Raw genomic sequence first — 115,343 nt, 5'->3', positions numbered from 1 at the left:
GTTCTCCTTGCGGGCGAAGCCGTGGCCTTCGTTTTCGGCGCGCAGGTACCAGACCATCGATCCGTTACCGCGTGCCTTGGCGACGATCTGCTCGGCCTCGGTGTACGGCACGCGCGGATCATTCTTGCCCTGCACTACCAGCAGCGGTTTCTTGATCTTGTGCGCGTTGGTCAGCGGCGAAATGCTGTGCAGAAACTCGCGCATCTTCGGATCGCGCTCGTCGCCGTACTCGACGCGACGGAGATCACGGCGATAGCTCTCGGTGGTTTCGAGAAAGGTAACGAAGTGCGAGATACCCACCGAGTCGATCGCGCCAGCGATGCGGTCCGGGTAGTTGGTGGAGACCGCAAGCGTCATGTAGCCACCATAGCTGCCCCCGGTCACCAGCACGCGGCTGGCGTCGAGATCCGGCTGGGTGGCGATCCAGTCGAGCAGCGCGCCGATGTCCTTGACCGAGTCCTCACGCTTGTAACCGTTGTCGAGATCGAGGAAGGTTTTGCCGAAACCCGACGAACCGCGGACATTGGGCTGGATCACGGTGATGCCGAGCTGGTCGACGAAGTAGTTCCAGCGACCGGAGAATCCGATGCGCGCCTGTGCCTCCGGGCCGCCGTGGATGTTGATCACCACTGGGCGCTTGCCGCTGAAGCGAGCTGGCGCGCGGTTGATCAGGCCGGAGATTTCGAGTCCGTCAAAGCTCTTCCAGGTGATGACTTCCTGCGACTTGAAAGCGCTGGTGTCCATCGCACTGACCGCTTTCGTCCACTGCGTCAGCTTGCCGGTGGCGGGGTGCAACACGTAGACGTCGCCTGGCGAGCGCGCGCTCACCATGTTGAGCACGATCTCATGCGATTTGCGGCGGGTGCTGACCGAGCTGACGGTGCCGTCGGGGATGCCCTTGACTTCAATCGGCTTCAAAGTTTTGCCGTCGAAGGCACGCAGTTCGTGCTTGCCGCGTACATTGAGCCGGGTGTAGATGACGGGTGAATCTTCGTCCTCATCGTCATCTTCCGACGCGCCATCAACATCGTACGGCACGCCTTTGGTCAGCGAACGCACAGCCTTGCTCTGCAAGTCGTAAAGCATCAGTTCACGGAATTCGCCATCACGGTCGCTGACGAAGAAGATGCCCTTGCCATCGCGACTGAAACGCCCCCCCAGATGGCTGGCGCGCGTCTTGTCATCGGCCGGCAGCAGGCGGGTACGCTGCCAGTTCTGCACATCCAGCAGCCACAGCTCGCTTTCGTTGGCCGAGACGTAGCGCGTCAGCGCGAGCTGATTGCCCGCTCGGTTGAAACTGCCACCGAACCAGCCAGTGCCGGGCAACTCGGCGATCACCCGCGCTTTCTCCGGATGCAAGGGGTCGAGCAGGCGGTAGACCGTGCTGATGTTCTTGCGCTGCTCGGCGTTGAGATTGCGGTCAAGTGGCACCGAGGCAAGCAGCAGCTCGCCGGTCGATTTGCCATTGACCCGGCGCCACGGGCCGCGCGCGTGGCGGAAGTTGCTGTCGGTCAGTTGTACCGACGATTGCCCTGCTGCATCCTGACGGAAGAGCTGGAACGCTTCGGAGCCACCCTTGCTCGCTTCGAAGACGATGTACTTGCCCTCGCCGGGCTCGATGGTGGCGCCGCTGACCGGATCGGGATGTCTGGTGATTGCTTCCAGCTCACCCATTGGCGACTTCAGCCAGTACAGTTGATTGGTGCTGCTGCCGGCGGCCCGATGGAACACCATCATCTCGGCTTTCTTCGGGTGCCAGCCAACGTAACGGTGGCCGCGAAACTCGGTGTATTGCGCGACGCTATCGGCGATTGACTTCGGAATCGGCGGGATACCCTCAAGGTGCAGATTGGCGTTGGGCGCGACCACGGCTGGATCCGCCGTGGCGTTGCTCGCAATATTGGCAGGCGTTGCGGGTGCTTGCGCGAGCACGGACAGCGAGAGTGCGGCCGCAGCGGCAGCGAGCGTGCTGCGGCGAAGGAACAGTGTCATGAACGGATTCTCCGTAACGGCAAGGGATCAATTATTCAGAGCCGGAGGCAAGGCGGCAAGCGGGTATGCGATGAAATGCGACTGCTTCAGACCGGCGCCGGACGAAGTCGCGACGTTGCGCCCGTGGCAAGGTCAAACGATGCGGGGCTCCGGCTGCAGCAGCACGCCAAACTTGTCGGCGACGTCGAACTGGATGGCTTGCGCCAGCCCCCACAATTGCGCACCGGTTGCGCCGCCGCGGTTGACCAATACCAGCGCATGGCGTTCCGACACGGCAGCGGGCGAATCGGTCGTGATGCCGCGCCCCTTCCAGCCGGCCTGCTCGATCAGCCAGCCTGCCGCCAGCTTGACCTGCTCTCCGGTCGCATCGGCCGGATATTGTGGCAACGCCGGGTAGCGTTCGCCCAGGGCCGCCGCTTGTGCGGCTGGCACGACTGGATTCTTGAAGAAGCTGCCGGCATTGCCCTGCACCGCCGGGTCCGGCAGTTTGCGTGATCGTATGGCAACGACAGCGCGCGCCACATCCATCGCCGTCGGTGCCGTCACTCCGATTGCCTGCAGCTCGGCTTTGACTTCGCCGTAATCGACGTGGGCGACAAAACGCCGCGACAGGCGAAAGCGCACGCGGGTGATGGCAAAGCGGTCGCGATGATCTTCGTCCGCCGCATGCTGGCCTGCCGGCGGACGTTTGAACACACTGTCACGATAGCTGAACTGGCAGTCGGCGCGGCGAAACTCTCTGGGCTCTCCGGTCGCTGTGTCGATCGCCATCACGCTGTCGCAGGTGGCCGCCATTTCGACGCCATAAGCGCCGATGTTCTGCACCGGCGCGGCGCCGACGAAACCGGGGATCAGCGACAGGTTTTCGAGGCCGGACAGCCCCTGCGCCAGGGTCCACTGCACGAATGCGTGCCAGCGCTCACCTGCCATCGCCTCCACCAGCACCGTGTTGCCTTCGTCGAAGATGACGCGCTTGCCAAGCAGGGCAAGCTGCAGCACGGGTGCTTCGATGTCATGGGTAAGCAGCAGGTTACTGCCGCCGCCGAGCAGGAAGGGTGGTGTTGCCTGCCCCGCAGCGCTGCACCAGCGCATCAGGTCCTGTTCGCTCGAAACAACGGCGAACTGCCGCGCCAGCGCGGCGACGCCGAACGTGTTGAACGAGTTGAGCGGAAAGTCCCGGAGAAAATGCATCAGGGCTTGAGCCCCGGCGGAATGCCATTGGGGAACGCCTTGGCGAGCCTGGCGTTGATTTCCTCGATACGATGCGGCGGGCTTGGATGCGAGCTCTGGAATTCCGGCGTGCGTGAGCCGCCGGAGGCCTTTTCGAGAATCTGCATCACGCGGATCATGGCACGCGGGTCATAGCCGGCCTCGCTCATCAGGCGCAGGCCAAGGGCATCGGCTTCGATCTCGTCGCTGCGGCCGTAACTGAGCATGGTCATCTGGCTGACCGTTTGCGCAATCTGCGTCGCGCTCATCGAGCCCGATCCCATCGCAAACGCGCCAGTGAGCCCTTGCGCCAACTGATCCTTGGCGATGTGCTCGGCGCTATGCCGCGCCAGTACGTGCCCGACTTCATGGCCGAGAACGCCGGCAAGCTGACCCTCAGTCTCCAGCCGCGACAGCAGCGCCATGGTGATGAACACCTGGCCGCCGGGCAGCGCGAAGGCGTTGACGGTGCGCGGATCAGCCAGCGTGTGAAACTTGAACGGATAGCCCGATTTGGCAGCAACCGACTGCGCGACCACCTTCGCACCGACCTGCGACACCAGCGCCCGCGCCCGCGCATCCTGCGTAATGCCGCCCATCTGCGCCGCCATCTGCGGGGCCGACTGCAGGCCCATGGCGACCTCATCCTTCTGGCTCATGCCACCGATGTGCTGCTTCTCGCCGGTGATCGGATTGATCGACGACGAGCCGAAGTACGACAGCAGCGAGAAGGCCGCGACGATGGCGGCAATGACGAGCTGAACCTTGTTCACGGACGATCCTCCCGGTTTTGCCTGCTGCTAGTCGCGGTAGATCGAGCGGCGATCACGTTCCAGCGATTCGTAAATGCCACCGCACAAGGCACCAAACAGCACATGCATGCCCACCATGAACCAGCTCCGGTAGTAGTAGAACTCGGCGAAAAAACGGCTCATCGTGTAAGTGTTGATGGCGTAGAGCGCCAGGCCGAACAGCGCACCGCCAATCACCCCCACCCAGAAACCCCAGCGATGCAGCGTGAATGAAATGATGAAGGCAAACACGAGCCCGAGCAGCAGATGTACAGCCACACCAACGGCCAATGCCTCCGAATTGTTGACCAGCTCGCGGTCCAGCGCGTCTCGCCCAAGGGCCACGGTGGCCAGCAGGCGCGGCAGCCCCATCGCGTTGTCATGCAGAAACTGCAGCACGCCCATGCCGACAGCCAGACTGATGATCGCGGCGAGCAACCCCGCAATTGTGGCGGCGCGTTTGTCCATGCGGCGTGGGTTCCTTTCGTTGCGAGAAATGGCGGTGGTGCGGGCGGGCGTGCCCGGCCGGCCGCACCGATTGTAAGCTCGCTGCGCGCCCCCAGACTAAGGGAACACAACGGCGACAAATAGATCATGAACCTCGGGAGTTTGTTGATGGGACTGTTCGGAAAATCCACTGCCATGGTGAACGCGGCCTCCGCGCTGCCCGGCCGCAACACAACGATGCCGGTGCCGGCAACTCACTACGAGAACGGTCATCGCATCGTGCCGCCGTTTCCGGACGGCATGCAACTCGCGCAGTTTGCGATGGGTTGCTTCTGGGGCGCCGAGCGGGCGTTTTGGGGGCTGCCGGGTGTGTATTCCACGGCGGTGGGTTATGCCGGCGGCTACACGCCGAACCCGACCTATCAAGAGGTTTGCAGCGGGCAAACCGGGCACACCGAGATGGTGCTGGTGGTCTATGACCCCGCACAGGTCAGCTACGGCGAATTGCTGAAGACTTTCTGGGAGGCGCACGACCCGACTCAGGGCATGCGGCAGGGCAACGACATCGGCAGCCAGTACCGCTCGGCGATTTACTGTTACAGCGGCGAACAACGCGCCCAGGCCGACGCCACGCGCGAGCAGTTCCAGGTGGCGCTGGCAAAGCGCGGATACGGCGCAATCACCACCGAAATCCGCGGCGGCAAGCCCGGTGACGAGACGCCACCCTTCTACTACGCCGAGGAATACCACCAGCAATATCTGGCGAAAAACCCGGGCGGGTACTGCGGCCTGGCCGGGACCGGCGCGAGCTGTGCGCTGCCGACCGGTGTGACAGCGGGAAGTTGACGGCTGCAGAGCAGTGGCGCCGGCCGAGTTGACGCCGTCCCGCTGCATTGGCTTTTTTCGTTAAGCCTCAACCGATCAGGGCTGGCAGCAATAAAGAACGCAAAGTCGATAGTTGCTCGTTTTCGCCTGAAAGCCCAGATCGGACGCCATTTCAAGCAAAAGCTGATCAAAAAAATGAACTGCCGGCAACGCCGCGGCGAGGCGCGTCACCGGTCAGTGTTTGTCGCTGCGGGCGATTGCCAGCAGGCGATCAACCTCAGCGTGGTGATGGGTCAGGTTGAACTGATGGCGGCGACGAACCAGGTACATCATGCCGGCGACCAGCAGGCCGAATAGCGTGATCGCCGTGTAGGCCGACAGGCCCAGCGCGGTCATCCCGGCGTAAAACCCGCCAAACGCCAGAATCGCCGTCTGCTCATTGAAGTTCTGCACCGCGATTGAGCGCCCAGCCCCCATCAGCATGTGGCCACGATGCTGTAACAGCGCGTTCATCGGCACCACCAGATAGCCACCCAGCGCGCCAAGCAGGATCAGGAACGGCACCGCTACCCAGAGGTGATTGATGAACACCATCAGGATCACCACGAGGCCCATGCCAATGCCCAGCGGAATGACGTTGGTGGCGCGGTCGAGTGTCATCTTCACTGACGCGTACACCGCGCCGACTGCAGTGCCAATGGCCACGACGCCCTGCAGCGCCGACGCCTGGCTGGTGCTGTAGGCCATCGCGGCTGCCGCCCAGGCCAGCACGATGTACTTGAGGTTGGCGCCGGCGCCCCAGAACAGCGTGGTCGTTGCCAGCGAGATTTGGCCCAGCTTGTCGCGCCACAGGCGGGCGTTGCAGGTCCAGAACTCGGGCAGCAAATGACGCAGGTCGGGCATCGGCTGCATGGCCACGCCGGTGTGCGGAATGCGCATGTTGAACACCGCCGCAATCACGTAGACAAAGATCAGGCAGGCCAGCGCCGCCTCCGGTGCCGTCGCGATGTCGAATTCGATGAACGGCACGTCGATATCGAGCAGCCAGTCGCCGACCCGATTGCCCACCAGCGCGCCGCCAAGCACCACGCCCAGAATGATCGACGCGATGGTCAGGCCCTCAATCCAGCCGTTGGCCTTGACCAGTTGTGATGGCGGCAGCAATTCGGTCAGGATGCCGTATTTCGCTGGCGAGTACGCCGCAGCACCAAGACCAACGATGGCGTACGACATCAGCGGATGGGTGCCAAACAGCATCAGCAGGCAGCCAACCACCTTGATGGCGTTCGACACCAGCATCACTTTGCCCTTCGGAAAGCGGTCGGCAAAGGCGCCAACAAACGGTGCCAGCACCACGTAGAACAGCGCGAACAGCGGCACCAGCGCCGCGCGCTGCCACTCCGGTGCACCGTCATAACGGAGCAGTTCGACAGCGGCAACAAATAGCGCGTTATCGGCCAGCGAGCTGAAAAACTGCGCCGCCATGATCGTGTAAAAACCGCGCTGCATGCGCTACCGGACTCCTTCAATTCCGTCCGCCGCGTCAACCGGAACGGCACCTCCCGCCGCCCGGCGCGTCAAGTTTCAACACTTGATCTGGATCGCCGCAAACTCCGGCGCGGAGAGTAGCATAGGACACCTGTTTGTTTGATGAAGCCGGCACAGCGAGCGACCACTCACTGCGCGCCAGCGAACCAGGACCGAATCCCGCATGCCACGCCCGATCGTCGCCACCATCGACCGCGCCGCCCTCAGTCACAACCTCGATGTCGCGCGATCGCTGACAACAGGCGCCCGTACCTGGGCGGTGGTGAAGGCGGACGCTTATGGACACGGCGTGCTCACTGCCGCAAGCGCCTTTGCCGACGCCGACGGTCTGGCGCTGATTGAAATCGAAAACGCCATCCGGCTACGCGAAAGCGGCTGGAAGAAGCCGATCCTTTTGCTCGAAGGCTGCTTTTCCTCCCTCGACTGGCATGCTGCCGGCGAGCATCGACTGAGTGTCGTTATTCATAGCGACGAGCAACTGAGCGAATTCGAAGCGACACCGCTCGCGCGCAAGCTTGACGTCTTCCTGAAATTCAATACCGGCATGAACCGGCTGGGCTTTCGCATTGAGCGGGCGCGCGACGTTGCCGCCCGCGCCGAACAATACGAAGGCACCGGCGAGATCACGCTGATGACCCACTTCGCCTGCGCGGACGAGCCAGACGGTCATCTGGACGCCTTGGCCCGCTTCAACGCGGCGACCGCGGATCTGCGGTACGCCCGCTCGCTGGCCAACTCCGCCGCCTGCTTCGACTTCGGTCGCGTCGGCGCGGGCGGCAGCGCCGGCACCGCGCAGCAGGATTGGGTCCGGCCCGGCATCATGCTCTACGGCGCCACGCCGTTCAGCCACGCCAGTCGTAGCGCGATGTCGCTGCAACTCAAGGCAGCGATGACGGTGACCACCGAGGTGATTGCCATCCAGTCGCTCCAGCCTGGCGAGCGAGTCGGCTACGGTGCCGCCTACACCGCGAAGCGCAACGAACGGATCGCGGTCATCGCGTGTGGCTACGCCGACGGCTACCCGCGCCAAGCGCCCAGTGGCACACCGGTGTTGGTGGACGGCCAGCGCGCGCCCATCGCCGGTCGGGTGTCGATGGACAAGATCACGGTGGACGTCACCGACGTGCCGCTGGCCCGCGTCGGCAGCCAGGTGCAACTTTGGGGCGACCGCCTGGCGGTGGACGAAGTTGCCAACGCCGCCGGGACCATCGGCTACGAACTGCTGACTGCGATCGCCGCCCGGGTGCCGCGACGGATTGTTTGACGCGGCGCAAGCCCGCGTCAGAGCGGCAATTCAGGATTGTCAACGCCCGCTACAATCCATGCGTTTAAGCGGCGCACTGTAGCTGGCGGTGTTTTGCTGCGATTTCGCTTTCCCAGCTGATTAACCGTCAACCCGGATCGCTAGCACCGGGCTCACACGAGAGGACCATTCGTATCATGAAGAAGATCTTTGCTCTGCTCGCAGGCTTTCTGCTCGCAGGCGCTGCGTTCGCCGCAGTTAACATCAACACGGCCACCAAGGACGAGCTGGACAAGATCCCCGGCGTCGGCCCGGTTCGCGCTCAGGCGATCGTTGACTATCGCACCAAGAACGGCCCGTTCAAGTCGGCTGACGACCTGAAAAAGGTGGACGGCATCGGCGACAAGAATTTCCTCGACATGAAGGACAAGATCGCCACGTCCGGCCCGACCAAGATCGATTGGGACACCGGCGCCAAGAAAGAAGCTCCGAAAGCTGACGCAGGCAAGAAAGAAGATCCGAAAGCTGCCGCTGGCGCCAAGGAAGCCCCGAAAGCCGATGCCGGCAAGAAAGATGCTCCGAAAGCTGACGCCAAGGCCGCCGCTCCTGCAGCAGCCGCTCCGGCCGCCGCCAAGGAAGCTCCCAAGGCAGACGCCAAGAAGGAAGAGCCGAAGAAAGACGCCGCCAAGCCGATGAGCAAGGAAGAAAAAGCCGCAGCTGACAAAGCGAAGAAAGAAGCCGACAAGAAAGCCAAGGCCGAAGAAAAGGCCAAGAAAGAAGCCGACAAGAAGGCCAAAGCTGAAGAAGCCAAGAAGAAGAAAGAAGAAGCTGCCAAGGCAAAGAAGGAAGCTGAAGCCAAGAAAAAGGCTGATGCTGCCAAGGCAAAAGAAGCCCCGGCCAAGGATGCCAAGAAAGATGCACCGAAAGCCGACGCTCCGAAGGCTGAAGCCAAAAAAGACGAGCCGAAGAAGTAATCCTTCGCTCTTGCTAAAAAACCCCGCTGCGGCGGGGTTTTTCTTTGGCGCGGGATAATCCATGAAACCGAGGACGAAAGACGAATGACGAGTGACGAATCGCATCGCCACCGTCAGCCATGCGTCTTTGATCCTTGATCTTCGTCACTCGTCATCCGTCATTCGTCATTCGTCATGCACCAGCCCTACCCCACCATCGACACCACCATCGGCAACACGCCGCTCGTCCGCCTGCAACGGCTGCCAAAGCTGTTCGGCGTTCCGGATAGCACGGTGATCCTTGGCAAGCTGGAGGGCAACAACCCCGCCGGCAGCGTGAAGGACCGACCGGCGTATTCGATGATCGTGCAGGCAGAGAAGCGCGGCACCATCAAGCCCGGCGACACGCTGATTGAGGCGACGTCCGGCAACACCGGCATCGCGCTCGCGATGGTCGCGGCGATGCGCGGCTACAAGATGGTGCTGATCATGCCGGAGAATCAGTCACTGGAGCGACGTCAGGCGATGAAGGCCTATGGCGCCGAGCTGATCCTGGTGTCGAAAGAGAAAGGCATCGAAGGTGCCCGTGATCTCGCCGTTGAAATGCAGCAGCAGGGCAAGGGACTGGTGCTGGACCAGTTCGCCAACCCCGACAACCCGCTGGCTCACTACACCGGCACCGGCCCCGAGATTTGGCAGCAGACGGCAGGTCGTATCACGCACTTCGTGAGTGCGATGGGCACCACCGGCACCATCACCGGTATCTCGAATTACCTGAAAGAGCAGAACGAGAATATCGTGATCGTCGGCGCGCAGCCGACCGATGGCTCCAGCATTGCTGGCATCCGCAAATGGCCTGAGGCGTACCGCCCGGCGATCTTCAAGCAGGCGCGCGTGGATCGCGTCGAGGAGGTGTCGCAGGCTGACGCCGAGGAAATGGCACGCCGCATGGCGGTGGAAGAAGGCATCTTTTGCGGCATCAGCGCCGCAGGCGCGCTGGCGATCACGCTGCGACTGGCGAAGGGCGTGGAGAACGCAACCTTTGTTTTCATTGTGTGTGATCGCGGTGACCGTTACCTGTCTACGGGCGTGTTTCCGGGTTAGGCGCAACCCCTCCGCCGCTTCGCGGCACCTCCCCTACTTCGCAGGGGAGGCTCTCTGGCAAGCCGCTCCTACAATGCTCGTATGCTCCCAACGCTAGTCTTCGACATCGAATCCATTCCGGATATCAACGGAATACGTCGTCTGCATGACCTGCCCACCAGCCTGAGCGATGACGAGGTCGGGCTCTGGGCGTTCGCGCAGCAGCGGCAGAAAAACGGCAGCGAGTTTCTGCCGCATCACCTGCAGCGCGTCTGCGCCATCTCCTGCGTGATGCGCGAGGGCTCCGACAAGATCGCTGTTTGGACGCTGGGTGAGGCAAGCGACGATGAACCCACCATCATCCAGAAATTCTTTGAGCTGATTGAACGCAAGACGCCACAACTGGTGAGCTGGAACGGCGGTGGCTTCGATCTGCCGGTGCTGATGCAGCGCGGTCTGATCACCGGCGTCACCGCGTCGCGCTTTCTGGAAACTGGCGCCAACGACCGCGCGTTCAATTTCGATCACTACCTGAACCGCTACAAGGAGCGCCATCTCGACCTGATGGACTTCCTCGCCATGTATCAGGCGCGCGCCAACGCACCGCTCGACACGATGGCCAAGCTCTGTGGCTTCCCCGGCAAGCTCGGCATGGACGGTAGCCAGGTGTGGCCGGCATATCAGCGTGGCGAGATCGCGGAAATTCGCGCCTATTGCGAGACCGACGCGGCCAATACCTACCTGCTGTTCCTGCGCTTCCTCGCCATGCGCGGCGAGCTGACGCGCGATGAATACGACGCCGAGCTGAAGCTGCTGCGCGACAAGCTCGGCACCACACCCGGCGATCACTGGCAGGAATATCTCGCTGCGTGGCCGACGACGTGAGCACTGGAACCATCGATTGGCTCACGCCCGCCACACGCATGCCGTGGCCAGTACAGGTGCCGTTCCGCATGCGTCCAAATCTGGAAAAACTGGATGCGGCATCGCCTGCGCTTCTGATTCGTGACGAACTGTTCGACGTGTATCAACGCGAACGTGCCAAGGTCATCGCGGCACATGGCGATCGCGCAGCAGTGGGTGACGCGAACGAAGACGTACTCGAAGCGATTAGGGGATTGGCCCCCTCCCCCCCGGTGGGGGAGGGTCGGGGAGAGGGGGACGGCGGCGTCCCAGTAACGGTGACTCCAGCTCACCGCACCCCCTCTCCCCCAGCCCCTCTCCCACGAGGGGAGAGGGGAACAGACGCGGCGCTCTCGCTGCAGGAAGACTTCGTCATCCTAAAGGCGACCGACGGCAGCCTGCGCACCGAATTCCTCTCCGTCTGCTTCCCCTCCCGCTGGGACCCGCGCGAGAAGCTGAGTCTCGATTTCATGGCGATTCACCAGCCGGTGGCGGACAACGCGATGCTGCAGGCCGCCGGGCCGAACCTGATGGCGATGGCCTTCATGAAGCAGCCAATGCTGCGCCACGTCTGGCTGATCGTGCCGAATCCGGCCCTTGACCAGCACCCCGAGAACAACGCGGCGTGGTGGCGCGAAGCGCTTGCTGATCCTGCCCCATTGCTGCCGCGGCTGTACTTCCGCATCGAACGGCAGACAACGTGGCCGCTGCCGCAGTTCGAACGTGCCGTGTTCTTCATCCGCCTGCTGATGAGCCCGCTGCTCCACGTGCTGCGGGCCGCACCGGGCCGTGCGGCAGAGCTTGCCGCCTCACTGCGCTCGATGACGCCGGCTATCGTTGCCTATCGGGGTATGACCGACGCGCTGCCTCGAGTGCTGGCGGAACTGGACCAACTCGCATGAATCCTTATCAATGCATGTCTCCCCTGCGCGGCAGGGGAGATGTCGGCGCAGCTGACAGAGGGGTCATTTGCGTTGGCTTGGCACGTTACCCCTCCGGCGCTGCGCGCCACCTCCCCTGCTTTGCAGGAGAGGCTTTCGAACATGCGGCGCCATCCGCCACGGATTGCTGCCATGCGTGACACCAAAGCACCCACCGCCCCCCACCGGGCCCGCAAGCGCTTCGGGCAAAACTTTCTGGTGGATCGCCACTACATCCTGCGCATTGTCGATGCCATCGACCCGCGCCCCGAGCAGCGCATCGTCGAGATCGGGCCCGGTCAGGCGGCGCTGACGCGTGAACTGCTGGCCGCGATGGATGCACACTGCGCCACGGGACAAGCGGCGAGCCTTGACGTGGTGGAAATAGACCGCGACCTCGTCGCCCGCCTCACCGCCGAATTCCCGAGGGACCGTTTGCGCGTACACGAGGCTGATGCGCTCGAATTCGATTTCGCAACGCTGGCAGCGGACGCGAAGCTGCGTGTGGTGGGTAACCTGCCGTACAACATCTCCACACCCATCCTGTTTCGCCTTTGCGAGTTTGAGGATCGCATCAGCGACATGACATTCATGCTGCAGAAGGAAGTGGTGGACCGCATGGCGGCGAGCGAAGGCAGCGGCGAGCGCGGACGGCTGTCGGTGATGCTGCAATACCGCTATCGCGTGGAAAAGTGCTTCGACGTGCCACCCGGCGCATTCCGCCCGATTCCGGCGGTGGATTCGTCGATCGTTCGCCTCACGCCGCTCGGCAGTAAGAGGCTACGACCGAACAACGAAACCCGCTTCGCGCAGATCGTCACCGCCGCCTTCACCCAACGACGCAAGATGATCCGCAAGAGTCTCGCCGCGTGGGTCAGTGCCGACGCGTGGACTGCCATCGGTATCGAACCAACGGCCCGCGCAGAGGATTTATCGACCGCCGAGTTCGTTGCGATCAGTGACTGGCGTGAAGGGTCGTCGCCCTGAGCAGCGCAGCGCGTCAAGGTATTTGTTCATCGAACCAACGTTTTGGAGCGCGCCTGCGGCGGACTGGTGCAGGACTCCTGACGCGCTTCGCCTCTCCGGAACACCGCGTGGCACCCTACGACTCTAGGAGGTCATCACTGTTACTAGCACCGCAGCCAGCGCAACAAGCGAAAGAACGCCCCCCAAGAACCAAGCTAGATCACGCCGAACCTGGCCAGAAGTGAAGGTGCTTGAAGCCAGCGAACCAAACACGCCGCACCACAAGGCAATCGTCGCGACACGGTAGTCCGTGGCACTGAGAAAGCGAACTTCTTCGGCGCTTACGGGAAGCCTTGTCGCCCCAGCATCGGTGGCAAGCGATCGTGCCCACGAATACACCACTAGGCAGAAAAGCGCTGTCGCAACCGCTGTGCAAAGTGCGATGGATATTCGCAGTGCGGCACCTGTGTTGGTGGCGCGCGTGTTGCAAATTATCACCACAGAAACTACAGCGACCACGCTGTGTGCGGCGAATGAACTAACGCCCATCAGTGAAGAGAAAACAAGCCCCTCTCGAAACTGCTCCGTTCGGAAAAATAGCCAAGTAGCGAAGACTAGTGAAACAACCAGGCCTGGAAGCAGGCCCTTCAGTAGGGCAAGTTTCACCGCCTCTCCCTCACCGCCTGCGCCACCGTCGCCGCATCCACATACTCCAGCTCGCTGCCAATCGGAATACCGCGCGCCAGCCGCGACACCTTGACGCCCTGGCCTTCGAGCAGTTCGGTGATGACGTGCGCGGTGACTTCGCCTTCGTTGGTGAAGTTGGTGGCGAGGATGACTTCCTTGACCGTGCCGTCGGTGGCGCGGTTGACCAGCTTTTCGAGATGAATCTGGCCGGGGCCGACGCCATCGAGCGGCGATAGGCGGCCGAGCAGCACGAAGTAGAGCCCGCTGAAGGCGCCGCTCTGCTCCAGCGTGATCTGGTCGGCTGGGGTTTCGACGACGCACAGCAGCGAGGCGTCGCGCCGTGACGAGGCGCAGACCGCGCACACCGGCGTTTCCGACAGCGTGTTGCAGCGCTCGCAATGGCCCAGCTTGTCGAGCGCGCCTTCCAGCGCTTTCGCTAGCCTCAGCGCGGCGTCGCGCTTGTGCTGCACCAGCTCAAATGCAATGCGCTGTGCCGCCCGCGGGCCGATACCGGGCAAGGCTTTCAGCGCGTCGATGAGCGCCTTGAACGAAACAGGAGCACTCATGCGCGCTCCGCGCGCAGGACGACGGGCGCGCCGCGCCCTAGGACGGCGCGCGCTTCGCTTGCTAGGACGTCGGCCTTCGGCCTAGGACGCCAAGGTTTGCCGCTAGCCCCGTCAGTTGCGGAGGGATTGGTCACGAAAGTTGGACCGCTGGCTGTTTGACTTGGATGGCCGAAAAACCGACCGCATGTCGCCCCGTGCTCGCGTCTTAGGCCAAGCGAAGCGTTGGCCGTCGTCCTAGCAAGCGAAGCGCGCGACGTCCTGGCGAGCATGGCGAGCGTCGTCCTGCCGTCTAGAACGGCAACTTCATGCCCGGCGGCAGCCCCATGCCACCGGCGAGCGAGCCCATCTTCTCCGAGGAAACTTGTTCAATCTTTTTCGCGGCATCATTGATGGCGGCGGTGATCAGATCTTCGAGCATTTCCTTGTCATCCATCACGCCGGCATCAATCTGCACACGCTTGCAGTCGTGCTTGCCGGTCATGGTGATCTTGACCATGCCAGCACCAGCCTGGCCCTCAACTTCCATGCGCTGGATTTCTTCCTGCGCCTTTTTCAGGTTTTCCTGCATGCGCTGCGCCTGCTGCATGAGGCCAGCCATTCCACCTTTACCTAGCATTTGTTTCTCCGAAAAAAGGACGAGTTAGCAATGACGAGTGACGAAAGGTGCATCTGAAATGCGATGACGCCACCTCTGCTTTTCGTCACTCGTCACTCGTCATGACTCAGTAGCCTGAATGCTACCCGCGCGCACGCGGCCGCCGCCTTCGCTGAGCAGCACCTGCACCGCCGGGTCCGCCATGAAGGCGGCCTCGGCGGCGGCCTGCTTTTCGTCACGCACACGGTTGTCACGCACCGCGACCGATTCGCCGACGTTGTCCGTCAATTCGATTTCGATCTTCACGGCGCGGCCGAAATACTCGCTGAGCGTGCCAGCGAGGCGCTCCTTCTGCGTCGCCAGAGGCCGCTTGTCCTGTGGCAATGCGAGCTTGAACAGGCCCTTGTCCCAGCTCGCCAGCACGCTGTGCCGCGCCAGCTCGCGCGCCATCGCAGCAAGTGGCAGCAGGCTCACCAGCTTGAGCCAGTCACCGTCGAAGTCGCGCCGAGGCGCGGCGTCGCTGCCCGACGGGATGGGAGAGCCTGTCGACGTCACTTGAGCGGAAGCCTGGGTTGCGTCGACGGTGCGCGTTACTCCCTCCCCGCCGGTGGGGGAGGGTTGGGGAGAGGGGGACGGCGCCGAGGCGTGCGACGCTGGATAAGGCGAAGCACCAGCCCCCTCTCCCGCAACCCCTCTCCCACGAGGGGCGAGGGGAGTTTCGGTCCGTGCAACATTTGCCGGCGTCGCCTCGCGCACGGGCTCCGCACCATTCGACGGCGCAAACGCCAGCAAGCGCAAGAACGTCATCATCAGCGCCGTCTGCTCGTCGGGTGCAAGGCGCAGATCGTCGCGACCGTGCAGCGCGATCTGGTAGTAGAGCTGCACTTCTTCCGCGCTCAAAGCTTGCGAAAGGCGCTGAATTTGCGCGGCATCCGGGTCAGCCGCATCCACGCTCGCCTGTACCGGTTGCGCGAGGGCGATGCGCTGCAACGCACGGGCGAGCTGGGCCAGCGCGTCGTCCGCTGCGAGCCCGTGCTCGAAGCAGCGCTCGACCTCGGCGTTTAGCGCCGCCGCGTCGCGCGCAACGACGGCATCCAGCACACGCCACACAAAATCGCGATCCACGTTGCCGAGCATCTGGCGCACCTGCTGCTCGTCTACCTTGCCGTGCCCGAACGCAATGGCCTGGTCTGTGATTGAGAGCGCATCGCGCATTGAGCCCTGCGCTGCCTCACCGATCAGGCGCAAAGCGGGCGCGTCAAACGGCACCTGCTCAGCCGAGAGCACCTTGTGCAACTGCTCCGCCACACGTTCGGGCGGGAACTGCTTCAGCGCGAACTGCAGACAGCGCGACAGCACCGTCACCGGGATCTTCTGTGGGTCCGTCGTCGCCAGTACAAACTTGACGTGCTCCGGCGGCTCTTCCAGCGTCTTCAGCATTGAGTTGAAGGCGCTCTTGGACAGCATGTGCACCTCGTCAATCAGGTACACCTTGTAGCGGCCGGCCGTGGGCGCATAACGCGCGTTGTCGATGATCTCGCGCATGTTGTCGACGCCGGTGTTCGACGCAGCATCAAGCTCGATGAGATCGGGAAAGCGTCCGGCATCGATGTCCTGGCAAGTCTGGCAGACGCCACAAGGCGTCGCAGTAACGCCAGTTTCGCAATTCAGAGTTTTCGCAAGGATCCGCGCGATGGTCGTCTTGCCCACGCCGCGCGTGCCGGTGAGCAGATACGCCTGATGCAGCCGCCCGGTTTCCAGTGCATGCGACAGCGCGCGCACCACGTGCTCCTGCCCCATCAACTCGGAGAAATTGCGCGGGCGATATTTGCGGGCTAGGGCGAGAGAGGCGGACACTTGGCTACTGGCTCCAAACGTGCGGGGAGAGCTGATCGAACCAAATGTCAGCGTTCGCAGACGGGATGGAGTGCAAGGCGAATTTTTGGCGGGACACGAGACATATCTGACGCGATAGGCGAGTGGCCCGCCAAAAATTCAACGCCGCAATCCGCCCGTATGCGGACGCCGGAGAAAGAGGTGGTGAGCCGTTCCCCCGGCACTGCCTACACCGCTGTGGCTGCTTCCTTCCGGACCTGACCAGATTCACGGCTTGAACATGCGGGGCGACCCACCACCTCCAATTATAGTTGCCCGGAGATTTTGCAAGCCGCACGTACCGATTGCCAGCCCCTATACTCGCGGGCCACGCGTCGAGTGCGCAACGGGAAGTTCGTACACGAGACATGTCCTTTTTCCGCATCATTCTGGCCGTCCTGGCTGCTGCTGCTGCGCTGGTGCTGCCGTTCAAGCTGGTGAACTGGGCCGAGACGCGGCCGCTGAGCGGCAGCCTGCGCACGCCAGCCGACCCCAATGCCCTGCGCGCTGGTGTGATGGTGCATCCAACGATCTATTACGTTGACCCGAATGGCGAGGCTGCCGGGCTCGAATACGACCTGATCAGTGCATTTGCACAAACGCAACACCGCTCGATTGCGCTGAAGACCTACCCCACGCCCGACGCAGCACGGCTGGCGCTCATGCGCGGCGAGATTGACGTGGTAACGATGGGAGTTTCGGCCGATGGCATGAGCGCCACCGAGGTCGCGACCAGGGCGCGCTACCAGGAGAGCGGTTGGGTGCTGCTCAATTCGCCGCAGAAGTTCACCCCCAAGTCGTTTGCCGAACTGCTGCCAAAACGCGTGGTGGTCAGCTCGCGGATTTTTTCGCACCCGCAGATGGCGGAAATCCGTCGCCGCAACGCTGGCATCACCTTTGTCGAAGACGAGCGCCACGACGACGAGGCCCTGATCGCGGCCGTTGGTGATGATGACGTGCAGTACGCCATCGTCGAGGAGGACACCTTCAACGCGAGCCGGCATTTCCACTACGATGCGCAACGCGCATTCACTGTTCAGCCGGCGCTATCGCGCGTCTGGCTGTTTGCACACAAGGACATGAAGCTGCGCGACGAGGCCGAGGCATTTCTCACACGCATCACGCGTGACGGGCAAATTGCGCGGGTGCTTGACCGCTACTTTGGATTCCCGCAACGGGTGTCGCCGATGGACATCGACATCTTCAGCGAACGGGTGAACTCGGTGTTGCCACGCTATCGCATGTGGTTCCAGCAGGCGCAGGAGACGTATGGCATCGAATGGCGGTTACTGGCTGCGGTGTCGTATCAGGAATCACACTGGAACGCGGATGCAACGTCGCCCACCGGTGTCCGTGGCATCATGCAGTTCACCGAGGACACCGCGAAGCGCTACAACGTTGACCGGCTCGACCCGCGATCATCAATTCTCGGTGGTGCCCGCTATCTCTCGGAACTCAAGCGCGACGGCCTTGCTGCGCGCATCCAGGAGCCGGACAAAACCTGGCTGGCGCTGGCGGCCTACAACATCGGCCTCGGTCACATCGAAAACGCCCGTATCCTGACCCAGCGCGCAAAGAAGAACCCGGACATGTGGCCCGACGTGCGCCGCCACCTGCCGATGCTTGCCAAGCCCGATGTCGCCGCCCAGTTCAAGCTGGGCCCCTGCCGCTGCAACATGCCGGTCGACTACGTGGAATCCGTGCGTGCTTATTACGACGTACTGCTGCGGTTGGAACCACCTTATCAGCCCAAGTTGCGGGCCGGATAAAAGACAGAACAATAGCTGTAGCCACCTGTTGAGTTCACTACATGCCAAACTGCCATCGGGCGAGCACATCATGTCGCGTCAATCCAACGTGACTGTGAATCAACAACAGTTCGGTGGCAGTCCAGCTTATCGGTTCAACTGACTCCGGGCGCACCAGCCGGTCGTCATACAGAACAGTCATGTGCGGTACAAATTGGTCTTGCAGCAGCGCGCCAAGGAAGTGCTCACGTATCGCGTCGCGCAAAATTGTCTGCCTGAAACCGATCAATTCCACCGTTCCGCGTACACCTGACAACACCAGCGGCCGGTCAACAGGTTTGCTAGCAAAGCTCAATGCCGTGTCAAGAGAAATTACGAATGGCCGTGCCTGTATTGCATCGCCGGCGCGTTTCGCAAGTTCGATCAGCCCTGCAGGTAGGGTCTTGCCTTCGTAAAACGTGCACAAGGTCAAGTGGAGCCGGTCGGTGCGGTACACCCTGCCTCGCAGTCCATGCCGCTCCCTCAGCGACAGTGCTGTCGCTATCGACGACTCCGCGGCTCGTTCATCCGGTCGAATGGCGTAGAACAGCCGATTCTTTCGCGGGACTACCGTCTGACCTATGCCGTCGTCACCGCCAGTGCCTGGAATTGATATCTGCATACGCCCGCCAACCCGGATAGTGATGGACTCGAAGAGAATCCAATAACTGTATTTTTATACAGTAATCAGCCGGGCGTCAATACGCAATCCAGACTCGTCGCTACTCCCACTCGATGATGTCTTTTGCCTTGAAACTCCCATGAACACTAGCTTAGTCAGTCTGGTCCATTGAGCTTTGCCGTCGCTTCTAACGTGAGAAAACGAGCGCTTTTCTAGTGTGGGGATCGAGCCGCTTTGACGGGCCGCTACTCCTGCAGTTCTATCTTCAAATTTCGATAGAGGCATTCTGCGTCGATTTGACGGGCTCGATGAGACGATGCTTGATGGCGCACTCTGCAGCCCAAGCTTGCAAGACGCGCTGCACTTCCGAGACGTTCGCGCAGCCAAAATTCGCCGTCTATCGGTAGTAGCTCGCCTCGCCGAATCCGTGCTTGCGGCGCAGTTCCTTACCGCCAGCTCCACGTCCGCTTCCGCGTAAGCCCAGTGATTTGCTCATCCTTGCAGGGCTTCTAGTTCATTGTCCGTTCCCCTTCTCTCTGGTGAATCGGACTCTAGTTCAGCTCGTTGCCAACTTTCGGGGGTAGCGCAGAGTCGATGAATCCCTGCTGGTGTGAGCCACGGCAAAATCGCCCATGGCGACGCGCAGCATGTGTAGCCAGTAACTTCGACTGGCAAGAGTCGTCCCGCATCGTCACGCTGCGTCGGTCCGGCTATTTCTTGATCGTGATCTTCCCGTCTTTGATCAGAATCTTCTCGCCGCCCTTAAGTACAACGTCCCCGCCGTTGGTTTTGACAGTGCATGGTGCCGAGCCTTGAATCGATGATGCCGACGTAGTGCCTCCTCTGAATGTGACACCACTGGTCTTTGAGCCGCTGCACACGGCGTCCCACTTGTACTCTTTTGAGTCTTTGTTTTCGTAGTCAACCGTGATTGCCGCCGATGCAGAACAACACACCAGAACGGCGCCGGAAAAAGCAAAAAGCCTATGCATACTCAAACCTCCAGAAATTCAAGAATTCATTCCGCCGAATTGAAGGCCGCCGCACGCATTGACCGGCGGCGCCGCGATTGCAGCAGAAATTGATCATAGGCTGAGGCCGCTCCGCATTCACCCGGCCAGAGGTACAGGTTCACCCAACTGACCGTCACTCCCACTCAATCGTCGCCGGAGGCTTACCGGAAATGTCGTAGACGACGCGATTGAATCCGCGCACTTCGTTGATGATGCGATTCGACACTTTTGCCAGCAGCGAGTGCGGTAACTCGGCCCAGTGTGCGGTCATGAAGTCGGTGGTCTGCACGGCGCGCAGCGCGACGACGTTCTCGTAGGTGCGGCCATCACCCATCACGCCGACGCTCTTGACCGGCAGAAAAACTGCGAAGGCCTGCGCCGTGAGATCGTACCAACTGGTGCCGTCAGCATCCTTCGCAGCACGCAGCTCCTCGATGAAGATGGCATCGGCGCGGCGCAGCAAGTCGGCCGCCGGTCTTGTCACCTCACCGAGAATTCTCACGCCGAGGCCGGGACCAGGGAACGGGTGGCGGTAGACCATCTCGCGCGGCAAGCCCAACGCAACGCCAAGCTCACGCACTTCGTCCTTGAACAGTTCGCGCAGCGGTTCGAGCAGTTTGAGATTGAGCGTTTCCGGCAGGCCACCGACGTTGTGGTGTGACTTGATGGTGTGCGCCTTCTTGGTTTTGGCGCCCGCGCTCTCGATCACGTCGGGGTAGATCGTGCCCTGTGCCAGCCACTTGGCGGCGGGCAGCTTCTTCGCCTCTGCCTGGAAGACCTCGACAAACTCCCGGCCAATGATCTTGCGCTTTTGTTCGGGGTCGGCAACCCCCTTGAGATCACCCAGGAATTTCTCGCTGGCATCGACGGCGATTACCTTGACGCCGAGGTTGCGCGCGAACATATCCATCACCATCTGGCCTTCGTTGAGACGAAGCAGGCCGTGGTCAACGAACACGCAGGTGAGTTGCGGGCCAATCGCGCGGTGAATGAGCGCAGCCGCAACGCTGGAATCGACGCCGCCTGAAAGGCCAAGAATGACCTCCTCATTGCCCACCTGTTCGCGGATGCGTGCGACGGCAGTTTCGATGTAGTTAGGCATCGTCCACGTCGGCTTGGCCTTGCAGATGTCGAGGACAAAGCGTCGCAGCATGGCGGTACCCTGCTTCGTATGCGTCACCTCGGGATGGAATTGCACCGCATAGAAGCCGCGTTCCTCGTCGGCCATGCCGGCAATCGGGCAGCTTGGCGTTGACGCCATCAGCTTGAATCCCGGCGGCATTTCAGTCACTTTGTCGCCGTGACTCATCCACACGTGCAGCATGCCGTGGCCCTCCGGCGTGCGCGTGTCCTCAATGCCGTCAAACAATTTGGTGTGGCCACGTGCGCGAACTTCGGCATGACCGAATTCACGATGATCGCTGGCCTCGACGCTGCCGCCCAGCTGTACCGTCATCGTGAACATGCCGTAGCAGATGCCAAGCACCGGAACGCCTTGCTTGAACACGGCGGCGGGCGCGCGCAGATCGTGCGCCTCGTAGGTACTGGCGTGACTGCCCGACAGGATGATGCCCTCGGGGTTGTATTCACGAATGAATTCGTCGGATACGTCGTTCGGATGCAGCTCGCAGTACACGCCCATTTCACGAACGCGTCGAGCGATGAGCTGGGTAACCTGGGAGCCAAAATCGAGAATGAGAATGCCGCGTGCCATGGATTTAGGGAGAACGTTGGTAAGTCGGTCGACGATTTGCTAGGCTGAAAATGCGAAGGGGCCGCAGGGCCCCTTCAACGCACGTTACTGCTTTTTCGCGGGCGGTTGTCCTGCCCCGGCCGCTGGCGCCGCAGCCGGCGGCGCCTTGGGCGGCTCCGGAAGCTTCAAGCCCTCTTTCTTCAGGGCGGCATCAATGCGCTGCTCGACGTCAGCGGACAGCGAGTCCGCCCACTTCATCGCAGTTTGAAACGTCTCAGCGTTAACTTTCGCCTGACTGCCCAGCATCTTCTTGCCGAGTGGACTCTGGTAGAACTTGACCAGATCAGCCACTTCAGTAGCGCTGAAGGCGTTGTGATAAACGATCGTCACCTGATCGACAAGACCGCCAGCAGCATCAGCCTTGGCATTCAGTGCCGAGACGAACGCGTCGCGGGCAATGGTGAAGCCCTTATCGGGGAACTTCGGGTCCAGTTGCCGTACGCCGGGGACCCAGCTTTGAATCGTGTTGTTGGCGATTTGCTCGGGAATGGCCTTCACGCCGGTCAGTTCGAGCAGTGTCTTGATTTGCGCGCGCTTGGTTGCGGTCAACTCGTCAGCGTGCGCGCCCGAATTGGCGAGCACGAGCGCAGATACGGCGAGGAGGGAAGCCAGGAATTTCATGTTTCTACTTTAGTCGGCGTGGTAGTTGGGTGCTTCTTTGGTGATCTGCACGTCATGGACGTGCGACTCACGGATGCCAGCACCGGTGATTTGTACGAACTCTGCGCGAGCATGAAGTTCCGCAAGCGTCGCACAGCCGCAATAACCCATGCCTGAACGGATGCCACCCTCGAGCTGGTGAACAACGGACGCGACGGGGCCTTTGTACGGAACGCGCCCTTCGATGCCTTCCGGGACCAGCTTTTCGGCGGCGTTCTCGGTGTCCTGGAAGTAACGGTCCTTGGAGCCTGCCTGCATGGCGCCCAGCGAACCCATGCCGCGATACGACTTGTAGGAGCGCCCCTGGTAGAGGACGACTTCGCCGGGCGCCTCCTCGGTGCCCGCGAACAAGCCACCGAGCATGACGCAATCGGCGCCGGCTGCCAGTGCCTTGACAATGTCGCCCGAATAGCGGATCCCGCCGTCAGCAATGATGCCGACGCCTGAAGAGTGGATCGCGTTGGCCACGAAATCCACGGCGGTAATCTGCGGCACACCGACGCCCGCGACCATGCGTGTTGTGCAGATCGAACCCGGTCCGATACCCACTTTCACCGCATCAGCGCCGGCGTCAACCAGCGCCTTGGCGGCCTCGGCGCTGGCGATGTTGCCGCCGATCACCTGTGCCTGCGGGTAGTTGCGTTTGACCCAGTTGACGCGATCAAGCACGCCTCGCGAATGACCGTGTGCCGTATCGACCACAACGAAGTCAGCGCCCGCCCCCAACAGAAGTTCCACACGCTCTTCGGTACCTTCACCAACGCCAACCGCCGCACCAACTCGCAGTCTGCCCTGTTCGTCCTTACAGGCGTTGGGATGCTCGGTCGATTTCTGGATGTCCTTCACCGTAATCAGACCACGCAGCTCGAATGCCTCATTGACCACCAGCACACGCTCAAGACGGTGCTTGTGCATCAGTGCTTTTGCCTCTTCGATGCTGGCGCCTTCCCTGACGGTGACCAGCCGCTCGGCCGGCGTCATGATGGCAGTCACTGGTTGATCTAGATTGGCTTCGAAGCGCAGATCGCGGTTGGTGACGATGCCGATAAGGCGCTTGCCCTGAAGCACCGGCACACCCGATATCTTATTGTCGACGGTGATGCCCAGTACATCGCGAACTGATGCATCGGGGCCAACAGTAATGGGATCTTTCAATACGCCCGACTCGAAGCGCTTGACGCGCGCCACCTCACGTGCCTGATCCTTTGCCGGCAGATTCTTGTGGATGACCCCGACGCCACCCGCCTGCGCCATCGCGATGGCGAGGCGTGACTCGGTAACGGTATCCATCGGCGCCGACAACAATGGCAGACGCAGACGCACCTGCCGGGTCAGCCGGGTGCCGAGGTCAACGTCGCGGGGGAGGATTTCGGAGTAACCGGGGACGAGCAGTACGTCGTCGAAGGTGAGGGCTTTGGCGCGAATGCGCATTTGAAATTCCCAAAAACCGTATTCTACTCAGCTACTTCGGCAGCCCCGGAAGCAGCCATACTACTTCTGGTCGCCGGCTTTTTCCGGTTTGGCGTCCTTGTCGGCTTTGTCGGCCACAGCGCCTTTCTTTACTTCAACCTTGATGCGATCTTTCAGCGCCCCAAGGTACGCGGTTGACAGGTCACCACCAACCTGGGACGCCAGACGCTGGCTCAGTGCTTTCAGCTTGTCTGGCGTCGGCGCCTCGGGTTCGACAACCTTCAGCACTTTCACTACCGTGTAACCGCCAGCGTCATTGGTGCCACCCACCACAGCGCCGCCTTTGGCGAGGTCAGCGGCGAAAATTTGCTTGGCAAGCGCAGCGTTGACGCTAGGCAGCGGCGCCTGGCGTACGAGCTTTTGCGCGGCACCGAACGTGAGCCCGGCATCCTTGCCGGCGGCGAGGGCAACGACTTTCTCAGCTCCCGCTTTGGCAGCGAGCTCCGTGGCGAGCTTGCGCTGCAGTTGCTGGGCGATTTGCGCCTTCACGTCATCGAACGGCCGTACTGCCGACGGTTTATAGTCAACCACGCGCGCGGAAATCAGGCTGTTGTTGCCGAGATCGATGGCTTCCGAGTTCTTCTTGGCTGCGACGTTGGCCGGCGCAAACACGGTTTGCACAAACTTCTGGTTGCCTGCGGCGATCGCCTGCACTTGCGCGCGCGTCAGCCAGTCTGTCTTTTTCACCTCAAGCTTGAGCTCCTCCGCCAGTTTGGTATAGCTGTCGCCTTGCTCATAAACGCGGTTCTGGAACTTTTCAGCGTTTTCGGCGAAGAGCTTCGACGCCTTCTGCTGCTTGATTTCGCCTTCGAGTTGCGCGCGAACTTCATCGAGAGGGCGCGTCCGCTCCGGCTTGACTTCGACGAGGCGAATAATGTGGAAGCCGAAATCAGACTCGATCGGACCGCGGACTTCGCCCGCTTTCATGGCAAACACGGCCTCTTCGAAAGGCTTCACCATCTGGCCACGGCCAAAAAATCCCAGATCACCGCCCTGCGCAGCAGAACCCGGGTCCTTCGACTTCTGCTTCGCCAACTCGGCGAATTTCTCCGCGGAGGTAGCGGCCTGCTTCGTCAATGCCTCGGCTTCCGCGCGTACCGCGTCTTTCGCGGCGGCCTTTGGCTGGCCCTTTTCGTCCTTGTCGACGCTCAGCAGGATATGGCTTGCACGCCGCTCTTCGGGCGCTGAAAACTCCTTGATTCGCTTTTCATATTCCGCCTTCAACTCATCGGCCGAGACCGTAGCCACACTCTGAAAAGCGGCCTGGTTCAGCTGGAGGTACTCAATCTTGACTTGTTCCGGCGCCCGATAGGAGTCCGGGCTTTTGTCATACTCGGCCTTGATCAGAGCGTCATCAACCTTGGCCTGCGCGATGAAGGCGGCGGGCTCCAGCGTCGCCACCTGGATTTCGCGTCCCTGCTCTGTGAGCTTTTGATAGAGCGCAGCCTGGGCGGCGCTAGAGAAGTTGGTGCGCGTCAGTACGTCCTGTAGCGGCTGCTGCGCCAAATCACCACGGAGGCGTGATTCGTAGCTCAAACGGGTGAAGCCGTTCGCACGCAGCAATTCGTCGTAGCGCGCTTCAGAGAATTTGCCCCCGTCCTGAAAATCAGGCACTTCGAGAATGGTCTTGCGCAGCTGCGCGTCGGGCGCGGTCAGTTTGAGGTCCTGACCAACCACTTGCAGCAGGCGCTGGTTCACTACGCCATCGAGCACCTGTTGACGCACTTCCGGGTTATCGAACATGGCCGGATCAAAGCTCTTGCCCAGCACCCGGCGCATCTGATCCTGTTGCGCACGCAGCGCGTTCTCGAACTCCTGCGGCGAGACACCCTGGCCACCAACCGTAGCGACATCCTTGTCGCTGCCGATATTGCGCACGTAGCTGTCGACACCAACAAAGGCGAACGGCAACACCAGCAATGCCAGGACAAACTGGACGAGGCGTTTGTTTTTGTGAACGAAATCAAACATGGGCTTCTTCGAAAAAACGCTGTCCGTCGTGAGCGGGCAGCTGGCCTGGAACGATCCGCAACGGGCGACTGCAGTTGCTGACTGACATTGAAGGCACCTGTCAATCTCGGTGCAGATACAAAAAAGGCGAACTTCCGTTCGCCTTTTTCATGTCATCTGGTTGGCGGAGTGGACGGGGCTCGAACCCGCGACCCCCGGCGTGACAGGCCGGTATTCTAACCAACTGAACTACCACTCCGCTGTGATCGCCCGGCACTTGCATACCGCTTGATCTGGTGGGTGCTGAGGGGATCGAACCCCCGACATTCGCCTTGTAAGGGCGACGCTCTACCAGCTGAGCTAAGCACCCGAACCCGACACTTTTTTATCAGTACCGAGTGAGGGTCGCCGGAATTTCACAATTTCTTGTTTCGATCCAGCGAAGCCTGCTAGTTTATCGCATCTTTCAAAGCTTTGCCAGCGCGGAACTTCGGAACCTTGGCTGCCTTGATCTTGATGGCAGCGCCTGTGCGGGGATTGCGCCCGGTGCGAGCCGTACGCTTGCCAACGTAAAAGCTGCCGAAGCCGACGAGCGTCACGACGTCGCCTTTCTTCAGCGCCACCGAGATTGCCTTGATCGCTCCGTCAAGTGCACGCGTTGCGGCGGCCTTCGACACGTCTGCGCTCTTGGCGATGCTCTCGATGAGTTCTGCTTTATTCATCTTTGTTGTCCCCTTTCACCATTGGTTTGGACTTGAACAATATTCCGCTTCAACTGCCGTCGGTGCAGCGTGTGTGAAGCGAGGTTTGAAAAACGTAGGGCGCGAGTCTACTACGAAACGCGCGCGATGCGCCGCTGCACGGCGCTTTCATCGACTTGCATCAATGCTTTACAACTGTTTCTGCCTGCACTGCCGGTTCCGCGGACGAGGGCGCAACGACTGCGGCAACATCATCCGACAGCGGCACTGGCGAGCGCTCCAGCGCAACGCTCAGGACCTCGTCGATCCATTTGACAGGCCGAATTTCCAGGACATTCTTGACTCCGTCCGGAATGTCAGCGAGGTCCTTGACGTTTTGCTCGGGAATCAGAACTGTCGTCAGGCCGCCGCGCTGGGCGGCGAGCAACTTTTCTTTCAGCCCACCAATCGGCAATACCTCTCCGCGCAGCGTAATTTCACCGGTCATGCCAACTGTCGCCTTTACCGGGATGCCAGTTAGCGTCGAAACGATGGCGGTGGTGATCGCAATACCGGCGCTCGGCCCGTCTTTCGGCACCGCGCCTTCCGGGAAGTGCAGATGCAGATCATGCTTTTCGTAGAAGTCGGGCTTGATGCCAAGTTTGCGTGCTCGGGCGCGCACCACGGAAACAGCCGCTGCCACGGATTCCTGCATGACGTCGCCAAGTTTGCCGGTGTGACGCACGCCGCCTTTACCAGGTAATGCCACCGCCTCAACGGTCAGCAGGTCGCCGCCAACTTCGGTCCATGCCAAGCCATTGACCTGGCCGACCTGATTGATCTTCTCGGCGATCCCGAACGTGAATTTGCGTACGCCCAGATAATCGGAGAGGTTCTCCGCGGTAATGGCCGAAGAGGCCTGCGTCTTGTCGGTCAGGATGCGCTTGATCGTCTTGCGGCACAGCTTGGAAATTTCACGTTCGAGCGAACGCACGCCAGCTTCTCGAGTGTAGTAACGGACGATGTCGCGGATGGCGTCTTCACGCACGTCAATTTCACCGTCCTTGACACCATTGTTTTTGATTTGTTTCGGCAGCAGATATTTCTGCGCAATGTTGACCTTTTCGTCCTCGGTGTATCCGGACAGCCTGATGATTTCCATCCGGTCAAGCAATGGGGCTGGCAGATTGAAGCTGTTGGCGGTTGCCACAAACATGACGTCGGACAGATCAAAGTCCACTTCGACATAGTGATCGGCGAACGTGTGATTTTGCTCGGGATCAAGTACTTCGAGCAACGCCGACGCCGGATCGCCGCGGAAGTCCTGACCCATCTTGTCGATCTCGTCGAGCAGGAACAACGGGTTGCGCACTCCAACCTTCGACAGATTGGTCAACACCTTGCCCGGCAGCGAGCCAATATAGGTGCGACGGTGCCCGCGGATTTCAGATTCGTCGCGCACGCCGCCCAATGACATACGTACGAATTTCCGGTTCGTAGCTCTGGCGATCGATTGACCAAGCGATGTCTTGCCCACGCCGGGCGGCCCCACAAGGCACAGAATCGGCGCCTTAACCTTGTCCACACGTTGGTGCACTGCGAGGTATTCAGTAATGCGCTCTTTGACCTTTTCGAGTCCGTAGTGATCGGCCTCCAGTACGTCAATCGCCTTGCGCAAGTCTTTGGAGACCTTGCTCTTCTTTTTCCAGGGCAAGCCGGTCAGCACATCGAGGTAGTTGCGGACCACCGTTGCCTCAGCTGACATCGGCGACATCATCTTGAGCTTCTTGAGCTCGGCCTCGGCCTTCTCCATGGCCTCTTTGGACATGCCCGCTGCCTTGATCTTTTTCGAGAGCTCTTCGATCTCGGCCTGATCTTCGCCTTCGCCCAGTTCTTTCTGGATCGCTTTTACCTGCTCGTTGAGGTAATACTCGCGCTGGCTCTTTTCCATCTGACGCTTGACGCGACCGCGGATGCGCTTTTCAACCTGCAGGATGTCGATTTCCGCCTCGATCAATCCCATCAGATGCTCGATGCGTTTGGCAACCGATGGTAACTCCAGCACTTCCTGCTTTTGTTCAAGCTTGAGAGGCAAATGGGCCGCGATTGAATCCGCCAGGCGGCCGCCGTCGTCGATACCGGCCATCGAGGTCAAGATTTCGGCCGGAATTTTCTTGTTCAGTTTGACAAACTGGTCGAAATTCGCAAGCAGCGCACGGCGCAACGCTTCCACTTCGGCCGTTCCGTCCTCGGTGGAACCCACAGCACGGGCTTCTCCGGAGAAGAATTCGCCGTTGTTGGTCAACGCGGTCAGCAGCGCGCGATGCAGCCCTTCTACCAGCACCTTGACAGTGCCGTCCGGCAGTTTGAGCATCTGCAGTACCGTCGCCACGCAACCGGTTTCATAGAGATCCTCGGGCGTGGGGTCGTCCTTGGCCGCCGATTTTTGCGCGACCAGCAGAATGTGCTTGCCACTTTCCATCGCGACTTCAAGTGCCTTGATGGACTTCGGACGCCCGACGAACAGCGGAATCACCATGTGCGGGAATACCACCACGTCGCGCAGCGGCAGCAGCGGATAGCTCAGCGTTTCGTCGCTATCGTGTAGTTCAAGGTTCGATTCAGACATGGCGAACTTTCATAACTTCGCGCAAACCGCGCGGGCCGAAGAGGCCATATGGTTGCCGCTCAGGCAACCTTGCTTGGTTCGCTGTAAATCAGTAAGGGGCGTGCAGTATTCTCGACCGTCGATTCGTCAATCACCACACGTTCGAGGTTTTTGAGCGACGGCAAGTCGTACATGATGTCAAGTAGCAGCGATTCAACTATGGATCGCAAGCCACGCGCGCCAGTGCGTCGCTTGATCGCACGCCGGGCGATCGCTGCCAGCGCACTGTCGCGGACTTCCAGCTCGACGTTTTCGAGGCGGAACATCTTCTGGTACTGCTTGACCAGCGCATTCTTGGGACGAACCAGGATGTCGATGAGTGCCGATTCACTCAACTCATCCAGCGTCGCCACCACTGGCAGTCGCCCGACAAGCTCAGGAATCAATCCAAAGCGGATCAGGTCATCGGGTTCGGTGTCACGCAACAAAGTACTGATTGTGCTGCGATCATCCGGTGAGACAACTTCAGCGCCAAAGCCGATTCCCGTTTTCACTGATCGTTGGCGAATGATGCGGTCAAGCCCTTCAAACGCACCGCCTACGATAAACAGGATGTTCGCGGTGTTGACAGTGACAAATTCCTGGTTGGGGTGTTTGCGCCCGCCCTGTGGCGGCACTGACGCGTTGGTACCTTCGATCAGCTTGAGCAATGCCTGCTGCACGCCTTCGCCTGATACGTCACGGGTGATCGACGGGTTCTCGCCCTTGCGCGAAATCTTGTCAATTTCGTCGATGTAGACAATGCCACGCTGCGCCCGCTCCACATCGTACTCGCAGGTCTGGAGGAGCTTCTGGATGATGTTCTCGACGTCTTCGCCGACATAGCCAGCTTCGGTCAAGGTGGTGGCGTCGGCGATGACGAACGGAACGTCAAGCAGCCGCGCCAGCGTTTGCGCCAACAGGGTCTTGCCGGATCCAGTCGGCCCTACCAGCAGGATGTTGCTCTTGGCCAGCTCAACATCGTTGTCCTTGAGGTTGGCGTCGATCCGCTTGAAATGGTTGTAGACCGCGACAGAGAGTATCTTTTTTGCGTGCTCCTGCCCGATCACGTACTGGTCGAGTTTGTCGCGGATTTCGTGCGGCGTCGGGAGTCGCTTGGTGCCACCCTTGTCTGCGGTTTCGGCCTGGACTTCTTCCTTGATGATGTCGTTGCAGAGGTCGATACACTCGTCGCAAATGAACACCGAAGGGCCAGCAATCAGTTTGCGCACCTCATGCTGACTCTTGCCGCAAAACGAACAGTAGAGAAGCTTGTCGTTCGAAGATTTTTCGGCCATAAAACTAGTTGATCAGGCAGGACGCCACATGCGTTTCTGGCAGTGTAGCGCTTTGCCGAAACAAGCGCAGGCACACGCATAGACGGAACAAAATGCCGGCCCAGTGGGGCAAAAAAGTGTTGTACCGAGGTCGTCTGGCGCCGCGCAAGCGGTTGCCGTTCAAAACGACATCAAGGCTACCGGTACTGCGGCCGGCTTGGTCAGACTGCTTCGCCTCGGCTTTCGAGTACGCGGTCAACCATGCCGAATTTCAGCGCTTCGTCGGCAGTCATGAAGTTGTCGCGGTCGGACGCACGGTCAACTTCCTGAAGATCCTGGCCCGTGAACTCAGCCATGTGTTTGTTGTAGCGCTGCTTCAGGCGAACGATGTAATTGGCATGTCGCTCAATGTCAGAGACCTGACCGGAGAAACCACCCGAAGGCTGGTGGATCATGACGGTGGAATTGGGTAGGGCAAATCGCTTGCCCTTGGTTCCCGCTGCCAGCAGGAAGGCCCCCATCGACGCCGCCATGCCGATGCATAGCGTACTGACATCAGGCTTGATGAAACGCATCGTGTCGAAAATTGCCATGCCCGCTGACACCGATCCACCGGGCGAATTGATGTAGAAGCTGATGTCCTTCTCGGGGTTTTCTGACTCGAGAAACAACAATTGCGCCACGATCAGATTGGCGGTCTCGTCGGTCACCGGACCGACCAGAAAGATCACCCGTTCCTTGAGCAGTCGCGAGTAGATGTCGAATGCACGTTCGCCCCGGCCACTCTGCTCGATGACCATCGGCACCAAGCCAAGTCCCTGCGGGGCCACGGAGGCGGTCGCAAACGGATCAACGGCACCGATGCTCGCGAGGTGGGCAGATGGTGGATTCCACAGATTCATGAGGTATTCCTGTTGGCGGAGCGTGCCGGGAGAATTCCCGGCCCTCAACCAATGATTGCGACCAAGCGAAAGATTTCAATACTGCGCCAATTTGGTCGGCGCCGCAATCGAATCCACCAATCAGGCGGCCTGGCCGATCAGCTCGGCGAACGGCACCACTTTCTCGCTGACTTTGGCCTTGGTGAGCACGAAGTCAACCACGTTCTGTTCGAGAGCAACCGCTTCAAACTCCGACAAGCGGCGCTCGTCCTGGTAATACCAGGCAACAACCTGCTCCGGCTTTTCGTAGCTTTGCGCCTGCTCGTTCAGCAAGGCACGCACCTGTTGCGGTGTTGCCTGCAGGTTGTTGGCGCGCACCAGCTCACCGACAATCAGGCCCATCGCAACGCGATCGGTAGCTGCGGGCTCAAATGTTGATGGCGACAATTGCGCGTCAGCTTCCTTGCCGCCACGCGACTTCATTTCCTCAATGGCGGCCTGGACCATGCGGTCAGCCTCCGCTGCTACCAGTGCCTTGGGAATTTCGAGCGTCGCCTGAGTGCGCAGGCCCCGGAAAACCTGGTCGCGCACGCTTTGAAATACACGGCGCTTGCGTTCAAGTTCAAGATTGCCGCGGACCTCTGCTTTCAATGCATCGACGCTGCCACCGGAAACGCCGAATGCTTTGGCAAACTCTGAGTCAACCTCGGGCAGCACCGGCGCTGAAACTTCCTTGGCGGTAAGTACGAACTTCGCGGTCTTGCCCGCGACATCCTTGCCGAAATAGTCGGCAGGAAACGTCAGCTCAAATGTCTTCGTTTCGCCTTTGGTCAAACCGTGGGCCGCAGTTTCGAATTCGGGCAACATGCGACGTTCGCCAAGGACCATGGCGAAGTCTTTGGCAGAGCCGCCCTGAAAAGCAACGCCGTCGATCTCACCGGCGAAATCAACAATCACGCGATCGCCGTCAACGCTCGCGCCATCCTTCGGCTCGTAACGGACACGCTGCTTGCGCAAAGTCTCGATGGTGCGATTGACGTCTTCGTCAGAAACCTCGACGATGGGACGCTCAATGGCAAGCGCACCGAGGTCAGCAAACTGGACTTCCGGGAACACCTCAAAGGTCGCGGTGAACTGGAAGTTCGCTGCGTCGGCTGCGTCCGCCTTCGGTTCAATGCGCGGATAACCGGCAACACGAAGCTGGTTCTGCTCGACCACTGCGCCGAAATTCTTGTTGACCTCGTCGGACAACACCTCAGAGCGCACTTGCGGCCCGTACGTAGACGCAACCATCTTCACCGGCACCTTGCCCGGACGGAAGCCGGACATCTTGACCGTACGCGCCAGGCGCTTGATGCGGGACTCGGTTTCCGACTCGATAGCGGCTACCGGAATGCTCATCGTGAAGCGACGCTCAAGCGTGCTCAGTTGCTCGATCTGCGTGGACATGCTTTTCTTTCCATCCGAACGCCGTGCCTGCGTTCGCTCAAAGTTTTCTCAAAACATCTGGTGGCTGCACGCTGCGCGCAGTCAACGGCAAATTGCCGCCACTGCGCCCGCGCTGGCGGGCAGCCGAAGCCATCATGGTGGTGCGAATGGAGGGACTCGAACCCACACACCTTGCGGCGCTGGAACCTAAATCCAGTGCGTCTACCAATTCCGCCACATTCGCTTAACCTTCTATTATAGCTACCCCTAACTGCGGCCCTGGCCGTATTCCTGTCGCCATGGCGGTCGATCAGCACTACGAAAATTTTCCGGTTGCGTCGGTGTTGCTGCCCCGGTCAATTCGACCCCATGTCGTCGCCATCTACCGCTTTGCCCGGCATGCCGATGACGTCGCTGACGAGGGCAATGCCGCGGCTGAGGAACGTCTGGAGGCGCTGGCAAGCCTTGATCGTGAAGTACGCGCCATGTTCGCGGGAACACCGGCGTCAGAACTGTCGCTGCCAACCGTACGTGCGCTGCACGGGTTACGGATCGCTTACCCGCAGATGACGGCCGAGCCGTTCACCGACCTGCTTTCTGCCTTTGCCCAGGACGTGGTTAAAAAACGGTACGACGACTTTCCGCAGTTGCTGGACTACTGTCGACGCTCTGCCAACCCGGTCGGACGGCTGATGCTGGCACTGATACAGGTAGGCGACCCGCAGGCGCTACGCGCCAGTGATCAGATTTGCAGCGCACTGCAACTCATCAACTTCTGGCAGGATGCAGCCGTTGACGCATCGCGGGGACGAGTCTATGTACCGCAGGAAGACTTTCGCGCGCTCGGGCAAACAGACGCGAGCTTCCCGCAGTATCCGGCGCATCGTGCGCTAGTGCAGCGGCAGTGTGAACGAACTCTGGCAATGATGACGGAGGGCACGACGCTGCTGCGTTTTCTCTCCGGGCGATTCCGGATTGAAATAGCCATGACCATTGCCGGAGGACTGCGAATCCTGGAAAAGATCGCCGCCAACGACTACGATGTGACACGGCGCCCGGTGTTGCGCTGGTACGATTTGCCCCGCCTCATCATCATCGCGTGGACGGCCTGGCGCAGGTCGCGACGCCAACAGCCGGCCAGCCACTCATGACTCCCGACGAGTATTGCCAGGACAAAGCAGCACAGTCTGGCTCCAGCTTCTATTACGCCTTCCGGCTGCTACCTGCTGACCGGCGACGCGCCATCACCGCCTTCTATGCTTTTTGCCGCGAGGTCGACAACATAGTCGATGAAGTGAGCGATGTGGACGTCGCACTGAGCAAACTCGCATACTGGCGACGCGAAATCGACAACCTTTACGCCGGACAGCCGCAACATCCGGTGACGCAAGCGCTGTCGCCGCACATCGCTCCACTGCACCTGCCACAGACGGCCTTGCATACCGTGGTAGACGGCATGCAGCAGGATATCGACAAATCCCGTTATCTGAATTTCGACGAGCTCGCTTCATATTGCTACAAGGCGGCGGGCGTGGTGGGCGAGGTGAGCGCCCGCATCTTCGGCATTGCCCGGACCAACAATCCGGCCACACTCGAATACGCTCGCACGCTGGGCGAAGCGCTACAACTCACCAATATCATTCGCGATGTCGGAGAGGACGCGCGGCGCAATCGCATCTACCTGCCGCAGGAAGATCTGGATCGGTTTGGGGTGTCATCGTCGTCGCTGCTGCGTGGCCAGCCGAGCGGTGATTTTCAGGCGCTCATGCGTTTCCAATTCGAACGGGCAGCAGGAACTTATGAGCGGGCCTATGCATTGCTCCCGGCAGAAGATCGCCGGGCGCAACGGCCGGGCCTGGCGATGGCAGCAATCTATCGCGCCCTGCTCGACGAAATTCGGCATGATGGCTTTCGGGTGCTCGAACATCGTGTCGCGCTGACGCCCGTGCGGAAGCTCTGGATCGCGTGGAAGACCTACCGTTTCGCATGATGCGCATAGCAGTCGTCGGGGCTGGTTGGGCCGGCTGCGTGGCAGCCCTGACCCTTGCGCGGCGCGGCCATGCACTGACAGTCTTTGAGGCGGCGCGAATAGCCGGTGGTCGCGCGAGACGGGTGGAACACAACGGTCGCACATTCGACAACGGACAACACCTGTTGCTTGGCGCTTACCAGCGTACGCTCGCCGTCATCGCGAGCCTGCATGGTCGCGATGACGAGTCGGCGTTGCAGCGACTGCCGCTACTGCTGCAGACCGCGCCACGCCTTCGCCACGAAATTCTGGTGCGTGCGCCGGCGCTGCCGGCGCCGCTGCACTTGCTCGTTGCCCTGGCCTGCGCGCGGGGTCTGACGATTTCCGAACGCGCGGCGACGTTGCGTTGGGCTGGACTCGTTCTTCGCGGCAAATCGCCAGTGGACGAGTCATGGACCGTTGCAGAGCTGATAGCAGCACAGCCCGCCGCCCCACGCGACCTGCTGTGGTCCCCGCTGTGTGTGGCAGCGCTCAATACGCCAGCCGAGAACGCGTCGGCCACCGTGTTCGTGGAAGTACTGCGAAGATCATTCAATGGCAGCACGGAGAACAGCAGCCTCGTGGTCCCGCGCGCTGATCTGACTGAACTGCTGCCAGCACCGGCGTTACGTGAAGTAGCGACGCTTGGCGGTGAGCTGTGTCTCGGCGCGCCAGTGGAGAGCGTCTCCCGCGCCGGGCTGGCCGGGGCGAGTGTCCGGGTCGCGGGCGTCGAGCGACGGTTCGACGCCGCAATCATCGCCACCGGGCCGCAACATGTCGCTCGGCTGCTGCCTTGGGACACATCGGGGCTCGCGACAAACCTGGCATCGCTCCGTTACGAACCGATCAGCACCCTGCATTTCGAATTTGCGTATGTGTTTCCGGGCGTTGATCCGGCGGTTCCCATGCTGATGCTCGATGGCGATCCGGGGCAATGGCTGTTCTGGCATCAACTGCCCAATGGTCATCAGCGGGCCAGCGTCGTCATCAGCGCCCATCATCGAGAGGAGCCGGAAGCGGCCATCGCAGCGGCAACGCTCGCGCAACTGCAACGCAGCTACCAATTGCCGGCACCGATCTGGCAGCGCCTGATTACCGAGAAGCGTGCCACTTACGCCTGTACCCCAGTGCAGCGGCGCCTGTTGCAGGCGCTACCCGCGCAAATCGGCTGCATTTACTTCGCCGGGGACTGGTGCGTTCCCGAGCTGCCGGCCACCCTGGAGTCTGCCGTTCTGTCAGGAGAGCGGGCTGCGGCCAGATTACAAGGAGACTTCGATGCCTGAGGAAAATTTCGTCGCAGCCCCGCGTGCTACGCGCCACGTCTTTGCCTACGGTTCGCTGATGTACCCTGCGGTGTGGTCGCGGGTCGTGCGTGGCCAATATCGTTCGCAACCCGCCACCGTCAAAGGCTTCCGGCGCGTCTGCGTGGATGGGCACGAACATCCGGCGCTGGTCGTCGCACCACTCGCGGCACCGCTCACCGGCGTGATTTACTTTGATGTTGGCAGCGACGATCTTGCGCGCCTCGATCACTTTGAGACCAGCAACTATGCTCGCGTTCTCATCGCGGCCACTGTCAATGGCGATGCGATCGCAGCGGAGGCCTATCTGGCCCTCAATGTCGAGGCCCTGATTGACCGCGACTGGGATGTCGCGCACTTTGAACAGACGGGGCTATCACGCTTCCTTGCCGGCTACGCGACTGACAACGCACCGCCCGCTTAGGCACCACCCGCGACGGCGTGCTGTCTCATTCGAATGGCACGATCACGGCAACCCGGCGATTGCGGGCACGCCCCTCGGGAGTGTCATTGCTGGCGAGCGGGCGATCAAAGCCGAAGCCGCGGCGTTCAAGATTTTCCGGCGCAAAACCGTTATTCGCCATTGCTGTGGCGACAGCCTCCGCCCGGCGACTGGACAGCCCGCGATTCATGTCAGCGCTGCCAACATTGTCGGTGTGACCGAACAGTCGCAACCGGGTGATGCTCAGTGCGTGCAGATCCTTTGCCAACTGCGCAAGCCTGGTTCTGGCACTGTCGTTGAGCACATCGCTCCCGGTATCGAACAGCAGCGGCCCGGGCAGATTGAGCACGTAGCCATCCTCAGTCCGCTCAAAGCCGAGCGCCGCCAGACGGGCTTCTCTCGGCGGAGGCACCGAAGTTGGCGAAGCAGTGCTCGCACAACCGGCCAGAACAGCAACCAGCAATAGCGTCACCAGTACCCGAACAGCGTTGTGAGCTCCAGCAGTGTAGGAACTGATCATGATTTTCCCGTCTGTGATTTGCGCCCGCTTGCGGTCAGGCTGACAACATTGGAGGGCAGTCGCAGCGCCGCTGGATTGCGCGGCACGTTAGTCGCACAGCCGACCCGTATCGAGTCGTCACTGGGCAAGGCCTTGGCCCGGTACATCGCGAGGTCCGCAGCATGTACCAGCGTCTGCACATCCTCGCCATGATCGGGAAACACGGCTACACCGATGCTGGCCCGGACGGGATTTGACCATCGATCTTCCGGCAGTGCGATGCCCAGCCACACCGTCAGGCGCTCGCCGAGTCGGACGGCATCGTCTACGCTCGTGATATTGGGCGAAATGACTACGAATTCGTCGCCCGCGAGCCGGGCGAGGAAGTCGGTGCCGCGCAGTGCCCGGCGAATGCGGGCTGCCGTCGCACGCAACGCGGCATCGCCAACCGCGTGACCGTATTGATCATTGATCGCCTTGAGATGATCAAGGTCGATAAACAGCACCGCCAGCGGCCGCCCCGTTGCATTGGCCTGATCGATCGCCTCATGCAATCGCGACTCGAACAGCGGCCGGTTCGGCAGTCCGGTCAGCGAGTCCGAGAACGCCATCGTTTCCAGATGCGCGTTGGAGGCCTTCAGCTCGTACTGCTTGCGCTTGAGTTCGCGATTTTGTTCGGCCACCTGCGAAACCAGGCGCTCGAAACTGCCAGTCAGCCGGTTCACCTCGTGCGCCCCACTCTGCGGCATCGGGGCCACAGTAGCCAGGTTGCGCAATTTGCTGACCTCCTCTGCCCACGCCGTCAGCTCGGCAACTGGCCGCAACATCGCGCGGCTCAGACTCTGGGCAACGATTACGCCAGCAGGCGCAGTGATTCCAAGCACAATGCCAAGTGTCATCAGCGCTCGACTGACGGCAGCCTGCAGGGCATTCTGATTCGGATTCACCACCAGCGTCGCCAGCAGCGGTCCGGCGCCGCCGGCGGCATCGTCGCGCAAGGGATATTGCACCGGCGAAGCATCAATCACGCTGGTGACAAGCCGCGATACTTCAACGAGCGTTGACGGAAAGCTTGATTCGCCGGGGGCGACCACTTGAGCGACCAGTTTGCCGTTGCGGTCAAACACGGCAACCGAATCGTGTCCGGGACCAGTATCGAAGACGCGCAGCGAATCGGCGATCACGTCGTAGCCACCGAAGCGCACGGCAGCGGTGATGGTGCTGGAGGCAACATTGGCCTGAGTCAGGGCGGACAGACGACTGTGCTCGATCTGGGCACGCAGGAACAGGGTTGCCAGCGTCAGACCGGCCAGCGCCAGCATCGCCAGCAAGGTCAGTACCGTGATCAGCGTCGCGCGACGGGCCAGCGAGTAGCGGCTGAAGAATTCCCGCAAAGTCATCGCGATTCTCCGGTGCCGGGCGCTGCTTTGGGCTTCTGACTGAGGCGCAACGCAGCAGCCGCGATGTTCAGATTAGTGCGTTGCAAGGCTTCAAGATTGATCTCAAAACGCCAATCGGTACCGACCCGATAAGCGCCGACTACGCCACCGTCAGCGGTGAAGTCGGCAAAGTTGCTGAGCGTCAATATTGGCTGATCAGCCGCAACCGCCAGCCAGTCGCGCGGCGCCGGACGTACGTCGGCATTGAGCCAGAGCACCATGCAACCGGGGATTTGTGCCGGCGTGGCGATTTGACGCCACTGCACCGGGAGCCCGCGAATGGACACGTTCTGATCGGTCACGAGCGCGTTGGTCGTCATCGCACCGCCGTGCGCATAACAAACCGTCAACTGCTTGCGCGTCGGAGAGGCTGGCCAGGATGTGTAGCGCGACAGGTTAAGGATCAGGTCGGAGACATCACCACTGCCATCGGCAGCGTGTACGGTACCGCTGGCCAGTGCGCAGAACGCCGCCGCCGCAGTCAGGCTGGCTTTGGCGAAAGGCACAGTCACCATGCGCGTCATACCGCCGCCGTCGCGCAGCATCGCCGACCAAAACGACAAAGGCGACCCTAAGGCCGCCCAGCGTAGGCCTGACCCGTCGGTCGGGTCAGGGCGTATCGGAAGCAGCCTTGGAAGAAGCCGCCGCAGGCGATGTTGCATCCGCCTTACCCCCGCTGTCTGCGCCATCGGTGGACACTGCAGTGCCTGCCGATGAGTCACCTCCACCACTTCCAGGCGTGTTGTATGTCTTTATTGCACGCACCGGACGGCCGGCCATGATGTCGGCAATCTGGTCGGCGTCGATGGTTTCATATTCCATCAGCGCCGCCGTCATGGCCTCAACCTTGTCGGCATTGTCTTTGAGGATCTTCGTCGACACTGCGTACTGCTCATCAATGATGCGACGGATCTCGAGATCGACCTTCTGCAGCGTCTCTTCCGAAACGTTGCGCGTCTGGGTGACGCTGCGGCCGAGAAAAACCTCGCCTTCGTTTTCGGCATAGACCATCGGGCCGAGCAGGTCGCTCATGCCGTAGCGGGTCACCATGTCACGCGCGATCTTGGTCGCGCGTTCGAAGTCGTTCGAGGCGCCGGTGGAGATGTTCTTCACGAACAGATCCTCGGCGATGCGGCCGCCGAACAGCACCGAGATCTCGGTCAGCATCTGGTCCTTGTACAGCGAGATGCGGTCACGCTCCGGCAACTGCCAAGTGACGCCGAGTGCGCGGCCACGCGGGATGATGGTGACCTTGTGCACCGGGTCGGCCTTGGGCAGGCTGGCCGCGACGATCGCATGGCCCGATTCGTGGTACGCCGTGGCGCGCTTCTCGTCCTCGGTCAGCACCATCGACTTGCGCTCGGCGCCCATGTAGATCTTGTCCTTGGCGCGCTCGAAGTCTTCCATGTCGACGAGACGCTTGTTGGCGCGCGCCGCGAACAGTGCCGCCTCGTTCACGAGGTTGGCAATGTCGGCACCCGAGAAGCCCGGGCAGCCACGTGCGATCACGTGTGCCTTGACGTCGGCGGCGATCGGCACCTTGCGCATATGGACTTGCAGGATCTGCTCGCGGCCACGGATGTCGGGCAGCGGCACCACAACCTGGCGGTCGAAGCGGCCCGGACGCATCAGCGCCGGGTCGAGCACGTCCGGACGGTTGGTCGCGGCGATCACGATCACGCCCTGCGAGCCCTCGAAACCATCCATTTCGACGAGCATCTGATTCAGCGTCTGCTCGCGTTCGTCGTTGCCGCCGCCGAGACCGGCGCCGCGCTGACGGCCGACCGCGTCGATTTCGTCGATGAAGATGATGCAGGGCGCGTTCTTCTTGGCCTGCTCAAACATGTCGCGGACGCGGGCCGCGCCAACGCCGACAAACATTTCAACGAAGTCGGAGCCCGAGATCGAGAAGAAGGGTACCTTGGCTTCGCCCGCAATCGCCTTGGCGAGCAGCGTTTTGCCGGTACCCGGCGAACCGACCATCAGCACACCGCGCGGAATGCGTCCGCCGAGCTTCTGGAACTTGCTCGGGTCTTTCAGGAAGTCGACGATCTCGGTCACCTCTTCCTTGGCCTCGTCGCAACCGGCGACGTCGGCGAAGGTGATCGAATTGTTGGTCTCATCAAGCATGCGCGCACGGCTCTTGCCAAAGCTGAAGGCACCGCCTTTGCCGCCGCCCTGCATCTGGCGCATCATGAAAATCCAGGCGCCGATCAAAAGCAGGATCGGACCGAACGAGAACAGGATGGAGGTCAGGATCGATTGCTGCTCCTCCGGCTTGCCGGAGAACTTGACGTTGTTCTTGAGCAGGTCGTTGATCAGGTCCTTGTCGTAGCCACCGGGGATGTAGGTGACTTTTTTGCCGTCGGAAGTGCGGTATTCGACGTTGCGGCCCTCAATGCTCGCCTCGGAAATCTTGCCGCCGCGCAGCTCCTCGATGAACTGCGAATACGCCACGGCGTCGCTCTTGCGGCTCGATTTGTCAAATTGCTGTACGACAGTCAGCACGACGAGACCGATGACGACCCAGATACCAATGTTTTTGAGCATGTTGTTCACGCGACACTCCGGTGACGGCCAAGCCCGCAACAGGCGGGGAGAGCGGCAGCCACACTTACCTACGATTTTAAGGGCGGGGCCGGTTTTTCAAGAGTGGCGCCGAAACGATCGGGCAAACCTTTGACTTGTGTCGTCAAATGCCGACAAAGTGCCTGATTCAGCGCGATCCACCATCGGCGCACGGCAACCAACAACCGATCACGGCTTCCGGGCGTGAAAAACGCAGGGACGGGTACGCTTCGACCCGTCTGGCGCAGACCGATGCCCACCCGCTACGGCTCAACATCTTTCTTCGTAAAGCGCCATTCAACGAGGGCTCAGCACGTCAATAGGCAGATTATCGACTTTGCATGGAATCTGGATACAGGCCCTATGCATAGGTCGTTTCAGCGAAAAGATGCTGCAGCGTATGCGTGCGCTCACCACTACCGCAAGCCACTGGCCAAAAGGTATATCTCTGCACTGCGATCACGGGATGCGTCGGGTTTTCGGCTGACCACCGTCTTGAATTGCTGTTTGAGCTGCTGGAAAAATTCCTGATAGCCCGGCCCCTGATACGCCTTGGTCAAGAACTTGCCGTCGGGCTTCAGATGGGCCAGGGCGAACTCGGCCGCCAATTCGCACAGGTAGATTGCACGCGGCGAATCAATTGCAGTCACGCCAGTCATGTTCGGCAGCATGTCGCTCATGACCAGATCCACTTTGGCTCCGCCCAGCGCTGCCTCCACCTGCCGCAATATCTGCTCATCGCTGAAGTCGCCCTGAATGAACTCGACGTGGTTCATGCCCTGCATTTCCAGCAAGTCGATGGCCACAATTTTGCCGCTGGCGCCTACCTTCCTCGCCGCTACCTGACACCAGCTGCCAGGCGCCGAGCCGAGGTCGACAATCACGCCACCAGTACGCAGCAGGCGATCTTTCTGGTCCAGCTCAATCAGCTTGTACGCGGCACGCGAACGATAACCTTCCTGCTTCGCGCGCTGCACGTACGGGTCGTTGACGTGCTCGACCAGCCAGTCCTTGTTTGACTTGTGACGTTTGCCTGCAGGATTGAGCATGAGGGACCGGGAGCGATAGGGCCAAAGCGGGTGCCAAGCCCCGAATTATCGGTCTTCGAGCAACTGCCCCATGCGCAGGTGGGGTTTGCCGCGAGATAATTGCAGCCAATTCCGCCGAACAAGAAATACGAAAGCTCACATGGCCCCCACCTCCAGTCTGTCCTCCAGCGCCCGCCGCGCCCTGCGCGCGGCTGCGCACCATCTCGACCCGGTGGTGATGATTGGCCAGCACGGCCTCACCCCCGCCGTGCTGCATGAGATCGACCTCGCACTCACCGCGCATGCGCTGATCAAGGTGCGCGTACAGTCAGACGAGCGCGAGACGCGCGAGGCCTTCCTTGCCGAGATTTGCCAGAAAATGGGCTGCGAAAGCGTGCAGCATCTGGGCAAACTGCTGGTGTTGTGGCGCAACGCGGGTGACAGCGGTAATGACGATGTCGCCGCCGGTCAGGACGCTGTTGCAGTCAAGGCTTCGTCTGGTCGCGGTCCACGCAGCAAGCTGCCACGCCAGGCGGCGGCCTCGGCCCCGCCATCGCGCGCGCCCCGCAGCGCTGGCCCGCGTGACACCGACGAAGGCCGCAGTGGCCGCGAAGGCAATGCAACTGGAGAGCGCCGTCGCTTCGGCGACCCGGTCCCGCCACCGCCGCGTCGCGAAGGCTGGGCGCCGAAAAACCGGCGCAGCGCGGCCCGCTTCGGCGGCGACGATGGCGCGGATGGCGGCAGCAATGCCGGCTACAGTCGCCGCCGTGACGCTGGTGAGGGTTTCGATGCACCGAGAGGACGAGCGCCTGCTGGCAGCGGTCGCGGCGCACCGCGCGGTGAATTTGCAGCACCGCCGCGTGGTCGCACGGGTGGCGCCAGTGGCGCCGGCGGCTCGGGGTATGGCCGCAGCGGCACCGGTGCCACTACCGGCAGTCGCTGGGGTGAACGCCGCGACTTCGACGATCGTGGCACCAGCGGTGGTCGATCACGAACGGGGGGTGATGGCGGCGGTTTCGCTGGCGATACCGGCGGCGGGCGGCGCCCGCCTTCCTCGCGGCAAGGTGGTGACAGTTGGGGCAACCGCGACGGCTTTTCCGGCAAACCGCGAGGCTTCGCGCCGCGCGGTGCAGGCGCCGCCGGCGGGCGCGGTCCAGCCAGTGGCAGCCCGGCAGCCAAGCCGCGCGCACGCCGCAGGCTCGGCTGATCGTCGGTCACTCGCGCGGCCCGACCAGTGTCAACGCCGCCCGGACAGCAATCGCGATCTCTTGTCGCGCAGCTATTTGGGCAACGAGGCAAGCGCCAATTGCAGTTGCTCAACGGGCGTCAGCGACACTGAAATGCAGATCGCATCGGTCGGCCGCTCCAGCGCATCGAACTGACTCCGCAGCAGCGACTCCGGCATGTAGTGGCCTTCGCGCGCGCGCATGCGGGCAGCGATTTCGTCGGCGTTGCCGTCCAGAAAAACCCAGTGCATCACAGCGATGTCTGCGGCCAGCGTGTCGCGATATCGCTGCTTGAGTGCCGAGCAGGCCAGCACCACGCGCTCGCCGAGTGCAGCCCGGCTGCGCAGCTCTGCATTGAGTGACGCGAGCCATGGCCCCCGGTCTTCGTCGGTCAGCGGCGTGCCGGCGCGCATTTTCTCGACGTTGCCAGCCGGATGAAAGTCGTCGGCATCGAGCGCAGTTGCACCAAGCGCATTGGCCAATGCACGCGCCAGCGTGGTCTTGCCACAACCGGAGACGCCCATCACGATGATCGGCGTTATCACCTGCGCTGACACCTCGCTCAGTCCGCCTTCTTCACCGCATGTCCACCAAATCCGGCCCGCATCTGCGCCAGCAGCTTGGCGGCATAGTCGCCCCTGCCCTGGGTGGCAAAGCGGGTGGTCAGGGCGAGTGCGGTGACCGGCGCCGGAACGCCCAGCTCAACCATCGCCTCGACTGCCCAGCGCCCCTCGCCCGAGTCGGACACGTAAGGCGCAATCGCTGCGATTTCGTCAGGTTTGCGCAGCGCGGCGGCGGTGAGGTCGAGCAACCACGAACGCACGACCGAACCGTCACGCCAGGCCTCGGCAATCTCGGCGACCGGCATCGCGAAATCTTTCTTTGCCTCCATCAGGGCGAAGCCCTCCGCGAGCGCCTGCATCATGCCGTACTCGATACCGTTGTGCACCATCTTGGCGTAATGTCCGGCGCCGACCGCGCCCGCGTGGACAATTCCCTGCGTCGGCGATGGCGCCAGTACCTCCAGCAACGGCTTCAGTCGCTGGTAATCCGCTGCGCTCGCACCGGCCATCACGCAATAGCCGTTGGCAAGGCCCCACACGCCACCTGACACGCCGACATCGGCATAGTCAATGCCGAGTGCGTTCGCTTTGCCTGCACGGCGTAACGTGTCCTTGTAGTTGGCGTTGCCGCCGTCAACCAGCAAATCCCCCTTCGCCAGTTGCGGCAGCAGTGCCGCAATGGTCGCCTCGGTCACCTCGCCGGCGGGCAGCATGAGCCAGACAATTCGCGGCGTGGCAGCAGCACCGGCAGCAAGGGCTTCGGCAATGCTGCCGGCGGGACGAACCCGAGCCTCCGTTGCGGCAGCACGCGCCTCCTCGCTCTGGTCAAACGCGACGACGTTGACGCCGCCACGCGCCCAGCGACGGGCCATGTTGGCGCCCATCCTGCCCAGACCGATCAGGACTACTTGCATCTACTTTCCTCCGCCGAAATTCTTGTCTGCTAGGGGGCAGTCTGCGTCTTGTCAGACTGGCGGCGCGACGCGCTCGACCTCTTCCACCGTGGTCAGCCCGGTCGCGATCTTGTGCGCGCCGGACGCGCGCAGCGGCTTCATGCCATCGCGAAACGCCTGTTCACGGAGTTCATCCATTCCGGCGCCGCGATTGACCAGTTTGCGCATCTCCGGCGTCATCAGCATCACTTCGTACAGGCCGGCACGCCCCCGGTAGCCGGTCATGCGGCAATCAAGGCAGCCGGCCGCCTGATAGGTGACCGCCGGTTTGCTCGCGCGATAAGGTTTGGTCAGCGCCGCCCACTCATCATCGGGGATCGTCTCCGCAGGCGCCCGACAGGTCGGACACAAGGTTCGCACCAAGCGCTGGGCCATCACGCCGACGACCGTGGAATTGACCAGATAAGGTGGCACGCCAAGATCAATCAGCCGCGTGATCGCGGTTGGCGCATCATTGGTGTGGAGGGTGGAAAGCACCAGATGCCCGGTCAGCGCGGCCTGCACGGCCATTTCAGCAGTGGCGAGATCGCGGATTTCGCCGACCATGATGATGTCCGGGTCCTGGCGCATCAGCGTGCGCACACCGTTCTCGAAGTCAACGCCGATCTGTGGCTGCACCTGCATCTGGTTGAACAGCGGCTCGACCATCTCGATCGGGTCCTCCACGGTGCAGACGTTGACCTCTGGTGTCGCCAGCGTTTTCAAGGTCGAGTACAGCGTGGTGGTCTTGCCCGAACCGGTCGGGCCCGTCACCAGAATGATGCCGTGCGGACGGGCGATCATCTGCTCCCAGCGCGCCAGATCGTCGTCGCTGAAGCCAAGATCACGGAAGTCACGCAGCAGCACTTCCGGGTCGAAGATGCGCATCACGACCTTTTCGCCGAAGGCCGTGGGCATGGTCGCTACCCGCAACTCAACTTCTGTGCCATCGGGCGAGAGCGTCTTGATACGGCCATCTTGTGGTCGCCGCTTCTCGACAATTTCCATCCGGGCGAGCAATTTGATGCGACTGACCATCGCAGTCAATACCGCCTGTGGAATCTGGTAGACCTGATGCAGTACGCCGTCGATACGGAAGCGAACAACGCCGGAATCTCGACGTGGTTCAATGTGAATATCACTCGCGCGCTGTTCAAACGCGTACTGCCACAGCCAGTCAACGATGCGGACAATGTGGCGGTCATTGGCGTCCGGCGTTGCGCCACCGGCCTGCACGCCAACCTGGACCAGCTGTTCAAACGAAGAGATGGCACTCTTGTCGTCCGCTGCCTTCTCCTGCGCACGGCGCACCGATTGCGCCAGTGCGAAGAACTCGGCAACGTAGCGCTTGACGTCGAGCGGGTTGGCAAACACCAGTTCAACCCGGCGGCGCAACAACTGCGACAGCTCGGGAATCCACGAGCGCACGAACGGCTCACTGGTGGCCACGGTCACCACTTCCGGCGTCACCGCCACCGGCAGGATGCGATAGCGGTTGGCGTAGCTCGAGCTCATGACTGAGCCAACCGCTGCGAAGTCAACCTTGAGCGGGTCGATATGCAGGTAGGGCACCTGCAACCGGCCCGCCAGCCACTCTGACAAGGCTTCCAGCGTCAACACCCGCTTCGGCGGTTTGGCGCTGCGCCACTTCTGCTCTGCAACCAGCGTCAGCGGATGCTCATAGTTGCGGAATCGGGCGGTCGTTCGCAACCCCTCAATCTGCGCGCTATCGACCAGATGGTCAGCCTCCAGCTCGCGCAAGACCAGGTCCAGCGTCATGGCGCGATCAGGTTGCGAAGGGGCCGCAGCGGGCGAAGGCGATCCGACGGGATGCAGGGGTTTCACAGCGGCCATGGCCTATTTTGCTACAGCCGGCGAACAATGCGGTCTGCCAACCGACAACTTTACGAAGGCGCAATGTTGCTGCGGACCAGACTGTCGTCAGCCGCATGCCGTTGCACCGATGTTGCGACGCATAATTGCCATCATCGTCCCGAACCGCTTTCCACATGCTCATCGACTGCGCGGCCTATATCGATGGCGTCCGTCAGACGCCGATGGACATTGAGGCAATCAGCGATTTTCTTGCTGCACCGCAACCACCCGGCGCCTTTGTCTGGGTTGCCCTGTTCGAGCCGCCACCCTCGCTGTTGAGCAAGATGCAGGAGGAATTCAACCTGCATGAACTGGCCATTGAGGACACCAATCGCGGCTCGCAACGACCGAAGCTTGAGGAATACGGCAGCACCCTGTTCGTGGTGCTGCACACCGTCGAGCGACATGGCGATGACTTTGTTGATGGCGAACTGCACATCTACTGCGGCGAGCACTTCGTGCTGACCGTCCGGCATCGCGCGGAGACTGGCTTTCGCAATGTGCGCGCGGAACTCGAGCGTGAGCCGGCATTCCTCGCACTTGGACCGGGCGCCGCATTGCACGGGCTTCTCGACACCGTGGTTGATCGCCTGTTTCCAGAGGCCGACGCGCTGGAAGACCGCCTGGACGCGCTGGAAACAACCATCTTCGACGCCCGCACCGATCGCCGGGCAGCTGCCGAATCGCTTTACGCACTGAAGCGCGACACCATGTGCGTGCGTCGCGCGGTAACGCCACTGGTTGAGGTGTGCGGGCGCTTGCTGAACCACAAGCATCCGATCTTCCGCGACGCACTGCGGCCCTATTTTCGCGACGTGCTGGACCACGTCACGCGAATTGACGAGTCGCTCGACAATCTGCGCGACATGGAAAACAGCGCCACGCAAACCAACCTGTCGCTGATCACGCTGGCTGAAAGCGAAGTGACCAAAAAGCTGGCAGGCTGGGGCGCGATATTGATGGTGCCGAGTATCGTGGGCACCATCTACGGCATGAACTTCAAGCACATGCCGGAACTGGAGTGGACCTACGGTTATCCGGCTGCGCTGGCATTGATGGTGGTCGGCGGGGCTGCGTTATGGGCGTTTTTCCGCAAGATCCAATGGGTATGAGCCAACCCGAAGCCGTGCGCCCCGGCGCAACTTCGAGTGCAGCAATCTGATCAAGGCTGGATGGGGGAAAAGTGAGTATTGCCAGTTTCCGCGTGACGCTGACGGCTATGGTGAGCCTGGCAACGCTCTGCTTATCGCCCGGCGCCTTTGCCAACAGCTTCGGCTCGCCTGTGTGTTCGATCACGCCAGCCCAGATGGATGCAGCCGACCTGACCGCAACGGTCATCAGCCCCAACGGCTGGTCAATCAACGTGCCCATCTCGTATACCGCCGGTACTCCGCTCACCGTCGCCATTGCCAACAGCAATACGAGCAAGCAGTTCCGCGGTTTGCTGCTGTGGGCGACCAATTCGGCTGGCACGCTGGTCGGCACCTGGACAGCACCCGCGGGCTACTCGACACCATCGTCCTGCGGGGGATCATCATTGACCCATACCAGCAGCACCGCCAAGAGCCAGAGAACTTTCAGTTTTGCACCGCCTCTGGCGGGTAGTGGTACCCTGACCTTTCGCGCCGTTGTGACAGAGGAATGCGGTGCCGGGAGTTGCCGCTCGTGGCATGCATTCCCGAACGCAATTTCTGTCACCGAATCGCTCTACACGCTCACTGTGGCGCGCACTGGCGATGGCACCGGTACGGTCATCTACAACCCGAGCGGGATCCAGTGCGGTGCCGTGTGCACGGCGGATTTTGTTGCCAACCAATCGGTCACCCTGCTCGCCTTGCCAGCCGCCAACTCGGTATTCACGGCTTGGCAGGACTGTGACAGCACGACCAGCGATCAATGCACCGTCGCGATGAATCGCAATCGCACCGCGACCGCCGTGTTCCGGGAAGCGCGCATGGATGTCGACGGCAGCGGCCTGCCGACCCGTTACGAGGCGGCGACTGACGGCGTGCTGGTGTTGCGCTATCTGCTCGGGTTGCGCGGCAGCGCGCTGGTGAATGACGCGCGCGCTGGCGGCGCCACCCGCGACGCTGTGCAAATTGCCACTCATCTCGATGCCCGATTGGCAGGCATGGATGTCGATGGCGACGGTAGCGTACGCGCGACGTCCGACGGGTTGCTGATCCTGCGCTACATGCTCGGCCTGCGTGGCGCCGCGCTGATTGCAGGCGCCAATCAGGGCTCGTTGACTGCGCCGCAAATCGAAGCTGCGCTGCTGACCCTGATGCCGCAACCGGCACCGTAAGCGGATCCGGGCCGCAGCGCCCAGCGCAGCGCTACATCTGCTTGAACAGATGCGAGAACGGGCGCGAGACCTTGAGCGTCTCTTTGTGGTTTTTCACCTTGACCGTTGCGTCACCGCGGAAATCGCGCGTGACACCTGCAATGGCGTTGACGTTGACGATGGTGCCACGATGAATCTGCCAGAAGATGTTCGGGTCCAGCTCGTCGAGCAGCTCGCGTAGCGGCTTGCGGATAAGCGCTTCTTCAGTTTCGGTGACGACCCGCGTGTACTTCTCGTCGGAGTTGAAGAACAGCACGTCCTTCACGTCGATCAGTTTCAGCGTCGAGCCCAGCGAGGCCTTGATCCAGCGCATGTACTCCGGCGTCCCTTCAGCGCCGGAACGCATCTCGCGCTTGAGCGTCGCGATCAGCTGCGACATATTGTCCGGCAGCGTCGGCGCGTCCTTGTCGTCAGCCTCGATGCGCTCTTTCAGGCGTTCGATGGTGGTCTGCAGGCGATCTTCCTGAATCGGCTTCAGCACGTAGTCGACAGCACCACGCTCGAACGCCGCAACCGCATACTCATGGTAGGCAGTGACGAAGACGATGTGGGTATCGGGGCTGGCGTCGGCGATTTGTGTGGCCACTTCGAGGCCGGTCAACTCCGGCATGCGGATATCAAGGAAAGCGACCGTCGGCTTCAATGCGCCGATCAGTTCAACTGCGGCCAGGCCGTCCTCGGCCTCGCCGACGACGGTCAGCTCGGGCCAGAGTTTTTCGAGTTTCTTCTTCAGAAACTGGCGCAGCAGCGACTCATCTTCCGCGAGCACCGCCGACATTGTTTGCGTCATTCCCATTCGCTTACCCGTTTTCCTTCTGAATCCCTGAGCTGGCCGGTGACTACACGGACGATGTCCACCAGCCACCAGATACCAAGCCCGCCGAGGGTGAAGAGCATACCCAAGCCGCTACCGACGCGGCCAACATAGAAGCGGTGTACGCCAAAGATGCCGACCACCACGACCAGAATGAGCGCGATGGTGCGCGACGACTCCGACGCGTCAGCGGCGCGCACCCTCGCCATCCGCACAGTGCTGCGGTAGTGCCGTGTGTCGTCGGCGGACCAGCGTGCAATGCGGCGGCCCTGCCCGTCATGGAAGTCGCGGGTGCCAATCCACACCAGATCAAGCACCACCCAGAGCAGCAGCGGCAACAGGAAGATGGGCACACCGCCGCTCAGGATGGACAGGATGCCCAGCATCGCCTGCGGCACGGCCGTGCGGCGGTGGCCGACGTAGAACCGGTGGGCCCCGAGCCAGCCAAGGGTGAGCGCCAGCAGACCGGTCGTCTGCACCATGTACGGCGAAATGCCCGCTTCGGCGTCGGCGACTTCACTGGCCACCATTGCCGGCGGCTCCTTCGGTACCCGCAGCAAGGCGCGTACGCCCGACGGCGCGTTCGGCTCCACCACCAGCTCGCCAGTGTCGCCGTAGAGCATTTTCAGCCGTTCGCGGGTATTGGCGAGTCCGACCCCGGTGCCGCCGGTCTGGGCGCCGCCGAGGCCAAGCCCGTTGTCGGCAACCAGCACTTCGACTTTTTCGCCCGCCATGCGCACCTGGATGGCGATGCTGCCGCCTTCGCGCTTCGGCTCCAGGCCATGCTTGATGGCATTCTCAACCAGGGTGGCGATCATTGTCGGCGGGAAGCTGATGCTGTTCAGTTCGACCGGCATGTTGATGGTGTAGGTCAGACGCTCGCCCATGCGGATACGCAGCAGGTCAAGATAGGCCCGCACCACCTCGATTTCGCGGCCGAGCGTGGACGTCGTCTCGCGCATGGTGGGCATCGCTGCGCGCAGGTAGGAAATCAGCCGCTCCAGCATGGTGCTCGCCTGCGGCGGATCAATTTCCTGCAACGCCTGCACGTGCGCCAGCGTGTTGAACAGGAAGTGCGGCTCGACCTGGGCGCGCATCACCATCAGCCGGGCTTCGGCAAGCTGGCGGGCATAGCTTTCGGAGCGCTCACGCGATTCGGCGATCACCGCGCGCTGCTCGCCACGGGTGGCACGTCCGGCGAATGCCCGCGTGATCAACATCAAGAGGAACAGCGCAGAAAGCACCGTGAAGGCGATGCTGCCGAAGATCATCTTCTGCGCGTCGCGGCTGACCGTCGACTGGATGAGGTCGCGGGTATCAGGGTCGAGGTCTGGCGGCTCCTGCACCCGTGCGCCGTCGAGCATCACAAATGGCTGGCCGGGACGGTTGAACACGCTGATGGTGATTTTCTGATCAGCCGGCGTCGCGGTGGCGCCAGGCGCCGCCGGTGCGGCCGGTGCACCGGGTGCGCGCGGTGGCTCGGGCGACTTCGGCATTCCGGGCGCAGCTGGCGGGCGGGGCGCCGCAGGCTGCTTCGGCGCTTTGGACGCCGCTTTGTCGGCAGCATCGGCGCTGGCAGCAGCGGCCGCTTTGGCAGCCTTCTCGGCAGCGGTGGCGGCCTCTGCTGCATCGGCGGCGACCTCCTTCGCGCGCGATTGCAGCTCCTGCAGCTGCTCCACACTGTGCTGCAACTCTTCGATCCGGCTGTTCAACGTATCGACGCTGCTTTCGCTGTCAACGCTCGCCGGATCGGCGCGCAGCTTGGCCGCCAGTTGCTCCAGTGCACGGCTGTCGCGCTTCACCACATCGCGCTGGGCGTCAATCAGCGCTTTCAGCTCGGCAGTGCTGTTGAGCGTAATTTCGCGTTTGCTGGTGCTCAGTTCACGCTCGACTTCGCTGATGGCGTTGTCCAGATCGCGCACCGTGGTCGGGTCCGATGCGATCACCCGCATGCCCAGCAGACCTGAGCGCGCCCGCTCCAGCACCTGCTTTTGCACGGCAAATTTGAACTCCTGCCTGGCGGCTGGCGATTTCAATTGCTGCTGCAATCGAATCGAATCAAACGGAACCGTGAACAGCGCCATCGCGACCAGCACGATCAGGCCGCCGACGATCAGCCGCCACCACGGCGTGCTGCCAAAGCCCTTCCACAACCGCGCGCCGACACCAGGCACCGGCGCCGAAGCGCGTTCGGCCGGCACTGGTGGCACCGGCGGCACGGGCGGGACCGGGGGCGGTATGGGACGCTCGGGAATCGGAGGCGGATTGCTCGGGGCAGAACTCATGGCATTGGTGGCAAAAAGCTGGAGCGGGCTGTCGGTGGACGGCAAACAAATGACCTGAGCCTGAAGTCTGCCAGCGAAGTGTCGGCCTCGCGCCCCACGTGCGACGAAGCGCGGGCGCACTGGACCACTCGCGGAAACCGGTCAGCGGCCATTGCAGCCTGTCTGCGACGCACCGTCGGATCGCACAGCACTCGTGCGCACGGCGCAACAGCCGCGGCCCCAATAGACCGCTCAATAAGGGCAGGACTGGCAAAAACAGTAGAAGTCGACTTTTCGAAAAAAGCGCTTTCAGCCCACACGCAATAAGGCCTGATCGAAAAAGCCAATAGAAGAAAAAAGCAAGTCCGCTTCAGTACGCGAGTACGAACGACGGATCATGATGCCGCGTTAGCATGCGATTTTCACTTTGTGCCAGCAGCGCAAAATGCCCGCACGAGTGGCCGAGGCGCCCAGGAGGCAGCGATGCACACAGACACCACCCAATACAACCACTCGCTGCCACCGGCTGAGCGGGCCATTGCAGAGTTGCTGGCGACCGAGATCGACCGCACGCTACCTGAGGCCGAGAACAAGGTCTGGCACGCGCATCCGGTGTGGTTTCTCGATGGCAATCCGGTCGCCGGCTACAGCAAACTCAAGGGCGGCGTGCGCCTGCTGTTCTGGAGCGGGCAGTCGTTTGACGAGCCGGGATTGGCGGCGGAGGGCAGTTTCAAGGCAGCTGAGGCGCGCTACGTGACGGCCGGCGACGTCAACGTGCCGGACCTGCAACGCTGGCTCGGCAAGGCACGTGACATCCAGTGGGACTACAAGAATCTGGTCCGCCGCAAGGGCAAGCTGGAGCGGTTGAAGTAGGCCGCGAGCAGGCCGGCGGCGGCGGGCGAAGCGTCGCTACTTGCCGCCCGGATTCGGCGAGAACAGGTCGAACTTGTTCGGCTTGCCCTTCCACTCGTCGGCATCAGCCGGCGCGGCTTTCTTGCGCGAGATATTCGGCCACTGCACCGCGTACTCAGCGTTCAGCTTGATCCACTTGTCAGCAATGTCGGAATCAGGCTTGATCGCGTCGGCCGGGCATTCCGGCTCGCACACGCCGCAATCGATGCACTCATCGGGGTGGATGACGAGCATGTTTTCGCCTTCGTAGAAGCAATCCACGGGACAGACATCGACACAGTCGGTGTACTTGCACTTGATGCACTGGTCGTTTACAGCGTAGGTCATGGCGAACGGTTGAAGGCAGTGAAGGGAAGCGAAGCAGGCGCCTGAAAAGCACAAGTCGGCTGCGTCCGGCCCCGTATTTTGCCGCAGGTGCAGCAATTCCCCGCCACCAGCGCGGGTTACCGCGCTTGCCGAGCGGCCCGATTTGCCGACTGTTTGACCAGAATCAAATGGCAGCCCACGCTGTTTGTGGAGGCTGCTGCTACGGTCTACGCAGCGAGGTAGTGCGCCGCCAGCGCCGGATCGGCTGCCAGCGCCGCGAAATCCCCTTCGTAGCGCACGCTGCCGCGCTCGATGACCACGGCGCGGTCCGCGATGGCACGGGCGAAGTTCAGATTCTGCTCGGACAGGATCACGCAGAGCCCTTCGCGCTTCAGTTCCTTCACGCTATCGGCAATACGCTCCACCACGATGGGTGCCAGGCCTTCCGACGGCTCGTCCAGCAGGATCGCCTTCGGATTGCCCATCAAGGTGCGGGCGATGGTGAGCATCTGCTGCTCGCCGCCGGACATCTGGCCGCCGGGCCGATCAAGCATCTCGCCGAGCTTCGGGAACAGCTCACAGACGCGGGCTACGCTCCAGCGCGGCGCGTCGGTCACTTGGGCGCGCACCGGCAGGCGGCCCACTTCGAGGTTTTCGGCGACGGTCAGGTCGGTAAAGATACGACGCTCCTCGGGCACATAGCCCAGGCCCAGCCGTGCAATGTGGTGCGACGCCCGCCCGCAAATCTCGTTATCGGCGAAACGCACGCTGCCCGCCACCTCCGGCAGCAAACCCATGATCGCCTTCAGCGTGGTCGATTTGCCCGCGCCATTGCGCCCGACCAGTACCAGCACTTCACCGGCCCGGGCTGAGAAGCTCAGGTCAAACAGCAACTGCGCGCGGCCATGATGCACGCTGAGATTGCGCACTTCAAGCATGCGCAGCCTCCGCCGGCGCAGCGGTGCCGAGATAAACGGCGCGCACTTCTTCATGCGATCGGATTTCGTCCGGTGTACCTTCGGCAATGATGCGGCCACGGTTCATCACGATCACGCGGTCAGCAAAACCGAACACCACATCCATATCGTGCTCGGTGAACAGTAGCGCCACGTTGCGCTCGCGGCAGGCGGCCAGGGCGTGCTTCATCAGCGCCTCGCGCTCGCCGGGCGCCATGCCTGCCGTCGGCTCATCCATCAACAACAGGCGGGGATCGTTGGCAAAGGCCATGGCCAGCTCCAGCCGCTTGAGATCGCCGTAAGCCAGCTCCGACGCCGGGCGATTGGCCTGTTCGGCCAGCCCCTGCTCAGCGATGAGAGAGTAAGCGTGCGTAATTTCTGCCCGATCCGCCCGCCTGCCAAGGGCATGTCGCAGCGACGTCAGCGAGCGCAAATGACTCATGCGCGCCATCTGCACGTTCTCGCGCACGGTCATCGAGCCGAACGTCGCGGTGATCTGGAAGGTGCGCGCGACACCCTGGCGAAACAGACGCTGCGGCGGCATGCCGGTGATATCGCGGCCATCCAGCCATACCTCGCCTTGGTCGGGGCGAATCTGGCCGTTGATGAGATTGAATGTGGTGGTCTTGCCGGCGCCGTTGGGGCCAATCAGGGCAACCGCCTCACCCGCACGCACCACAAAATCGACACCGCGAACGGCCCGCACGCCGCCAAAGGATTTCGCCAGCGCACGCACCTGCAGCGCCGCCTGACCTGAGTCAGTGTTGAGGAGCGTCACGCTGCGGCCCTCCGCGACCGCCACGCCGCAATCGTTCCGGCAATGCCGCGTGGAAACAACACCACCAGCAGCAGGATCGTGACCCCGAGCGCCCCGCGCCAATACTCGGTTGAGCGGGCCAACGTGTCCTGCAGCCAGGTAAACACGGCCGCCCCGATGATCGGGCCGAGCAGCGTGTTGATACCGCCGAGCAACACCATCACCAGTGCATCCACCGAGCGCGGAATGGCCATCACGTCGGGCGAAATGCTGCCCTTCGAGAAAGCGTAGAGCGCGCCTGCCACCCCGGCGATGGCGCCGGCAATGGTGAACCATGCCCATTGCAAACCACGTGGCGACAAGCCGATGGCAGCCGCTTTCACCGGCGCGTCGCGGCTGGCGCGCACCGCGTAGCCGAGTGGCGTAAACACCAGCCAAGCGCAGAGCAACGTTGCCGAGCCACACACCAGCAGTACGAACAAGTAGAAATCGCCCCGCTCCGACAGCCAGTCCGGCGGCCAGATACCGACCATGCCGTTGCTGCCGCCGGTCACGGCATCCCACTGGAAAACGATGGACCAGGCAATCTGCGCGAACGCGAGCGTCAGCATCGCCATGTAGGTGCCCGAGAGCCGCACGCTGAACCAGCCGAACAGCAACGCCGCCAGCGCTGCCAGCGCCACGCCACCAAGGCACGCGACGATCAGTCCGTAGCCCGCCTTGGCCAGCAGCGCCGCGCCGTAGGCACCGAGACCGAAGTAGGCGGCATGGCCAAAGGAACCCATGCCGCCGTTGCCGATCACCAGACCAAGACTGGCAGCGAACAGCGCAAACACGATCACGTCAATGGCCAGCACCAGCGTGTAGTCTCCCGCCCACTGCGGCAGCAACACCAGCACCACCAGCGCGATGGCGAGCGCAATCAGGCTGCGTCGCCCCGGCACGCGAACCACTGGCGCTTGCCCGGCATCGCCGCGCGCATGCGTCAACGGCTTGCCAAACAGGCCATTGGGCTTCCACACCAGCACCAGCGCCATCACGATGAACTCGGCGACCAGCGTCAGTTTGCTGAACTCGACGGCGACGCCGAACAGCGTGACTTCGCCCAGCCCGATGCACCACGCCTTGACCAGCGAGATGACGCCGGCGGCGACAAACGCGCCCGGCAGGCTGCCGAGGCCGCCCACCACCACCACCACGAACACGTCGGCAATGATGGCGAGATCCATGCCCAGGCTGGCAGGTTCGCGGGGCAACTGCAGGGCACCGCCAATGCCTGCCAGAAAACTGCCGAGCGCGAACACGGCGGTGAACAGCAGGCGCTGATTGACACCCAGCGCATCGGTCATTTCCCGATCCTGGGTGGCGGCGCGCAGCAACAGGCCGAAGCGCGTCCGCCGCAGCAGTTGGGTAAGCGCCAACAGCATCACCGCACCAATCGCGATCAGCAGCAGATCGTAGGTGGGGAACGGCTTGCCCAGGATATCGATCGCGCCGCGAAAGCCCGGCGCTCGCGGGCCGAGCAGATCTTCGGCACCCCAGATTGCCAGCGCAGCGTCCTTGATCACCAGCACCAGTGCAAAGGTCGCGATCAGTTGCAGCAACTCCGGCGCATCGTAAATGCGTCGCAGCACCACAAGCTCCGCCAGCAGACCGATGATGGCAACGGCGAAACCGGCGACCAGCACCCCGCCCCAGAAACCAACCGCGCCGCCAACCGTGTTGGCCACGCTGTAGGCCACATAAACGCCCAGCATGTAGAACGACCCGTGGGCGAAGTTCACGATGCGGGTTACGCCAAAAATCAGTGACAGCCCGACGGCGACCAGAAACAGCGAAGCGGCAGACGCCAAGCCGTTCAGGCTGAGCACTGCAAAGTTGGCAACTGACGACAACATTCCCGAAAGCGTAACGTCGATTGTGGGTATCGGCCGCTGCTCAGCGTACGCCGACGGTTGTCAGCTGGCGATCATGCCAGCGCGAGAACAGCAACAGCGCGACGATGGCGCCCACGCCCGCCATGGCCATGTCTTTCTGCGTATCCCAGACGTCTCCCTGAGTCGCCAGGAAGGCGTCGGCGCCTTCGCCCAGCGCCATCGCAGCGCCCCACTCGATCAGCTCATACAGCGCGCTGATACCGAGGCAACTGAGCACCACCACCACGGCCAGCCACTTGCCGGGACGCAGTGGTGAGGTGCGCAACAGCAGCTCACGGGCAACCAGTGCCGGCGCAAAGCCCTGCATGAAGTGCCCAACCCGATCATAGTGATTGCGCGAAAGGTGGAACTCGTCGCGTAGCCAGTTGAACAACGGCATTTCGGCATACGTGTATTTGCCGCCCACCATCAGCACCACGGCGTGCAGCGTGATCACTACCGTCAACAGCGTGGTGAGCGGAAAGCGCCGCCACGTGAGGGCAACCAGCGGAAGTGCGATGAATACGGGTGCGACTTCCATGAACCACGTGCCGCGGTCTTTCGGCGCCAGACCGGACCACAGGAGCACCAGTATGGTCAAAGCCAGGCAGGCCCACGCGACGGGGGAAGATTTTTGCGCTTGCATGTCGGCAAGTGTAGTCATCCCCTCGCCGTCCAGCCGGTGACCGCAAGTCAATCAACAACGACTCACGCGGCGATAATCGGCGCATGCAATCTGAACATTCCCTCCTTCCGCGCGACGCCATCCTGCAGTTGCGCGCATCAAAAATTCGTGAAGTCGCCAACGCCGGCATGGACCGCAAGGACGTGCTCGCGTTCTGGTTTGGTGAACCCGACGAAGTGACGCCCGATTTCATTCGTTCCGCCGCCAGTGAGAGTCTGCTGCGCGGGGAAACCTTCTACTCGCACAACCTGGGCCTGCCTGAATTGCGCAGCACGGTGGCGAGCTACCTTTCTGCGCTGCATGCCAACCCGGCAGCAGCCATCACGTCAGAGCATGTCGCCATTACCAGTGCCGGGGTCAACGCCTTGTCGCTCGCCGCCCAGTGCATCGTCAACCCTGGCGACCGCGTGGTCTGCGTGACGCCGCTGTGGCCCAATCTGGTGGAGATTCCGAAAATTCTCTCGGCCAATGTCGAATGCGTATCGCTGCAGTTTGGTGAATCTGGCTGGCAACTCGACATGGACCGCCTGCTGGCTGCACTGACGCCGGACACACGCTTGCTGATGGTGAATTCGCCCAACAACCCGACCGGCTGGACGCTAACCCGTGCCGAGCAACAGACGATTCTGGATCGCTGCCGTCAACATGGCATCTGGCTGCTGGCGGATGACGCCTACGAGCGGCTGGTGTTCGATGAGGTTGGCGTGGCGCCTTCGTTCTTCGACATCGCGCACGCCGACGACCGGCTGGTCAGCGCCAACACCTTCTCGAAATCGTGGCTGATGACCGGCTGGCGGTTGGGCTGGCTGGTGGCACCGAAGCCCTTTATCGAGCAGCTCGGCAAAGTCATCGAGTACAACACCTCGTGCTCGCCGGTGTTCATCCAGCGCGCAGGTATCGCTGCCATCACCGGTGGTGACTCGGTGATCGCCCGCACCCAGCGGCGCTTTCGCGAGGCGCGCGACCACCTGTGCGCCGCGCTCAACGCCTTGCCCGGAGTGCATGCGCCACCGCCACCGGGGGCCATGTACGCCTTCTTCAAGGTGGACGGGATGACTGATTCGCTCGCCTTCTGCAAACGGCTGGTTGCCGAACAGGGGCTGGGCGTCGCACCTGGGGCCGCCTTTGGCGACGAGGGGGAAGGCTTTGTGCGCTGGTGCTTCGCCAGTGACCTGAAGCGGCTCGACGACGGCATCGCGCGGTTCACGCAGGGCTTGCAATCGTTGCGATAGCGATATCGCCCGCGTCACCGACCGAAGACGCGGCGGGCGGCAGCGGCGACTGCCCGACTCAGAAAAGTCACAAAACTATTGCCAATCAATAATTTAAGGCATAGTCTTGAGACTATGCCTACAGTTGCGCTCGTAAGTCGAAAAGGTGGTTGCGGCAAAAGCACGCTGGCGACCAATATCGCCGCGCATTTCGCGCGTGGCGGCCTGCCAGTGACGCTGGGTGATCTTGATCACCAGCAGTCGATGCGTGTCTGGCTGAAACGTCGCCCCAGTGCAGCACCGGCCATCGCCGGCTGGGTCGGCGATGTGGCGGGCAACGTACGGCCACTGGGTGTTTCGCATCTGGTGCTCGATACCCCCGGCGGACTGCACGGGCTGGCGCTGGCCAAGGTGGCGATGGTGGCCGATGCGATCCTGATCCCGGTGTCGGGCTCCGTCTTCGACCGTGAAGCCGCATCGGACTGCTGGGCCGAGCTGCGTGCGCACCCGCGCGTAGTGAGTGGTCGCTGTCAGGTTGCCGCAATTGGCATGCGACTGGATCGCCGGACGCAAGCCGAAGAAATCGCGAGCGACTGGGCGGCATCGATTGGGCTTACCTGGCTGTGCAGTCTGCGCAGCTCGCAGGTGTACGTGCGCGCGGTCGAGAACGGTCTCAGCATCTTTGACATGCCGCCGAGCGTGACGACGATTGACCGCGAGCAATGGGATCCGCTGATTGCGTGGCTCACCACCCAGGGGTTCGTGCAGGCAGCGCCTGAACCGGCACGCGCGCCGACAGTGGCCACTGTATCGCCACTGGTTGCCGCCGGCAATGACGCGTTCGCTGCACCGGCCCTGCAGGTGGTGGCAACCTCACCGGCGCTCGCCGCCCGCACGCCCCACGTGCCGCCGGAAGTCGTCGCCGCCGAAGCGCGCGGCTTCGCCCGCTTCGTGCCGCGCTTTCTGCGGCCGAAGTCGTAACAGCCCTCGGCTTAGTCGATTCGAGGCGCCGTCCGCGTGCGGCCGCCCTGCGTCAGTGCGAAGCTCGCTGCCCTGCCGTCCTTCACCTCACCGAACACTATTTCGAGCTCGGTAACGCGTGCGAAAAACGCGGTCGGTGATTTCGCGAACAGCTCGAATTCGTTCTGCCCGGTCGCCTGCGCAAACAGACGGCCGTCGCGCAGCCGCACGACGACGTCGAAACCGGGCGCCAGCCGGTAATTGCCGGCGTACTGCGCCAGTGTCTTCGCATCAACGCTGACGGCGGTTTGTGGCCTGACCACGGCCCTGATCGGGATCGACGGCTCCAGCAGGTGCAGGGCGATATCGTCGGGCGTCGCGCCTGCCGCGTTCGACAGCACGGCGATCGCTGCCTTGCGCTCCGGGTCAACCCAGAGCGACGAGGTGAAACCGCCGGTCATACCGCCGTGATTGAACACAGTGCGCCCGTTGAGCGGCGCCAGCAACCACGCGAGGCCCTGCGGATTCATAGGCGCCATGCCGTCGCCGTACTTCCGCTGTGTCAGCCGGAAGGCGTCGCGCAGCGGGGTGTCAATCGCACCACTTGCGGCCTGCGCATAGCGACCAATGTCACGCGCACTCATTACCAGCGCCCCGGCACCGGCGAGCACGTTGAAGCGCCAGTACCGCGCCCGCTTGAGCGTGTCTCCGTCGATATAGTGGCCGTGGCTGTAGCGCGCTTCCTCGCTGCGCGGCACGTCGAGCCAGCTCGCGGCCAGTCCAAGCGGGGTCAGCACCCGCTTTTGCAGCAAATCGGCATATGAACTGCCCGCCGCGCGCCCGAGCACGTAGCCGAGCAGGCCGAAGCCAAGGTTTGAGTATTCGTAGCGCTCGTCGCGCTTGCGGGTGCTCTTGCCGCCGTCGCTTGCGGTCAACTCCTCGCGGCGCTTGAGGTACTGCAACAGCTCCTGCTCGCGATAGTCCGCGTAGGGATCGGCGCGGGTTCCGTAGGGCATGTTGTCGGGCAGTCGCGGCAGGCCCGAGCGATGCGTCGCCAGATCGACCAGCCGGATCGGTGCGCCGGTGTGGTCACGCAGCGTGAGGCCGCGCAACCCCTGCGGCAGATATTTCTCCACCGGGTCGTCGAGTTTGACTTCGCCCCGGTTCACCATGTCGGCCAGCAATAGCGCAGTGAAGGTCTTGGTAATCGAGCCAATTTCGAACAGAGTGTCGGGCGTCACCGCCGTCGCCTTGTCGAGCGCAGTGTGCCCGGCGGTGACGATGCGCACCTGCTCACCCTGCACCACCACGGCGGCCATGCCGACCGCGCGCTTCTCCTCGTCAATCCGCTTGACCAATATCTCGCGGATGCGCTCGTCGGTCGGCGTCGTCTGCGCCGATGCAGTTTGCCCGCCCAGGCTGACCAGCGCCGCAAGCAACAGTGCGGCGAACCCGACGCCGCCGTGCGGGCGCGCAATGGCAGTTTGATGCTGCGACTCGTGCGGTTTGGTCATGCCAATCGACTCCTGGAATGCGGCACTGAGCCACGCGATGTCGGGATGCTAAGTCGAGCGCCGCGGCGTCGAAACCGGCGCGCGACGAGCCGCGAGAACCGGCGACGAAGCGGATAAGGCTGCCCGAATCAAGGCGTCTGCACCGAGCACTTTCCCATGATTCAGAGGATCACCTTTTTAGCAAGAGCCCTATTCCAATTGGGCTTACACCTAATTTCTTTTGTAAGTCGACTTCATGATAAATCTGCCTTAAAGCCCAATTCAAATGAGGCTTCCCGAGAAAAGATGATCTGAAACTAATCGTCACCGCAGTGATCGCTGTCTGCCATCGGAGACATGAAATCTCTTTAGCAATCAATTACTTAACGAGAAGCGGCAGGTCAGCGGTCGCCAACGGGTGACAGCCCGGACAAGAAATCCGCCGCTTTCGCCGAACTCTCGGCCAATGACGTCGTCATAGATCATTGAATACTCTGCACTTTGTGTGTGCTGGCACGAGCATCGCTCGCACGCAGCTTCGGGGGAGGAGGTCGGGGCATTCAGACGCCGCAGCGTCATCGGCATCGCCGCGCGCTGCACGCATCCACGTCTGAACGGACACACTCTTGAGAGGAGACACTGATGCTGAAGAATGGATTTCTCGGTCGCCGCGATGAACCGCAAACGCCCGCTGGCGGGCGCGCTTCGCCGGATTCGCCACGCTACGCACCGCAACCGGATGCGCCCCCGCTGTCTGCCGTCGCGGTGTCGCACCCGGCGGCAAGTTCGGCACCGGTGGGTGCACGCGCCACTGAAGTGAAGAGCACGACAGGCACCACAGGCAGCGATCTGCTGCGCGAAACGCCAGCGGCCACCACCGTTGCCGCACCGGTCAGCAACGCAGCAACGACCAGCGGCAGCACCAACAACGGCTCGCCAAGGCTCACGGTCGGCCCCAATATCAAACTGAAAGGCGCCGAGATCAATGATTGCGACACGCTGGTGGTCGAAGGCCACGTCGAAGCGTCGATGGACAGCAAAACGCTGGAGATCCTGAAAACTGGCTCCTACGCCGGCACCGTGACCATCGACATCGCCGAAATTCACGGCAAGTTCGAAGGCAACCTCACCGCCCGCAAGAAGCTGATCGTGCACGCCTCGGGCTGCGTGTCGGGCACCGTGCGCTACGGCTCACTACTGGTCAGCGAGGGCGGCGTGGTGAGCGGCGACATCGCCGCCATCGATGGCAAGGGTGACAGTCAGGGGGCGTTGTTCGCCGGCTACCCGTCGGCCCGCACCACCACCGGCAAGCTGGCAGGAGTGGAACATGTCGCGGCGTAGCCGGCTGCGCGCCAGCCTGCGGCGCAAACTGCGACGACCGGGCAGTGCCAATGACAGCAGCGCCGAACCCCGCGCACGTGGCTCGCTACTGCGACGTGCCCAGCAATGGCTGGCCGCCCGTGAGCGTCTGCTGGCGGACTGGATCGCGCGTGCGCGTGTTGCGACGGCACTTGCGCACCCTAGCATGCCGGCGCGCGTCCGACGCTTGCATGGCAAAGTCACTGCCAGCCGTCTCGGCGGCGCTGGCGCCATCATGGTGCTGCAATGGTGGGAATACGAAAGCCCGCTCAAGCGGCGGCTAGCGCTGGAGGCAACGCTGCGCCGGATGTTCTCGGTGGTGCCAGACACGGCTGGCGCTTGAGTCCACGCCGGTAGCAGTCTGCGTAACCTGACGCAGCATTCCGGCCACCGGTCGCAATGCGGGCTGCCAGCCAGCCGAACCATGCTGGAATCCCGATGCGCGGCACCAGCGCCGCGCGTCGTCTAACTGGCTTGGGAGGCTCAATCGATGAAGCTGCGTTCGTGGTACCTCGCGTCCCTTCTCTTCTGTTTCGCACCGACGGTGATGGCACAAGAGGCTGCGGCAGTTACCGGCAAGACGCCACCACGCCGTGATGTACGCTACGTGGTACTGCATAACCCCGGCCCGCAGTGGGACAAGGCAAAAGGGCCGTTCGAGCAACCCGGCTTGCAGGAACACATCAATCATTACCGCAAGCTGCTGCAGGACGGCAAGCTCGAGCTGGGCGGGCCGTTCATGGATTCGGCTGCCGGCGGCATGATGATCCCGGCGGCGGGGCTTGGCGAGGATGAGATCAGAAAGTTCGCGCAGGATGATCCCGCCGTGCGCTCGGGTCTATTGCGCGCCGAGGTCAGGCCATGGCTGATTGGCATGCGCAAGTGACCGGCTGGCGGTACCCTGCTCTCCGTTTGATCGGCTTTGAGCCTACCCTGCAAGCGGGAACAGCAACTCAAACGTTACGCCGCCGTCCTCGTTGCGCGCGGTGACGGTGCCACCCATTTTGGCCATGTAGGTGCGGGCCACGAACAGGCCCTGGCCGCGAGTGGTGTTGCCGGCTTCGCCGGTCGCCGCTTTCGGGTCCGACACCCCGTATTCGAAGATGCGCTCGAACAGCTCTGCCGGAATTTGCTCGCCGGCGTTGTGCACGCGAACGCTCGCACGGTCTCCGGTGACTTCAAGCGTAATGGTGATGTCACTGCCTGGCGCACGATGACGGTCAGCATTGGTGAGCAGATGGGTCAGCACGTCCTCCAGCGAATACTCGTCGGCACGCACTTTGACGGCACCCGCACTGCTGCCGGCAACAAAGCGCACGCTGGCGACGCCCGCCTCCTGCGCGTTGGTGGCAACGTGCGCCAGAAATTCGTTGAGGTCCAGCGTATCGAGCCGCAACTGCGACGACTGGAACGCCTCACTGGGCGATGCGCTGCCGTAAAGCACCCGGATCGCCTGCTGCATGCGGTGGATGTAGCGCGCACTCGGGTCATCTGCCTCGCCATGCAGCACCATCAGCGACTGCAACGGCGACATGATTTCGTGGCCGACCGCGTGCCACGTATCGCGTTCGCGTTCAGCGCGCAGATGCTCGCGGCGCACGTCTTCATTCACCCGTTGCAGCAGATCGTGCAGGCAACTGGCGAGGATGCCGAGTTCATCCTTGCCACGCAAATCCGCCACGTTGAAGTGGCGCACACCGTCCTCGCTGCGCACCTCTGCCGACACCGCCCGTGCGCGCCGCGTCAGCTCCGCAATGCGCCGAATGATGCCCACCTCAACCACCAGCCAGGCCACGGCCAGAGCCGTCAGCATGGCACCAACAAACCAGGACATGCGCGTCGCTACCGAGGCGAGCGCACGGTTTACGCCGCGTACATCCCCGGTGAGGGTGACCTCATAGCTGCCAAGCGCGGTCGAGACAACGTCCTTCGCCTCCAGCGCAGTGTCAAAACCTTCCACCGGCAGCTGTCGAATCAGGCGATCAATCCACGGCCACGCCTCCGGCGCGTCGTCGGTGACCGCAGCGAGTTTGACCAGATCGGCACTGCCGCCAACCTTCTTCACGCGCAGAGTCTCCCCGGGCAGCAGCAGGCCGCGCAGATCATTCAGCGAGAACGGTGGCGTGGCGCCAGCGGCGTTGCTGTCGAAGATCGGTGTACCGGCATCACCGCCGGGCGCGAACACCTCGATTCGCAGCAACGTCTTGTCAAGGTCGGCCGGAGGCCACTCGGGGCGCGGCTCGCGAAATAGCGCCTCGCGAAACACTTCGACTGGCAGGCGGATCGAGAAGAACGTGCCCTTGCGGCATCGTACGGAAGTCGCGGAATCCGCTGCATCTATGCAGGGCGACGACTGCCAGGCCCACCCACGAAAATCGCGCACCGGCCGACCCACGCCCAGCATGTCAGGCCCGTCGGTGTCGACGAATCCGGCCAGACGGCCCCGAATGCCGGCGCTCGGCGAAATAGCACCACCACCGTCACTGCGTTCCATCCGCTCGAAGGGCGCGACCCATCGCCACGTCTGCCCGCGCATGTCGAGCGTCACGCGCACACGGTGGGTGCCGCGCAAGTCGCGCTCACCGGGTTTGCGGCCGACCAGATCGTCACTGGCAAAGCGCCCGGCCACATAAATGAAGCCCCCCGTCCAGGGATTGCTGCCAACCGCCACGCACACCGCGCCGTATTGCCGGTACTGCACCAGGCAGCCGGTGGTTTCAACGGCCTGCTGCACCTTGCTTGCATCGTCGAAGTCGATCGCCGCGTAGGGCAACACATACGGATGCAGCGGCGTCACGGGCACGCTGGCCGCAGCCGGGTTCAGCAGCGCCAGTTGCCCGGCGGGATGATGCAGGCGCGATGACACCTGCTCCTGCGTTTTGCGGAAGTTCGTTTGATAGCCGCGATAACTGAGCGCCTTCTCCTCTTGCAGCAAGGTCACTGCCATCGCAAGCGTCGCCACCGCCAGCAGCAGAAATACGCTACGCAACAGTATGCGCTGGCGGAACGACGCAATGCCAGCCCAGGGCAGGCTCGCCACCCGTTCAAGCACGGAAGGGCTTGCGACCATCAGCGTTTGCGCGCCGGAGTTGCCATGTCCGCAGGCAACGCGGCGGCAACCCAACGGAATCCCCGCATCGGCACGTTCTCGATGGCATCAAACTCTGGATCAATCTCGCGAAAAGCATCACGGATGGTGCTGATGTGCTTGCGCACGTTATCGCGATTGCGACCGCTCTTCACCACCTGAAACAGGTCGTCATAGGACACCACTTGTCCACGATGTTCATGCAGCGCGGCGAGAATGCGCTGTGCGGTCAGTGGCAGGTTGATGCGTTGCCCGCGCCAGCGTGGCGAGCCCTGACGCAGCGGGTCCAGAGACAGTTCGTCGCCGCTCGCTGCGGGTACCTTTGCCTCCTGCTCGCGCTGTGCACGGGACGCGCGCAGGATTTCCAGAAAGGTATCGACGAAATCGGATTCCTCAAAGGTCGTCTTCTGCAGGTAGTCCCAGGCGTCGAGCGCCTTCATGATGCTGCGATAAATGGTGGCTGGCATTGCCGACACGACGAGCACTGGCGTGGCATGCTGCTTGTTGATGGCGTTGATCAGGGCAACGCCAGCGTGACGCTCGCGACCCAGTTCGATGTCCATCACCACGACGTCGTAGCGCTGCCGGGCGATCGCCGCTTCGGCGTCGTCGCGGGTGTACCACTGCTCGACCTTGACGTCCGGGCGCGCAGCCTCGATCCAGCCGCGCAACTGCGCACTCATCGGCGGATCGTCTTCGATCACGGCAACTGTCAGCACCTGCATTCCTGTACGCAAACGATTGATGCCGGCAATTATCGGCGCGGCGCCAGCTTCCCGGTGTGAGTTTTTCTTCCGTTCGAGGAGCCCGGCCTCACACGTACGAGCGCCTGCGAACCCCGGAGCCGCAAAGTCGCCCCGCGTCGCGCTTGTTCGTTCTACGGGCCTGTTTCCAGAATGACCACCAGAGCGAAACAGTACCCAAACGCAACACGCCGGACTGCCGATCGCTCACCACCACGTCACCCAACCCATCGGAGCACAGCATGTCCAATCGCATCAAATCCCTCATTCAGGCCATCCGTAACGGCTTCGCCCGCATCACGTCGCGCCGCGAGCCAATCATCGGCGATGACACACTCGCCGAGACAGTCGTGGCACCTGCCCCCTATCGTGGCCCGGGCCTCGGGCAGCGCATTGGCGACGGCCTGCGTCGCCATCGTTGGGTCGCCTTGGGCGTGCTGGTGGCTGGCGGCATTGGCTACGGTCTCTACAGCCATCCGCCCGTGCGTACCGTGGAAGCGGGGGAAACCGGTATTCGCATCAACCGCATGACAGGTGATGTCAGCGAGTGGCGCGATGGCACCGTGCTGGTGCTGCCTGCGCTACATCAGTGGCGGACGCTGCAACTGCGCGATCAAACCTATCGGCCGGGTGCGAAGGCCGGGGACGCGCCCTTCCAGTCGGTTGAAGGCCTCTCGTTCGGCGCCGATCTCGTGGTGCGCTACGCCGTTGACAGCAACCAGATTGCAGCCCTTGCCAGCAAGCTGCCCGACAACATCGAAGGCGAGATCGTGGAGCCCGCAGTGCAGGGCGTGATCTTTAAGGTGCTGGCACGTTACACGGTACGCGAAATCTTCTCGTCGAAACGCGCCGAAATCCAGCAAACGATCGAATCCGAATTGAAGCCACGTCTCGCTGCCGATGGCATCGTGCTGCGCGCCGTGCAGATGGGCAAGGTCGATCTGCCGGATGACTACCGTCGCGGCATGGAAAAGCTGCTGGCGGAGGAACTGGAGTCCGAGAAGATGCGCTTCACGCTTGAGCTGAAAGACAAGCGAGTCAAGGAGACGGCCCTCGAAGCCGAGGCGCAGAAGGTGCGTCGCGAGAAGGCAGCAGAAGCCGCGGCCAATGAGCAAATCATCGCCGCCCGCGCGCAGGAAGAAGCGATGAAGCACGTGCTGCCGTTCAAGCAGAAGCAGATCGAACAACGCCAGCTCGAGGCCGAAGCCGAGCGGCTGGTACGCATCAAGTCGGCCGAAGGCGCCGCACAGGCCCGCCGCATCGAGGCCAATGGCGAAGCGGATTCACGGCAAAAGCTCGCCGACGCGGAGGCCTATCGCCTGGATCGCGTTGGCAAGGTGGCCAGTGAACAGATGGCGCGCGAAGGTGCCTTGATCAGCAAGCACCCGCTGCTGATCCAGAAGACCATGGCCGACAAACTCTCCGACAAGATCTCGGTAATCATCGCGCCCCCTTCCACCAATGGCGATTTCATCGGTGCCAGCCTGCTTGGCACGACGCGCAATGGCAAGGCCGGCAATGACCGCGAAGAACAGGTGTCACGTGTGGCCAACGGCAGCGACAAGGAGGGCGAATAATGCTGCTCAGCTCTACCCTCGCTGCCGCCGCACTGGCCATCGTCGCTCAGGATCAGGTGGTGTTGCGTGCCGCACCGCGCGATTCAGCGCAGCAGCAAACCATGTTGAGCCAGGGAGATTCGCTGGAAGTACGCGGCGAAAAGATGGATTTCCTGCAGGTCTATGACCATCGTCGTGAGCGCTCCGGCTACGTGCGCACGTCGCAAGTGCGGCAAACGACGCTGTCTGCCAGCGAAGCCCCCGAGTTGCTGGCGGTCGCCAGGTTTGTTCGCGACACACCGGGCACCGAGGCGATGGGTATCGCATTCGTCGCGGCCTATCTGAAGGCAGCACCGGCGACCGCCATCGATGCCGAACCGTTCGACATTCTTGGCACGCTGGCCGACCGTCTGGCACGGCGCGCATCGGGCGCCAGCAAGGCGCAAGAGGCCCTGCTGTCGACTCAGGTCGATACCGCGCGGCACTACGGCATCGGGTTCATCGATATCGAACGCGACGGTCGCGTGCGCCTGTGCTACGAAGGCGAAGCATTCCGTCGGGTACTGGCGCTGTCGAAGCAGGATGTCCAGCGCGCCCACGCAGCACTCGCGATCACCCGCAGCGACTGCATTGACCCGACCTTGCTGCCGTCAAAGCGCCAGGCCGTTGACCAGTGGCGTGCCGAGGTGCTGGATCGGGTTGACATCAGCAAACTGCCTGAGTACCTGAAAAACCGTATGCACGCGCGGCGAGCCTCGGTCTGGGCAAGTCTGGCGTTCCATGAGGCAAAGCAGAGCACAGCAACAGTCGACGGCATTGCGACGAACACCGCAGCGCAACGTGCGCTCGATGCGCTGGCGTCGGTCAACAAGGCGGAGCTGAGCGAAGACGACCAGTCCGCCTATGCTGAAGCGGCGATTCGCACAGGCGCCGTCCGCTGGGGTGCGCAGACCGGCATGCGTCCCGTCGGCCGCCTGACGCTTCGTGCTGCCGCTGGCGAGAACGGCCAGACCTGTCTGTCTGTCGCCGCCACACCCGCTGCCGCAAGCGCGCAACCGCTGCGTTGCACCTATGGCGTTGTCTGGCCGCAGTCGCTCAGCGTCAACCCGGCGGGCAACATCGCCGCCCTTGCCGTACAGCCGCTCGACGGCTGGCGCGAAATGTGGGTACTGCGGCGCAACGAAGCTGGATGGACGGTCGATGTTCTGCCGCCATCCGGCAACGCCCCGGACCTGGGTTACGTTGAATTTGCAGGCTGGGTGCCCGGCGGCACACAGATGCTGGTGGCACGGGAGGTTCGCCAGGATGGTCGTATGCGTCGCAGCTTTGAAACTGTCCGTCTCGATTCGCTGCTGACCGACAAAAAGGCCGAAGAACCGTCGTCATTGAGCACTTTCTATCGCTGGCAGGACGCGCAATGGAAAAAGCTTACCGTCAGTTTGCGCTGAACTGCCGGGAGATTGGGGTCATGCACAAATGTCGCAAGCTCATGCACAATCCCGTCTATCCACTACCGTCCTGTTGGCGGTGATCAAAAACACGGGGGCGCTTCGGCGGTACAGCTCATGTCTGACATTGCATCAGTACCGGCGTCGCCGGGATCGACAACCGCGGCGCCTGCAGGCGAACCGCAGCGATTCGAATTCACCGGCTCCGGGTCGGAATACTTCAAGATATGGATCGTCAACGTACTGCTGACGATCGTCACGCTCGGCATCTACTCAGCGTGGGCCAAAGTGCGGCGGCTGCGTTACTTCTACAACAACACGCGCTTTGCCGGATCAAGCTTCGACTTTCATGGCTCGCCCATTGCCATCCTCAAGGGCCGCATCATTGCGGTGCTGCTGATCCTGCTGATCAATGTGCCCTTTCTTGGCATTGCGGTATTGCTGGCGTACCTGCTGGCGTTGCCCTGGCTGCTTTACCGTTCAATGCGATTCCATCTGTCGAACACCACGTGGCGCAATCTGCGCTTCGCATTTCTGGGCGATGCCAAAGGCGCTTACTCGGCACTTTTGCTGCCGATTGGCATTGTGGTCGCGGCCGGAGCAGTGAGCGGGCTGTCGATGCTGATTTCGCCGTTTCTCGGCATGGGCCTGCTGATCCTGACCATGCTGGGCTTCTATGGCATCGGGCCCTACATCCAGTATCGTCTGCGCCGCTACTACACGGCGGGCGCCCGTGCCGGTACCAGCGAATTCGGCCTGCATATTGGCGTCGGACAGTACTACCTGGTTTACCTCGTCGCGGTCGGGTACATGATGGCAATCGGTGCGGTGGCCTCGGTGCTGATCGCGATGACACTTGGCGTGGACATCGCAACCATCGCTACCAAGGGTGACATGCCAATCGGCAAACTGGCAGCAGTCATCATCATGGTCGGTGGTTTCTACGTGGCCCTGCTGGCGGTCGGTCCGCTGATTCTTGCCATGTTGCAAAACACCGTCTGGCGCGGTACCTCGCTGGCCGGGCAGCGCTTCCACTCTGATCTCGCAGTGCCCAATTTCATGCTGAACTGGCTTGGTTTGACGCTGTTGACCATCATCACCCTCGGCCTCTACCGTCCGTTCGCGGCCATGACGCTGGCGCGCATGCGGATTGAGGCGATGTCGTGGACTGGAACTGCCGATGATCTGGTTGCCGTGCTGCGCGAAGGCTCGCAGCGTGCCGTGGGCTCCGAGGTTGCCGATCTGATGGACGTTGATATTGCTCTCTGACATTGCCCCCGTCAGCGCACGCTACTTCCCGGCAGAGGGCAGCGTTCGCGCCCGCGCTGCAACCCTCACGCTTGCAGAGCAAATCGGCACCCTCAGGTTGAGCGTGGACGGCGAAAGCGCTGCGCGCGATATCGCAGTGAGTGAGCTGCGCGCTTCGGAGCGCTTCGCCACCGCTACGCGCACCGTCCATCTCGCCAATGGCGACATGCTGGAAGTGGACGACAGCGCGCAACTCTCCCGTTTGCTGACCGCAGCCGGCAAGCCCGATGCACTAGTGACCCGCTGGCAACACAGTCTGCACATGGTCGCGTTTTCGTTGATCGCGAGCCTTGTGATTGGTGTGGCGGCTTACCTGTGGGGGTTGCCAGTTGCAGCAGATGTGTTGGCGCGGCGGGTACCGGATTCATGGTCAAAAGCGCTTGATCGTGCCGTCATCGCGCAGTTGACGACGCAGGGCAGCCTGGAGCCGAGCAAGCTGGACGCTGAAACACAGGCCCGCTTGCGCGCCAGGTTCCAGCAGATCGCCGCGAGCACTGCGGGCAGCCCGGTGGTGGATATCCGCTTCCAGCGCATTGGCAACATGGCCAACGCGTTCGCGCTACCCGGCGGCACGATCGTCTTTCTCGACGGCATCGTCAACATGGCGCCGGACGACGCCGCGCTCGCCGGGGTATTCGCCCACGAGCTGGGCCACGTGCAGCACCGGCATGGCCTGCGCACGCTGATCCGTACCGCCGCTGTATCGGCGGTCGCCGCCTGGTACTTCGGAGACTTCACCTCGTTGGCCAACGCCGCGATCATCATGAGTCAGCTGAGCTATTCGCGTGACTTTGAGACCGAAGCCGATGACGAGGCGATCGCCGGGATGCGGGCCAACAGCGTTGATCCACGCTCAATCGCCGAATTGTTCCGCCGCATGCGTGACCGCGGCCCATTCGATGATGACGAGCCAAAAGAAAAATCCACCGGCGATACCGACCCAAAGTCGGCGAACAAAACGAAGCGAAGCGGCCCGCTGTTCTCGATTCCCGAGTTCCTGAGCACCCATCCCGACATCGAACGCCGGATCGAACGCTTCGAAAAGGCGCGCTGACCATGTCGGTGCGGCACGGCGCGGGCGCCACTTATCTCAACGCAAGCGGCCGGGGCGAAACACGGTGGGGTCAACCCCCGCGACGCGAAGCGAGTCTGGCAGGGGCTCGCTGCAGATGAGCGCCGTTGCCAGCTCACTCGCGCCAGCCGCACTCTGGATGCCATAGCCGCCCTGCGCGGCGAGCCAGAAGAAGCCGGGCGCGTGATTGTCAAAACCGATCACCAGTTCGCCGTCGGAAACGAACGAACGCAGGCCGGCCCACGTGCGTTCTGGCCGGCGGATGGTCAACGTCGTCGCGGTTTGCAGACGGTCAATGCCAATTGCGATGTCGAGCTCCTCGGGCATCACGTCGTGCGGCACCGTGTCGTCAGCATTCGCCGGGGAGCCAAGCAGGCGGCCAGCATCCGGTTTGAAGTACCAGCCCTCGTCAACGCCGACCACCGCCGGCCATGACGTCACATCCATGCCATCCGGCGTCTTGAAGGTGAAGGCGCTGCGGCGGCGCGGCACCAGACCAACCGCAGGCGCTGCAAACAGCGCTGCCACCTCGTCTGCCCAGGCGCCCGCCGCGTCCACCACCACCGTCGTACGAATCGCATCACCGCTGCTCAGCCCAATGTCCCAACCACCAGCGTTGTGTGCTGCGGTGCTCACCTGGGTCTCCGTATGCAACGTACCGCCCTGCGATTTGAAGCCGCGCAGGAAGCCCTGATGCAGCACATGCACGTCGATATCTTCAGCCGCCGCTTCGTACAGCGCGCCGTGAACGAGCTCCGGCCGCAGGCAGGGCACCCGCGCGAGCGTCGCTGCTGCGTCGAGTTGCTCAATCGCACCTCCGTGCGTGGTCAGTTCACGGGCGGTGTCCGCCAGCAGTTCCTCCTGCCCGTGCATCGCGACGTACAGTGCGCCGCGTCGGGACAACAGCGGCGTATCGCAAAAGCCTGATGGTGGATGCTCATAAAAGGCGCGGCTCGCACGCGTCAGCGCACGCACACCCGGTGGCCCGTAACTCTCCATGAACATCGCCGCCGAGCGGCCGGTGGAGTGCATGCCTGGGAAAGCCTCGCGCTCGATCAGCAGCACCTTGCGTCTCGCCGCCAGTCGCCACGCCAGCGACGCACCGGCGATACCTGCACCAACGATGAGAACGTCAAACTCCTGCACGGTGGGTGGCTATCTATGATTCGAACAGTTTCGCGTGCTCCTGCCGCAGCAGGTTCTTCTGCACCTTGCCCATCGCGTTGCGTGGCAGGTCCGCTGCGATGAAGACGCGTTTCGGCACCTTGAAGTTGGCGATTTTGCCTTTCAATGCGGCAACAATGGCGTCGCCATCCAGCATGGTCCCGGCTTTGGCCACCACGACAGCGATGACACCTTCGCCGAAATCCGGGTGTGGGAGGCCGACCACCGCTGATTCGGCGACGCCGGGCATCTCGTTGATGTAACCCTCAATCTCGGCAGGGTAGACGTTGTAACCGCCGCTGATGATCAGATCCTTGCTGCGGCCAACGATGGTCACGTAGCCGCGCGCATCGATCTTGCCGACGTCACCGGTCTTGAACCAGCCATCGGCCGTGAATTCTTCCTTGTTCTTTTCCGGCATGCGCCAGTAGCCGCCAAACACATTGGGGCCGCGCACTTCAATGCCGCCGATCTCGTCCACCGCGCAGGTACCGCCCTTGTCATCAGCGACGCGCACGCTGACGCCCGGTAGCGGAAAGCCGACCGTACCGCCGCGCCGTTCGCCCTCGGCCGCGCGATAGGGATTCGAGGTCAGCATGCAGGTTTCGCTCATGCCGTAACGTTCGAGAATGGTGTGACCCGTCCGCTCGTGGAACTCGTTGAAGGTTTCGATCAGCAGCGGCGCCGATCCCGCGACGAACAGCCGCATGTTGGCGCAGGCCTCGCGAGTGAGCTGCGGCGACGCGTTGGCCAGCAGGCGCACATAGAGCGTCGGCACGCCCATGAACACCGTCGCCTCGGGCAGGCGCTTGATGACTGCCGTCGGATCAAACTTTGCGAACCAGATCATCCGTGCGCCCGCGAGCAGCGCGCAATGCGAGGCCACAAACAGTCCGTGCACATGAAATATCGGCAGCGCGTGAATCAGCACATCCTTGCTTGACCAACCCCAGTAATCAAGAAGGGTCTGCGCATTCGACAGCAGATTGCGGTGCGACAGCATCGCGCCCTTGCTGCGCCCGGTGGTGCCGCTGGTGTAAAGGATCGCGGCGAGATCATCCGCTTTGCGCGTGGCGACCGTGTGCACTGTCGACTGCGTAGCAGCGGCTTCGGTCAGCGTGCCCTGACCGTTCTCATCCAGCGTGAACACTTTGGCGACCTTCGCAACATCGGCGATCGGCTGCACCCAAGGAAGCGATTTCGGCGCGCAGACGACCACCGCGGGCTCGGCGTTGCCGATGAAGTATTCGATCTCCGCCGCCTGGTACGCCGTGTTGAGCGGCAGATAAACATAGCCCGCCCGCAATACCCCGAGGTACAGCATCAGCGCTTCGACGCTCTTCTCGGTCTGCACTGCGACGCGACTGCCAGCAGGCAGATTCATGCTGGTCAGCAAGTTGGCGATACGCGCTGTCGCCTCATCCATGTCGCGCCAGGAGTGACGTTTGAGATTGGCGCCAGTCGCGCTATCCGCCGCGTCGATCGCGGTGGCATCGAGGTCATCCGGGAATGCGGCGCGTAGCGCTGCGAAGAGGTTTTCGTTGTTCATCAGCATCTCTGTCGTGACATCGTCATCATCGCGTGCAAGCCCGCGATGATCGCGCAATCGCTAGTCGAGCTTCGCCCCCGAAGCCTTGGCCACATCGCCCCAGCGCTTGATTTCGCTGGTGACGAATTTGCCGAAGGCATCGCCGTAGAGGTCGGGCACTTCGGCGCCCAGCCCGTTCCAGATGGTCTTCAGCTCGTCGGAGTTGTACGCCTTTTTCAGCTCAGCCTGCATCCTGGCAATCACGTCCGGTGGCGTGCCTTTCGGCGCCCACAGGCCGTACCAGGTTGACACCTTGTAGTTGAGCCCCGATTCAGCCGCTGTGGGGATATTCGGGAAGCCGGGCGCGCGCTTGTCGCTCGCCACGGCGATGGCCTTGATGCGCCCGCCCTTGATGTGGCCCGCGCTGGAACCCATGCCGTCAAACATCGCATCGATCTGGCCACCCATCAGGTCGGTCAGTGCCGGGCCTGCGCCCTTGTAGGGGACGTGCGCGATCTTCGTTCCAGCAAGGCCGTTGAACAGTTCTCCGGCCAGATGATGCGACGAGCCATTGCCGGCCGAGCCGTAATTCATCTTGCCATCGGCCTTCTTTGCCGCCTCGATGAAGCCTTTGAGATCGTTAGCAGCTACTCGCTGCGGGTTGACAACGATCACCTGTGGCACCGACGAGACGAGTGCCACCGGCACGAAGCTCTTCTCGATGTCATAGTCGAGCTTCGGGTACATCGACGGCGCGATCGCGTGATGCACCGCCCCCATGAAGAAGGTGTAGCCATCCGGTGTCGCCTTGGCGGCGATCGATGCGCCTACGGTGCCACCCGCGCCACCGCGGTTGTCGATGATGAACTGTTTGCCCGTGTTCTTGCTGAGCGTCGCCGTCAACGGGCGGGCAAAAGCGTCGGTGCCGCCACCAGCCGGAAACGGCACCACGATGGTGACTGGTTTGGTGGGCCAGCCAGCGTCGGCATGGGACATCGTCGCTGTGACTGCTGCGACCGCGCCGGTGAACAGCGTCGCCAGTGCACGACGGGACGTGCGCGTGAATTGATCGGACATGGGGCCTCCTTGTTGAAAATGTAAGTGCCGTCGCTGTGCGGCGCCTGTCATTCCGTTTCCAAATCAAAAATTACTTTGTCGTCTTCGCCTTGCCGTGCATTTGCACTGTCTGCGGCTCGACTTCGCGTCCTTTTTGATTTGAAAACGGAACCAGTGTTTCAGTGACAGTTTCTGTTCACAGCAGCGACGACACCGCCCGCGCGTGCGTCACGGTGCCGTTGACAAAATCCTCGTGCGACTGCTCGACACGATCGAGGTTGTAGAGATAGTTCACCATCAGTCCGGCGGACTGCCTGAGCCCCTTGGGCGACAGGTCGGCGAGCGCGTTCAGTCGCTCCAGTCGCGCCCCGTTATCGAGGTGAAAGCGCGCCACCGGGTCACCCTGGGTGCGCGGTGACTCGTGGATCAGATAGGCTCCCGCAAGCGCAAGCAGTGCTTCACGCGCTGACTCGTCGAGACCGCTGACGAGGTCCCGGTTTGCCAGGCGCGAAAAATCGGATTGCGTGGCTTTGGCCAGGATATCGAGTGCGGCGTTGAGCCGCTTCAGCGTTGCCGGTTTCAGACCATCGTAGACCAGCGCCGCCTTGCCGCGCGACAGCCACGCCATGAAGCCGGGGATCGGCGACAGCGTGCAGAAGGTCTTCAGTTGCGGCAGTTCCGCCTGAAGTGCCTCGGCCACCCGCTTGATCAGGAAGTTGCCCAGCGACACGCCACGCAAACCCGGCTCGCAGTTGCTGATTGAATAGAACGCCGCAACGCGGAAGTGCTTTGGTGACGTGATCGGCGAATTCTTGTCGATCAGCGGCGCGATGGCGTCCGGCATCGCTGCGACCAGCGCCACCTCGACAAAGATCAGCGGCGTTTCCGCCAGTTGCGGATGAAAGAACGCGAAGCAGCGGCGGTCGGGTTGCAGGCGCCGGCGCAGATCGTCCCAGCCGTCGATTGCATGCACCGCCTCGTGCCGGATGATCTGCTCGAGCAGGTGCGCTGGCGAACTCCAGTCAACGCGCCGCATTTCAAGAAAGCCGGGGTTGAACCAGGACGACAGCAGATGCAGCAGATCGGCCTCGACCGATTGCCACTCACTGTGCTCGCGCAGCCGCTTGAGCATCCGGCGGCGCAGGCGCACCAGCGCCGCCGTACCGCCCGGCGCGCGGTTGAGGCGGCGGAAGAGTTCCTGTCGTGGCGGTTCGGCCACGGCCGACAGCGCAGCCAGCGTGATGGCGGAAGGGCCGGCCGCGTAGGCTTGCGCCGCGTTGAGCACTGCGTCCGGCTCCGGCGAGAACTGCCGCGCGAGCGCCTCGAACAGGGCGTCGTATTCGCTCTCGGCGAGCGTTTCGATCTCGCCGATGATGGCCTGCGCGATCACCGGTGAGTTGGCCTCGGCACGCACCGAGAGCAGGCGGTGGCACTCGCGCACGAGTTTGGCAACGCGACGCTCGCTGGAGAGCTGCGAGATTTGCTGTGCCGCCTTGCGCAGCGCAGGGACGGGGGAGAGTTCGGCCAGCACGTTAGGCACTTGAGGCTTCCTTGGCGAATGGGTGAGGTTCGGCTTGAACGGAGTCCCCGGATTCGATTTTTCTCAGTGTCTTTAGCGCCGCATGTTGTGCCAGCAGGTGATCGTGCATGGCTCGCTCGGCGCGCGCGGCATCGCGCTCGAACATGGCCGCGAGCAGGACGCGGTGTTCGTTGATCGAGGCGTCGATGCGCCCCGGCAGGATGAGCTGACGGCCGCGCAGCATGCGCACGAACTTGCGCAGGTCAGCGGTCACGCGATCTAGCCAGCGGTTGCCGGCGAGGCGTTGCACAAAGCTGTGAAAGCCGTGATTGGCCTGGTAGTAGCCGTCCACGTCGTGCGCGGCAGCGGTGCGCTCCAGTTCGTCGTGCAGGCGGCGCAGCTCGCGCAGGTCGGCGTCGGTGGCGTGTTGCGTCGCCTCGAAAGCACAGCGGCCTTCGAGCATCGCCATGATCGGGAACAACTCGTCGGCGTCAGTCGCCGTCATTTCGATCACGCGGCAGCCGCGCCGCGGCACCGGCTCGACCAGCCCTTCGGAGACGAGCACCTTGAGCGCCTCGCGCAGTGGCGTGCGGCTGATCTGCCAGCGCTCGGCCAGCGTGACCTCGTCAATGAAGTCGCCCGGCGCCAGCTGACGGTCGAAGATCAGCGAGCGCAGGCGCTCGGCGACCTGATCGTGCAGGGAGACGCTGCGGAAGGGGATTACTTCGCTCACTGTGCGCCACCCTTTTGCCCGTAGGCGGCGGCAGGGGCGAAAGGACGACGCGCCACGGCGAGGCGATCGCCGCCGTCGTCGCCACTCCAACGGGCAACCGAAGCGGCACAACAGTAGTACGCCCAAACGTTCATAATTATGAGATTACAGAATTTTTACGTGATTCGCAATGACTTTCGGTGATCGACAGGACTGGGGGCCGGGCTTTTCATCTTTTCATCTAGACCCGCATTACAGTTGGGCTTAGCATGACATTCATCCAGAAGTCGACTTACTGCACTTTTCGACCGTGTGCCCAATAGCAATAAGGCCTTGACAAAAAAGCCGATGCGTACCTGTAGTAACAACTAAAGGTTTTGACGCGGCGCGACTCAAGCAGCCGCTCCAATCAAGCGCGGTGTGCGCTGCTACGCTTCGGGGATGTCTGAGTACCAAGCCCACAAACCCTTCACCCGCCACCGTATCCCGGTCCGCAGCCACACTGCGGAGGTGCTGACCTGGGGCAACCCCGCCCATGAGCCAGTGCTGATGCTGCACGGCTGGATGGATGTGGCGGCTTCGTTTCAGTTTCTGGTGGATGCGATGGCACGCGACTGGTACGTGATCGCACCCGACCAGCGCGGTTACGGCGGCACCGAGCCGTCGCGTGAAGCCGCCGGCGGCTACTGGTTCCCGGAATACGTCGCCGATCTTGAGGCGGTGCTGGATCACTTCAGCCCGAACGCGCCGATGCATCTGGTCGGCCACAGCCTTGGTGGCAACGTGTGCTGCCTCTACGCCGGCCTGCGGCCCGAGCGCGTCAAGCGGTTGGTCTCGCTCGACGGCTTCGGCATTCCGTCAACGCCGCCGTCAAAGGCGGCGGCGCGGTATGTCGAATGGCTGGACGCCATCAAGACGGGCGCCACGCTGTCGTCTTACGAAACACTGGAGCGCGTCGCCGACCGCTTACAGAAGAACAATGCCCGCCTGACTCGTGAGCGTGCCTTGTGGCTCGCCGCGCACTGGGCCGAACAGAAGGACGACGGTCGCTGGCATTTGCGTGCCGACCCAGCACACAAGTTGCCGTTCCCGACCGTCTACCGGCTCGACGAAGTGATCAGCATCTGGCAGCGGGTTACTGCACCAACGCTCTGGCTCGGTGCCAGCGAATCGGACGCCAAGAAGTGGGTGGGCTACTCCGACGAGAGCTTTGTGCCGGAGACACGCGACGGTCATGCGCCAGGCAGCTTCGCCTCGCGCCTGGCGGCCTTCCACGACATCCGCTTTGAAGTCATCGCTGGCGCTGGCCACATGCTGCAGCACGACCAGCCGGAGCTCGTCGCGGCGAAGGTAGAGGCGCATCTTGCGGGGTAGGTCACACGACACTCGTCGGACCACATGACGCCTGGCGGAAATACCTTGCCCCGCGCCGCGCTGGTCGTAGCCGTGTTGCTCGTGGCCGCAATGCTACTGTCACTGGTGGTCGGTGCCTATCCGCTGGCGATTGGCAAACTGCTGAGCGGGCACCTGAACGAGGCTGAATGGTCGGTTCTGACGCAACTTCGCGCGCCGCGTGTGATCGCGGCCTGCGCTGGCGGTGCGGCGTTCGCACTGGCGGGCGCGGCGCTGCAGGCGCTGTTCCGCAACCCTCTCGCTGACCCCGGCCTGCTCGGGGTACCGGCGGCAGCCGGGCTGGGCGCGGCCATCGCGCTGATCGTTGTCGGCGCGGGGGCAGCCCTCTGGATTGGCGCCCTGATCGGTGCAGGCGTGGCGATTGCCGGCATGTTGTTGGTTGTACATCGTGGGGCGGCGCCGATGGCTGGCGGCACCGTGACGCTGTTGCTGCTGGGCATCGCGATCAATGCGGCCTGCGCCGCCGGCCTTGCGCTGTTGACAGCGCTGGCCTCCGAAGGGCAACTGAAAACACTCTCGTTCTGGATGCTGGGCAGCTTTGCGTCGCTTGACTGGCCAGTGGTCATAGCGATGGTTGTCTGCACGGCGCTCGGCGGCGTTGCGCTGGGGGTTCAGGCCAATGCGCTGGCGGCACTCGCGCTCGGCGAGCGCGCGGCGCGAACCGTGGGCGTCAACGTTCAACAGCTGCGCGTTCGCGTCGCACTCATCACCGCCGCGATGGTCGCGGTGATCACCGCGTTTTGCGGCGGCGTCGGCTTTGTCGGGCTTGCGGCCCCGCATATCGCGCGGCTCGCGGCCGGCTCTTCGCCGCGTGTCGTGCTGCCACTGGCGACGCTGATCGGTGCGCTGCTCTGCGTGCTGGCAGATGTGATTGCGCGCTCCATCGCACCGCCGATTGAGTTGCCCGTCGGTGCCATCACGGCCGTGCTCGGCGTACCGCTACTGGTGTCACTGGTCACGCGCAGGGTGGAGCGCGCATGAGCGCATTGGTAACACCACTGCTGACGGTTGACGCGATCGGCGTGCGCGTCGGCGGCACAATGCTGTTGCGGAACATCAGTTTCGCTCTCCGCAGCGGACGAATTCTCGCGCTGCTCGGCGCCAACGGTGCTGGCAAGAGTACGCTGGTGGCAACGCTGGCAGGCGAGCTGCCACTGACCGGCGGGTGCATCGAACTGCACGGCCGTCCACTCACAGCATGGTCTGCTGCGGAGCTTGCCGGGCGACGAGCACTCAACGCGAGTGAGCCAGCGGTGCCATTTGCGCTGAGCGTGGCCGATTACGTCGCGCTCGGCCAGCCTTTTGATGCGCCGGACGCAGAGGCTGTCGCTGCCGCGCTGGCCGAATGTCATGCTGCCGAGTGGCGCGGGCGCGACTACGCGACGCTCTCGCTCGGCGAGCAAATGCGCGTGCAGCTTGCGCGCTCGCTGTATCAGCTCGGCCGTCCACTCAGCAGCACTGAACCACAGTCACGCTGCCTGTGGTTGCTGGACGAACCCTGTGCGCACCTCGACATGGCGCAGCGGCATTTCGTTCTGACGCTCATCGCGCGGATCGCCAGGGAACGCGAATGGGCGGTGGTGTTCTCCACCCATGATCCGATGGAAGCCCAGTTGATCGCGGATCATGCGTTGCTATTGCAAAAGGGCGAGGTGCTGGCATTTGCTGAAGCAAATGAAGCCCTGACCGAGGCGAACCTGTCAGCGTGTTACGGCCGCAGCGTCGCATTGCGGCCAGCGTTCGTGGCGGTGTAGCGCCTGCGGCCGAGTTCCTCATCTTTGTATTGGGTGGGCACGGGGCGCTCACCATACCCGACTCGCCAGGACAACTCGAATCAGCGGTTAAGCGACGGCGACACCAGCGGCGCTCGGCTCACGCGCGGGCAGGGCCTCCGTGTTTTTTACCCCCGGAATTCAGTATGATCGTATTTGATTGATCGATACTGACAATGCAGCAAAGGCGGGGGGCGACGCAGATATGTCCAAAAGGCTCTGGCAAATTTTTTGCGTGATGGTTTGGGCTGCCACGGCGCTCTGTCGGGCCGCGCCGGGCGATCTTGATGCCGGCTTTGGGACAAGCGGCAAAGTCAATGTCCAGGCACAGCTGGCGCTTACCGACCCCAACGGTCGGGCGATTGCCTTGCAGCCGGACGGCAAGGTGTTGGTGGCCGGCTATTGGTGGGACACCGCAGGAAGCAGCAAAAACCTGTTCTTGTTGGTTCGCTTTACGCCAGGCGGAGCGGTCGATACGAGCTTCGGCAATAACGGCGTCGTGAGTACGATGATTGGCGCCGCCTCCGCCGAGGCATCTGGGGTCGCTGTGCAGCCGGATGGGAAGATCCTGGTCACTGGCAGCTGCCTCCCCATCGGCACCTCTAACGCAACCGAGTTCTGTCTTTCGCGGTACCTGTCGAACGGCACACTTGATACCAGCTTCAACGTGACGGGCACGCTCGTGTCAAACATCGTGACTGGAAGGGAGCGAGCTCATGCCGTTGCCTTGCAGCCTGACGGGAAGATCTTGGTGGCGGGTACCTGCGATAACGTCTTTAGCGATGACTTTTGCGTGGTTCGCTACCTGTCAAATGGAGCACTCGATGTCGATTTTGGGGTGGGGGGACGCGTGTTCACCGCCATCGGAAACGGCAACGATACCGCTCGTGCAATCGCCTTGAGGCCAGATGGCCGGATTGTGGTGGCGGGTGCATGCGTTAACGATTCAATCAGTCGATTTTGTGTTGCGCAGTATCACAACAGTGGCGCGCTTGACGGCTCCTTCAGTGGTGACGGCAAACTCATCACCACAATGGGCTCGGCTGATGCGAGCGCCCATGCGGTCGCGCTCCAGCACGACGGGCGCGTAGTGGTTGCCGGCACCTGTGTGAACGGCAGCAACGACTTTTGCCTTGCCCGCTATCTGGAAAACGGCACCTTGGACACGAGCTTTAACGGGACAGGGCGCGTGCTCACCGCGATGAGTGCGGGTGCAGATTCGGCATCCGGACTTGTCGTCCAACCCGATGGCAAGCTCGTCGCAGTCGGCACCTGCAGCAACGATTTTTGCGGAGCTCGCTATCTGCCAAATGGCAGTCTCGATACGTCGTTTAGCGCCGATGGAAAAGTCACAACTGATATCAGTGGCTTTGATGTTGCCGGAGGTGTCGCGCTTCAGCCCGATGGCAATATCGTCGTCGCCGGAGCCTGCAATCCGTCGCCCAGCGATGCGAGTTCGCTCAGCGTATGCCTTGCCCGCTACCAAGGCGGTCCGAACGAGGCGCGCATCTGCACGCTCGATATCGACGGCGACAACCGCGTTCTGGCGACCACCGATGCGCTGATCTACACGCGAATATCTCTTGGCATGTCGGGGTCATCGGTGCTCGCGGGAATCACGTTCGCGAGCCATGCAACTCGCAACAGCTGGCCTCTGATTCGAGACTACCTGGTCACCCAGTGCGGCATGACTGTTGCGCCCGGTTAATCCTGCACGCAGGAAATCCTGGTGGCACCCGACGCACCCACGGGGGAAGAAAACAAAAGACCTGCGAAATTACCCGCGCAACAAATGCTCCGCCAGCGCGCGATAGGCGGGTAACGACGTCGGATCAAGATACACGTTCGCCGCCATCGGGTGCGAGGCGTAGCGGGCAATCACCATCTCAGCCAGCGGATCAATCCAGATCAGCTGCCCATGAATGCCGCGCGCAGTGAAGCAATGGTGCGCGTCATGCGTCACCCACCACATGTTGCGGTAGGACCAGCCGGGCAGCGTGGCGTAACCGGCCGTCGCGAACTGATCGCGGCTGGCACCTCGGCGAATGTCATCCACCACGGAAGCCGGCACGACCTGCTGGCCGTTGAAGCTGCCGTCGCAGCGCATCGCCTCACCGAAGCGCGCCAGATCGCGCAGCGTGGTGGACAGCCCGCCACCACCGGACTCGGTACCCACACTGTCAACCTGATAGAGGGCATCATGCTCGCAACCCAGTTTCGCCCAGATCTGCTGTGAGGTGAGATCGGCCAGCCGCAAGCCTGCCACGCGCTTGACGACCCACGCCAGCACCTCGGTGTTGATTGTCTTGTAGGTGAAGCCGGCGCCGTGTTCGCCTTCTTTCCTGAGCGTCACGAGATAGTCGTAAAACGTCGTCGGCCCGGTGTAGTCGGGCGGCCGCGCCCGCGTGCCGCCTGCCCACGCGTAGGCCCAGATGTCCGCCTTCGGATCGGCATACACCTCGGAGTACTTGACGCCGATCGTCATGTCCATCACCTGGCGCACCGTGGCATCCGCGTACGCGGTGCCGGCGAGTTCGGGGACGTAGTGCGTCACCTGCGCCTGTTCGTCGAGCGCGCCCGCGTGCACCTGCATGGCCGCCAGCGTGCCAACGAAGGATTTGGTGACCGAGAAGGCGCTGTGCGGCAGCGCCGGCTCCAGCGCGCCAAAGTATTTCTCGTAGACGATGCGGCCACGGTGCAGCACCACCACGCCGTCCGTGTAGTTGGCGGCGAATGCCTCGCCCCAGGTCATGGCGCGGCCGTCGAGCGTGGTGAACGCGACATCGTCGAGATCATCACGTTCGGCGCGCGGCAGCATCGCCACCGCACCATCACCGCGTGACACGCAAGCGGTTGGTACCAGCTCGCGCACGTGGCTGAAGGCCCAGCGCCGCTGCGGAAACTCGTAGTACGAACCGTCGGCGAAGCGGATGGTCTTGTCTGGCGGCGGTGGAAACCCCTGCATCCAGCCAAGCTGGCGCGGGTCGCTGTCCATTGCGTTCAGTGCTTCCATTCGACTCGCCGCAGGTAGTGTCTGATCGATCCACCTTAGCACATGCTGCGTGCAGGCCTGGATTTCACAGTGACGCAACGACAACAAGACTATTCCCAAAAAAATGTCATTTACTAATGAAAATGAAACAAGTTCGACGGCCTGTCACAAAACGGACATATGCCGGCAATAGCGTTGTCATCTACGCACCGTAAAGCACACGCTGCCACGCGTGCGTCAAAAGAACGCTCCGCGCACCAGCATCAGCAACACCGCAGCGCGGCAAAAAAATACTGACCGAGGTTGATATGAAGAGACTATTTCGCCTGCTGGCGCTTTCATTGGTGTTGCCTGTTTCTGCCATCGCGCAAGGACAGGCCGGCATCCGCATTTCTGGTTCGGACACGCTTGAACCTTTGCTGGAGGCCGCCGTTGCACAGTACAAAAAAGGGCACGCCGACGCTGCGCTGGTGATGGAGGCGAAAGGCACCTCCACCGGGTTCAGCCAGCTTTGCGAGAATCGCACCGATTTAGCGATGGCATCGCGCCCCATCAATGGCAAAGAGCTGGCGGCGTGTCGCAGCAAGAACGTCGCTTTCGTCGAAATGCCTGTCGCGTGGGATGCCGTGGTTTTGGTCGCCAACCGTAATGACGGCTGGCTGCGCGACATCAATCTGGCGGAGTTGCGCCTGATCTGGGGCCCTGAGTCGAACGGCAAGAAGCTGGCGTGGAACCAGATCCGCGCCGCTTACCCGGCAACTCCCGTCGCCTTGTTTGGTCTCGACCAGAAATCCGGCACCTTCGATTTCTTTTCGACGGTGATTTCGGGCAGCCCGAAGGTGATGCGCTCAGACTTTCAGGACGCCACCGAACATGCTGCGGTGATTGATCGCGTCTCAAAGACGCCCGGCGCAATCGGTTTTGTCAGCATGGCAGCGTACGCGGAAAATGCGAGCAAAGTCGCCGCATTGGCCGTGGACGAAGGCGGCGGCCCGGTGATTCCCTCCAGTCAATCCGTGATCTCCGGGCAATACGGCAAGCTGGCACGCCTCACCTTTTTGTATGTGAACAAAGCTGCCTATGACGGACGCCCACAGGTGCGACGGACGCCCACAGGTGCGTGACTTCGCCAACTTCGTCATCGAGGGCGCCGGACGTTTTGCATCCTACGCCCGCTTCGTGCCGCTGACCAACGCCAACTATCAGGAGCAGGTCACTCGACTCAAGCGGGGTGATACCGGTTCCCTGTTCAGCAAGTAGTGCTGCCTTGCACGGGCAGTGCTGATCAGCGCTGCCCGAACGGCTTCGCCGGCACAGTCTTCAGATAGGCGTACAGCGCCTGCACATCGATCTCGTTCATCTCGCGCAGCGATTCGAACGGCATCACTTTGATTGCGCTGCCATCAGGGCGTTTGCCGGTCTTCATCATCGTCGCGAAAGTGGTCGCGTCCTTGTATGCAGGCATAACGCTCTTGTCGCCCGGCGTAATGTTGGCAGCTGCCGGCCAATCCGGTGGCCCACCAGGAATCTTGCCGCCGGAGAGCGTGGCGCCATGGCATCCGATGCACATGGCAGCCACGTATTTGCCGTGCTCCACACTCAACGCGGCCGCAACTGGCTGCGAGGGCGGCAGGCTGTGGTCGATCTTCTCCACCGGCTCCGGAATGCCACCGAAACCATAGATCACCCTCACCGGTAGCGGAAGCTTCACCACGGCCTCACCGCCCGGCACTGGTGCCAGGCTCTTGACATAGGCGATCAGCGCGCCGGTATCGTCATCGGTCAAGCGGTTGTAGTCTTCACTGGGCATGATGAACAGCGGTTTGCCATCCGGCTTTACACCGTGGCGTAACGTGCGTACCCAGTCTTCCGGCTTGTAGCTGGCCACGACATTGCCCGGCCCCGGGCTGATATTGGGGCCGGCAACTTTCATGTCACCGTTGTCGATGAACGCCCGGCCCGCGCCATTGGCGCCGTGGCAATCGGCGCAGCCGCGTGATGCGTACAGGTAACGCCCGCGTTCGATGGCCGCAGCATCGCTCGGAATGGCGACCGCCTTCACCTTGATGTCGATGACGCGGTTGCGTTTGCGCTCAGCAAGCTGGGTGCCAACGATGGCTGCTGCGGCCGCAGCGACAACAAGGACGCCGACCACGCCGGCCGTCCACTTGATCCAGGTTTTCATGTCTACCCCTAACGGTCTTGATGTTTTCGTAAGGGCGGACTGTACGGCGCAATACGCGAGTTGCCAACAATCGGGCGATAAATGCCGCGAAATTCCTTACGGGATGGAGGTAGTAGCGCACGCTTCGCAAAAGCGGCTCATTCGTTGCTACGATCGTATTGGCTTTTTACCGAAACCATTGACCGCATTGGGCTCGGCAAATAAAAACGGCTCAAGTCGACTTGAGCCGTTTTTTGATCTTTCGCCCATATCCAATGGGCTTCTTCAACTAAAGCTGCTGGCCGGCAGATCAGCGCGGAATCGAGTTGACCTCTTTCTCCCACTTTTCGAGCAGACGCTTGCGCTCCGCCGACGAGCCGTACTTTTTGAAGTCGTACTGGATCAGCTTGATGCTGGAGAAGCGCGGCGCTTCTGGCGGCTGCGGCGCGTTCTTGTTGGACGGCAGCTGGTACTGCTTGGCCTGGGCGGCGAGCTTCTGCGCGTCGGGCGTCAGTGCCCAGTCGTAGAACTTTTTCGCGTTCTCCAGATTGCGGGCACCCTTGAGGATCGACATCGAACCGACCTCGTAGCCGGTGCCTTCGCAGGGAGCCGCCATCTCCACCGGGAAGCCATTCTTCTTCTCGCCGGGCACGTCATGCATGAAGCTCACACCGATGGCAGTCTCGCCGCGTGCAGCGGCCTTCACCGGTCCGGTGCCCGACTTCGGATAGTTCGAAATATTCCTGTGCAGCGCCTTCAGGTAGTCGAAGGCCTTGTCTTCGCCGAACACCTGCACCAGCGTCGCCAGCGCCGTGTAGGCGGTGCCGGACGCCGCCGGGTTGGCCATCTGCACGTCACCCTTGTACTCCGGCTTGATGATGTCCGCCCAGCACGCCGGTGGCGGAAGTTTTTTCTTGCCGAGCACTTCGGTGTTGTAGCTGAAGCCCAGCGCGCCGGCGTAAATGCCGACGGTCTTGTAGCCCGAGATCTGTGCCTGATACTGCGCCCAGTTGTGCAGGTCCTTCATGTTGGGCGACTGATACATCTCGCTCAGGCCCTCTTCCGCAGCCTGCAGGTGTGGGTCGCCGGTGCCACCGAACCAGACGTCGCCCTTCGGGTTGCTCGCCTCGGCCTTCACCTGCGCGAAGGTCTCGCCCGAGCCCTTGAACGAGGTGTTGACCTTGACGCCGGTCTGCTTGGCAAACTCATTGGCCGCCAGCGTGCACCACTCGATCTGCATCGAGCAGTAAATATTGAGATGCCCCTTGTCCTGGGCCAGCGCGGATTGCGAAGCCGCAGCGGCGAGAGCGGCCGCGACGAGCGTGAGTGCGTGCGATGTACGCATGTGGAGTCCTCCTTCGTAAGTACCGGGACAGTATAGGACGCGGAGCGCGTTGTAGCCTGCGGGTTGACCGCCAGCCGACAACGGCAATGCTCTGATTTTGGGTGCAAGTGATAACCGCACGCTGGTCAGCGCGGCGGTGCAGTGCTACGAATTGCTGCATATCGCGAACTTTGCGCAACGGAGACCACATGGGAAGCCTCAATACCGCACAAATCATGGACTGGCTCGCCACCAAAGGCGCCGACTTCGGACTCAAGGTGCTGGCCGCCATCGCCACCTGGATCATCGGCCGCTGGATCATCAGCGCCGTACTGAAACTGGTGGAAAAGGCAATCAACAGGACGGGCAGGATCGAGCCCACCCTGGCGCGCTATCTGGTGTCGATCATCGGAGTGGTCCTCAATATCATCCTGATACTCGCGATCCTCGATATTTTCGGCGTCCATACCACCAGCTTCGCGGCGCTGCTGGCCGGTGCCGGCCTCGCCATCGGCACGGCGTGGGGTGGTCTGCTCTCGCACTTTGCAGCCGGGGTGTTCCTGCAGGTGCTGCGCCCCTACAAGGTGGGCGATTACGTCAGTGCGGGCGGTGTGGAAGGCACGGTGAAAGAGCTGGGCCTGTTCGGCACCACCATCGTCTCCGGCGACAGCGTGACGCACGTGGTCGGCAACAACAAGATCTTCAGCGACACCATCAAGAACTTTTCCACGCTGCCGCAGCGACGGGTGGACTGCGAAGCCAAGGTGGCCAACGGCGTCGATATCAACGATGCAGTGAAACGATTGAAAGCTGCCTTGCCCGGCATCAAGAACGTGCTCGCTGACCCACCGCCGGAGGTCGAAATCGTCAAGTTCACCGCCGAAGGCCCGCTGCTTACCGTGCGCGGTTACGCCCACACCGACCACTACTGGCAGGTCTACTTCGACATCAATAAAACCATTGCTTACGAATTCGGCAAGGCCGGTTATCCGGTGCCGGCGACGCCGCAGGTGCAGCGGCAGGTGTAGCCGGCGGCGGTTCTTTGCAGAAATAGTTTCTGAAGGAGACTCGATGGCTACACCGCCCTCCCGTACACCTCATTGATCTGCTGCGTCACCCGCACAAACGTCGTGCACTTTGACAGCGCCTTGAGCGTGCGGGCGCCAACGTAGGTACAGGTGCTGCGCAGGCCGCCGAGGATTTCCTGTATGGTGTGTTCGACCGGGCCGCGCGCTTCGAGGATGACTTCCTTACCTTCTGATGCGCGGTATTTGGCGACGCCGCCGGCGTACTTCTCCATCGCGACGTCGCTGCTCATGCCGTAGAAGCGGCGATACGTCTTGCCGTGCTGGTGCACGATCTCACCGCCTGATTCATCGTGCGCGGCGAACATGCCGCCGAGCATCATGAAATCCGCGCCTCCGCCGAAGCCCTTGGCCACGTCGCCAGGCACCGTGCAGCCACCGTCACCGCAGATGTGGCCACCCAGGCCGTGCGCTGCGTCGGCGCATTCGATGATCGCGGACAACTGCGGGTAGCCAACGCCGGTCATCTTGCGCGTGGTGCACACGCTGCCGGGACCAATGCCCACTTTCACGATGTCAGCACCAGCAAGAATCAGTGCCTCGGTGATGTCGGCCGTCACCACATTGCCGGCCATGATCGTAACGGTCGGGTAAGACTCGCGAAAGCGCTTGACGAAGTCGAGAAATGTCTCGGTGTAGCCATTGGCAACGTCGATGCAGACAAACTCGATGTTGCTGCCGGTGTCGTTGCGTACTGCGCGGAATTTTTCGAGATCCGGGTCAGTGATTCCAAGTGAATAGAACGCGTAGCGGTGCACCGGATGGTTGTTATCGTTGAAGAAGGTGACGTAGTCCTCCACCGGGTAGTGCTTGTGCAGCGCCACGTGCATCTCGTGCTTCGCCAGCGCGACCGCCATCTCGAAGGTGCCTACCGTGTCCATGTTGGCGGCGATGATCGGCACACTTTCGCTGCTGCGGCCAGAGTGGCGGTACTTGTAGGTGCGCTTAAGTTCCACCTTGGCGCGCGAGCCGAGTGTCGAGCGCTTCGGACGGAACAAAACGTCCTTGAAATCAAGTTTCAGTTCTTCTTCGATACGCATTGTGATCACCGTTCGTGGTGAGCCTGTCGAACCATGAACGCAGACGTTGCAGGTGCATCCTTCGACAGGCTCAGGACGAACGGGTAAGCAAAATCGCGGCAGCAACAAAAAAGCGGGGCGCCGGCAAACTCTCGTTCGGTGGCAACCCCGCTTGGTTGCACGAGATTATAGGAATGAAAAGCTAGACTTCGGCTTATGCCGGACATCAATGCCACCCACGCCAGCTACGCCCGCACCGCGCTCGACAACGTGCGCCGCGAGTATCCGAATTTCATCATGCACTTTGTGCATTCGGCGACCGAAGCGCAGGGCTGTGTGCCCTCGGCGCTGCATCCGATCTTTTACGGCAGCTACGACTGGCATTCCTGCGTGCACATGCACTGGTCGCTGGCGCGGCTCTTGAATCTCGATTCCGAAGCCACCCATTCGCGGGCGATCGTATCGTGGTTCGACCGGCAGTTTGATGAAGGCAAGGCACGCCGCGAAGCGGCCTACTTTGACCGCGACGGTGGTGCGCACTGGCAGCGTCCCTATGGCTGGGGCTGGCTGCTCAAGCTCTACGCCGAGATCGCCGTCTGCGGCCATCCTCACGCAGCGCGCTGGCGTGTGGCACTCACACCGCTGGCCGATCGCCTGTCGGACGCGATGTTTGAGCACATGCAGACAGCGCCGGCACCGGTCCGCCACGGTGTGCACTCCAACACCTCATTCGGCATGATCCACGCACTGCAGTTTGCGCGCACGGTGGGAGATGACGAATTCGCAGCACTGATTGCACAGACCGCCCGCAAGTGGTTCTCGACAGATCGCAACTATGCGCTTGCTTACGACTTTTCCGGCGAGGACTTTCTTTCTCCGGCCCTCACCGAAGCGCTGCTGATGGCGCTGGTTTTGCCGCGCGATGAATTTCTGCCGTGGTTCAACGCCTTCCTGCCGGAGATCGCCCACGGCGACTTTGCGCGACTTGAGCCGGCACGGGTGACCAATGAGAAGGACGCGAAGCAGGTTCACAACCATGGCCTCAACCTGTCACGCGCGTGGTGCATGCGCGGGCTAATGCAGATGCTCGCGCCGGGCGATGACCCGCGCTGGCAGCGCTTTGGCGAACTCTCTGGCGATCATCTGCGCGCGGCCGAAGCGGCGATCACCGGTGGCGACTACGTGAGCACGCACTGGCTGATCTCCTTTGCGTTGCTGGCCGAGACGGAGTGGCACTCGTGAGCCTTGTCGAGCTGGCACTCGCGCTCATTGTCGTTCTGCTCATCGTCATCCTGATTCTGGTCGCGACGCAGAAAGGCGGCATCGTGCGCCGCATGAGTGGCGAGCTGGGCAGCCAGCTTGAAACCAAGCATCGCGCGATGATCGGCGATGTGGGCGGCATGTTCAATCAGGTCAGCGAGCGCGTCGGGCGCGAACTCACCACCGCCAGTAGTGGCACGCGCGAAGTGATCGGCACGCTGCAGGTGCAAGTGGTGCACACGCTGTCGCAGCAGACAGAAGCCTCGCTGAAGCAGCTGGCGCTGCTGCAGCAGACGCTGTCGTCGCAACAGGATGCGCTGAAGCGCGACGTGCTGGAAGGCATGCTCGGCAAAATGGCCGAGCAGACGCGGGCGAATCAGGAGCTGCTGCAGAACACGTTGCGCAATATGAGCGCGCAGATCACGCAGCAGGCCGAGACGATGACCAAAACGGTCGACGGACGGCTGGAGCAGATCAGCGGCAAGGTCAACGAACGTCTCGACGAAGGCTTCAAGAAGACCAACGAAACCTTTGCCAGCGTGATGGCGCGACTGGCCGTCATCGACGAAGCGCAGAAGAAGATCGACGGCCTCACCACCAACGTGGTCAGCTTGCAGCAGGTGCTCTCCGACAAATCGGCGCGCGGTGCCTTTGGTGAAGTGCAACTGGAGGCGCTGGTGCGCGACACGCTGCCGCCCGGCGTCTACGAGTTTCAGGCGGCTGTTGGCTCGGGCCGCGAAAAGGCGGACTGCGTGCTGACCATGCCGGACGGTGCGTCGCGCATGGCGATTGATTCCAAGTTTCCGCTGTCGAATTACCGCACGGCGATTGACGCGACGCTGGCGGAAGCCGAGCGCAATACTGCGCGCAAGCAGTTCGCCAATGACGTGAAAAAACACATCAACGACATTGCCAGCAAATACATCCAGCCGGGCGCTGGCGCGGATTCGGCGGTGATGTTCATTCCGTCGGAAGCGGTATTCGCCGAGATTGTTGGCAACCACCCGGACATCGTCGCCCAGGCGCAGGCGCAGCGGGTGTGGATGACCTCGCCCACCAACCTGATGGCGGTGCTGCACACGGTGCGGGCAGTGATCCGTGACGCCGAAATGCGCAAACAGCTCGGCGTGATGAAGACCGAGCTGGGCAAGCTCGGGGGTGACTTCGGGCGCTTTCAGGAACGCATGGACAAGCTCGCGACACACATCAAGCAGGCGCATGACGATGCCGAGCAAGTGCAGATTTCCAGCCGCAAGATCAGCGGGCATTTTGAGCGGATCAAGGCGGTGGAGATTGACGATGCGAGTGCCCGTTCTGTCCCCTCTCCCTTGAGGGGAGAGGGCTAGGGAGAGGGTGATATGGTTGCTTGCCCGATCAACGGCTTTTCTTCCGTCGCATTCCCCCTCTCCCCCGCCCTCCCCCACGAGGGGGGAGGGAGTTAGATGTTTGACTGGCTAAAAACGAAACGCCGCGAACGCGCTCTCGCGAGTCACTCGATTCCTGACGATGAGTGGACGTCCGCACTGCACGAACTGCCCTTTCTCGACCACTACGACGACACCGCACTGGCAAGGCTGCGCGAGCTGACAACACCGTTTCTCGTCGAAAAGAACATCGTGACCGGCGCCGAGGACGGTGCGCACGCGCTTGAAGTGACGCCGCACATGCGGGTGCTGATCGCCGTGCAGGCCTGCCTGCTGATCCTCGGCCGTGGCGATACGGTGATGGCCGCGATGCGCGACTTCGAGGGCTGGGACAACGTGGTGGTGCACCCCGGCGATTTTCCGCGCTCCTACGACTACGAGGACGAAGCCGGTGTGGTGCACCAGCTTGATGAGCCCATTGCCGGGGAGAGCTGGTACAACGGCCCGGTGCTGCTGTCATGGCCTGCCGTCGAGGCCGGGTACGACGAGACCGGCATGGCACTGGTGATCCATGAGTTTGCGCACAAGATTGACATGCTGGATGGCGAGGTGGATGGCCTGCCACCGCTCGCTGGCGCTGCACGAAAGGTATTTGCCGAGGCGCAGCAGGCCGCCTACGACGACTTTTGCCGCCGTGTAGATGCGGATGAAGACACGGCCATTGACCCTTACGCCGCCGAACACATTGACGAGTTCTTCGCGGTGAGCTGTGAAGTGTTTTTTGCCGAGCCCGAGCTTCTGCGCGAGGAGTACCCGGCGTACTACGAGCAGTTGCAAAGCTGGTTCCGCGTCGATCCCATTGCCGGCCGCCTGATCGCCGGATAGCAACGCATGGCGCACGACGACGACCTGATCGTGCTGCGGCCACAAGGGCTCTACTGCCCGCCCGGCGATTTCTTCATCGATCCGTGGCGCCCCGTCGAACGGGCCGTGATCACACACGCACACGCCGACCATGCCCGTACAGGGCACCAGCACTATCTGGCCAGCGCAGCGGGCGAAGGCGTGCTGCGCACGCGACTCGGCGACATATCACTCACGACGCTCGCCTACGGTGAGCGCATGCGCGTCGGCGACGCTGAGATCTCGTTGCACCCGGCGGGTCATGTGCTTGGCTCGTCGCAGGTGCGCGTCGCGCATCACGGCCGCGTGTGGATAGCGAGCGGCGACTACAAGGTGGCCGCTGATCGCACCTGTACGGCCTTCGAGCCGGTGCGGTGCGACACCTTCATCACCGAGAGCACCTTTGGCTTGCCGGTGTACCGCTGGGCCGACGATACCATGGTCTTTGCGCAGATCAACGCGTGGTGGGCGGCCAATGCCGCGCTCGGACGGCCGAGCATGCTCGCCTGCTACAGCTTCGGCAAGGCGCAGCGCATCCTGGCGGGGCTGGATGCCAGCGTCGGACCAATCATCGTGCACGGCGCAGTGGAGCCGTTGAATCAGGCCTATCGCGCTGCAGGTGTCACGCTGCCACTTACCCATCAGGTCAGCGAGCTCAGCGGCGCGGCCCTTCGCGACGCCATCGGTCGCGCCATGGTCATCTGCCCGCCGTCGGCCACCGCGAGCCCGTGGGCGCGGCGCTTTCGTAGCGCGCAGGTCGCGTTTGCCAGCGGCTGGATGCAACTGCGCGGTGCACGGCGACGCGGTGGCTATGACCGCGGCTTCGTGCTCTCCGACCACGCCGACTGGCCTGGTTTGCAGCAGGCGATCAGCGCGACCGGTGCCTCGCGGGTCATCGTCACCCACGGCTACGAAGCGGTAATGACACGCTGGCTCACCGAGCAGGGGCTGGAAGCCGGCAGCTTTCGTACCGAGTACGGCGACGACGCAAAGGACGACGCGGCGGCCATCGAAGCACCAGGCACAGCCAGTGATGCCGATGCCGTGCTGGACAGTCAGCGCACGAAAGGCGACACGGCATGAAGCGCTTTGCCGAACTGTTCGACGCGCTCGACGCGACCACGGCCACCAGCGAAAAGGTGGCGCTGTTGCGCAGCTACTTTGCTGCAACGCCCGCCAGCGACGCCGCCTGGGCCGCCTACTTCCTTGCCGGTGGCAAACCGCGACAAACCGTCCGCACAGCGGAGCTTCGCGCTTGGGCGCAACAGGCCGCCGGGCTGCCGGACTGGCTGTTCGAGGAGTGCTATCAGGCGGTGGGGGACCTCGCAGAAACCATCGCGCTGGTGCTGCCCGATGCACTGCCGATTGCCAGCGCGGATGCGGACAGGTTGCCGGAGTCCGGGCTCGCGACGTGGATCACCGAGCGCCTGCTGCCCTTGCGCACGATGGACGAGACGATGCGGCGACAGCGGGTGCTGGCGGGCTGGGCCAGCCTTGATGCGCGTGGCCGCTTTCTGCTGACCAAACTAATCGGTGGCGGTTTTCGGGTTGGTGTCAGCAAACTGCTGGTGCAGCGTGCACTGGCGGAGATCGCTGACGTCGATGCCAAGGTGGTCGCCGAGCGCATGATGGGCTATGTGGACGCCACCCGTGCGCCCTCGGCTGAGGGCTTTCTCCGGCTGATCGAACCCGCGCGGGCAGAAGGAAGCAGCGGCCGGGATGACGCCGCGACGGCGGGCGATGGCGACACGCCAAAGGTCGTCTCCGGCCAGCCCTATCCGTTCTTCCTGGCGCATGCGCTGCAGATTGCCGCAGAGGAATTTGACCGCGTACTGGGCCCGGTGACCGGGTGGCTGGTGGAGTGGAAATACGACGGCATCCGCGCGCAGATCGTGCGGCGTGGTGGGCAAACCTTCATCTGGTCGCGTGGCGAGGAGCTGGTGACCGAGCGCTTCCCCGAGCTGGTCGCGGCAGCGGAACACCTGCCGGACGGCACCGTGCTGGACGGCGAAATTCTGGTCTGGCGCGATGATCGCCCGGCACCGTTTGCGCTGCTGCAGACGCGCATCGCTCGCAAGACGCTGAGCAAGAAGGTGCTGGCCGACGCCCCGGTGCGCTTTCTCGCCTATGACGTACTGGAGGCGGACGGAATCGACGTTCGCACTCGCGGGCAGGCGGACCGGCGTGAGCGACTGCAAGCGACGATTGACGCCTTGCCGGCAGCGGGCGCCAGCGGCATCGGCTTGTCACCGGTGGTGACTGCCGCAAGCTGGGCGGAATTCGCCCAATTGCGCGAGCAGAGCCGGGGCCGTGGCGTCGAAGGCTTCATGCTGAAAGCGCGCGATGCGGCCTACGGCAGCGGGCGCACCAAGGCGGACGGGGTGTGGTGGAAGTGGAAGATCGACCCGATGAGCGTGGACTGCGTGCTGGTCTACGCGCAGGCCGGACACGGACGACGGGCTAGTCTGTACACCGACTACACCTTTGCGGTGTGGTCGCAGCCACCACGCGATGGTGCAGAAGCGGCGGCAGCGATAGACGCGCTGGTCGCGCAGGCAGCGACGAAGGGTGGTGCCGGCGCGGCGAGCGACGGCGAAGACACTGATGCCGGGCAGGGGCCAGACAAGGCTACGGCAAATATCGCACCGCGCGGTGCCAGTGCACTGCCGATGCTGGTGCCATTTGCCAAAGCCTATTCCGGCCTGACTGACGAGGAGTTCAAGCGCGTTGACGCCGTGATCCGCAAAACCACGCTGAACCGCTTTGGCCCGGTGCGCGCGGTGCGGCCGGCTCTGGTGTTCGAGCTGGGCTTTGAGGGGATTGCCGAAAGCCGGCGACACAAGAGCGGCGTCGCCGTACGCTTCCCGCGCATGCTGCGAATCCGCGACGACAAACCGCTGCATGAGGCCAATTGCCTTGCCGATCTGCGGGCGCTGCTGGCCAGGGCTGAGCCAGACGCAGCGCCAGTCACGGCTCAGGACGAATCAGCTTCCGGTTGAAAGCCTTACTTATAAGGGGCTAGACGCCTGATTCTGCCAATAGTCGACTTCGTCGGCAAATGACTTCATAGCCCTTATCCAATAAGGGTTTCAGCAAAAAGCTAACCCCGTGCGTCGTTCACTTGTTCGTTGAATTCGGCCATGCTCACGGCGGCGCCAATCTCACGCGGCAACGCGTCGCGCACTGAGAACACACCGAGAATCTTGGCCGCCGGGCCGACGATGGGCAGATGCCGGAAGCCACGCTCGATCATGATCAGCACAGCATCCGACACCAGCGTCTCCGGCGTCACGCAGTAGGGGTTGCGCGTCATCACTTCGGAGACCAGCGTGCGGTCAGGCGGCAGGGCCTTGGCGAGCACACGGGTCATCAGGTCGCGCTCGGTGACGATGCCCAGCAGCTTGCCGGGTGGCTCGACGATCAGCACGCTACCGCAGTTGGCGCCGGTCATCAGGCAGGCCGCCTCCCACACGGTCGCGGTGGCACCGAGGCTCACCACATGCTTGCGGGACATGGACTGGAATACGGTTCGCTCGGACATGGTGCTGCCTCCTTCCAATCGTGGTTTCGGTTCGTAGGAGCGGCTCTGCCGCGAACTGCACGACGCGGTTGCCAGGGGGTCGCGGCGGAGCCGCTCCTACATCGTAAGCGCTAACGTAATGCCGCGTTGATCTTCTCCAGCGCTTTCGACCCCGGGCACAGTTGCGCTGCATTCAGTGTGTTCAACGCGTTATCGCTGGTGTTGAGTGCCGTGTGCAGATCAGTCGCGAGTGGATCGACATACAGCAAGCCAGTGACGATTTCGCCGCGCGCCTGCTGCTTGTGCATGTAGGTCATTGCGGCGAGCCGGTCGGTCGGGTCATAGTCCTGATGCAGCTTGCGCAGCCGCAGCGTGCTGCCGTCGTGCTGCTGCACCTCCACCACCTCGCCGGGTGCGTAGGCCGTGGTGATCTCGCTCTTCGAGGTGATGAAGTCGATGCGGCTCACCGCATCGTTGTGCTCGCGCACATAGTCGTAGCTCTTGGTACTGCCGCTGTGGTTGTTGAAGGTGACGCAGGGGCTGATGACGTCGATGAACGCGGCGCCGCCGTGCTCCATCGCGCCCTTGATCAGCGGCACCAGTTGCTCCTTGTCGCCGGAGAAGCTGCGCGCGACGTAAGTCGCACCCAGTTGCAGCGCAAGCCCCACCAGATCAACCGGGCTATCGCTGTTGACCACGCCCTTCTTGCTTTTCGAGCCACGATCCGCGGTTGCCGAGAACTGGCCTTTGGTAAGGCCGTACACACCGTTGTTCTCGACGATGTAGGCCATGCGCACGCCGCGCCGCATGGCATTGGCGAACTGGCCGAGGCCGATGGAGGCGGAGTCACCGTCACCCGACACGCCGAGATAAAGCAAATCGCGATTGGCCAGATTGGCGCCGGTCAGCACCGAGGGCATGCGGCCGTGCACGGTGTTGAAGCCGTGCGACGCACCCAAGAAGTAATCCGGCGTCTTCGAGCTGCAACCGATGCCCGAAAGCTTGGCGACGCGATGCGGCTGAATGTCCAGCTCCCAGCAGGCCTGGATGATCGCGGCCGAAATCGAATCGTGCCCGCAGCCGGCGCAGAGCGTGGAGATGCGGCCTTCGTAGTCACGCCGCGTATAGCCGACCTTGTTCTTGGTCAGCGTCGGGTGATGCAGCTTGGGTTTGGCAATCCAGGTCATGCGGCCTCCTTCTGGCTATCCGCAGCCGCCGGTTGCAATGTGTCGCGAATGGCGCGGGTGATGTAGCGCGCAGTGATCGGCGTGCCGTCGTAGTGCAGCACCTTGACCAGTTGCGCCGGGTTGATCTCCAGCTCGTTGACCAGCATGGCGCGCATCTGCGCATCACAGTTCTGCTCGACGACGAACACCTTGTCGTGCGCAGCAATGAACTTCGGCACCGAGTCGGGGAACGGGAAGGCGCAGAGCCGCATCGCGTCGAGGTGAATGCCGCCCTCCTCCAGCACCTCCAATGCCTCGTGCATGGCGGGCGTGGTGGAGCCGAAATAGATGACCCCGAACTTGGTCTTCTGCTTCGCGGCGCAAACCTCTGGCTGCGGCACCAGATTGGCGGCCGTTTTGAATTTGCGGCGCAGACGCTCCATGTTGTAGATGTAATCGGGCCCGCGCTCGGAGTACCGTGCATACGGGTCGCGCGTGGTGCCGCGCGTGAAGTAGCTGCCCTTGGTGGCGTGGGTGCCCGGCAGCGTGCGCCACGGAATGCCGTCCCCATCGACATCCTTGTAGCGGCCGAAGTCCTTGCCCGCCTCCAGCTCCTCAGCCGTCATCACCTTGCCGCGGTCGTACTGTTTGCTGTCGTCCCACGCGAAGGGTTTGCACAGGCGCTGGTTCATGCCGATATCCAGGTCAGTCATCACAAACACCGGCGTCTGCAGGCGATCCGCGAGATCGAGCGCCGCGGCCGCATGCACGAAGCATTCGTGCGGGTCCTGCGGGAACAGCAGCACGTGCTTGGTATCGCCGTGCGACGCGTAACCTGCCGCGAACAGGTCCGACTGCTGGGTGCGGGTGGGCATGCCGGTGGAGGGTCCACCGCGCTGCACATCAACAATCGTCACCGGAATCTCGGCGAAGTAGGCGAGCCCGATGAATTCCGTCATCAGCGAAATGCCGGGGCCGGAGGTGGCGGTGAAGGCACGGGCACCGTTCCAGCCGGCACCGACGACCATGCCGATCGAAGCCAGCTCATCCTCGGCCTGCACGATGGCATAGTTCTGGCGACCGGTGACCGCATCGACGCGGAACTTGTCGCAGTATTTCTGGAACGCCTCGGCGACCGAGGTGGAAGGGGTGATCGGATACCACGCCGCCACGGTGGCACCGCCGTAGACCATGCCGAGCCCGACGGCACTGTTGCCATCAATGAAGATCTGGTCGCCCACGTTGTCACGCTTTTCAACACGGATGCCGAGCCGCCCACCGAGGTGCTCGCGCACGTAGTCGCGTCCGAGGTGCAGCGCCTTCACGTTGGAGTCGAGCAGGCGCTCCTTGCCCTTGTACTGCTCGGCAAACAGCTTCTCGAACACGGCGGCATCGACATCGAGCAGCACCGAGAGCGCGCCGACGTAGATGATGTTCTTGAACAGCTGCCGCTGCCGCGGATCGGTGTAGGTGGCGTTGGTGATCTCGGTCAACGGCACGCCAATCACCTGCACGTCACTGCGCAGCTTTGACGCTGGCAGAGGGCGCGTGCTGTCGTAAAACAGATAGCCGCCGGGCTCGATCTCGGCGAGATCGGCGTCCCAAGTCTGGGGGTTCATCGCCACCATCATGTCGACGCCACCGCGCCGCCCGGAGTAACCCTTTTCGCAAACACGAGCCTCGTACCACGTCGGCAGGCCCTGAATGTTGCTCGGGAAGATGTTGCGCGGCGCGACGGGCACCCCCATGCGCATGATCGCCTTGGCGAACAGCTCGTTGGCCGACGCCGAGCCGGACCCGTTGACGTTGGCAAACTTGATGACGAAATCGTTGACTGCTTCGATGCACTTCATGCCGCCACCTCTTCACGTGCCTTCACCTGCGCACCATTGCGGCAGGCTGCGCCCGCCTTGGTGGTGTCAAGCCGGAACTTCTGCATGTCCCACGCTCCGGTCGGGCAGCGTTCGGCACAGAGGCCGCAGTGCAGACACACATCCTCGTCCTTGGCCATGATGCGGCCGGTCTTGAGTTCGCCGGACACATACAGGCCCTGATCAAGGTGCTTCGTTGGCGCCGTCAGGCGCGTGCGCAGGTCGGCCTCATCGCCATTCTTTGTGATGGTCAGGCAATCAGTCGGGCAGATGTCGACGCAGGCATCGCATTCGATGCAGGCCGTCTCGGTGAACACCGTCTGCACGTCGCAGTTCAGGCAGCGCTCAGCCTCCTTGAACGCGGTGGCAGCATCGAAGCCCAACTCCACTTCTACCTTGATGCTGGCCAGCGCCTTTTCGGCCTTGGCCCACGGCACCTTGTAGCGGGTGTCGTTGGAGGTGTCGTTGTCGTAGCTCCACTCGTGGATGCCCATCTTCTGCGACACCAGATTGGTCAGCGGCGATGGGCGCTGCGTCACGTCCTCGCCATGCAGAAAGCGGTCAATCGACACCGCTGCCTCATGCCCGTGCGCGACAGCGGTGATGATGTTTTTCGGGCCGAACGCGGCATCGCCGCCGAAGAAAACTCTGCTGACGGTGGACTGATGCGTCTCGGCACCGAGCTTGGGCAAGCCCCACTGGTCGAACTCGATGCCGCAATCACGCTCGATCCACGGGAAAGCGTTCTCCTGCCCGACCGCCACGAGCACATCGTCGCAGGGGAAGAACGCATCCGGCTCGCCGGTGGGCACCAGCGAGCGGCGGCCCTTCGCGTCGTACTCCGCGCGCACGATCTCGAAGGTCATGCCGGTGAGCTTGCCGTTCTCGTGCACGAAGGTCTTCGGCACGTGGAAGTTGATGATCGGGATGCCCTCGTGCATGGCATCTTCCTTCTCCCACGGCGAGGCCTTCATCTCCTCAAAGCCGCTGCGTACGATCACCTTCACATCGGCACCACCGAGGCGTCGTGACGACCGGCAGCAGTCCATCGCCGTGTTGCCGCCACCAAGCACGATCACGCGTTTGCCGATGCTGGTGATGTGCCCGAACGACACCGAGGCCAGCCAGTCAATCCCGATGTGGATGTTTGCAGCGGCTTCCTTGCGACCGGGAACGTCGAGGTCGCGTCCGCGCGGTGCGCCGCAGCCCACGAACACGGCGTCGTAGTTCTCCGCCAGCAGCGCCTTCATTGAATCAATGCGCTGACCGGACTTGAACGTGACGCCGAGATCGAGGATGTAGCCAGTCTCTTCGTCGATCACCGATTCCGGCAAGCGGAAGCGCGGAATCTGCGAGCGGATGAAGCCACCCGCTTTCGCCTCGCCGTCGTACACGGTGACGTCATAGCCAAGCGGCGCCAGATCGCGCGCCACGGTGAGCGACGCCGGACCGGCCCCGATGCAGGCGACGCGCTTGCCGTTTTTCGCGGCGACTGAGGGCATGCGCGCCTGCACGCCGTTCTTCATGTCCGCCGCCACGCGTTTCAGGCGGCAGATGGCGACTGGCTCAGGGTGGGCACCGTTGTTCTCCTCCACCCGCCCGCGCCGGCACGCCGGCTCGCAGGGGCGGTCGCAGGTGCGGCCAAGAATTCCGGGGAACACATTGGACGCCCAGTTGATCATGTAGGCGTCGTCATAACGACCCTGCGCGATCAGGCGAATGTATTCAGGAACGGGGGTGTGGGCGGGACATGCCCATTGACAATCAACGACCTTGTGAAACCAGGCCGGATTAGCGGTATCCGTGCGTTGCAAGCTGCCTCCTTTTCGCTGAAGGCCGCTGCCGTCCGACTAACAACAACTACAGGAACGAGTGAACTCGGGCGTGCAGGGTCTTCGTCGGCCCCGGCCCTGCACGCTGTCAAGCTATGCCGCAGTGCACAAAGCAGGAGTCGTGAGTGAGTCTATGCCAACGCGAAAGGGTTTGCTTGAGGGGCGTCAAATTTGACGTGTGTCGTGGCGGCGATGCGTGCAGTCAGCGTACTGCGGCGGAGTGCACACCAAATGTCGGCCATAGCCGCGATGCAGCGCAGCGGAATCGGGGCCGTTGTCATCAAGCCAACGTTGGTCCGGATGCCGCGCACCAGCCAAACCGACCCGGTCGCCGACTCTGACGCGCGAACGGTAGGCGTGGGCTCGCCCTCGCTCCCGCGTGTTGAAGGCAACACCACATTTGCAGAAATTCTGCAATGCAGTTATTCTTCACCCATGAGCACCACCCTGACCATTAGCAACCGAGGCGTCATCAGCCTGCCCGCAGCGTTGCGAAAAGCGATCGGCCTCAAACCCAACGATCAACTGATCGCCGAGGCCACTGCGGAGGGTATCTTGCTGCGTCCCGCTGTCACAGTGCCGCTCGAGATATACACCGACGTCCGCATTGCAGAGTTCGATGTAGCCGAGGCTGATCTCGCCGCCGTTCTCGCGAAACGGGCGGCTACGCGAAGCAAGGTGAACGCAGGGCAAAAGAAGCGCAACGCCAGCCGCAAAGCCTGAGCACCACGATGCGCATTTTTCTGGATGCGAACATCCTGTTTTCTGCTGCGCGTTCGGCGGGCGCTATGCACACGCTACTTGAACTGCTTCGTGGCAGCGGGCATCAACTCGTCGCCAGTCCGAGCGTATTGATTGAAGCAAGCCGAAACCTGGAGCGCAAAGCCAGACCCGAGGCGCAAACTGCGCTCGGCGAACTTCAGTCCCGAATTGAAATCTCAGGCGGTGACGTCGCCGACCGTGACGGCGCGCTCACTCAATGGCTCCCCGAGAAAGACCGGCATGTCCTAGCGGCTGCCATCGCACTCAAATGCAATGCGCTGATTACTGGCGACAAGACGCACTTTGGAAGCGGCTACGGCAAGCAGTTCGGAGGCGTGCTGATTCTGTCGCCGCGGATGGCAGCGGAGCAGTTGCTCTGATCTACAGACAAACAGGTCGCTTCCGCCGTTGAGCGAACGCACAAACGCTCGCATTCAGCCCGTCCAACCACGAACAACCTTCCTGCAAAGCCTTGCGAGATCAAGAGGTTGGTTATGGATTTTGAACGTCACTTGTGGGCATAAGATGGCTCTGGCATCGTTGACGTGTCAATTCGACTCCTCACAACCACCACGAAAGACGACGATGACGATCTATCAATCTCACGAGAAATGTCCCGTTTGCACAGAACCGGCTACGGTCGCTCGCGTCGACGGCGACTCGAAATCACATGTCCGGTGCAGCTCGGGGGCCGAATATTGCATCGGCGACACCATGTTCGGGAAACTGCGAGCGCATGTCAGTGAAATGCAGCGTTACCACGAAGCCGCCAAAGAACGGCGTGCAGACAAGATGTTCGCGATGCTCCTTGCCGGTGATAACGCAAATCGCACCCAAGCCACGGGGTTCGTGCCACGCGAATCGCTACTCAGGTGACACGCTCTTGCCTGCGTTACGGCGGTTTGGTGACGAACGAATCAGAGGCCATATTGATGACACTCGCTCGCCACCAAGCCCCCTTGATTCCACGTAGCTGCGTCGAGGCTACGGACCCGGTCTAGCCCCTCCCTAAAACCTCAGCTCCCCCGGCAAATACTTGGCCAGCAAATCCTCGTAGTACGGCTTCACCTCTGCCAGGCTCGGCCGGTTCGGATTCTTTGAGTAGAGGTCGTACGGGTTGAAGCGTTGCACCCAGGGCTTCATGGCGTCGTCCTGCGCGTTGCAGAGGTGCTGGTATTCGTTCTCGCGGTGCCACGCGTAGAAGCTGTGGTAGCGGATCATGTAGAGCCCTTCCAGCGGCAGGTAGGGCTTGAGCATGTGATAGAGGTACTCGTCATGCCCCCAGCTCATCTGCACGGCGTCGAGCCCGCAGCCGTGTTCGTACATGCCGTACTTCGTCTGCAGCTCAGGGCGCTTGATGTCGGGGTTGAGGGCGAAGAATTCGCTCCACACCACTTTGTTGGAATAGGCGCAGCCAGTGGGGAAGGTGTCGCCCACCACGGCCCATTGCGGCTCGCCGAACAGGCAGAGCACTTTGCCAAGATCGTGCACAAAACCGGTTAGCACCATCCACTCCGGCTCGCCGTTGGCGCGCATGGCCTCGCCGGTCTGGATGAGGTGATCAATCTGCGGCAGCGCGATGTCGGGGTCGCTGTCGTCGACCAGGGTGTTGAGGTAATCAAGCGCGTCCCATGGTGTCATGGTGCGGCGGTTGAACTGCAGGAACTCGGCCTTCTTCGCACGCACAAAGTCGTAGGTCTGGTTCATGTGGTTCAGACGGTAGAACTCACGCACAGTGTCGAACCCGTCGACGCGCTGCGGCGCCGCGTAGTCGCGATAGGCGGATTGCTTTTCTTCGGTGGCCAACAAGGTTTCACTCATCACGATGCCTCTGCAAGTTTCTTGAGATTTTTCAGGCCGGCTTCGAAATCGGGGCCGACCATCTTGTCCATGAACAGGCCGAACCAGCGAAAGATCGGGTTCATGCCGGCGTTGCCGTTCATCGTCCACACCACTTTGGTTCCATTACCTTCGGCGGCGAAGGTCAGCTCACCGGTGGCCGGCGTCATGTCTTCCATGCGCAGGATAAACCCGACGCGCTTGTTGGCGTCGAGCGCGGACCATTCCATGCCGCCATTGCCCTCGCTCTTGCTCGTCCAGGTCCATTTGGAGCCGACGGCGGCCTCGGGGCCAGCGTAAGTCATCGTCATGTTTGGGTCACGCTGGTTCCACACGCTCCAGCGTTTCCATTCCTTCTGGTTGGCAACCAGCGGGAACACCTTGTCGACCGGGGCGTTGATGGTGACGCTGCGCTGCGCCGAATATTCAGCCGGCAGCAGAAAACCTGCCGCCAGCAACACAACGATCAGGCCGACCAGATACTTCAGAACTTTCAGAGCCAGTTTCATGGCAAGCCCTTCAAATCATATGGATGAGTGACCGGCAATTGTCGCGCAGAACGCACACGATGCGCTACATTGCTGCGGCGCCGCACGCGCGATGAATCGTTGTGTAAACCGTGCGGCGACATCCGCGTTATCGACGCGCCCGACCGGCAGGTGCCGGCGGCAGTGGCCTACCGGCCAATTACTGAGGACAGACCATGAAACGCACCCTGCTTGCCATCACGCTTTCTGCTCTCGCCGCCAGCGCGGCGATAGCGCAATCCACCATCAAGATCGGCGAGATCAACAGCTACAAGGCGCAGCCGGCCTTCCTGGAACCGTACAAGAAGGGCTGGGAGCTGGCGCAAGACGAGATCAACAAGGCGGGCGGCGTCAATGGCAAGAAGCTTGAGACTGTGTTCCGTGACGACAACGCCAACCCCGGCGACGCCGTGCGCGTGGCAGAGGAGCTGGTCTCGCGCGAGAAGGTGGCCGTGCTGTCGGGCACCTTCCTCTCCAACATCGGTCTGGCGGTGGGCGATTTCGCCAAGCAGCGCAAGGTGTTGTTCGTCGCCAGCGAGCCGCTGTCGGACAAAGTGACGTGGGGAAACGGCAACGCCTACACGTACCGCCTGCGCGCTTCCACCTACATGCAGACGACCATGCTGGTGCCCGAAGCCGCCAAACTGAACAAGAAGCGCTGGGGCATCGTCTACCCGAACTACGAATACGGCCAATCCGCTGCCAATTCGTTCAAGAAGCTGCTGATCGCGGCGCAACCGGCCGGCGGCGTGGAGTTTGTCGAGCAGGCAGCGCCGCTTGGCAAGATTGATGCTGGCGCGGTGACGCAGGCGCTGCTGGATGCAAAGGTGGATGCCATCTTCAACGTGACCTTCGGCACCGATCTACAGAAGTTCGTGCGCGAAGGCAATACGCGCGGCCTGTTCAAGGATCGCCCGGTGGTGAGCCTGCTCTCGGGCGAGCCGGAGTATCTGGACACGCTGAAGGACGAAACGCCGAACGGCTGGCTGGTGACCGGCTACCCGTGGCAGGACATCAATACGCCGGAGCACAAGGCGTTCCGCGAGGCGTATCTGGCGAAGTACAAGGATCACCCACGTCTGGGCTCGGTAGTTGGCTACGCAACGATGAAGTCAATCGCCGCCATGCTGAAAAAGTCGAACTCGACCGACGTGGCGAAGATGCAGGCCGCAATGAAGAACCTGACGGTCGAAAGCCCGTTCGGCAAGATCACCTGGCGCGCGCAGGACAACCAGTCGACGATGGGTGCCTACGTTGGCCGCCTGGCGCAAAAGGACGGCAAGGGTGTGATGGTCAACTGGCGCTACGTGGACGGCAAGGACGTACAGCCGACCGACGAGGAAGTGAAGCGGCTGCGCTCGGGACAGTAGCACGTTCCCAGACGCCCAGCCGGACCGCGAAGAAGTGCGTCCGGCTGCGAGCGTGCAGCGGCGCGGATCCCGGCTCCCTTGGGCCGGGATCGTCCCGGCCTTCGTAAAATTGCAGGATGACCGCGCCGTCCTTTGTCCATCTGCGCCTGCACAGCGAGTATTCGATCGTCGATTCGACGCTGCGTATCGCCGATGCGGTGAAGCTGGCGGCAGCTGATGAGCAGGTCGCACTGGCGATCACTGACCTCAACAACCTGTTCGGCTTCGTCAAGTTTTACAAGGCTGCTCGCGCCAAGGGCATCAAGCCCGTTTGCGGCGTTGATGCCTGGATTGAGGCAGTTGATCCGGCACACGAGCCGGCGCGATTGCTCTTTCTTGCGGAGACACATGCTGGCTATCTGAAGCTCTGCGACTGGTTGACCCGTGCCTTCCGCGAAAACCAGCATCGCGGGCGCGCCCTGATCCGGCGCGAGTGGATTGCCGACGCTGCCGCGACTGAAGGAGTGTTCTGCCTGAGCGGTGGCTGGTATGGCGAAATCGGCATCGCGCTGCGCAACGGGCAGCTGGCGACGGCCCAGCGGGCAGCAGCTTTCTGGTCGCAGGCGTTCCCGAACCGCTTCGCGATGGAAATTCACCGGGCCGGCTTCGAGAACGAACATCATCTGAACGAGCACAGTGTTCGTCTGGCAACGGAGGCGGGCCTGCCAGTGGTCGCAACGCACCCGATGCAGTTTGCGACGGTAGAAGACTACAAGGCGCATGAAGCGCGTGTCTGCATCGCCGAGGGCTATACGCTGGGCGATGGCCGTCGACCCCGGCAGTTCACCGAGCAGCAGCGATTTCTCACGCAGGCGGAGATGGTCGAGAAATTCGCCGATTATCCGCAGGCACTGGCGAATACGTTGCTGATCGCAAAACGCTGCAATCTGGAGATGACACTCGGCACGAACTACCTGCCGAACTTTCCGCTGCCAGAAGGCGTCACCATCGAGACGCACCTGCACAACGAGGTGATGGCTGGGCTCGAAAAGCGCCTGGCAGTGCTTTACCCTGACGTAGCCCAACGTGATGCCGAGCGCCCGCGTTATGTGGCGCGCTGCGAGTTCGAGATCGGCGTCATCATCAAGATGGGCTTTCCGGGTTACTTCCTGATCGTGGCGGACTTCATTGGCTGGGCCAAGAACAACGGCGTGCCCGTCGGGCCGGGACGTGGCTCAGGTGCGGGCTCGCTGGTGGCGTACAGCTTGGGAATTACCGATCTTGACCCCCTCAAGTACAACCTGCTGTTCGAGCGCTTCCTGAACCCGGAACGGGTATCGATGCCTGACTTCGACATCGATTTCTGCCAGGATGGTCGCGATCGCGTGATCGACTACGTGCGCAAGAAGTACGGCGAGGAAAGTGTCGGCCAGATCGCCACCTTTGGCACCATGGCAGCCAAGGCGGCGGTGCGCGACTGCGGCCGTGTGCTTGACATGCCCTACACCTTTGTCGACGGCGTCGCCAAGCTGATCCCGTTCGCGCCGGGCAAGTGGACGACACTGGCGCCGGCGCCGGACGACCCGAAGAAGAGAGAAGCCAACACCATCTACGCCAAGGAGGCGGAGCCACTGCTCGTGGACCGCGAGCGCAACGAGGAGGAAGTGGCCGAGCTGCTTGACCTCGCGGCGCAAGTGGAGGGGTTACCCCGCAACGTCGGCATGCACGCGGGTGGTGTGCTGATCGCACCGGGAAAGCTCACCGATTTCTGCCCGCTCTACTCGCAGGACGAAGGTTCTGCGATGGTGAGCCAGTACGACAAGGATGATGTTGAAGCGGTCGGTCTGGTCAAGTTCGACTTCCTCGGCCTCACCACGCTGACCATCCTTGACTGGACGATCCGCTTCTGCAAGCGGCTCGATCCGACGTTCGAGATCGACCTGCAGACTTTGCCGCTCGACGATCAGTCGGTCTACCAGATCTTCCGCGACACCAATACCGTCGCCATCTTCCAGTTTGAATCGACAGGCATGAAGGACCTGCTCGCGAAGGCCAAGCCGTCGCGGCTGGAAGACCTGACCGCGCTCAACGCGCTGTACCGTCCGGGTCCGATGGATCTGATCCCGGACTACATCGCGCGCAAGAACGGCACCCAGACGGCGGAGTATTACGACGACCGCCTGAAGCCGATGCTGGAAGAGACCTTCGGCATCATGGTGTACCAGGAACAGGTGATGCAGGCTGCGCAGATCATCGGCGGTTATTCGCTCGGTGGCGCCGATCTGCTGCGCCGCGCAATGGGCAAGAAGAAGCCCGAGGAGATGGCGAAGCACCGCGTCATCTTTAACGAAGGCGCCAGCAAGAACGGGCTCACAGAAAAACAGTCGACCGTGTTGTTCGACGACATGGAGAAGTTCGCAGGCTACGGCTTCAACAAGTCGCACTCGGCCGCCTACGCCCTGCTCGCCTATCAGACGGCGTACTTCAAGCGCCACCACACCGCAGCGTTCATGGCCGCCAATATGAGCGCGGTGATGAACGACACCGACAAGGTGCGGCAACTGCTGGAGGACTCATTCGCCAACGGGCTCAAGTTCGAAGCGCCGGACGTGAACCTCGGTGAATACCGCTTCGTGCCGATTGATCGCAAGACCATCCGCTACGGTCTCGGCGGCGTCAAGGGCACTGGCGAGGGCGCGGTGATCGAGATCCTGCGCGCGCGCAGCGAAGGCGGTCCGTTCAGGGATCTGTTCGACTTCTGTCGTCGCGTCAATACGCAGACGGTCAACCGTCGCACCGTTGAAGCGCTGATCAAGGCCGGTGCGTTCGACAAGCTGCATCCGAACCGCGCCAGCGCATTCGCCTCCGTGGCGGCAGCGCTGTCGGAGGCCGAGCGCGCGCAGGCCAATGCGTCGCAGAACAGCCTGTTCGGCGACGAGCCGAGTGTGCAGGACGTACCGCTGGTCGACGCCCGACCGTGGGAATTGCTGGAATCGCTCGCCTACGAGAAGACCGCGCTGGGGTTGTACCTCAGCGGGCACCCCTACGAGGCTTATCGCAGCCATCTGCAGCCAGTGACCACCATGCGGCTGGACAACGTCGCGCCGAGCGACAACAAGCAGCGCCTCGCCGGCATTGTCAACGCGGTACGCGTGATCAACGGCAAGAATGGCCGCATGTGCTTCCTCGCCATAGACGACCGTACGGCCGTCTATGAAATCATGCTGCCGGCGACGGTGTTCGAGATGCACCGGCACTGGTTAAAGGAAGACATCCCGGTGGTGATCGAAGCGCGGGTCACCAGCAACCGCGATGGCGGCACCCGCGTGATTGCCGATGCCATCTACGACATCGAAAAGGCGCGCGAACAGTTCGCCCGGCGCCTGGTGGTGCCGCTCAATGGCAGCAGTGCGGCTGGCGAGGCCAGCGCAGTACTGGCGACGCTGAAAGCCTATCGCCCCGGACCGATCCCGGTGTACATCAAAGTGCTGAAAAAGGGCTACCGCGGTGATGTGGCGCTCGGCGACGAGTGGCGCGTCCGACCGCACTCTGACCTGCTTGCCAAGCTGAAGGCGGAACTGGAGTTCTAGCCAGCCGTGGAAGCCTGATTCGACTTACGCGCGCGGTAGCGCCCCATCATCGCCAGCGCCGGCCTCTCGACAAGCAGATAGGACGCACTAGCCACCAAAAGCGTGGCAGTCATGGCGAGTGCAATGTACGTCCAAAGTTCAGTGCCCTGCAGTGGCGTCACGCGGGACGCTGGCGCGAGCCAGTCGAATATCGGCAGATGCCAGAGATAAAGGCTGTAGCTGATCAGGCCCAGCCAGCGGCTAATCGGGTTGGCAAGCAGCGCGCGGGCCATTGCGCCACCTCGTTCACAAGCAAGAATGATCAGCGCGCAGCCCGTTGCGACCGCTGGCTGTAGCAGGTAATACATCAACGACCCGCGCCAGTAAGTAGCTGCTGTGAGATGGGCAGCCACGATGGCTGCCACCGCAATGACGATGCCCAAAAGGAAAAGTCCGTTGGCAGCGATGCCGCGAGAGTCGCCGCGTGCTGCCGTAGCTTGGTGCAGACGGGTCGCGATGCCAATGGCAAAGCAGGACAGAACACCCGGCAATTGACCAGCAACGGCAACCAGATCGGCGACACGCTGCGGATCAATGACCTTGAGCCAGTGTTGGCGCCAGGCGATCTCGACGGCGACTGCGATCAGCAGTATCCACATCGCTGCCATACGGGGGCGGCGCGCCAGATGGGGGCCGACGATTGCAAAAAGCAATGGCAGCAGCAGGTAGAAGTCGAACTCGACTGGCAGTGTCCACCACACTGCGTTGGCAGCAGGAGCTGACAATGGCAGTACGAGATTCTGAACGAGCAAGGCGTATGGCAGCATCTCCTTGAGACGAATCAGCATCTGCCCATCTGCCCAACCAGCCACGATCGACAGCACCAATATCTGCACCCATAGGGGTGGAAGAATGCGCCACAGCCGACGGAGCAGGTAGCGACGAATGTGTGGCACTTGACGCGAGTTTTCGCGCGTAACGAATGGGCCCGCCAGCAGGTATCCGCAAAGCGTGTAGAGCACCCAGACGCCGGCGCCGCCCGACGTGAGCAGCCAGTGCAACTCGATCGAGGTGCCCGGAACAAACAGCGCGCGCGGTCCAACCACCCCGAACAGGTGGAACAGCAACACCCAGCTTGCCGCCAGCCCGCGCAGCCCGGTCAGCGCATCGTCCCAGGACCTGTTGTCGATCACGTGCGATACGGGTGGATGCGACAGGCTGATACGTCGGAGATGATCGCCAGTTTCGATGCAGTCATGAGGCTGCTGCGGTGCGCCGCGATGCCAGCCGCGAAATGGTGGCCTGAAGGCCACGCAGGATAAAACGGATCAGGAAGACCAACGCCACGACAACCACGAGCAACACCACCAGAAAGACCAGCGGATTGGCGATTGCCAGCGCAAGACCGCCCGCAACCGCGGCGTCTTCGGCGACCGACACGCCAATGTTGGTAAAGGGCTCCGGCGACGTGTTAACCGCCGCTCGTGTGCCAGCCTTGCCAAAGTGAGTGCCCGCTGTCAGCGTGCCTCCGATGATTGCAGCCGCCATTGCCAAGCCTTCGCCGCTATCACCGAGCATTCCGGCAGCCAGCGCGGCACCCGCGGGGATGCGCAGGAACGTGTGTACCGCATCCCACAGACTATCCAGCCACGGGATCTTGTCCGCGAAGAATTCGATGAACGACATAAATCCGGCGGCGCCAAGGACGATCGGATTGGTGAGAATTTTCAACGTCTCGGGCAGCGGAACGTAGCCAAATTTGCCGAGCATGCCAACAACGAACACCACGAGGTAGAGGCGAAGCCCGGCGCCCCAAGCCATCGCAGCAGACATCGCAAGTTCCGGCAAGTGACTTTGCAGCCAGCCCATCCCAAGTTCTCCTCTATGCGGACAGCCGCAAAATTTCCAGACCGTTCTGGCAACGCGGGATAACCCCTATTGGTGTACAGTTCGCGCTGTTCCACAAGGAGGTTGCATGGATTACATCATTTTGGCACTGGTTGGTCTGGTCGTCGGCGCCATTGCAAAGTTCATCGTCCCCGGCAAGCAGGGAGGCGGCATCATCGTGACCGCCATCCTCGGCGTCATCGGGTCACTGCTTGGCACCATTGGCGGACAGCAGCTTGGCATTGTCTCGAAGGCGGCGGGTACGCACTGGATCGCGTCAGTCGTCGGCGCAATCGTAGTGGTGTTTGTGTACAGCCTGATCACCAAAAAATCGGACGCGAGCTGATAGCAGCCTTGTCGATCAAATGGCGTATCCACTGGGTTTCGATGGCGAAATGAGGCCAAGTCGACTGTCCGCTCTTTTATAAGCTGAGCCCATATGGCATGCGGCTTTCAGCATAAAGCCAGTACTTCGACAGCAACAAAAAAGCCGGGAAATCCCGGCTTTTTTGTTTTCCAGTGAACTGGATTATTCTGCTTTTGCTTCCTCAGCGGCAGGCGCTTCGGCAGCGACTTCCGGGCGATCCATCAGCTGCACGAGCGCCATCGGAGCATTGTCGCCCTGACGGAAGCCGTACTTCAGGATGCGCACGTAGCCGCCGTTGCGGTTGGCGTAACGCGGGCCCAGTTCGTTGAACACCTTGCCGACGATGTCGCGATCGCGGATGCGATCGAACGCCAGGCGGCGGTTGGCCAGCGTGGGCTTCTTGCCGAGCGTGATGAGCGGTTCGACAACGCGGCGCAGCTCTTTGGCCTTCGGCAGCGTGGTGCGAATCACTTCATAACGAAGCAATGCGGTTGAGAGGTTGCGCAGCATCGCTTGACGATGCTCGCTGGTGCGGTTGAGTTTGCGCAGTCCGTGACCGTGACGCATGATTCTTCTCCTGTCTCTCGGTTAACCGCGATCAAGACCAGCCGGCGGCCAGTTGTCGATCTTGGTGCCCAGCGCGAGTCCGCGCTGCGAGAGAACTTCCTTGATTTCGTTGAGCGATTTGCGGCCGAGGTTCGGAGTCTTGAGCAACTCGGTCTCGGTGCGTTGCACGAGATCGCCGATGTAGTGAATGTTTTCTGCCTTCAAGCAGTTGGCCGAGCGGACGGTCAGTTCGAGATCGTCCACCGGTTTCAGCAACACCGGGTCAAACGACGCCGTGGCGCGTTCGAGGGCCGGCATGTCGGTACCCTTGAGGTCAGCGAACGCCGAGAGCTGATCCACGAGGATGCTCGCTGCGTAGCGAACGGCGCCTTCCGGCTCGATCGCGCCATTGGTCTCGATGTCGAGCACCAGCTTGTCGAGGTCGGTGCGCTGTTCAACGCGGGCCGATTCGACCAGATAGCTGACACGCTTGACCGGGCTGAACGATGCGTCGAGCAGGATCGAGCCGACCTTGCGGTTGCCAGTCTGGCCAGCCGCCGTACGCACCGTTGCCGGCACATAACCACGGCCACGTTCGACCTTGATCTCGAGCTCGAGCTTGCCACCCTGCGTGAGGTTGGCGATGACGTGCTCCGGATTGACGATCTCAACCTCGTGCGACGACTCGATGTCACCTGCGGTGACCGGGCCGGCGCCTTCTTTCTTCAGCGTCAGCACGGCGTTGTCGCGGTTGTGCAGCTTGATGACCACGCCCTTGAGATTGAGCAGCAGGTCAACCACGTCTTCCTGCACGCCTTCCAGCGTGGAGTACTCGTGGACGACGCCGGTGATCGACACCTCGGTTGGGGCATAACCTGGCATCGACGACAGCAGCACGCGACGAAGCGCATTGCCCAGCGTGTGGCCGTAGCCACGCTCGAACGGCTCCATCACCACGCGAGCGGACGACGGGCTGGTCGCTTGAACCTCAATGTTGCGCGGTTTCAAAAAAGCAGTACTTTGCATACGCGTCCTTTACAGTGAGGGATGGGATTACTTCGAGTACAACTCGACGACCAGGCTCTCGTTGATGTCGGAGGCGAACTCACTGCGATCAGGGGCGTGCTTGAACGTGCCCTTCATCTCTTTGGTGTTCACGTCAACCCAGCCAGGGAAGCCAATACGCTCGGCCAGCGCAACAGCGTCGATGATGCGCGCTTGCGCCTTCGACTTGTCGCAGACGCTGATCACCGCGTTCGGCGCAATGATGGCCGAGGGAATGTTGCACATCTTGCCGTCGACCAGAATCGCCTTGTGGCTCACCAGCTGGCGGGCTTCGGCGCGCGTGGAGCCGAAGCCCATGCGGTAGACGACGTTATCAAGACGCGACTCAAGCAGCTTGAGCAGGTTTTCACCCGTCGAGCCCTTGCGACGTGCTGCCTCGGCAAACGTGCGGCGGAACTGACGTTCGAGGATGCCGTAGATACGACGCAGCTTCTGCTTTTCGCGCAGTTGCAGGCCGTAGTTCGACATGCGTTGACCCGACTTGGCGCCGTGCTGGCCCGGCGCTGCGGCCAGTTTGCACTTGCTGTCGAGCGAGCGACGTGCGCTCTTCAGGAATAGATCGGTGCCCTCACGACGGGAGAGCTTGCACTTGGGGCCGGTATAACGTGCCATGTGTTTTCTCCAGTGTGATTACATGCGACGACGTTTCGGCGGACGGCAACCGTTGTGCGGTACCGGCGTCACGTCGGAAATGCTGGTGACCTTGATGCCCAGCGCGTTCAGTGCGCGCACGGCGCTCTCGCGGCCAGGACCGGGGCCCTTGATCTGCACTTCGATGTTTTTCACACCACATTCCACGGCCACCTTGCCAGCGGCTTCGGCAGCAACCTGAGCGGCAAACGGCGTCGACTTGCGCGAGCCCTTGAAGCCAGCGCCGCCCGACGTCGCCCACGACAGGGCATTGCCCTGACGGTCGGTGATGGTGATGATCGTGTTGTTGAAAGAAGCGTGTACGTGGCAGATGGCCTCGGAAACGTTCTTTTTGACTTTTTTGCGGGCGCGGGCAGCGGCCGCATTCTTTGCTGATGCTTGTGCCATGTCTTAACCCTTAGCCTTTCTTGCCTGCAATCGCCTTGCGCGGACCTTTGCGCGTGCGGGCGTTGGTGCGCGTGCGCTGGCCGCGGGCCGGCAGGCCCTTGCGATGGCGGGTGCCGCGGTAGCAGCCGAGGTCGATGAGGCGCTTGATGCTCATCGTGACTTCACGGCGCAGGTCGCCCTCGACTGTGAACTTGCCAACCTGCTCACGCAGTTTGTCAAGTTCGGCGTCGGTGAGATCCTTGACTTTCTTGGTCTGGGCGACACCTGCGTCGTCACAGATCTTGCGGGCGCGGGTGTTGCCGATGCCGAAGATTGCAGTCATCGCAACCCAGGCATGTTTGTGGTTGGGGATATTGACCCCGGCGATACGTGCCATATCTGGTCTCCTTCCCTATTAACCCTGGCGCTGCTTGTGACGCGGATCAGTACAGATCACGCGGACCACGCCTTTACGGCGAATGATCTTGCAGTTACGGCAAATCTTCTTTACCGAAGCATTGACTTTCATTGTCGTTTCCTGTTTCTGGTTATTTGGCGCGGAATGTGATCCGTGCCCGTGTCAAGTCATACGGCGTCATATCCACCGTTACCTTGTCACCCGGCAATATCTTTATGTAGTTCATGCGCATCTTGCCGGAGATGTGCCCTAGGACAACGTGCCCGTTTTCCAACTTAACCCGGAATGTCGCGTTCGGCAACATTTCGAGAATCTCGCCCTGCATCTGGATGGTGTCTTCTTTCGCCATGCGCTTTAGACTTTTAATCCACCCTTCAGATTGGCCTTCCTGAGTAGTGAGTCGTATTGCTGCGACATCATGTAGGCCTGAACCTGGGTCATGAAGTCCATCGTTACTACCACCACGATCAGCAGCGAGGTGCCGCCAAA

At 62.2% G+C, this 115,343-nt stretch carries 104 protein-coding genes, 3 tRNA genes, 1 other RNA gene and 1 pseudogene (2 of these 109 cut by a window edge); 42 read left to right on the top strand and 67 right to left on the bottom strand.

The window, feature by feature from the left end; genetic code table 11:
* From FKL89_RS05305 to FKL89_RS05290, 4 genes are all read right to left on the bottom strand, one after another.
* Positions 1-1,992, bottom strand: partial view of a S9 family peptidase gene (locus FKL89_RS05305; protein ID WP_156861778.1) — the 5' portion only. 57 nt of this gene lie to the left of the window's left edge; the window shows 1,992 of its 2,049 coding nt (coding positions 1-1,992); the start codon lies at positions 1,990-1,992; the stop codon falls past the left edge of the window.
* A 132-nt stretch (positions 1,993-2,124) separates the two neighbouring features.
* Positions 2,125-3,183 (bottom strand): UDP-N-acetylmuramate dehydrogenase, encoded by a 1,059-nt coding sequence (gene murB / locus FKL89_RS05300; protein ID WP_156861777.1) that lies wholly within the window; start codon positions 3,181-3,183, stop codon positions 2,125-2,127.
* The gene (locus tag FKL89_RS05295; RefSeq protein ID WP_181955219.1) at positions 3,183-3,974 is read right to left on the bottom strand and encodes a M48 family metalloprotease; all 792 of its coding nucleotides are present in this window, start codon (positions 3,972-3,974) and stop codon (positions 3,183-3,185) included. Before FKL89_RS05295 ends, murB begins: the two co-directional genes overlap by 1 nt.
* A 27-nt stretch (positions 3,975-4,001) precedes the next feature.
* Positions 4,002-4,460 carry a hypothetical protein gene (locus tag FKL89_RS05290; RefSeq protein WP_156861776.1) on the bottom strand — a complete coding sequence of 153 codons (459 nt, stop codon included), beginning with the start codon at positions 4,458-4,460 and terminating at the stop codon, positions 4,002-4,004.
* A gap of 147 nt (positions 4,461-4,607) precedes the next feature.
* Between FKL89_RS05290 and msrA the strand changes: the two genes are divergently transcribed.
* On the top strand, positions 4,608-5,285 hold the full coding sequence (gene msrA, locus FKL89_RS05285) for a peptide-methionine (S)-S-oxide reductase MsrA (RefSeq protein WP_156864556.1): 678 nt from the start codon (positions 4,608-4,610) through the stop codon (positions 5,283-5,285).
* A gap of 213 nt (positions 5,286-5,498) precedes the next feature.
* Here msrA and lplT read toward each other — a convergent pair whose 3' ends face one another.
* A complete protein-coding gene (gene lplT / locus FKL89_RS05280; RefSeq protein ID WP_156861775.1) occupies positions 5,499-6,773 on the bottom strand; it encodes a lysophospholipid transporter LplT in 1,275 nt (424 codons plus the stop codon).
* A 202-nt stretch (positions 6,774-6,975) separates the two neighbouring features.
* Between lplT and alr the strand changes: the two genes are divergently transcribed.
* The 6 genes from alr to rsmA all read left to right on the top strand — a co-directional run bounded on the left by alr (position 6,976) and on the right by rsmA (position 12,901).
* Positions 6,976-8,076 carry an alanine racemase gene (alr, locus tag FKL89_RS05275; protein ID WP_156861774.1) on the top strand — a complete coding sequence of 367 codons (1,101 nt, stop codon included), beginning with the start codon at positions 6,976-6,978 and terminating at the stop codon, positions 8,074-8,076.
* Positions 8,077-8,252: 176 nt separating this feature from the next.
* Complete coding sequence (locus tag FKL89_RS05270; protein WP_156861773.1) at positions 8,253-9,029, top strand: ComEA family DNA-binding protein; 777 nt, start codon at positions 8,253-8,255, stop codon at positions 9,027-9,029.
* A 174-nt stretch (positions 9,030-9,203) separates the two neighbouring features.
* Complete coding sequence (gene cysM, locus FKL89_RS05265) at positions 9,204-10,112, top strand: cysteine synthase CysM (protein WP_156861772.1); 909 nt, start codon at positions 9,204-9,206, stop codon at positions 10,110-10,112.
* Positions 10,113-10,193: 81 nt separating this feature from the next.
* On the top strand, positions 10,194-10,976 hold the full coding sequence (locus tag FKL89_RS05260) for a 3'-5' exonuclease (protein WP_156861771.1): 783 nt from the start codon (positions 10,194-10,196) through the stop codon (positions 10,974-10,976).
* Complete coding sequence (locus FKL89_RS05255) at positions 10,961-11,896, top strand: heme-dependent oxidative N-demethylase subunit alpha family protein (protein WP_156861770.1); 936 nt, start codon at positions 10,961-10,963, stop codon at positions 11,894-11,896. Before FKL89_RS05260 ends, FKL89_RS05255 begins: the two co-directional genes overlap by 16 nt.
* 171 nt (positions 11,897-12,067) lie before the next feature.
* Positions 12,068-12,901: a 16S rRNA (adenine(1518)-N(6)/adenine(1519)-N(6))-dimethyltransferase RsmA gene (rsmA, locus tag FKL89_RS05250; RefSeq protein WP_156861769.1), complete on the top strand. Its 834-nt coding sequence runs from the start codon at positions 12,068-12,070 to the stop codon at positions 12,899-12,901.
* Positions 12,902-13,024: 123 nt separating this feature from the next.
* On the opposite strand, the gene FKL89_RS05245 is transcribed toward rsmA, so the two are convergent.
* The 5 genes from FKL89_RS05245 to ffs form a co-directional block, all read right to left on the bottom strand.
* On the bottom strand, positions 13,025-13,546 hold the full coding sequence (locus FKL89_RS05245) for a hypothetical protein (RefSeq protein WP_156861768.1): 522 nt from the start codon (positions 13,544-13,546) through the stop codon (positions 13,025-13,027).
* Positions 13,543-14,133 carry a recombination mediator RecR gene (gene recR / locus FKL89_RS05240; RefSeq protein ID WP_156861767.1) on the bottom strand — a complete coding sequence of 197 codons (591 nt, stop codon included), beginning with the start codon at positions 14,131-14,133 and terminating at the stop codon, positions 13,543-13,545. The genes FKL89_RS05245 and recR overlap by 4 nt, the downstream gene beginning before the upstream one ends.
* A gap of 289 nt (positions 14,134-14,422) precedes the next feature.
* Complete coding sequence (locus tag FKL89_RS05235; protein ID WP_156861766.1) at positions 14,423-14,749, bottom strand: YbaB/EbfC family nucleoid-associated protein; 327 nt, start codon at positions 14,747-14,749, stop codon at positions 14,423-14,425.
* A 99-nt stretch (positions 14,750-14,848) separates the two neighbouring features.
* Positions 14,849-16,585, bottom strand: a complete 1,737-nt coding sequence (gene dnaX / locus FKL89_RS05230; protein WP_272953733.1) for a DNA polymerase III subunit gamma/tau — start codon at positions 16,583-16,585, stop codon at positions 14,849-14,851.
* A gap of 179 nt (positions 16,586-16,764) precedes the next feature.
* Positions 16,765-16,861, bottom strand: an RNA gene (ffs, locus tag FKL89_RS05225) — signal recognition particle sRNA small type.
* A 110-nt stretch (positions 16,862-16,971) separates the two neighbouring features.
* Here ffs and mltF point away from each other — a divergent pair.
* Positions 16,972-18,372: a membrane-bound lytic murein transglycosylase MltF gene (mltF, locus tag FKL89_RS05220; RefSeq protein WP_156861765.1), complete on the top strand. Its 1,401-nt coding sequence runs from the start codon at positions 16,972-16,974 to the stop codon at positions 18,370-18,372.
* A gap of 37 nt (positions 18,373-18,409) precedes the next feature.
* Here mltF and FKL89_RS05215 read toward each other — a convergent pair whose 3' ends face one another.
* From FKL89_RS05215 to FKL89_RS05155, 13 genes are all read right to left on the bottom strand, one after another.
* Positions 18,410-18,847: a 2'-5' RNA ligase family protein gene (locus tag FKL89_RS05215; RefSeq protein ID WP_156861764.1), complete on the bottom strand. Its 438-nt coding sequence runs from the start codon at positions 18,845-18,847 to the stop codon at positions 18,410-18,412.
* Between the two features lie 1,311 nt (positions 18,848-20,158).
* The gene (gene guaA / locus FKL89_RS05210; RefSeq protein ID WP_156861763.1) at positions 20,159-21,739 is read right to left on the bottom strand and encodes a glutamine-hydrolyzing GMP synthase; all 1,581 of its coding nucleotides are present in this window, start codon (positions 21,737-21,739) and stop codon (positions 20,159-20,161) included.
* 84 nt (positions 21,740-21,823) lie between these two features.
* The gene (locus FKL89_RS05205; protein WP_156861762.1) at positions 21,824-22,399 is read right to left on the bottom strand and encodes a DUF2059 domain-containing protein; all 576 of its coding nucleotides are present in this window, start codon (positions 22,397-22,399) and stop codon (positions 21,824-21,826) included.
* A 9-nt stretch (positions 22,400-22,408) separates the two neighbouring features.
* A complete protein-coding gene (guaB, locus tag FKL89_RS05200) occupies positions 22,409-23,869 on the bottom strand; it encodes an IMP dehydrogenase (protein ID WP_156861761.1) in 1,461 nt (486 codons plus the stop codon).
* Between the two features lie 60 nt (positions 23,870-23,929).
* Positions 23,930-25,879, bottom strand: a complete 1,950-nt coding sequence (locus FKL89_RS05195; protein WP_156861760.1) for a SurA N-terminal domain-containing protein — start codon at positions 25,877-25,879, stop codon at positions 23,930-23,932.
* 161 nt (positions 25,880-26,040) lie between these two features.
* A tRNA-Asp gene (locus tag FKL89_RS05190) sits at positions 26,041-26,117 on the bottom strand.
* A gap of 35 nt (positions 26,118-26,152) precedes the next feature.
* Positions 26,153-26,228 (bottom strand) — tRNA-Val (locus FKL89_RS05185).
* Between the two features lie 79 nt (positions 26,229-26,307).
* A complete protein-coding gene (locus tag FKL89_RS05180) occupies positions 26,308-26,580 on the bottom strand; it encodes an HU family DNA-binding protein (RefSeq protein WP_156861759.1) in 273 nt (90 codons plus the stop codon).
* Between the two features lie 160 nt (positions 26,581-26,740).
* Positions 26,741-29,167, bottom strand: a complete 2,427-nt coding sequence (gene lon / locus FKL89_RS05175) for an endopeptidase La (protein ID WP_156861758.1) — start codon at positions 29,165-29,167, stop codon at positions 26,741-26,743.
* 59 nt (positions 29,168-29,226) lie between these two features.
* Positions 29,227-30,483, bottom strand: a complete 1,257-nt coding sequence (gene clpX, locus FKL89_RS05170; RefSeq protein WP_156861757.1) for an ATP-dependent Clp protease ATP-binding subunit ClpX — start codon at positions 30,481-30,483, stop codon at positions 29,227-29,229.
* A 200-nt stretch (positions 30,484-30,683) separates the two neighbouring features.
* The gene (gene clpP, locus FKL89_RS05165) at positions 30,684-31,262 is read right to left on the bottom strand and encodes an ATP-dependent Clp endopeptidase proteolytic subunit ClpP (protein ID WP_181955227.1); all 579 of its coding nucleotides are present in this window, start codon (positions 31,260-31,262) and stop codon (positions 30,684-30,686) included.
* A 222-nt stretch (positions 31,263-31,484) separates the two neighbouring features.
* Positions 31,485-32,792, bottom strand: coding sequence for a trigger factor (gene tig, locus FKL89_RS05160; protein ID WP_156861755.1), 1,308 nt, complete (start codon positions 32,790-32,792; stop codon positions 31,485-31,487).
* A gap of 138 nt (positions 32,793-32,930) precedes the next feature.
* Positions 32,931-33,015 (bottom strand) — tRNA-Leu (locus tag FKL89_RS05155).
* Positions 33,016-33,070: 55 nt separating this feature from the next.
* Here FKL89_RS05155 and hpnC point away from each other — a divergent pair.
* Genes hpnC through FKL89_RS05135 form a run of 4 tightly spaced genes read left to right on the top strand, consistent with a single transcriptional unit; the run spans position 33,071 to position 36,504 of the window.
* Entirely contained in the window at positions 33,071-33,922 is an 852-nt protein-coding gene (gene hpnC / locus FKL89_RS05150) for a squalene synthase HpnC (RefSeq protein ID WP_156861754.1), read from the top strand.
* A complete protein-coding gene (gene hpnD / locus FKL89_RS05145) occupies positions 33,919-34,761 on the top strand; it encodes a presqualene diphosphate synthase HpnD (RefSeq protein ID WP_156861753.1) in 843 nt (280 codons plus the stop codon). Before hpnC ends, hpnD begins: the two co-directional genes overlap by 4 nt.
* Positions 34,758-36,062 (top strand): hydroxysqualene dehydroxylase HpnE, encoded by a 1,305-nt coding sequence (gene hpnE, locus FKL89_RS05140; protein ID WP_156861752.1) that lies wholly within the window; start codon positions 34,758-34,760, stop codon positions 36,060-36,062. The genes hpnD and hpnE overlap by 4 nt, the downstream gene beginning before the upstream one ends.
* Entirely contained in the window at positions 36,055-36,504 is a 450-nt protein-coding gene (locus FKL89_RS05135) for a gamma-glutamylcyclotransferase family protein (RefSeq protein WP_156861751.1), read from the top strand. Before hpnE ends, FKL89_RS05135 begins: the two co-directional genes overlap by 8 nt.
* Positions 36,505-36,529: 25 nt before the next feature.
* Here FKL89_RS05135 and yfiB read toward each other — a convergent pair whose 3' ends face one another.
* The 5 genes from yfiB to FKL89_RS05110 form a co-directional block, all read right to left on the bottom strand.
* Positions 36,530-37,042, bottom strand: a complete 513-nt coding sequence (gene yfiB / locus FKL89_RS05130) for an outer membrane lipoprotein YfiB (RefSeq protein WP_156861750.1) — start codon at positions 37,040-37,042, stop codon at positions 36,530-36,532.
* Complete coding sequence (locus FKL89_RS05125) at positions 37,039-38,421, bottom strand: diguanylate cyclase domain-containing protein (RefSeq protein WP_156861749.1); 1,383 nt, start codon at positions 38,419-38,421, stop codon at positions 37,039-37,041. The genes yfiB and FKL89_RS05125 overlap by 4 nt, the downstream gene beginning before the upstream one ends.
* Positions 38,418-39,023, bottom strand: coding sequence for a YfiR family protein (locus FKL89_RS05120; protein ID WP_238363493.1), 606 nt, complete (start codon positions 39,021-39,023; stop codon positions 38,418-38,420). The genes FKL89_RS05125 and FKL89_RS05120 overlap by 4 nt, the downstream gene beginning before the upstream one ends.
* A 46-nt stretch (positions 39,024-39,069) precedes the next feature.
* A complete protein-coding gene (gene ftsH, locus FKL89_RS05115) occupies positions 39,070-41,019 on the bottom strand; it encodes an ATP-dependent zinc metalloprotease FtsH (protein ID WP_156861747.1) in 1,950 nt (649 codons plus the stop codon).
* A gap of 425 nt (positions 41,020-41,444) precedes the next feature.
* Positions 41,445-42,077, bottom strand: a complete 633-nt coding sequence (locus FKL89_RS05110; protein WP_156861746.1) for an RlmE family RNA methyltransferase — start codon at positions 42,075-42,077, stop codon at positions 41,445-41,447.
* 139 nt (positions 42,078-42,216) lie between these two features.
* On the opposite strand from FKL89_RS05110, the gene FKL89_RS05105 reads away from it, so the two are divergent.
* Positions 42,217-43,263 carry a YhbY family RNA-binding protein gene (locus FKL89_RS05105; protein ID WP_156861745.1) on the top strand — a complete coding sequence of 349 codons (1,047 nt, stop codon included), beginning with the start codon at positions 42,217-42,219 and terminating at the stop codon, positions 43,261-43,263.
* Between the two features lie 72 nt (positions 43,264-43,335).
* On the opposite strand, the gene FKL89_RS05100 is transcribed toward FKL89_RS05105, so the two are convergent.
* The 3 genes from FKL89_RS05100 to tfpB are packed head-to-tail and all read right to left on the bottom strand — an operon-like array spanning position 43,336 to position 46,556.
* Complete coding sequence (locus tag FKL89_RS05100) at positions 43,336-43,827, bottom strand: gluconokinase (protein WP_238363492.1); 492 nt, start codon at positions 43,825-43,827, stop codon at positions 43,336-43,338.
* A 17-nt stretch (positions 43,828-43,844) separates the two neighbouring features.
* The gene (gene gnd, locus FKL89_RS05095) at positions 43,845-44,759 is read right to left on the bottom strand and encodes a phosphogluconate dehydrogenase (NAD(+)-dependent, decarboxylating) (RefSeq protein ID WP_156861744.1); all 915 of its coding nucleotides are present in this window, start codon (positions 44,757-44,759) and stop codon (positions 43,845-43,847) included.
* A gap of 51 nt (positions 44,760-44,810) precedes the next feature.
* Positions 44,811-46,556 carry a type IV pilus assembly ATPase TfpB gene (gene tfpB, locus FKL89_RS05090; RefSeq protein WP_156864553.1) on the bottom strand — a complete coding sequence of 582 codons (1,746 nt, stop codon included), beginning with the start codon at positions 46,554-46,556 and terminating at the stop codon, positions 44,811-44,813.
* Between the two features lie 230 nt (positions 46,557-46,786).
* Here tfpB and FKL89_RS05085 point away from each other — a divergent pair, with 230 nt between their 5' ends.
* Entirely contained in the window at positions 46,787-47,764 is a 978-nt protein-coding gene (locus tag FKL89_RS05085; RefSeq protein ID WP_156861743.1) for a magnesium and cobalt transport protein CorA, read from the top strand.
* Positions 47,765-47,835: 71 nt separating this feature from the next.
* Complete coding sequence (locus FKL89_RS05080) at positions 47,836-48,957, top strand: reeler domain-containing protein (RefSeq protein ID WP_156861742.1); 1,122 nt, start codon at positions 47,836-47,838, stop codon at positions 48,955-48,957.
* A gap of 31 nt (positions 48,958-48,988) precedes the next feature.
* On the opposite strand, the gene FKL89_RS05075 is transcribed toward FKL89_RS05080, so the two are convergent.
* Both FKL89_RS05075 and FKL89_RS05070 read right to left on the bottom strand, forming a co-directional pair.
* Entirely contained in the window at positions 48,989-49,786 is a 798-nt protein-coding gene (locus tag FKL89_RS05075; RefSeq protein ID WP_238363491.1) for a LytR/AlgR family response regulator transcription factor, read from the bottom strand.
* Positions 49,783-52,095, bottom strand: a complete 2,313-nt coding sequence (locus tag FKL89_RS05070; RefSeq protein ID WP_156861741.1) for an NINE protein — start codon at positions 52,093-52,095, stop codon at positions 49,783-49,785. Before FKL89_RS05070 ends, FKL89_RS05075 begins: the two co-directional genes overlap by 4 nt.
* 462 nt (positions 52,096-52,557) lie before the next feature.
* On the opposite strand from FKL89_RS05070, the gene FKL89_RS05065 reads away from it, so the two are divergent.
* Positions 52,558-52,947 carry a DUF1801 domain-containing protein gene (locus FKL89_RS05065; protein WP_156861740.1) on the top strand — a complete coding sequence of 130 codons (390 nt, stop codon included), beginning with the start codon at positions 52,558-52,560 and terminating at the stop codon, positions 52,945-52,947.
* A 36-nt stretch (positions 52,948-52,983) separates the two neighbouring features.
* Here FKL89_RS05065 and fdxA read toward each other — a convergent pair whose 3' ends face one another.
* From fdxA to FKL89_RS05040, 5 genes are all read right to left on the bottom strand, one after another.
* Positions 52,984-53,313 (bottom strand): ferredoxin FdxA, encoded by a 330-nt coding sequence (gene fdxA, locus FKL89_RS05060; RefSeq protein ID WP_156861739.1) that lies wholly within the window; start codon positions 53,311-53,313, stop codon positions 52,984-52,986.
* Positions 53,314-53,519: 206 nt separating this feature from the next.
* Entirely contained in the window at positions 53,520-54,230 is a 711-nt protein-coding gene (locus FKL89_RS05055; RefSeq protein WP_156861738.1) for an ABC transporter ATP-binding protein, read from the bottom strand.
* Positions 54,223-55,026, bottom strand: coding sequence for an ABC transporter ATP-binding protein (locus FKL89_RS05050; protein ID WP_238363490.1), 804 nt, complete (start codon positions 55,024-55,026; stop codon positions 54,223-54,225). The genes FKL89_RS05055 and FKL89_RS05050 overlap by 8 nt, the downstream gene beginning before the upstream one ends.
* A complete protein-coding gene (locus FKL89_RS05045) occupies positions 55,023-56,903 on the bottom strand; it encodes an ABC transporter permease (protein WP_156861737.1) in 1,881 nt (626 codons plus the stop codon). The genes FKL89_RS05050 and FKL89_RS05045 overlap by 4 nt, the downstream gene beginning before the upstream one ends.
* A gap of 40 nt (positions 56,904-56,943) precedes the next feature.
* Entirely contained in the window at positions 56,944-57,585 is a 642-nt protein-coding gene (locus FKL89_RS05040; protein ID WP_238363489.1) for a DUF2238 domain-containing protein, read from the bottom strand.
* Between the two features lie 65 nt (positions 57,586-57,650).
* Between FKL89_RS05040 and FKL89_RS05035 the strand changes: the two genes are divergently transcribed.
* On the top strand, positions 57,651-58,838 hold the full coding sequence (locus FKL89_RS05035) for a pyridoxal phosphate-dependent aminotransferase (protein ID WP_156861736.1): 1,188 nt from the start codon (positions 57,651-57,653) through the stop codon (positions 58,836-58,838).
* Positions 58,839-58,952: 114 nt separating this feature from the next.
* Positions 58,953-59,798, top strand: coding sequence for a ParA family protein (locus FKL89_RS05030; RefSeq protein WP_156861735.1), 846 nt, complete (start codon positions 58,953-58,955; stop codon positions 59,796-59,798).
* Positions 59,799-59,809: 11 nt separating this feature from the next.
* On the opposite strand, the gene FKL89_RS05025 is transcribed toward FKL89_RS05030, so the two are convergent.
* Positions 59,810-61,291 (bottom strand): serine hydrolase, encoded by a 1,482-nt coding sequence (locus FKL89_RS05025; RefSeq protein ID WP_156861734.1) that lies wholly within the window; start codon positions 61,289-61,291, stop codon positions 59,810-59,812.
* A 621-nt stretch (positions 61,292-61,912) separates the two neighbouring features.
* Between FKL89_RS05025 and FKL89_RS05020 the strand changes: the two genes are divergently transcribed.
* The 3 genes from FKL89_RS05020 (at position 61,913) to FKL89_RS05010 (ending at position 63,515) form a co-directional block, all read left to right on the top strand.
* Positions 61,913-62,611, top strand: coding sequence for a bactofilin family protein (locus FKL89_RS05020; RefSeq protein ID WP_156861733.1), 699 nt, complete (start codon positions 61,913-61,915; stop codon positions 62,609-62,611).
* The gene (locus tag FKL89_RS05015; protein WP_156861732.1) at positions 62,598-62,972 is read left to right on the top strand and encodes a hypothetical protein; all 375 of its coding nucleotides are present in this window, start codon (positions 62,598-62,600) and stop codon (positions 62,970-62,972) included. The genes FKL89_RS05020 and FKL89_RS05015 overlap by 14 nt, the downstream gene beginning before the upstream one ends.
* A 147-nt stretch (positions 62,973-63,119) precedes the next feature.
* Positions 63,120-63,515 carry a YciI family protein gene (locus FKL89_RS05010; protein ID WP_156861731.1) on the top strand — a complete coding sequence of 132 codons (396 nt, stop codon included), beginning with the start codon at positions 63,120-63,122 and terminating at the stop codon, positions 63,513-63,515.
* A gap of 42 nt (positions 63,516-63,557) precedes the next feature.
* Here the strand turns inward: FKL89_RS05010 and FKL89_RS05005 are convergent, their stop codons facing one another.
* Together FKL89_RS05005 and FKL89_RS05000 are read right to left on the bottom strand one after the other, a co-directional pair.
* Positions 63,558-65,699, bottom strand: a complete 2,142-nt coding sequence (locus tag FKL89_RS05005; protein ID WP_156861730.1) for a sensor histidine kinase — start codon at positions 65,697-65,699, stop codon at positions 63,558-63,560.
* A complete protein-coding gene (locus tag FKL89_RS05000) occupies positions 65,699-66,436 on the bottom strand; it encodes a response regulator (protein WP_156861729.1) in 738 nt (245 codons plus the stop codon). The genes FKL89_RS05005 and FKL89_RS05000 overlap by 1 nt, the downstream gene beginning before the upstream one ends.
* 266 nt (positions 66,437-66,702) lie before the next feature.
* Between FKL89_RS05000 and FKL89_RS04995 the strand changes: the two genes are divergently transcribed.
* The 4 genes from FKL89_RS04995 to FKL89_RS04980 all read left to right on the top strand — a co-directional run bounded on the left by FKL89_RS04995 (position 66,703) and on the right by FKL89_RS04980 (position 71,826).
* Positions 66,703-68,037 (top strand): SPFH domain-containing protein, encoded by a 1,335-nt coding sequence (locus FKL89_RS04995; protein WP_156861728.1) that lies wholly within the window; start codon positions 66,703-66,705, stop codon positions 68,035-68,037.
* A complete protein-coding gene (locus tag FKL89_RS04990) occupies positions 68,037-69,464 on the top strand; it encodes an SH3 domain-containing protein (protein ID WP_156861727.1) in 1,428 nt (475 codons plus the stop codon). The genes FKL89_RS04995 and FKL89_RS04990 overlap by 1 nt, the downstream gene beginning before the upstream one ends.
* Positions 69,465-69,581: 117 nt before the next feature.
* Entirely contained in the window at positions 69,582-70,733 is a 1,152-nt protein-coding gene (locus tag FKL89_RS04985) for a YjgN family protein (RefSeq protein ID WP_156861726.1), read from the top strand.
* Complete coding sequence (locus tag FKL89_RS04980; protein ID WP_156861725.1) at positions 70,723-71,826, top strand: M48 family metallopeptidase; 1,104 nt, start codon at positions 70,723-70,725, stop codon at positions 71,824-71,826. Before FKL89_RS04985 ends, FKL89_RS04980 begins: the two co-directional genes overlap by 11 nt.
* A gap of 36 nt (positions 71,827-71,862) precedes the next feature.
* Here the strand turns inward: FKL89_RS04980 and FKL89_RS04975 are convergent, their stop codons facing one another.
* The 5 genes from FKL89_RS04975 to FKL89_RS04955 all read right to left on the bottom strand — a co-directional run bounded on the left by FKL89_RS04975 (position 71,863) and on the right by FKL89_RS04955 (position 77,844).
* Positions 71,863-72,990 carry an NAD(P)/FAD-dependent oxidoreductase gene (locus FKL89_RS04975; protein ID WP_156861724.1) on the bottom strand — a complete coding sequence of 376 codons (1,128 nt, stop codon included), beginning with the start codon at positions 72,988-72,990 and terminating at the stop codon, positions 71,863-71,865.
* Positions 72,991-73,003: 13 nt separating this feature from the next.
* Complete coding sequence (locus FKL89_RS04970; protein ID WP_156861723.1) at positions 73,004-74,557, bottom strand: malonate--CoA ligase; 1,554 nt, start codon at positions 74,555-74,557, stop codon at positions 73,004-73,006.
* A 60-nt stretch (positions 74,558-74,617) separates the two neighbouring features.
* Positions 74,618-75,613: a tripartite tricarboxylate transporter substrate binding protein gene (locus FKL89_RS04965; RefSeq protein ID WP_156861722.1), complete on the bottom strand. Its 996-nt coding sequence runs from the start codon at positions 75,611-75,613 to the stop codon at positions 74,618-74,620.
* A gap of 175 nt (positions 75,614-75,788) precedes the next feature.
* A complete protein-coding gene (locus FKL89_RS04960) occupies positions 75,789-77,132 on the bottom strand; it encodes a malonyl-CoA decarboxylase domain-containing protein (RefSeq protein WP_238363488.1) in 1,344 nt (447 codons plus the stop codon).
* On the bottom strand, positions 77,125-77,844 hold the full coding sequence (locus tag FKL89_RS04955; RefSeq protein WP_238363487.1) for a GntR family transcriptional regulator: 720 nt from the start codon (positions 77,842-77,844) through the stop codon (positions 77,125-77,127). Before FKL89_RS04955 ends, FKL89_RS04960 begins: the two co-directional genes overlap by 8 nt.
* Positions 77,845-78,264: 420 nt before the next feature.
* On the opposite strand from FKL89_RS04955, the gene FKL89_RS04950 reads away from it, so the two are divergent.
* The 4 genes from FKL89_RS04950 (at position 78,265) to FKL89_RS04935 (ending at position 82,716) form a co-directional block, all read left to right on the top strand.
* Positions 78,265-79,197: an alpha/beta fold hydrolase gene (locus FKL89_RS04950; protein ID WP_156861721.1), complete on the top strand. Its 933-nt coding sequence runs from the start codon at positions 78,265-78,267 to the stop codon at positions 79,195-79,197.
* A gap of 24 nt (positions 79,198-79,221) precedes the next feature.
* A complete protein-coding gene (locus FKL89_RS04945; RefSeq protein ID WP_156861720.1) occupies positions 79,222-80,217 on the top strand; it encodes a FecCD family ABC transporter permease in 996 nt (331 codons plus the stop codon).
* Positions 80,214-80,990, top strand: a complete 777-nt coding sequence (locus FKL89_RS04940) for an ABC transporter ATP-binding protein (protein ID WP_156861719.1) — start codon at positions 80,214-80,216, stop codon at positions 80,988-80,990. The genes FKL89_RS04945 and FKL89_RS04940 overlap by 4 nt, the downstream gene beginning before the upstream one ends.
* A 178-nt stretch (positions 80,991-81,168) precedes the next feature.
* A complete protein-coding gene (locus FKL89_RS04935) occupies positions 81,169-82,716 on the top strand; it encodes a delta-60 repeat domain-containing protein (RefSeq protein WP_156861718.1) in 1,548 nt (515 codons plus the stop codon).
* Between the two features lie 69 nt (positions 82,717-82,785).
* Here the strand turns inward: FKL89_RS04935 and FKL89_RS04930 are convergent, their stop codons facing one another.
* Positions 82,786-84,021, bottom strand: coding sequence for a serine hydrolase domain-containing protein (locus FKL89_RS04930; RefSeq protein ID WP_156861717.1), 1,236 nt, complete (start codon positions 84,019-84,021; stop codon positions 82,786-82,788).
* Between the two features lie 287 nt (positions 84,022-84,308).
* On the opposite strand from FKL89_RS04930, the gene FKL89_RS04925 reads away from it, so the two are divergent.
* Both FKL89_RS04925 and FKL89_RS04920 read left to right on the top strand, forming a co-directional pair.
* A complete protein-coding gene (locus FKL89_RS04925) occupies positions 84,309-85,124 on the top strand; it encodes a substrate-binding domain-containing protein (protein WP_156861716.1) in 816 nt (271 codons plus the stop codon).
* Positions 85,117-85,260, top strand: coding sequence for a hypothetical protein (locus FKL89_RS04920; protein WP_162527396.1), 144 nt, complete (start codon positions 85,117-85,119; stop codon positions 85,258-85,260). The genes FKL89_RS04925 and FKL89_RS04920 overlap by 8 nt, the downstream gene beginning before the upstream one ends.
* 25 nt (positions 85,261-85,285) lie before the next feature.
* On the opposite strand, the gene FKL89_RS20545 is transcribed toward FKL89_RS04920, so the two are convergent.
* The 3 genes and pseudogenes from FKL89_RS20545 to FKL89_RS04910 form a co-directional block, all read right to left on the bottom strand.
* Complete coding sequence (locus FKL89_RS20545) at positions 85,286-85,810, bottom strand: c-type cytochrome (protein WP_395706148.1); 525 nt, start codon at positions 85,808-85,810, stop codon at positions 85,286-85,288.
* Positions 85,799-85,972, bottom strand: a pseudogene (locus tag FKL89_RS20540) (c-type cytochrome); the annotation flags it as partial. The pseudogene FKL89_RS20540 and the gene FKL89_RS20545, both read right to left, overlap by 12 nt.
* Positions 85,973-86,474: 502 nt before the next feature.
* A complete protein-coding gene (locus FKL89_RS04910) occupies positions 86,475-87,509 on the bottom strand; it encodes an ABC transporter substrate-binding protein (protein WP_156861713.1) in 1,035 nt (344 codons plus the stop codon).
* A 188-nt stretch (positions 87,510-87,697) separates the two neighbouring features.
* Between FKL89_RS04910 and FKL89_RS04905 the strand changes: the two genes are divergently transcribed.
* On the top strand, positions 87,698-88,516 hold the full coding sequence (locus FKL89_RS04905; RefSeq protein ID WP_156861712.1) for a mechanosensitive ion channel family protein: 819 nt from the start codon (positions 87,698-87,700) through the stop codon (positions 88,514-88,516).
* Positions 88,517-88,563: 47 nt separating this feature from the next.
* Here the strand turns inward: FKL89_RS04905 and FKL89_RS04900 are convergent, their stop codons facing one another.
* A complete protein-coding gene (locus FKL89_RS04900; RefSeq protein WP_156861711.1) occupies positions 88,564-89,613 on the bottom strand; it encodes a GMP reductase in 1,050 nt (349 codons plus the stop codon).
* 195 nt (positions 89,614-89,808) lie between these two features.
* Between FKL89_RS04900 and FKL89_RS04895 the strand changes: the two genes are divergently transcribed.
* The 5 genes from FKL89_RS04895 (at position 89,809) to FKL89_RS04875 (ending at position 96,118) form a co-directional block, all read left to right on the top strand.
* On the top strand, positions 89,809-90,834 hold the full coding sequence (locus tag FKL89_RS04895; protein WP_156861710.1) for a DUF2891 domain-containing protein: 1,026 nt from the start codon (positions 89,809-89,811) through the stop codon (positions 90,832-90,834).
* A complete protein-coding gene (locus FKL89_RS04890; RefSeq protein ID WP_238363486.1) occupies positions 90,831-92,198 on the top strand; it encodes a DNA recombination protein RmuC in 1,368 nt (455 codons plus the stop codon). The genes FKL89_RS04895 and FKL89_RS04890 overlap by 4 nt, the downstream gene beginning before the upstream one ends.
* A gap of 96 nt (positions 92,199-92,294) precedes the next feature.
* Entirely contained in the window at positions 92,295-93,101 is an 807-nt protein-coding gene (locus tag FKL89_RS04885) for a M90 family metallopeptidase (RefSeq protein WP_156861709.1), read from the top strand.
* Positions 93,102-93,107: 6 nt separating this feature from the next.
* Entirely contained in the window at positions 93,108-94,202 is a 1,095-nt protein-coding gene (locus FKL89_RS04880) for a ligase-associated DNA damage response exonuclease (protein ID WP_156861708.1), read from the top strand.
* Positions 94,199-96,118 (top strand): ATP-dependent DNA ligase, encoded by a 1,920-nt coding sequence (locus FKL89_RS04875; protein WP_156861707.1) that lies wholly within the window; start codon positions 94,199-94,201, stop codon positions 96,116-96,118. Before FKL89_RS04880 ends, FKL89_RS04875 begins: the two co-directional genes overlap by 4 nt.
* 101 nt (positions 96,119-96,219) lie before the next feature.
* Here FKL89_RS04875 and FKL89_RS04870 read toward each other — a convergent pair whose 3' ends face one another.
* The 4 genes from FKL89_RS04870 to FKL89_RS04855 form a co-directional block, all read right to left on the bottom strand.
* Positions 96,220-96,660 carry a CBS domain-containing protein gene (locus tag FKL89_RS04870; RefSeq protein WP_156861706.1) on the bottom strand — a complete coding sequence of 147 codons (441 nt, stop codon included), beginning with the start codon at positions 96,658-96,660 and terminating at the stop codon, positions 96,220-96,222.
* Positions 96,661-96,770: 110 nt separating this feature from the next.
* Positions 96,771-97,826 carry a 2-oxoacid:ferredoxin oxidoreductase subunit beta gene (locus FKL89_RS04865; protein ID WP_156861705.1) on the bottom strand — a complete coding sequence of 352 codons (1,056 nt, stop codon included), beginning with the start codon at positions 97,824-97,826 and terminating at the stop codon, positions 96,771-96,773.
* A complete protein-coding gene (locus FKL89_RS04860; protein WP_156861704.1) occupies positions 97,823-99,658 on the bottom strand; it encodes a 2-oxoacid:acceptor oxidoreductase subunit alpha in 1,836 nt (611 codons plus the stop codon). The genes FKL89_RS04865 and FKL89_RS04860 overlap by 4 nt, the downstream gene beginning before the upstream one ends.
* A complete protein-coding gene (locus tag FKL89_RS04855) occupies positions 99,655-101,490 on the bottom strand; it encodes an FAD-dependent oxidoreductase (protein ID WP_156861703.1) in 1,836 nt (611 codons plus the stop codon). Before FKL89_RS04855 ends, FKL89_RS04860 begins: the two co-directional genes overlap by 4 nt.
* 210 nt (positions 101,491-101,700) lie before the next feature.
* On the opposite strand from FKL89_RS04855, the gene FKL89_RS04850 reads away from it, so the two are divergent.
* Both FKL89_RS04850 and FKL89_RS04845 read left to right on the top strand, forming a co-directional pair.
* A complete protein-coding gene (locus FKL89_RS04850; RefSeq protein ID WP_156861702.1) occupies positions 101,701-102,231 on the top strand; it encodes an AbrB/MazE/SpoVT family DNA-binding domain-containing protein in 531 nt (176 codons plus the stop codon).
* 8 nt (positions 102,232-102,239) lie between these two features.
* Positions 102,240-102,650, top strand: coding sequence for a PIN domain-containing protein (locus tag FKL89_RS04845; RefSeq protein WP_156861701.1), 411 nt, complete (start codon positions 102,240-102,242; stop codon positions 102,648-102,650).
* A gap of 628 nt (positions 102,651-103,278) precedes the next feature.
* Here FKL89_RS04845 and FKL89_RS04840 read toward each other — a convergent pair.
* Both FKL89_RS04840 and FKL89_RS04835 read right to left on the bottom strand, forming a co-directional pair.
* Positions 103,279-104,091 carry an inositol oxygenase family protein gene (locus tag FKL89_RS04840; protein WP_156861700.1) on the bottom strand — a complete coding sequence of 271 codons (813 nt, stop codon included), beginning with the start codon at positions 104,089-104,091 and terminating at the stop codon, positions 103,279-103,281.
* Entirely contained in the window at positions 104,091-104,618 is a 528-nt protein-coding gene (locus tag FKL89_RS04835; protein WP_156861699.1) for an SRPBCC family protein, read from the bottom strand. Before FKL89_RS04835 ends, FKL89_RS04840 begins: the two co-directional genes overlap by 1 nt.
* Before the next feature lie 194 nt (positions 104,619-104,812).
* On the opposite strand from FKL89_RS04835, the gene FKL89_RS04830 reads away from it, so the two are divergent.
* Positions 104,813-106,006 carry an ABC transporter substrate-binding protein gene (locus FKL89_RS04830; protein ID WP_156861698.1) on the top strand — a complete coding sequence of 398 codons (1,194 nt, stop codon included), beginning with the start codon at positions 104,813-104,815 and terminating at the stop codon, positions 106,004-106,006.
* A 116-nt stretch (positions 106,007-106,122) separates the two neighbouring features.
* Entirely contained in the window at positions 106,123-109,575 is a 3,453-nt protein-coding gene (dnaE, locus tag FKL89_RS04825; RefSeq protein WP_156861697.1) for a DNA polymerase III subunit alpha, read from the top strand.
* Here dnaE and FKL89_RS04820 read toward each other — a convergent pair.
* Together FKL89_RS04820 and FKL89_RS04815 are read right to left on the bottom strand one after the other, a co-directional pair.
* Positions 109,572-110,747 (bottom strand): acyltransferase family protein, encoded by a 1,176-nt coding sequence (locus FKL89_RS04820; RefSeq protein ID WP_162527395.1) that lies wholly within the window; start codon positions 110,745-110,747, stop codon positions 109,572-109,574. The genes dnaE and FKL89_RS04820 overlap by 4 nt on opposite strands.
* 61 nt (positions 110,748-110,808) lie before the next feature.
* Positions 110,809-111,423: a DUF4126 domain-containing protein gene (locus tag FKL89_RS04815; RefSeq protein ID WP_156861695.1), complete on the bottom strand. Its 615-nt coding sequence runs from the start codon at positions 111,421-111,423 to the stop codon at positions 110,809-110,811.
* 106 nt (positions 111,424-111,529) lie between these two features.
* Between FKL89_RS04815 and FKL89_RS04810 the strand changes: the two genes are divergently transcribed.
* Positions 111,530-111,787 carry a GlsB/YeaQ/YmgE family stress response membrane protein gene (locus FKL89_RS04810; protein WP_156861694.1) on the top strand — a complete coding sequence of 86 codons (258 nt, stop codon included), beginning with the start codon at positions 111,530-111,532 and terminating at the stop codon, positions 111,785-111,787.
* A 183-nt stretch (positions 111,788-111,970) separates the two neighbouring features.
* Here FKL89_RS04810 and rplQ read toward each other — a convergent pair whose 3' ends face one another.
* The 8 genes in view from rplQ to secY are tightly spaced (at most 27 nt apart) and all read right to left on the bottom strand, a layout consistent with a single transcriptional unit that may run on beyond the window.
* Complete coding sequence (gene rplQ / locus FKL89_RS04805; protein WP_156861693.1) at positions 111,971-112,375, bottom strand: 50S ribosomal protein L17; 405 nt, start codon at positions 112,373-112,375, stop codon at positions 111,971-111,973.
* Positions 112,376-112,396: 21 nt separating this feature from the next.
* On the bottom strand, positions 112,397-113,380 hold the full coding sequence (locus tag FKL89_RS04800) for a DNA-directed RNA polymerase subunit alpha (protein ID WP_156861692.1): 984 nt from the start codon (positions 113,378-113,380) through the stop codon (positions 112,397-112,399).
* 27 nt (positions 113,381-113,407) lie between these two features.
* Entirely contained in the window at positions 113,408-114,031 is a 624-nt protein-coding gene (rpsD, locus tag FKL89_RS04795) for a 30S ribosomal protein S4 (RefSeq protein ID WP_156861691.1), read from the bottom strand.
* An 18-nt stretch (positions 114,032-114,049) separates the two neighbouring features.
* Positions 114,050-114,457, bottom strand: coding sequence for a 30S ribosomal protein S11 (gene rpsK / locus FKL89_RS04790; protein WP_156861690.1), 408 nt, complete (start codon positions 114,455-114,457; stop codon positions 114,050-114,052).
* A 10-nt stretch (positions 114,458-114,467) separates the two neighbouring features.
* Complete coding sequence (rpsM, locus tag FKL89_RS04785) at positions 114,468-114,833, bottom strand: 30S ribosomal protein S13 (RefSeq protein WP_156861689.1); 366 nt, start codon at positions 114,831-114,833, stop codon at positions 114,468-114,470.
* An 18-nt stretch (positions 114,834-114,851) separates the two neighbouring features.
* Entirely contained in the window at positions 114,852-114,965 is a 114-nt protein-coding gene (gene rpmJ, locus FKL89_RS04780) for a 50S ribosomal protein L36 (RefSeq protein WP_156861688.1), read from the bottom strand.
* Positions 114,966-114,984: 19 nt separating this feature from the next.
* Positions 114,985-115,203 (bottom strand): translation initiation factor IF-1, encoded by a 219-nt coding sequence (gene infA / locus FKL89_RS04775; protein WP_156861687.1) that lies wholly within the window; start codon positions 115,201-115,203, stop codon positions 114,985-114,987.
* 5 nt (positions 115,204-115,208) lie between these two features.
* Positions 115,209-115,343: the 3' end of a preprotein translocase subunit SecY gene (secY, locus tag FKL89_RS04770; RefSeq protein WP_156861686.1), read on the bottom strand. Its footprint extends 1,182 nt past the window's final position; the window shows 135 of its 1,317 coding nt (coding positions 1,183-1,317); its start codon lies off the right edge, out of view; it ends in the stop codon at positions 115,209-115,211.

It is taken from the genome of Casimicrobium huifangae, assembly GCF_009746125.1.
In the GTDB taxonomy this organism is placed as follows: Bacteria; Pseudomonadota; Gammaproteobacteria; order Burkholderiales; family Casimicrobiaceae; genus Casimicrobium; species Casimicrobium huifangae.
The sequence above is the reverse complement of the archived record's forward strand: the minus strand, read 5'-3'. Positions and strand labels throughout refer to the sequence as shown.

Coding starts and splice junctions, on each gene's coding strand:
- murB (WP_156861777.1), bottom strand. CDS start 3,183: ATGCATTTTCTCCGGGACTTTCCGCTCAACTCGTTCAACACGTTCGGC.
- FKL89_RS05290 (WP_156861776.1), bottom strand. CDS start 4,460: ATGGACAAACGCGCCGCCACAATTGCGGGGTTGCTCGCCGCGATCATC.
- msrA (WP_156864556.1), top strand. CDS start 4,608: ATGGGACTGTTCGGAAAATCCACTGCCATGGTGAACGCGGCCTCCGCG.
- lplT (WP_156861775.1), bottom strand. CDS start 6,773: ATGCAGCGCGGTTTTTACACGATCATGGCGGCGCAGTTTTTCAGCTCG.
- alr (WP_156861774.1), top strand. CDS start 6,976: ATGCCACGCCCGATCGTCGCCACCATCGACCGCGCCGCCCTCAGTCAC.
- FKL89_RS05270 (WP_156861773.1), top strand. CDS start 8,253: ATGAAGAAGATCTTTGCTCTGCTCGCAGGCTTTCTGCTCGCAGGCGCT.
- cysM (WP_156861772.1), top strand. CDS start 9,204: ATGCACCAGCCCTACCCCACCATCGACACCACCATCGGCAACACGCCG.
- FKL89_RS05260 (WP_156861771.1), top strand. CDS start 10,194: ATGCTCCCAACGCTAGTCTTCGACATCGAATCCATTCCGGATATCAAC.
- rsmA (WP_156861769.1), top strand. CDS start 12,068: ATGCGTGACACCAAAGCACCCACCGCCCCCCACCGGGCCCGCAAGCGC.
- recR (WP_156861767.1), bottom strand. CDS start 14,133: ATGAGTGCTCCTGTTTCGTTCAAGGCGCTCATCGACGCGCTGAAAGCC.
- FKL89_RS05235 (WP_156861766.1), bottom strand. CDS start 14,749: ATGCTAGGTAAAGGTGGAATGGCTGGCCTCATGCAGCAGGCGCAGCGC.
- mltF (WP_156861765.1), top strand. CDS start 16,972: ATGTCCTTTTTCCGCATCATTCTGGCCGTCCTGGCTGCTGCTGCTGCG.
- guaA (WP_156861763.1), bottom strand. CDS start 21,739: ATGGCACGCGGCATTCTCATTCTCGATTTTGGCTCCCAGGTTACCCAG.
- FKL89_RS05205 (WP_156861762.1), bottom strand. CDS start 22,399: ATGAAATTCCTGGCTTCCCTCCTCGCCGTATCTGCGCTCGTGCTCGCC.
- guaB (WP_156861761.1), bottom strand. CDS start 23,869: ATGCGCATTCGCGCCAAAGCCCTCACCTTCGACGACGTACTGCTCGTC.
- FKL89_RS05195 (WP_156861760.1), bottom strand. CDS start 25,879: ATGTTTGATTTCGTTCACAAAAACAAACGCCTCGTCCAGTTTGTCCTG.
- FKL89_RS05180 (WP_156861759.1), bottom strand. CDS start 26,580: ATGAATAAAGCAGAACTCATCGAGAGCATCGCCAAGAGCGCAGACGTG.
- lon (WP_156861758.1), bottom strand. CDS start 29,167: ATGTCTGAATCGAACCTTGAACTACACGATAGCGACGAAACGCTGAGC.
- clpX (WP_156861757.1), bottom strand. CDS start 30,483: ATGGCCGAAAAATCTTCGAACGACAAGCTTCTCTACTGTTCGTTTTGC.
- clpP (WP_181955227.1), bottom strand. CDS start 31,262: ATGGTCATCGAGCAGAGTGGCCGGGGCGAACGTGCATTCGACATCTAC.
- tig (WP_156861755.1), bottom strand. CDS start 32,792: ATGTCCACGCAGATCGAGCAACTGAGCACGCTTGAGCGTCGCTTCACG.
- hpnC (WP_156861754.1), top strand. CDS start 33,071: ATGGCGGTCGATCAGCACTACGAAAATTTTCCGGTTGCGTCGGTGTTG.
- hpnD (WP_156861753.1), top strand. CDS start 33,919: ATGACTCCCGACGAGTATTGCCAGGACAAAGCAGCACAGTCTGGCTCC.
- hpnE (WP_156861752.1), top strand. CDS start 34,758: ATGATGCGCATAGCAGTCGTCGGGGCTGGTTGGGCCGGCTGCGTGGCA.
- FKL89_RS05135 (WP_156861751.1), top strand. CDS start 36,055: ATGCCTGAGGAAAATTTCGTCGCAGCCCCGCGTGCTACGCGCCACGTC.
- yfiB (WP_156861750.1), bottom strand. CDS start 37,042: ATGATCAGTTCCTACACTGCTGGAGCTCACAACGCTGTTCGGGTACTG.
- FKL89_RS05125 (WP_156861749.1), bottom strand. CDS start 38,421: ATGACTTTGCGGGAATTCTTCAGCCGCTACTCGCTGGCCCGTCGCGCG.
- FKL89_RS05110 (WP_156861746.1), bottom strand. CDS start 42,077: ATGCTCAATCCTGCAGGCAAACGTCACAAGTCAAACAAGGACTGGCTG.
- FKL89_RS05105 (WP_156861745.1), top strand. CDS start 42,217: ATGGCCCCCACCTCCAGTCTGTCCTCCAGCGCCCGCCGCGCCCTGCGC.
- gnd (WP_156861744.1), bottom strand. CDS start 44,759: ATGCAAGTAGTCCTGATCGGTCTGGGCAGGATGGGCGCCAACATGGCC.
- tfpB (WP_156864553.1), bottom strand. CDS start 46,556: ATGACGCTGGACCTGGTCTTGCGCGAGCTGGAGGCTGACCATCTGGTC.
- FKL89_RS05085 (WP_156861743.1), top strand. CDS start 46,787: ATGCTCATCGACTGCGCGGCCTATATCGATGGCGTCCGTCAGACGCCG.
- FKL89_RS05075 (WP_238363491.1), bottom strand. CDS start 49,786: ATGACGCAAACAATGTCGGCGGTGCTCGCGGAAGATGAGTCGCTGCTG.
- FKL89_RS05070 (WP_156861741.1), bottom strand. CDS start 52,095: ATGAGTTCTGCCCCGAGCAATCCGCCTCCGATTCCCGAGCGTCCCATA.
- FKL89_RS05065 (WP_156861740.1), top strand. CDS start 52,558: ATGCACACAGACACCACCCAATACAACCACTCGCTGCCACCGGCTGAG.
- fdxA (WP_156861739.1), bottom strand. CDS start 53,313: ATGACCTACGCTGTAAACGACCAGTGCATCAAGTGCAAGTACACCGAC.
- FKL89_RS05055 (WP_156861738.1), bottom strand. CDS start 54,230: ATGCTTGAAGTGCGCAATCTCAGCGTGCATCATGGCCGCGCGCAGTTG.
- FKL89_RS05045 (WP_156861737.1), bottom strand. CDS start 56,903: ATGTTGTCGTCAGTTGCCAACTTTGCAGTGCTCAGCCTGAACGGCTTG.
- FKL89_RS05040 (WP_238363489.1), bottom strand. CDS start 57,585: ATGACTACACTTGCCGACATGCAAGCGCAAAAATCTTCCCCCGTCGCG.
- FKL89_RS05035 (WP_156861736.1), top strand. CDS start 57,651: ATGCAATCTGAACATTCCCTCCTTCCGCGCGACGCCATCCTGCAGTTG.
- FKL89_RS05030 (WP_156861735.1), top strand. CDS start 58,953: ATGCCTACAGTTGCGCTCGTAAGTCGAAAAGGTGGTTGCGGCAAAAGC.
- FKL89_RS05025 (WP_156861734.1), bottom strand. CDS start 61,291: ATGACCAAACCGCACGAGTCGCAGCATCAAACTGCCATTGCGCGCCCG.
- FKL89_RS05020 (WP_156861733.1), top strand. CDS start 61,913: ATGCTGAAGAATGGATTTCTCGGTCGCCGCGATGAACCGCAAACGCCC.
- FKL89_RS05015 (WP_156861732.1), top strand. CDS start 62,598: ATGTCGCGGCGTAGCCGGCTGCGCGCCAGCCTGCGGCGCAAACTGCGA.
- FKL89_RS05010 (WP_156861731.1), top strand. CDS start 63,120: ATGAAGCTGCGTTCGTGGTACCTCGCGTCCCTTCTCTTCTGTTTCGCA.
- FKL89_RS05005 (WP_156861730.1), bottom strand. CDS start 65,699: ATGGTCGCAAGCCCTTCCGTGCTTGAACGGGTGGCGAGCCTGCCCTGG.
- FKL89_RS04995 (WP_156861728.1), top strand. CDS start 66,703: ATGTCCAATCGCATCAAATCCCTCATTCAGGCCATCCGTAACGGCTTC.
- FKL89_RS04990 (WP_156861727.1), top strand. CDS start 68,037: ATGCTGCTCAGCTCTACCCTCGCTGCCGCCGCACTGGCCATCGTCGCT.
- FKL89_RS04985 (WP_156861726.1), top strand. CDS start 69,582: ATGTCTGACATTGCATCAGTACCGGCGTCGCCGGGATCGACAACCGCG.
- FKL89_RS04970 (WP_156861723.1), bottom strand. CDS start 74,557: ATGAACAACGAAAACCTCTTCGCAGCGCTACGCGCCGCATTCCCGGAT.
- FKL89_RS04965 (WP_156861722.1), bottom strand. CDS start 75,613: ATGTCCGATCAATTCACGCGCACGTCCCGTCGTGCACTGGCGACGCTG.
- FKL89_RS04950 (WP_156861721.1), top strand. CDS start 78,265: ATGTCTGAGTACCAAGCCCACAAACCCTTCACCCGCCACCGTATCCCG.
- FKL89_RS04945 (WP_156861720.1), top strand. CDS start 79,222: ATGACGCCTGGCGGAAATACCTTGCCCCGCGCCGCGCTGGTCGTAGCC.
- FKL89_RS04940 (WP_156861719.1), top strand. CDS start 80,214: ATGAGCGCATTGGTAACACCACTGCTGACGGTTGACGCGATCGGCGTG.
- FKL89_RS04930 (WP_156861717.1), bottom strand. CDS start 84,021: ATGGAAGCACTGAACGCAATGGACAGCGACCCGCGCCAGCTTGGCTGG.
- FKL89_RS04925 (WP_156861716.1), top strand. CDS start 84,309: ATGAAGAGACTATTTCGCCTGCTGGCGCTTTCATTGGTGTTGCCTGTT.
- FKL89_RS20545 (WP_395706148.1), bottom strand. CDS start 85,810: ATGCCCAGTGAAGACTACAACCGCTTGACCGATGACGATACCGGCGCG.
- FKL89_RS04910 (WP_156861713.1), bottom strand. CDS start 87,509: ATGCGTACATCGCACGCACTCACGCTCGTCGCGGCCGCTCTCGCCGCT.
- FKL89_RS04905 (WP_156861712.1), top strand. CDS start 87,698: ATGGGAAGCCTCAATACCGCACAAATCATGGACTGGCTCGCCACCAAA.
- FKL89_RS04900 (WP_156861711.1), bottom strand. CDS start 89,613: ATGCGTATCGAAGAAGAACTGAAACTTGATTTCAAGGACGTTTTGTTC.
- FKL89_RS04895 (WP_156861710.1), top strand. CDS start 89,809: ATGCCGGACATCAATGCCACCCACGCCAGCTACGCCCGCACCGCGCTC.
- FKL89_RS04885 (WP_156861709.1), top strand. CDS start 92,295: ATGTTTGACTGGCTAAAAACGAAACGCCGCGAACGCGCTCTCGCGAGT.
- FKL89_RS04880 (WP_156861708.1), top strand. CDS start 93,108: ATGGCGCACGACGACGACCTGATCGTGCTGCGGCCACAAGGGCTCTAC.
- FKL89_RS04875 (WP_156861707.1), top strand. CDS start 94,199: ATGAAGCGCTTTGCCGAACTGTTCGACGCGCTCGACGCGACCACGGCC.
- FKL89_RS04870 (WP_156861706.1), bottom strand. CDS start 96,660: ATGTCCGAGCGAACCGTATTCCAGTCCATGTCCCGCAAGCATGTGGTG.
- FKL89_RS04865 (WP_156861705.1), bottom strand. CDS start 97,826: ATGACCTGGATTGCCAAACCCAAGCTGCATCACCCGACGCTGACCAAG.
- FKL89_RS04860 (WP_156861704.1), bottom strand. CDS start 99,658: ATGAAGTGCATCGAAGCAGTCAACGATTTCGTCATCAAGTTTGCCAAC.
- FKL89_RS04850 (WP_156861702.1), top strand. CDS start 101,701: ATGCGTGCAGTCAGCGTACTGCGGCGGAGTGCACACCAAATGTCGGCC.
- FKL89_RS04845 (WP_156861701.1), top strand. CDS start 102,240: ATGCGCATTTTTCTGGATGCGAACATCCTGTTTTCTGCTGCGCGTTCG.
- FKL89_RS04840 (WP_156861700.1), bottom strand. CDS start 104,091: ATGAGTGAAACCTTGTTGGCCACCGAAGAAAAGCAATCCGCCTATCGC.
- FKL89_RS04835 (WP_156861699.1), bottom strand. CDS start 104,618: ATGAAACTGGCTCTGAAAGTTCTGAAGTATCTGGTCGGCCTGATCGTT.
- FKL89_RS04830 (WP_156861698.1), top strand. CDS start 104,813: ATGAAACGCACCCTGCTTGCCATCACGCTTTCTGCTCTCGCCGCCAGC.
- dnaE (WP_156861697.1), top strand. CDS start 106,123: ATGACCGCGCCGTCCTTTGTCCATCTGCGCCTGCACAGCGAGTATTCG.
- FKL89_RS04815 (WP_156861695.1), bottom strand. CDS start 111,423: ATGGGCTGGCTGCAAAGTCACTTGCCGGAACTTGCGATGTCTGCTGCG.
- FKL89_RS04810 (WP_156861694.1), top strand. CDS start 111,530: ATGGATTACATCATTTTGGCACTGGTTGGTCTGGTCGTCGGCGCCATT.
- rplQ (WP_156861693.1), bottom strand. CDS start 112,375: ATGCGTCACGGTCACGGACTGCGCAAACTCAACCGCACCAGCGAGCAT.
- FKL89_RS04800 (WP_156861692.1), bottom strand. CDS start 113,380: ATGCAAAGTACTGCTTTTTTGAAACCGCGCAACATTGAGGTTCAAGCG.
- rpsD (WP_156861691.1), bottom strand. CDS start 114,031: ATGGCACGTTATACCGGCCCCAAGTGCAAGCTCTCCCGTCGTGAGGGC.
- rpsK (WP_156861690.1), bottom strand. CDS start 114,457: ATGGCACAAGCATCAGCAAAGAATGCGGCCGCTGCCCGCGCCCGCAAA.
- rpsM (WP_156861689.1), bottom strand. CDS start 114,833: ATGGCACGTATCGCCGGGGTCAATATCCCCAACCACAAACATGCCTGG.
- rpmJ (WP_156861688.1), bottom strand. CDS start 114,965: ATGAAAGTCAATGCTTCGGTAAAGAAGATTTGCCGTAACTGCAAGATC.
- infA (WP_156861687.1), bottom strand. CDS start 115,203: ATGGCGAAAGAAGACACCATCCAGATGCAGGGCGAGATTCTCGAAATG.